The organism is Mycetocola sp. Y791 (assembly GCF_059445325.1).
Genome location: NZ_JCAIUC010000003.1, coordinates 229739 through 344082, shown reverse-complemented (window position 1 = coordinate 344082; position 114344 = coordinate 229739). Strand labels below are relative to the sequence as shown.

111 protein-coding genes and 1 tRNA gene (2 of these 112 running past the window's edge) are annotated in these 114344 nt (G+C 64.4%); 50 read left to right on the top strand and 62 right to left on the bottom strand.

Going from position 1 to position 114344, the window contains the following annotated elements; all coding sequences use genetic code 11:
- The 6 genes in view from pgl to tkt are tightly spaced (at most 50 nt apart) and all read right to left on the bottom strand, a layout consistent with a single transcriptional unit that may run on beyond the window.
- Positions 1–411, bottom strand: partial view of a 6-phosphogluconolactonase gene (gene pgl, locus AC1C2N_RS10695; protein ID WP_483404111.1) — the 5' portion only. 360 nt of this gene lie to the left of the window's left edge; only the first 411 of its 771 coding nucleotides appear in the window; the start codon lies at positions 409–411; its stop codon lies beyond the left edge, outside the window.
- Complete coding sequence (locus AC1C2N_RS10690) at positions 412–1380, bottom strand: glucose-6-phosphate dehydrogenase assembly protein OpcA (protein ID WP_483404110.1); 969 nt, start codon at positions 1378–1380, stop codon at positions 412–414.
- The gene (gene zwf, locus AC1C2N_RS10685) at positions 1377–2921 is read right to left on the bottom strand and encodes a glucose-6-phosphate dehydrogenase (RefSeq protein ID WP_483404109.1); all 1545 of its coding nucleotides are present in this window, start codon (positions 2919–2921) and stop codon (positions 1377–1379) included. Before zwf ends, AC1C2N_RS10690 begins: the two co-directional genes overlap by 4 nt.
- Before the next feature lie 50 nt (positions 2922–2971).
- Entirely contained in the window at positions 2972–4582 is a 1611-nt protein-coding gene (locus tag AC1C2N_RS10680; RefSeq protein ID WP_495433954.1) for a phosphoglucose isomerase-related protein, read from the bottom strand.
- Positions 4579–5691 carry a transaldolase gene (gene tal, locus AC1C2N_RS10675; protein ID WP_483404107.1) on the bottom strand — a complete coding sequence of 371 codons (1113 nt, stop codon included), beginning with the start codon at positions 5689–5691 and terminating at the stop codon, positions 4579–4581. Before tal ends, AC1C2N_RS10680 begins: the two co-directional genes overlap by 4 nt.
- 24 nt (positions 5692–5715) lie before the next feature.
- Positions 5716–7806 carry a transketolase gene (gene tkt, locus AC1C2N_RS10670; RefSeq protein WP_495433953.1) on the bottom strand — a complete coding sequence of 697 codons (2091 nt, stop codon included), beginning with the start codon at positions 7804–7806 and terminating at the stop codon, positions 5716–5718.
- Between the two features lie 252 nt (positions 7807–8058).
- On the opposite strand from tkt, the gene AC1C2N_RS10665 reads away from it, so the two are divergent.
- Positions 8059–8979 (top strand): heme o synthase, encoded by a 921-nt coding sequence (locus tag AC1C2N_RS10665; protein WP_483404105.1) that lies wholly within the window; start codon positions 8059–8061, stop codon positions 8977–8979.
- Between the two features lie 866 nt (positions 8980–9845).
- Here AC1C2N_RS10665 and AC1C2N_RS10660 read toward each other — a convergent pair.
- Positions 9846–10805: a COX15/CtaA family protein gene (locus AC1C2N_RS10660; RefSeq protein ID WP_495433952.1), complete on the bottom strand. Its 960-nt coding sequence runs from the start codon at positions 10803–10805 to the stop codon at positions 9846–9848.
- Positions 10806–11159: 354 nt separating this feature from the next.
- Between AC1C2N_RS10660 and sufB the strand changes: the two genes are divergently transcribed.
- The 7 genes from sufB to AC1C2N_RS10625 all read left to right on the top strand — a co-directional run bounded on the left by sufB (position 11160) and on the right by AC1C2N_RS10625 (position 18238).
- Positions 11160–12578, top strand: coding sequence for a Fe-S cluster assembly protein SufB (gene sufB / locus AC1C2N_RS10655; protein ID WP_483404102.1), 1419 nt, complete (start codon positions 11160–11162; stop codon positions 12576–12578).
- Complete coding sequence (gene sufD, locus AC1C2N_RS10650; RefSeq protein WP_483404101.1) at positions 12579–13796, top strand: Fe-S cluster assembly protein SufD; 1218 nt, start codon at positions 12579–12581, stop codon at positions 13794–13796. It begins immediately after the preceding gene.
- A 2-nt stretch (positions 13797–13798) separates the two neighbouring features.
- Positions 13799–14125 (top strand): non-heme iron oxygenase ferredoxin subunit, encoded by a 327-nt coding sequence (locus AC1C2N_RS10645; protein WP_483404100.1) that lies wholly within the window; start codon positions 13799–13801, stop codon positions 14123–14125.
- A 2-nt stretch (positions 14126–14127) separates the two neighbouring features.
- A complete protein-coding gene (gene sufC / locus AC1C2N_RS10640) occupies positions 14128–14892 on the top strand; it encodes a Fe-S cluster assembly ATPase SufC (RefSeq protein WP_495433951.1) in 765 nt (254 codons plus the stop codon).
- A 9-nt stretch (positions 14893–14901) separates the two neighbouring features.
- Complete coding sequence (locus AC1C2N_RS10635) at positions 14902–15231, top strand: metal-sulfur cluster assembly factor (protein WP_108390965.1); 330 nt, start codon at positions 14902–14904, stop codon at positions 15229–15231.
- An 85-nt stretch (positions 15232–15316) separates the two neighbouring features.
- Positions 15317–16492, top strand: coding sequence for a MalY/PatB family protein (locus tag AC1C2N_RS10630; RefSeq protein WP_495433950.1), 1176 nt, complete (start codon positions 15317–15319; stop codon positions 16490–16492).
- 147 nt (positions 16493–16639) lie between these two features.
- The gene (locus AC1C2N_RS10625; protein ID WP_483404096.1) at positions 16640–18238 is read left to right on the top strand and encodes an ABC-F family ATP-binding cassette domain-containing protein; all 1599 of its coding nucleotides are present in this window, start codon (positions 16640–16642) and stop codon (positions 18236–18238) included.
- A gap of 47 nt (positions 18239–18285) precedes the next feature.
- On the opposite strand, the gene AC1C2N_RS10620 is transcribed toward AC1C2N_RS10625, so the two are convergent.
- The 3 genes from AC1C2N_RS10620 to AC1C2N_RS10610 are packed head-to-tail and all read right to left on the bottom strand — an operon-like array spanning position 18286 to position 19768.
- Complete coding sequence (locus AC1C2N_RS10620; RefSeq protein ID WP_495433949.1) at positions 18286–19149, bottom strand: SURF1 family cytochrome oxidase biogenesis protein; 864 nt, start codon at positions 19147–19149, stop codon at positions 18286–18288.
- On the bottom strand, positions 19146–19370 hold the full coding sequence (locus AC1C2N_RS10615; protein WP_483404095.1) for a hypothetical protein: 225 nt from the start codon (positions 19368–19370) through the stop codon (positions 19146–19148). The genes AC1C2N_RS10620 and AC1C2N_RS10615 overlap by 4 nt, the downstream gene beginning before the upstream one ends.
- Positions 19367–19768, bottom strand: a complete 402-nt coding sequence (locus AC1C2N_RS10610) for a DUF3099 domain-containing protein (RefSeq protein ID WP_495433948.1) — start codon at positions 19766–19768, stop codon at positions 19367–19369. The genes AC1C2N_RS10615 and AC1C2N_RS10610 overlap by 4 nt, the downstream gene beginning before the upstream one ends.
- A gap of 122 nt (positions 19769–19890) precedes the next feature.
- Between AC1C2N_RS10610 and AC1C2N_RS10605 the strand changes: the two genes are divergently transcribed.
- On the top strand, positions 19891–20613 hold the full coding sequence (locus AC1C2N_RS10605) for a beta-ketoacyl-ACP reductase (protein ID WP_495433947.1): 723 nt from the start codon (positions 19891–19893) through the stop codon (positions 20611–20613).
- Between the two features lie 31 nt (positions 20614–20644).
- Here AC1C2N_RS10605 and AC1C2N_RS10600 read toward each other — a convergent pair whose 3' ends face one another.
- The gene (locus tag AC1C2N_RS10600; protein ID WP_495433946.1) at positions 20645–21343 is read right to left on the bottom strand and encodes a helix-turn-helix transcriptional regulator; all 699 of its coding nucleotides are present in this window, start codon (positions 21341–21343) and stop codon (positions 20645–20647) included.
- A gap of 73 nt (positions 21344–21416) precedes the next feature.
- On the opposite strand from AC1C2N_RS10600, the gene AC1C2N_RS10595 reads away from it, so the two are divergent.
- On the top strand, positions 21417–22205 hold the full coding sequence (locus AC1C2N_RS10595; protein WP_495433945.1) for an alpha/beta fold hydrolase: 789 nt from the start codon (positions 21417–21419) through the stop codon (positions 22203–22205).
- On the opposite strand, the gene serB is transcribed toward AC1C2N_RS10595, so the two are convergent.
- A complete protein-coding gene (gene serB, locus AC1C2N_RS10590; RefSeq protein ID WP_495433944.1) occupies positions 22168–22839 on the bottom strand; it encodes a phosphoserine phosphatase SerB in 672 nt (223 codons plus the stop codon). The genes AC1C2N_RS10595 and serB overlap by 38 nt on opposite strands.
- A complete protein-coding gene (locus AC1C2N_RS10585; protein WP_108390956.1) occupies positions 22836–24080 on the bottom strand; it encodes a glucose-1-phosphate adenylyltransferase in 1245 nt (414 codons plus the stop codon). The genes serB and AC1C2N_RS10585 overlap by 4 nt, the downstream gene beginning before the upstream one ends.
- A gap of 43 nt (positions 24081–24123) precedes the next feature.
- On the opposite strand from AC1C2N_RS10585, the gene glgA reads away from it, so the two are divergent.
- From glgA to AC1C2N_RS10570, 3 genes are all read left to right on the top strand, one after another.
- Positions 24124–25314 carry a glycogen synthase gene (glgA, locus tag AC1C2N_RS10580; protein ID WP_483404090.1) on the top strand — a complete coding sequence of 397 codons (1191 nt, stop codon included), beginning with the start codon at positions 24124–24126 and terminating at the stop codon, positions 25312–25314.
- Between the two features lie 98 nt (positions 25315–25412).
- Positions 25413–26195, top strand: coding sequence for an ABC transporter ATP-binding protein (locus AC1C2N_RS10575; protein ID WP_483404089.1), 783 nt, complete (start codon positions 25413–25415; stop codon positions 26193–26195).
- 125 nt (positions 26196–26320) lie between these two features.
- Positions 26321–26572, top strand: coding sequence for a type B 50S ribosomal protein L31 (locus AC1C2N_RS10570; protein ID WP_108390953.1), 252 nt, complete (start codon positions 26321–26323; stop codon positions 26570–26572).
- Positions 26573–26678: 106 nt separating this feature from the next.
- Here the strand turns inward: AC1C2N_RS10570 and AC1C2N_RS10565 are convergent, their stop codons facing one another.
- Together AC1C2N_RS10565 and treS are read right to left on the bottom strand one after the other, a co-directional pair.
- Positions 26679–27380 carry an exonuclease domain-containing protein gene (locus AC1C2N_RS10565; protein WP_495433943.1) on the bottom strand — a complete coding sequence of 234 codons (702 nt, stop codon included), beginning with the start codon at positions 27378–27380 and terminating at the stop codon, positions 26679–26681.
- A gap of 36 nt (positions 27381–27416) precedes the next feature.
- The gene (gene treS / locus AC1C2N_RS10560; protein WP_495433942.1) at positions 27417–29153 is read right to left on the bottom strand and encodes a maltose alpha-D-glucosyltransferase; all 1737 of its coding nucleotides are present in this window, start codon (positions 29151–29153) and stop codon (positions 27417–27419) included.
- Between the two features lie 104 nt (positions 29154–29257).
- Here treS and AC1C2N_RS10555 point away from each other — a divergent pair, with 104 nt between their 5' ends.
- Genes AC1C2N_RS10555 through AC1C2N_RS10545 form a run of 3 tightly spaced genes read left to right on the top strand, consistent with a single transcriptional unit; the run spans position 29258 to position 31057 of the window.
- A complete protein-coding gene (locus AC1C2N_RS10555; protein WP_495433941.1) occupies positions 29258–30193 on the top strand; it encodes an alpha/beta fold hydrolase in 936 nt (311 codons plus the stop codon).
- Positions 30190–30780, top strand: coding sequence for a hypothetical protein (locus AC1C2N_RS10550; protein ID WP_495433940.1), 591 nt, complete (start codon positions 30190–30192; stop codon positions 30778–30780). The genes AC1C2N_RS10555 and AC1C2N_RS10550 overlap by 4 nt, the downstream gene beginning before the upstream one ends.
- Positions 30781–30838: 58 nt before the next feature.
- Positions 30839–31057, top strand: a complete 219-nt coding sequence (locus tag AC1C2N_RS10545; RefSeq protein ID WP_495433939.1) for a hypothetical protein — start codon at positions 30839–30841, stop codon at positions 31055–31057.
- A 53-nt stretch (positions 31058–31110) separates the two neighbouring features.
- Here the strand turns inward: AC1C2N_RS10545 and AC1C2N_RS10540 are convergent, their stop codons facing one another.
- The gene (locus AC1C2N_RS10540; protein ID WP_495433938.1) at positions 31111–31668 is read right to left on the bottom strand and encodes a DUF2247 family protein; all 558 of its coding nucleotides are present in this window, start codon (positions 31666–31668) and stop codon (positions 31111–31113) included.
- A 171-nt stretch (positions 31669–31839) separates the two neighbouring features.
- Between AC1C2N_RS10540 and AC1C2N_RS10535 the strand changes: the two genes are divergently transcribed.
- The gene (locus AC1C2N_RS10535; protein ID WP_495433937.1) at positions 31840–32856 is read left to right on the top strand and encodes an NAD-dependent epimerase/dehydratase family protein; all 1017 of its coding nucleotides are present in this window, start codon (positions 31840–31842) and stop codon (positions 32854–32856) included.
- A gap of 28 nt (positions 32857–32884) precedes the next feature.
- On the opposite strand, the gene AC1C2N_RS10530 is transcribed toward AC1C2N_RS10535, so the two are convergent.
- The gene (locus AC1C2N_RS10530) at positions 32885–33733 is read right to left on the bottom strand and encodes a Sir2 family NAD-dependent protein deacetylase (protein WP_495433936.1); all 849 of its coding nucleotides are present in this window, start codon (positions 33731–33733) and stop codon (positions 32885–32887) included.
- A 123-nt stretch (positions 33734–33856) separates the two neighbouring features.
- Between AC1C2N_RS10530 and AC1C2N_RS10525 the strand changes: the two genes are divergently transcribed.
- Together AC1C2N_RS10525 and AC1C2N_RS10520 are read left to right on the top strand one after the other, a co-directional pair.
- Positions 33857–34696, top strand: a complete 840-nt coding sequence (locus tag AC1C2N_RS10525; RefSeq protein ID WP_495433935.1) for a TrmH family RNA methyltransferase — start codon at positions 33857–33859, stop codon at positions 34694–34696.
- Positions 34697–34707: 11 nt separating this feature from the next.
- Complete coding sequence (locus AC1C2N_RS10520) at positions 34708–35943, top strand: D-alanyl-D-alanine carboxypeptidase family protein (protein ID WP_495433934.1); 1236 nt, start codon at positions 34708–34710, stop codon at positions 35941–35943.
- 26 nt (positions 35944–35969) lie between these two features.
- On the opposite strand, the gene AC1C2N_RS10515 is transcribed toward AC1C2N_RS10520, so the two are convergent.
- Positions 35970–36806: an SGNH/GDSL hydrolase family protein gene (locus AC1C2N_RS10515; RefSeq protein WP_483404078.1), complete on the bottom strand. Its 837-nt coding sequence runs from the start codon at positions 36804–36806 to the stop codon at positions 35970–35972.
- Between the two features lie 75 nt (positions 36807–36881).
- Between AC1C2N_RS10515 and AC1C2N_RS10510 the strand changes: the two genes are divergently transcribed.
- The gene (locus AC1C2N_RS10510) at positions 36882–38729 is read left to right on the top strand and encodes a DEAD/DEAH box helicase (RefSeq protein WP_495433933.1); all 1848 of its coding nucleotides are present in this window, start codon (positions 36882–36884) and stop codon (positions 38727–38729) included.
- 89 nt (positions 38730–38818) lie between these two features.
- Here the strand turns inward: AC1C2N_RS10510 and AC1C2N_RS10505 are convergent, their stop codons facing one another.
- On the bottom strand, positions 38819–40846 hold the full coding sequence (locus tag AC1C2N_RS10505; RefSeq protein ID WP_483404076.1) for a sensor histidine kinase: 2028 nt from the start codon (positions 40844–40846) through the stop codon (positions 38819–38821).
- Entirely contained in the window at positions 40839–41504 is a 666-nt protein-coding gene (locus tag AC1C2N_RS10500) for a response regulator transcription factor (RefSeq protein WP_483404075.1), read from the bottom strand. Before AC1C2N_RS10500 ends, AC1C2N_RS10505 begins: the two co-directional genes overlap by 8 nt.
- Before the next feature lie 185 nt (positions 41505–41689).
- On the opposite strand from AC1C2N_RS10500, the gene AC1C2N_RS10495 reads away from it, so the two are divergent.
- Complete coding sequence (locus AC1C2N_RS10495) at positions 41690–42436, top strand: DUF4386 family protein (RefSeq protein ID WP_495433932.1); 747 nt, start codon at positions 41690–41692, stop codon at positions 42434–42436.
- A gap of 86 nt (positions 42437–42522) precedes the next feature.
- Here the strand turns inward: AC1C2N_RS10495 and AC1C2N_RS10490 are convergent.
- Positions 42523–42606: transfer RNA gene (locus AC1C2N_RS10490), tRNA-Leu, on the bottom strand.
- A 119-nt stretch (positions 42607–42725) separates the two neighbouring features.
- Here AC1C2N_RS10490 and AC1C2N_RS10485 point away from each other — a divergent pair.
- From AC1C2N_RS10485 to mshC, 3 genes are read left to right on the top strand one after another with little or no spacing between them, the layout of a single operon-like run.
- Complete coding sequence (locus tag AC1C2N_RS10485; RefSeq protein ID WP_483404073.1) at positions 42726–44066, top strand: M20/M25/M40 family metallo-hydrolase; 1341 nt, start codon at positions 42726–42728, stop codon at positions 44064–44066.
- A 17-nt stretch (positions 44067–44083) separates the two neighbouring features.
- Positions 44084–44938, top strand: a complete 855-nt coding sequence (locus AC1C2N_RS10480) for an undecaprenyl-diphosphate phosphatase (protein WP_483404072.1) — start codon at positions 44084–44086, stop codon at positions 44936–44938.
- 22 nt (positions 44939–44960) lie between these two features.
- The gene (mshC, locus tag AC1C2N_RS10475) at positions 44961–46229 is read left to right on the top strand and encodes a cysteine--1-D-myo-inosityl 2-amino-2-deoxy-alpha-D-glucopyranoside ligase (RefSeq protein ID WP_483404071.1); all 1269 of its coding nucleotides are present in this window, start codon (positions 44961–44963) and stop codon (positions 46227–46229) included.
- A 46-nt stretch (positions 46230–46275) separates the two neighbouring features.
- Here mshC and AC1C2N_RS10470 read toward each other — a convergent pair whose 3' ends face one another.
- Entirely contained in the window at positions 46276–47193 is a 918-nt protein-coding gene (locus tag AC1C2N_RS10470) for a proteasome assembly chaperone family protein (protein ID WP_234031325.1), read from the bottom strand.
- A 102-nt stretch (positions 47194–47295) separates the two neighbouring features.
- Between AC1C2N_RS10470 and AC1C2N_RS10465 the strand changes: the two genes are divergently transcribed.
- From AC1C2N_RS10465 to lnt, 9 genes are all read left to right on the top strand, one after another.
- A complete protein-coding gene (locus AC1C2N_RS10465) occupies positions 47296–47979 on the top strand; it encodes an HAD family hydrolase (protein ID WP_483404070.1) in 684 nt (227 codons plus the stop codon).
- Positions 47976–49145, top strand: coding sequence for a tRNA (adenine-N1)-methyltransferase (locus AC1C2N_RS10460; protein WP_483404069.1), 1170 nt, complete (start codon positions 47976–47978; stop codon positions 49143–49145). The genes AC1C2N_RS10465 and AC1C2N_RS10460 overlap by 4 nt, the downstream gene beginning before the upstream one ends.
- A gap of 94 nt (positions 49146–49239) precedes the next feature.
- Positions 49240–50175: an FKBP-type peptidyl-prolyl cis-trans isomerase gene (locus AC1C2N_RS10455; RefSeq protein WP_483404068.1), complete on the top strand. Its 936-nt coding sequence runs from the start codon at positions 49240–49242 to the stop codon at positions 50173–50175.
- Positions 50176–50255: 80 nt separating this feature from the next.
- Positions 50256–51287 (top strand): helix-turn-helix transcriptional regulator, encoded by a 1032-nt coding sequence (locus tag AC1C2N_RS10450; protein WP_483404067.1) that lies wholly within the window; start codon positions 50256–50258, stop codon positions 51285–51287.
- Positions 51280–52287, top strand: coding sequence for a helix-turn-helix transcriptional regulator (locus tag AC1C2N_RS10445; RefSeq protein ID WP_495433931.1), 1008 nt, complete (start codon positions 51280–51282; stop codon positions 52285–52287). Before AC1C2N_RS10450 ends, AC1C2N_RS10445 begins: the two co-directional genes overlap by 8 nt.
- A gap of 51 nt (positions 52288–52338) precedes the next feature.
- Positions 52339–52638, top strand: coding sequence for a twin-arginine translocase TatA/TatE family subunit (gene tatA, locus AC1C2N_RS10440; RefSeq protein ID WP_483404065.1), 300 nt, complete (start codon positions 52339–52341; stop codon positions 52636–52638).
- 71 nt (positions 52639–52709) lie between these two features.
- A complete protein-coding gene (gene tatC, locus AC1C2N_RS10435; RefSeq protein WP_108961850.1) occupies positions 52710–53459 on the top strand; it encodes a twin-arginine translocase subunit TatC in 750 nt (249 codons plus the stop codon).
- A complete protein-coding gene (locus AC1C2N_RS10430; RefSeq protein WP_495433930.1) occupies positions 53456–55882 on the top strand; it encodes a DEAD/DEAH box helicase in 2427 nt (808 codons plus the stop codon). Before tatC ends, AC1C2N_RS10430 begins: the two co-directional genes overlap by 4 nt.
- Before the next feature lie 34 nt (positions 55883–55916).
- Positions 55917–57494 (top strand): apolipoprotein N-acyltransferase, encoded by a 1578-nt coding sequence (gene lnt / locus AC1C2N_RS10425; RefSeq protein WP_483404063.1) that lies wholly within the window; start codon positions 55917–55919, stop codon positions 57492–57494.
- 101 nt (positions 57495–57595) lie between these two features.
- On the opposite strand, the gene AC1C2N_RS10420 is transcribed toward lnt, so the two are convergent.
- From AC1C2N_RS10420 to AC1C2N_RS10405, 4 genes are all read right to left on the bottom strand, one after another.
- Entirely contained in the window at positions 57596–57964 is a 369-nt protein-coding gene (locus AC1C2N_RS10420) for an RNA polymerase-binding protein RbpA (protein ID WP_108390926.1), read from the bottom strand.
- 81 nt (positions 57965–58045) lie between these two features.
- A complete protein-coding gene (locus AC1C2N_RS10415) occupies positions 58046–58843 on the bottom strand; it encodes a glycerophosphodiester phosphodiesterase family protein (protein ID WP_483404062.1) in 798 nt (265 codons plus the stop codon).
- Between the two features lie 4 nt (positions 58844–58847).
- Complete coding sequence (locus AC1C2N_RS10410; RefSeq protein ID WP_483404061.1) at positions 58848–59879, bottom strand: SPFH domain-containing protein; 1032 nt, start codon at positions 59877–59879, stop codon at positions 58848–58850.
- Positions 59876–60346, bottom strand: coding sequence for an NfeD family protein (locus tag AC1C2N_RS10405; RefSeq protein ID WP_483404060.1), 471 nt, complete (start codon positions 60344–60346; stop codon positions 59876–59878). Before AC1C2N_RS10405 ends, AC1C2N_RS10410 begins: the two co-directional genes overlap by 4 nt.
- Positions 60347–60508: 162 nt before the next feature.
- Here AC1C2N_RS10405 and AC1C2N_RS10400 point away from each other — a divergent pair, with 162 nt between their 5' ends.
- Entirely contained in the window at positions 60509–61276 is a 768-nt protein-coding gene (locus tag AC1C2N_RS10400; RefSeq protein ID WP_483404059.1) for an SDR family oxidoreductase, read from the top strand.
- Between the two features lie 82 nt (positions 61277–61358).
- Here AC1C2N_RS10400 and AC1C2N_RS10395 read toward each other — a convergent pair whose 3' ends face one another.
- The 4 genes from AC1C2N_RS10395 to AC1C2N_RS10380 all read right to left on the bottom strand — a co-directional run bounded on the left by AC1C2N_RS10395 (position 61359) and on the right by AC1C2N_RS10380 (position 65948).
- Positions 61359–62507 carry an epoxide hydrolase family protein gene (locus tag AC1C2N_RS10395; protein WP_483404058.1) on the bottom strand — a complete coding sequence of 383 codons (1149 nt, stop codon included), beginning with the start codon at positions 62505–62507 and terminating at the stop codon, positions 61359–61361.
- Between the two features lie 65 nt (positions 62508–62572).
- On the bottom strand, positions 62573–63106 hold the full coding sequence (locus tag AC1C2N_RS10390; protein ID WP_483404057.1) for an HdeD family acid-resistance protein: 534 nt from the start codon (positions 63104–63106) through the stop codon (positions 62573–62575).
- A 290-nt stretch (positions 63107–63396) separates the two neighbouring features.
- Complete coding sequence (locus AC1C2N_RS10385; protein ID WP_495433929.1) at positions 63397–65058, bottom strand: GMC oxidoreductase; 1662 nt, start codon at positions 65056–65058, stop codon at positions 63397–63399.
- Positions 65059–65081: 23 nt separating this feature from the next.
- Entirely contained in the window at positions 65082–65948 is an 867-nt protein-coding gene (locus AC1C2N_RS10380; protein WP_483404055.1) for a glycosyltransferase, read from the bottom strand.
- 401 nt (positions 65949–66349) lie between these two features.
- Here AC1C2N_RS10380 and AC1C2N_RS10375 point away from each other — a divergent pair, with 401 nt between their 5' ends.
- Genes AC1C2N_RS10375 through AC1C2N_RS10365 form a run of 3 tightly spaced genes read left to right on the top strand, consistent with a single transcriptional unit; the run spans position 66350 to position 69301 of the window.
- A complete protein-coding gene (locus AC1C2N_RS10375; RefSeq protein WP_495433928.1) occupies positions 66350–67444 on the top strand; it encodes a FecCD family ABC transporter permease in 1095 nt (364 codons plus the stop codon).
- A gap of 16 nt (positions 67445–67460) precedes the next feature.
- Positions 67461–68462, top strand: a complete 1002-nt coding sequence (locus tag AC1C2N_RS10370; RefSeq protein ID WP_495433927.1) for an ABC transporter substrate-binding protein — start codon at positions 67461–67463, stop codon at positions 68460–68462.
- Positions 68459–69301: an ABC transporter ATP-binding protein gene (locus AC1C2N_RS10365; protein ID WP_495433926.1), complete on the top strand. Its 843-nt coding sequence runs from the start codon at positions 68459–68461 to the stop codon at positions 69299–69301. Before AC1C2N_RS10370 ends, AC1C2N_RS10365 begins: the two co-directional genes overlap by 4 nt.
- 69 nt (positions 69302–69370) lie before the next feature.
- Here AC1C2N_RS10365 and AC1C2N_RS10360 read toward each other — a convergent pair whose 3' ends face one another.
- Positions 69371–70099 carry an SDR family oxidoreductase gene (locus AC1C2N_RS10360; protein ID WP_495433925.1) on the bottom strand — a complete coding sequence of 243 codons (729 nt, stop codon included), beginning with the start codon at positions 70097–70099 and terminating at the stop codon, positions 69371–69373.
- A gap of 56 nt (positions 70100–70155) precedes the next feature.
- Here AC1C2N_RS10360 and AC1C2N_RS10355 point away from each other — a divergent pair, with 56 nt between their 5' ends.
- Positions 70156–70506, top strand: a complete 351-nt coding sequence (locus AC1C2N_RS10355; protein ID WP_495433924.1) for a MerR family transcriptional regulator — start codon at positions 70156–70158, stop codon at positions 70504–70506.
- Between the two features lie 63 nt (positions 70507–70569).
- Entirely contained in the window at positions 70570–71049 is a 480-nt protein-coding gene (locus AC1C2N_RS10350; protein WP_495433923.1) for a Fur family transcriptional regulator, read from the top strand.
- A 117-nt stretch (positions 71050–71166) separates the two neighbouring features.
- Here the strand turns inward: AC1C2N_RS10350 and AC1C2N_RS10345 are convergent, their stop codons facing one another.
- Positions 71167–71805 (bottom strand): response regulator, encoded by a 639-nt coding sequence (locus tag AC1C2N_RS10345; protein WP_483404044.1) that lies wholly within the window; start codon positions 71803–71805, stop codon positions 71167–71169.
- Positions 71806–71816: 11 nt separating this feature from the next.
- Positions 71817–73379 (bottom strand): GAF domain-containing sensor histidine kinase, encoded by a 1563-nt coding sequence (locus AC1C2N_RS10340; RefSeq protein ID WP_495433922.1) that lies wholly within the window; start codon positions 73377–73379, stop codon positions 71817–71819.
- Between the two features lie 699 nt (positions 73380–74078).
- Between AC1C2N_RS10340 and AC1C2N_RS10335 the strand changes: the two genes are divergently transcribed.
- The 4 genes from AC1C2N_RS10335 to AC1C2N_RS10320 all read left to right on the top strand — a co-directional run bounded on the left by AC1C2N_RS10335 (position 74079) and on the right by AC1C2N_RS10320 (position 76404).
- The gene (locus AC1C2N_RS10335) at positions 74079–74528 is read left to right on the top strand and encodes an Hsp20/alpha crystallin family protein (RefSeq protein WP_495433921.1); all 450 of its coding nucleotides are present in this window, start codon (positions 74079–74081) and stop codon (positions 74526–74528) included.
- A 173-nt stretch (positions 74529–74701) separates the two neighbouring features.
- The gene (locus AC1C2N_RS10330; protein WP_483404041.1) at positions 74702–74851 is read left to right on the top strand and encodes a hypothetical protein; all 150 of its coding nucleotides are present in this window, start codon (positions 74702–74704) and stop codon (positions 74849–74851) included.
- A gap of 171 nt (positions 74852–75022) precedes the next feature.
- Entirely contained in the window at positions 75023–75922 is a 900-nt protein-coding gene (locus AC1C2N_RS10325; RefSeq protein ID WP_495433920.1) for a thioester domain-containing protein, read from the top strand.
- Between the two features lie 11 nt (positions 75923–75933).
- Positions 75934–76404 (top strand): DUF5979 domain-containing protein, encoded by a 471-nt coding sequence (locus tag AC1C2N_RS10320; RefSeq protein ID WP_495433919.1) that lies wholly within the window; start codon positions 75934–75936, stop codon positions 76402–76404.
- A 53-nt stretch (positions 76405–76457) separates the two neighbouring features.
- On the opposite strand, the gene AC1C2N_RS10315 is transcribed toward AC1C2N_RS10320, so the two are convergent.
- The 5 genes from AC1C2N_RS10315 to trpD form a co-directional block, all read right to left on the bottom strand.
- Entirely contained in the window at positions 76458–76748 is a 291-nt protein-coding gene (locus AC1C2N_RS10315; RefSeq protein ID WP_483404039.1) for a hypothetical protein, read from the bottom strand.
- A gap of 65 nt (positions 76749–76813) precedes the next feature.
- Positions 76814–77539: a dihydroxyacetone kinase phosphoryl donor subunit DhaM gene (dhaM, locus tag AC1C2N_RS10310; protein WP_483404038.1), complete on the bottom strand. Its 726-nt coding sequence runs from the start codon at positions 77537–77539 to the stop codon at positions 76814–76816.
- A complete protein-coding gene (gene dhaL / locus AC1C2N_RS10305) occupies positions 77536–78189 on the bottom strand; it encodes a dihydroxyacetone kinase subunit DhaL (RefSeq protein ID WP_495433918.1) in 654 nt (217 codons plus the stop codon). Before dhaL ends, dhaM begins: the two co-directional genes overlap by 4 nt.
- A 59-nt stretch (positions 78190–78248) precedes the next feature.
- Positions 78249–79250 carry a dihydroxyacetone kinase subunit DhaK gene (gene dhaK, locus AC1C2N_RS10300; RefSeq protein WP_495433917.1) on the bottom strand — a complete coding sequence of 334 codons (1002 nt, stop codon included), beginning with the start codon at positions 79248–79250 and terminating at the stop codon, positions 78249–78251.
- A gap of 115 nt (positions 79251–79365) precedes the next feature.
- Positions 79366–80433: an anthranilate phosphoribosyltransferase gene (trpD, locus tag AC1C2N_RS10295; protein WP_495433916.1), complete on the bottom strand. Its 1068-nt coding sequence runs from the start codon at positions 80431–80433 to the stop codon at positions 79366–79368.
- Between the two features lie 103 nt (positions 80434–80536).
- Here trpD and ctaE point away from each other — a divergent pair, with 103 nt between their 5' ends.
- From ctaE to AC1C2N_RS10270, 5 genes are all read left to right on the top strand, one after another.
- Complete coding sequence (ctaE, locus tag AC1C2N_RS10290) at positions 80537–81205, top strand: aa3-type cytochrome oxidase subunit III (RefSeq protein ID WP_108390899.1); 669 nt, start codon at positions 80537–80539, stop codon at positions 81203–81205.
- Positions 81206–81225: 20 nt separating this feature from the next.
- Positions 81226–82041 carry a cytochrome bc1 complex diheme cytochrome c subunit gene (gene qcrC, locus AC1C2N_RS10285; protein ID WP_483404034.1) on the top strand — a complete coding sequence of 272 codons (816 nt, stop codon included), beginning with the start codon at positions 81226–81228 and terminating at the stop codon, positions 82039–82041.
- A gap of 42 nt (positions 82042–82083) precedes the next feature.
- The gene (gene qcrA / locus AC1C2N_RS10280; protein ID WP_483404033.1) at positions 82084–83166 is read left to right on the top strand and encodes a cytochrome bc1 complex Rieske iron-sulfur subunit; all 1083 of its coding nucleotides are present in this window, start codon (positions 82084–82086) and stop codon (positions 83164–83166) included.
- On the top strand, positions 83163–84788 hold the full coding sequence (qcrB, locus tag AC1C2N_RS10275) for a cytochrome bc1 complex cytochrome b subunit (protein WP_483404032.1): 1626 nt from the start codon (positions 83163–83165) through the stop codon (positions 84786–84788). The genes qcrA and qcrB overlap by 4 nt, the downstream gene beginning before the upstream one ends.
- A 117-nt stretch (positions 84789–84905) precedes the next feature.
- Positions 84906–85799 (top strand): class I SAM-dependent methyltransferase, encoded by an 894-nt coding sequence (locus tag AC1C2N_RS10270; RefSeq protein ID WP_495433915.1) that lies wholly within the window; start codon positions 84906–84908, stop codon positions 85797–85799.
- 75 nt (positions 85800–85874) lie between these two features.
- Here the strand turns inward: AC1C2N_RS10270 and AC1C2N_RS10265 are convergent, their stop codons facing one another.
- From AC1C2N_RS10265 to AC1C2N_RS10245, 5 genes are all read right to left on the bottom strand, one after another.
- The gene (locus AC1C2N_RS10265) at positions 85875–86297 is read right to left on the bottom strand and encodes a cytochrome c oxidase subunit 4 (RefSeq protein WP_483404030.1); all 423 of its coding nucleotides are present in this window, start codon (positions 86295–86297) and stop codon (positions 85875–85877) included.
- Entirely contained in the window at positions 86297–88027 is a 1731-nt protein-coding gene (gene ctaD / locus AC1C2N_RS10260; protein WP_108390893.1) for an aa3-type cytochrome oxidase subunit I, read from the bottom strand. The genes AC1C2N_RS10265 and ctaD overlap by 1 nt, the downstream gene beginning before the upstream one ends.
- Before the next feature lie 2 nt (positions 88028–88029).
- The gene (gene ctaC, locus AC1C2N_RS10255) at positions 88030–88932 is read right to left on the bottom strand and encodes an aa3-type cytochrome oxidase subunit II (protein WP_108390892.1); all 903 of its coding nucleotides are present in this window, start codon (positions 88930–88932) and stop codon (positions 88030–88032) included.
- A gap of 173 nt (positions 88933–89105) precedes the next feature.
- A complete protein-coding gene (locus tag AC1C2N_RS10250; RefSeq protein WP_483404029.1) occupies positions 89106–89474 on the bottom strand; it encodes a HesB/IscA family protein in 369 nt (122 codons plus the stop codon).
- A gap of 121 nt (positions 89475–89595) precedes the next feature.
- Entirely contained in the window at positions 89596–91026 is a 1431-nt protein-coding gene (locus AC1C2N_RS10245; protein WP_495433914.1) for a M20/M25/M40 family metallo-hydrolase, read from the bottom strand.
- Positions 91027–91065: 39 nt separating this feature from the next.
- On the opposite strand from AC1C2N_RS10245, the gene AC1C2N_RS10240 reads away from it, so the two are divergent.
- On the top strand, positions 91066–91659 hold the full coding sequence (locus tag AC1C2N_RS10240) for a DUF3043 domain-containing protein (protein WP_495433913.1): 594 nt from the start codon (positions 91066–91068) through the stop codon (positions 91657–91659).
- A 43-nt stretch (positions 91660–91702) separates the two neighbouring features.
- Here AC1C2N_RS10240 and AC1C2N_RS10235 read toward each other — a convergent pair whose 3' ends face one another.
- Genes AC1C2N_RS10235 through hisD form a run of 3 tightly spaced genes read right to left on the bottom strand, consistent with a single transcriptional unit; the run spans position 91703 to position 94591 of the window.
- A complete protein-coding gene (locus AC1C2N_RS10235; RefSeq protein WP_495434221.1) occupies positions 91703–92731 on the bottom strand; it encodes a quinone-dependent dihydroorotate dehydrogenase in 1029 nt (342 codons plus the stop codon).
- An 11-nt stretch (positions 92732–92742) separates the two neighbouring features.
- Positions 92743–93231, bottom strand: coding sequence for a transcriptional regulator NrdR (gene nrdR, locus AC1C2N_RS10230; protein WP_108390889.1), 489 nt, complete (start codon positions 93229–93231; stop codon positions 92743–92745).
- 43 nt (positions 93232–93274) lie between these two features.
- The gene (hisD, locus tag AC1C2N_RS10225) at positions 93275–94591 is read right to left on the bottom strand and encodes a histidinol dehydrogenase (RefSeq protein WP_495433912.1); all 1317 of its coding nucleotides are present in this window, start codon (positions 94589–94591) and stop codon (positions 93275–93277) included.
- Positions 94592–94661: 70 nt separating this feature from the next.
- Between hisD and AC1C2N_RS10220 the strand changes: the two genes are divergently transcribed.
- Positions 94662–95156: a flavin reductase family protein gene (locus AC1C2N_RS10220; RefSeq protein ID WP_483404026.1), complete on the top strand. Its 495-nt coding sequence runs from the start codon at positions 94662–94664 to the stop codon at positions 95154–95156.
- Here the strand turns inward: AC1C2N_RS10220 and AC1C2N_RS10215 are convergent.
- The 16 genes from AC1C2N_RS10215 to AC1C2N_RS10140 all read right to left on the bottom strand — a co-directional run.
- Positions 95153–97387 carry a hypothetical protein gene (locus tag AC1C2N_RS10215; RefSeq protein WP_495433911.1) on the bottom strand — a complete coding sequence of 745 codons (2235 nt, stop codon included), beginning with the start codon at positions 97385–97387 and terminating at the stop codon, positions 95153–95155. The genes AC1C2N_RS10220 and AC1C2N_RS10215 overlap by 4 nt on opposite strands.
- A gap of 79 nt (positions 97388–97466) precedes the next feature.
- On the bottom strand, positions 97467–100985 hold the full coding sequence (gene dnaE, locus AC1C2N_RS10210; protein WP_495433910.1) for a DNA polymerase III subunit alpha: 3519 nt from the start codon (positions 100983–100985) through the stop codon (positions 97467–97469).
- A gap of 36 nt (positions 100986–101021) precedes the next feature.
- Positions 101022–101942 carry an RluA family pseudouridine synthase gene (locus AC1C2N_RS10205; protein ID WP_495433909.1) on the bottom strand — a complete coding sequence of 307 codons (921 nt, stop codon included), beginning with the start codon at positions 101940–101942 and terminating at the stop codon, positions 101022–101024.
- Positions 101942–102568, bottom strand: coding sequence for a signal peptidase II (gene lspA / locus AC1C2N_RS10200; RefSeq protein WP_495433908.1), 627 nt, complete (start codon positions 102566–102568; stop codon positions 101942–101944). Before lspA ends, AC1C2N_RS10205 begins: the two co-directional genes overlap by 1 nt.
- Before the next feature lie 4 nt (positions 102569–102572).
- The gene (locus AC1C2N_RS10195; RefSeq protein WP_483404021.1) at positions 102573–103178 is read right to left on the bottom strand and encodes a DivIVA domain-containing protein; all 606 of its coding nucleotides are present in this window, start codon (positions 103176–103178) and stop codon (positions 102573–102575) included.
- Positions 103179–103438: 260 nt separating this feature from the next.
- On the bottom strand, positions 103439–103741 hold the full coding sequence (locus tag AC1C2N_RS10190) for a YggT family protein (protein ID WP_483404020.1): 303 nt from the start codon (positions 103739–103741) through the stop codon (positions 103439–103441).
- Positions 103742–103748: 7 nt separating this feature from the next.
- Positions 103749–104255, bottom strand: coding sequence for a cell division protein SepF (locus tag AC1C2N_RS10185; RefSeq protein ID WP_495433907.1), 507 nt, complete (start codon positions 104253–104255; stop codon positions 103749–103751).
- Between the two features lie 37 nt (positions 104256–104292).
- A complete protein-coding gene (locus AC1C2N_RS10180; RefSeq protein WP_483404018.1) occupies positions 104293–105003 on the bottom strand; it encodes a YggS family pyridoxal phosphate-dependent enzyme in 711 nt (236 codons plus the stop codon).
- Between the two features lie 3 nt (positions 105004–105006).
- A complete protein-coding gene (ftsZ, locus tag AC1C2N_RS10175) occupies positions 105007–106206 on the bottom strand; it encodes a cell division protein FtsZ (RefSeq protein WP_483404017.1) in 1200 nt (399 codons plus the stop codon).
- A 156-nt stretch (positions 106207–106362) separates the two neighbouring features.
- Entirely contained in the window at positions 106363–107388 is a 1026-nt protein-coding gene (locus AC1C2N_RS10170) for a cell division protein FtsQ/DivIB (protein ID WP_495433906.1), read from the bottom strand.
- Positions 107389–107392: 4 nt separating this feature from the next.
- Positions 107393–108790 carry a UDP-N-acetylmuramate--L-alanine ligase gene (gene murC, locus AC1C2N_RS10165; protein ID WP_495433905.1) on the bottom strand — a complete coding sequence of 466 codons (1398 nt, stop codon included), beginning with the start codon at positions 108788–108790 and terminating at the stop codon, positions 107393–107395.
- A gap of 66 nt (positions 108791–108856) precedes the next feature.
- A complete protein-coding gene (locus AC1C2N_RS10160; RefSeq protein WP_483404014.1) occupies positions 108857–109933 on the bottom strand; it encodes a UDP-N-acetylglucosamine--N-acetylmuramyl-(pentapeptide) pyrophosphoryl-undecaprenol N-acetylglucosamine transferase in 1077 nt (358 codons plus the stop codon).
- A complete protein-coding gene (ftsW, locus tag AC1C2N_RS10155; protein ID WP_495433904.1) occupies positions 109930–111144 on the bottom strand; it encodes a putative lipid II flippase FtsW in 1215 nt (404 codons plus the stop codon). Before ftsW ends, AC1C2N_RS10160 begins: the two co-directional genes overlap by 4 nt.
- Positions 111113–112630 (bottom strand): UDP-N-acetylmuramoyl-L-alanine--D-glutamate ligase, encoded by a 1518-nt coding sequence (murD, locus tag AC1C2N_RS10150; RefSeq protein WP_495433903.1) that lies wholly within the window; start codon positions 112628–112630, stop codon positions 111113–111115. Before murD ends, ftsW begins: the two co-directional genes overlap by 32 nt.
- Before the next feature lie 2 nt (positions 112631–112632).
- Complete coding sequence (gene mraY, locus AC1C2N_RS10145) at positions 112633–113727, bottom strand: phospho-N-acetylmuramoyl-pentapeptide-transferase (RefSeq protein WP_483404011.1); 1095 nt, start codon at positions 113725–113727, stop codon at positions 112633–112635.
- Positions 113721–114344, bottom strand: partial view of a UDP-N-acetylmuramoyl-tripeptide--D-alanyl-D-alanine ligase gene (locus AC1C2N_RS10140; RefSeq protein WP_495433902.1) — the end only. Its footprint extends 792 nt past the window's final position; only the last 624 of its 1416 coding nucleotides appear in the window; the start codon falls outside the window, past its right edge — the gene reads right to left on this strand; its stop codon occupies positions 113721–113723. The genes mraY and AC1C2N_RS10140 overlap by 7 nt, the downstream gene beginning before the upstream one ends.

Here is a 114344-nt window from a genome sequence, read left to right as displayed (position 1 = left end):
GGCGTCACCGTTCGAGTACTCGGCAAGAGTTCCGGCGTATGCCACTGCCGCCTCGTCGAGGGTCATTCCCGAATCGGACGCCGGGTAGCTGTGCACATTTTCGGCGGGGATGTCGATGTGATCGAGCAGGGCGCGCCTGGCCTTGCCGTCGTTTCGTTCGGCGTCATCGGCCGGGACCCACCGCTCGTCGCCCCACCAGAAGTGGACGCGCGACCAGTCGACGCTGTCCCGCGCTGGCGATGAGTTGATGCTCTCGAGAACCTTCATCGCGACGCGTCCACCCTCGAGGACGATGTTCACGAACTCGAGCTCATCGAGGAGGTCAACGGTCTTGGTGAGGAATCGTGCCGCTATCGATGCGGCGAGTGCATCGCTGTCTGCTGAGACAAGCACTCGTCGTTCATTCGTCATTCAGTTCGTACCTTCCGATGCCAGGGCTTCACTCTCAAGCTGAGAGAGACCCTTGGTGATCACTTCACCGTACAACGAATCCGGATCCAGTCTGCGCAGTTCCTCTGCGAGGCAGTCCCGCATGCTGCGCCGGGGCAGCGTGAGATCATGAACCGGCTGGTTCGGCTGGGTGAGTTTCGCGACGTTGTCGAGCGGCCGCTCCAGCACGATGTCACCGCTCGCCCTTGTCATCCGCACACCGTGGATACCGGTGTCGCCGGACCCTCGCGGGGTGAGCTCCTGGAGGACGGGAACCTGCAACTGCATCCCGAGCCAGGCCGCGAGCAGGACTGTGGACGGCGAGTCGGCGGCGCCGGACACCGTCACGGCCGTGACGGGTTCGTACGGCGGCTGGTCGAGCACCGCAGCGAGCTGGGCGCGCCAGAGGGTCAGGCGGGTCCAGGCGAAGTCCGTGTCGCCCGGTGTGTGCGTCCTGGCCAGTTCGACCAGAGCCGCGTGCGGATCTTCGTGCTCGGAGGCATCCGTGATCCTGCGCTGTGCGATCCGCCCGATCGCAGTGTGCGCGACGTCGGCGGGGGCTTCGATGGGCCACCAGGCGACGACAGGGGTGTCGGGGAGGAGCAGCCCGTTGATGAGGCTGTCTTCGTTGCCCGCAGCGTCGCCATAGGCGCGGAGGATGATCACTTCGCTCGCGCCGGCGTCACCGCCGACACGGATTTCGGCGTCGATGCGCGCTGGCTTCGCGCCGCCCTCGTTGTCTGCCGGGATCCGGGAGAGCACGAGCACCCGCATCGGGTGCTCCCGCGACGCGTCGTTTGCGGCCTCGATGGCCTCTTCTTCCTCGCCAAGCTGCGAGACGATCACGAGGGTGAGCACACGTCCGAGCGAGACGACGCCGCCGTCCTCACGCAACTGGACGAGCTTCTTTGACACCTTGCTGGTTGTGGTGTCGGGCAGATCGACGATCATGGGCGTCTCCAAACTCGGCCGTCTCTGGCAAGTAACTCATCGGCGGAAGCCGGGCCCCACGACCCCGGCTGGTATTGCTCGAGCGGACCGCCCTGGCTTGCCCAGTACTCCTCGATCGGGTCGAGGATCTTCCAGGAGAGTTCGACTTCCTGGTGCCGGGGGAACAGGGGAGGGTCGCCCAGGAGGACGTCGAGGATAAGACGTTCGTAGGCCTCAGGGCTCGCTTCGGTGAAGGCGTGGCCGTAGCCGAAGTCCATCGTCACGTCCCGGACCTGCGTGCCCGCCCCAGGAACCTTCGACCCGAACCGGATGGTCACTCCTTCGTCGGGCTGGACCCGGATGACCAGGGCGTTCTGGCCGAGTTCAGAGGTCTGGCTCTCGGCAAACAGGAACTGCGGTGCCCGCTTGAATACGACAGCGATCTCCGTCACTCGACGGCCGAGTCGCTTGCCGGTGCGAAGGTAGAACGGAACGCCGTCCCACCGCCTCGTATTGATATCGAGGCGCATGGCCGCGTAGGTCTCCGTCGTCGACTCGGGGTTCATCCCTTCCTCTTCGAGGAAACCGCTGACCACCTCACCGCCCTGCCAGCCGCCGGCGTACTGCCCGCGGGCGGTCGCCTTGCTGAGGTCGTCAGGCAAGCTCACCGCGGCGAGCACCTTTTCTTTCTCAGCACGGAGGTCAGCAGCATCGAACGACAGCGGCTCCTCCATCGCGGTGAGCGCGAGGAGCTGCAGGATGTGATTCTGGATGACGTCGCGGGCAGCGCCGATTCCGTCGTAGTAACCCGCGCGGCCGCCAACGCCGATGTCCTCGGCCATGCTGATCTGCACATGGTCGACGTAATTCGAGTTCCAGATCGGTTCGAACATCTGGTTCGCGAACCGAAGGGCAAGAATGTTCTGGACCGTTTCCTTACCGAGGTAGTGGTCAATCCTGAACACCGAGTCGGGTGGGAACACCGACTCCACGACAGCGTTGAGCTCACGAGCGGTCTCGAGGTTCGAGCCGAAGGGCTTCTCGATGACCACACGGCGCCACTCGCCGGCTTTCGCCTCCGCCATCCCCGAACGCCTCAACTGCTCGGTCACCTCGGGGAACGCCTTCGGTGGAATCGAGAGATAGAACGCGTGGTTGCCCATGGTCCCTCGCTCGACGTCGAGGAGCGCGATGGTCTCCTTGAGCTTCTCGAACGCGGCGTCGTCCCCGAACTCGCCAGGAACGAACCGGATGCCCTGGGCCAGCTGCTGCCAGACTTCCTCCCGGTACTCCGTGCGTGCGTGGGCCTTCACGGCCTCGTGCACCACCTGCATGAAGTCCTGGTCTGCCCAGTCTCGCCTCGCGAAGCCGACGAGAGCGAACCCGGGAGGGAGAAGACCGCGATTCGCCAGGTCATAGACGGCCGGCATCAACTTCTTGCGTGACAGGTCGCCCGTCACACCAAAAATGATCAGCCCGCTGGGTCCTGCGATGCGGTTCAGGCGTCGATCCGAGTCCAACCGCAGAGGGTTGAACGTCGGGGTGATATCCACGGGGGACATACAGCTCCTAGATGCGGCCGTACTGGCCGGTAAATCCGGTTCGGGGGAACCTAGTTGACAGCTTCGAACAGCGAGACGATGTTCGATTCCGGGTCGGTGAAGTTGAGCACGAGCACAGGGCGTCCGTGATCGGCCAGAACCGTCGCGTCACCCTGGGCCTGGGCCTGAATGAGCTGGCCGAAGGTGAATGGACGGTCGGGGATGGCGAGGTCGACAGGCGCATTCTCCGTGATCTGGAGGAACACACCGACAGCCGGGCCGCCCTTGTGGAACTGGCCCGTCGAGTGCAGGAACCGAGGTCCCCAGCCGAAGGTGACCGGTCGGCCCGCGCGCGCCGCGAGCAGCTGACGCACGCCGGCAAGCTGGGGGAGTGCGAGCCTGTCGACGTAGGCCTGGACCGCGAGGTAGCCATTGGCGCCGAGTGTCGCAAGCAGCGCATCGAGTGCGCCGCGCACGGTCGAGACACCGGCGAGCAGGTTTGCGTCACCGCGCACCTCGATGCCGTTCTCCACGAACAGCGGGGGTGCCTGCTCGGGACGGGCATCGAGAAGACCCCGTGTGGCGATCTTCGCCGACTCGACGTCGGGCTGGTCGAACGGATTGATCCCAAGGATTCGGCCGGCGACCGCTGTGGCGAACTCCCACACGAGAATCTGAGCGCCGAGCGTGCCGCTCACGAGGATTTCACCCTCGTGACGGTCCTTGGCAAACAGGTGCGGGGCATCCGCGTCATCAACGAGTCGAACGACCTGAACATCGGCCGGGGTATCTGTGACCTCGGGCGCGAGAGTGTCGACCACAACAGGAAGGATGCCGGTGCCCTGCTTTCCCGTCGACTCAGCGATGAGCTGTTCAGCCCAGTCTGGGAGGCCGACGATGTGGGTTCCGTCGGAGACGATGGCGAGCTTGTCTTTCAACGGCGAGGTCCCCGCCATTGCAGCCGCGAGGATGAGCCCGGGATTGCGCGCGTCGTCCACTGCGAGTTCAACGGCGATGGCGTCGGCTTCGTCGAGCAGCTCTCCGACGTTGACACCGGCGAGTCCTGACGGAACAAGTCCGAACGCGGTGAGCGCGGAATACCGGCCGCCGACGTTGGGGTCGGCGTTGAACACCCGGTAACCGGCTTCGCGCGCCGACGCGTCGAGCGGGGAGCCCGGGTCGGTCACGACGATGATGCGGCCACGGGGGTCGATGCCAGCCTCGGTGAACGCTGCCTCGTAGGCGCGGCGCTGGCTGTCGGTTTCGACCGTCGATCCTGACTTGGACGACACTACGATAGCGGTGCTGGCGAGGCGGTCGTTCAGTGCCGCGAGCACCTGCCCCGGCGCCGTCGAGTCGAGCACGGTCAGGTCGCCACCGAGTGTCTGCGTGATCACTTCTGGCGCGAGCGAGGAACCGCCCATGCCCGCGAGCACAATGTGGTCGACGCCCTGAGCGTTAAGTTCATCGCGCAGCGCCTCGATCTCGGCAACCAGCGGTCGTGACACGCTGGTCGCCTCGGTCCAGCCGAGCCGTTTCGACGACTCTTCCTCTGCGTCTGGTCCCCACAGCGCAGGGTCCTGGGCGGTGATGCTTGACGCGACCAGATCGGAGACCAGCGTCGGGACGACAGCGGCGACGGCGTCAGCCGCCGCGCCGCTCACCGCGATCTTGAAGCTCATTTTGCGGCCTCGAGCGCTGCAGTGACCGTGTCGAGGAGTTCGTTCCAGGACACGATGAACTTCTCAACGCCCTCCTTCTCTAGGAGGAGCGTCACGTCGTCGTAGGAGATGCCCTGAGCCGCGATGGCGTCGAGCACCTCGTTTGCAGCGGCGTAGGAACCCGTGATGCTGTCGCCCTCGATGACACCGTGGTCGAACGTGGCCTCGAGCGTCTTCTCCGGCATCGTGTTGACTACCTGGGGCGCGACGAGCTGCGTGACGTACAGGGTGTCCGGCAGGCTCGGGTCCTTCACACCGGTCGACGCCCAGAGCGGACGCTGCATGTTCGCACCGGCATCCAGGAGCATCTCCGCGCGTTCGGTCGCGAACGACTGAACGAAGACTTCGTACGCGAGCTGTGCGTTTGCGACTCCGGCCTTGCTCTTGAGCGCGAGGGCCTCATCGGTTCCGATGGCGCTGAGGCGCTTGTCGATTTCGGTGTCGACGCGCGACACGAAGAAGGATGCCACCGAGTGGATCGTCGACAGGTCGATTCCCGCTGCCTTGGCCTTCTCGAGGCCGGTGAGGTAGGCGTTGATGACAGCACGGTAGCGGTCGAGGCTGAAGATCAGTGTCACGTTGACGCTGATCCCGGCCGCGATCGTCTCGGTGATCGCCTCGAGTCCCTCGACGGTCGCGGGGATCTTGATCATCGCGTTCGGCCTGTCCACCTTGGCCCAGAGTGCTTTCGCCTCCTCGATGGTGCCCTGTGCATCGTGGGCGAGGCCGGGCTCGACCTCGATCGACACCCGGCCGTCGAAGCCCTGCGTCGCGTCGTAGACGGGCCGGAAGATGTCAGCGGCGCGCGCGACATCGTCGGTGGTGATCTCGAAGACAGCCGCCGTCACGTCCTTGCCCTGTGCGGCGAGTTCCTTGACCTGCGCTGCATACACCTCACCGTTGCTGAGCGCACCGGCGAAGATTGTCGGGTTCGTGGTTACTCCGACGACGTTCTTGGTGTCGATGAGTTCCTGCAGGTTGCCGGTTTCGATGCGTCCACGGGAGAGGTCGTCGAGCCAGATGCTTACGCCGGCCTCGGAAAGCTGAGCTGTTGGTGTTGAGTTCGTCATGTTGTTCTCCTTCTGAGCCGGCGGTTACTTGCCGAGTGTCTCTTTAGCGGCAACAACGACGGCATCCGTGGTTATGCCGAACTTGTTGAAAAGTGTCTTGTAGTCGGCCGATGCACCGAAGTGCTCGATCGAGACCGAACGACCCCTGTCGCCGACGATGCCGGCCCAGGTGAGGGCGAGCCCGGCTTCGACGGAGACACGAGCGGTGACAGCCTTCGGGAGAACCGACTCGCGATACGCCTCGTCCTGCTCTTCGAACCACTCGAGGCACGGCACGGAGACAACGCGGGCGTTGACTCCGTCAGCCTTGAGCGCCTCGCGGGCGTCGACGGCGAGCTGAACTTCCGAGCCCGTCGCGATCAGGATGACATCCGGTGTTCCGTTGGGTGCTTCGGCGAGAACGTATGCGCCCTTGGCGACATTCGCGGCCGATGCGAAGGTGTCTCCGCTTGCCTCGCCATCGCCACGCTCGAACACCGGGATGTTCTGGCGTGTGAGGGCGATGCCGGCCGGACCGCCACGGCGCTTGAGGATTTCGAGCCATGCGTAGCTGACCTCGTTGGCGTCACCGGGGCGAACGACCGCCAGGTTCGGAATCGCGCGGAGTGTTGCGAGCTGCTCGATCGGCTGGTGCGTCGGCCCGTCTTCGCCGAGCGCGACGGAGTCGTGGGTCCACACGAAGATCGACGGCACATTCATGAGCGCGGCAAGCCGAACCGCCGGGCGCATGTAGTCGCTGAAGATCAGGAAGGTTCCGCCGTAGGCACGAGTCGGACCGTGAAGAACGATGCCGTTGAGGATCGCAGCCATCGCGTGTTCGCGGATTCCGAAGTGCAGGACCCGCCCGTACTTATTGCCGGTCCACTCGTGGGTGGAGTGCTCGCTCGGAACGAACGATTCCGCACTCTCGATCGTGGTGTTGTTGGACTCAGCAAGGTCGGCGGAGCCACCCCAGAGTTCGGGGACAACAGGACCAAGCGCGTTGAGAACCTTGCCGGATGCCGCGCGGGTGGAGACATCCTTTCCTGGCTCGAAGACCGGAAGCGCCGATTCGACACCCTCGGGGAGATCGCCGGTGAGAAGCCGGTCGAGCAGAGCGCTCTTGTCCGGGTTGGCGGCCTTCCACGCGTCAAAGCCCGCCTGCCACTCGGCGCGCTGCTCCGCTCCGCGGTCGATCGCCTTACGGGTGTGCTCGATGACCTCGTCTGCGACGACGAAGCTCTCAGCAGGGTCGAAGCCGAGTACTTCCTTGACAGCCGCGAGCTCGTCGGCGCCGAGTGCCGATCCGTGGATCTTTCCCGTGTTCTGCTTCTTCGGGCTTGGCCAGCCGATGATCGTCTTGAGGATGATGAGCGACGGCTTGTCGGTCTCGGCCTTTGCGGCCTCGATCGCGTCGTTGAGAGCCTGAATGTCCTCGACGTACTCGCCGGTCTTCTTCCAGTCAACGGTCTGCACGTGCCAGTGGTACGCCTCGTATCGCGCGGCAACGTCCTCGGTGAAGGCGATGTTCGTGTCGTCCTCTATGGAGATCTGGTTGCTGTCGTAGATCGCGATGAGGTTGCCGAGCTCCTGGTGGCCGGCGAGGGATGAGGCCTCGCTCGTGACACCTTCCTGCAGGTCGCCATCACCGGCGATGACATAAACGAAGTGGTCGAACGGGCTCTTGCCCGCTTCGGTGTCCGGGTCGAACAATCCACGCTCATAGCGGGCGGCGTATGCAAAGCCGACGGCTGATGCGAGGCCCTGTCCGAGTGGCCCTGTCGTGATCTCGACACCGTCTGTGTGTCCGTACTCGGGGTGGCCCGGCGTGAGTGAACCCCACGTGCGCAGCGCCTTGAGGTCCTCGAGTTCGAGGCCGTATCCGCCCAGGTACAGCTGGACGTACTGGGTCAGTGAGCTGTGACCGACCGAGAGCACAAAACGGTCGCGGCCGAGCCAGTGCTGGTCCTTGGGATCGCGGCGCATGACTTTCTGGAACAGGAGGTATGCGGCCGGCGCGAGGCTCATCGCCGTTCCCGGATGCCCGTTTCCAACCTTCTCCACCGCATCTGCTGCGAGCAGTCTGGCGGTGTCAACCGCCTTATCGTCAATGGAGTTCCACTGCAAAGCTGCCACTATATTGGACCCTTCTCGTTTCGAATCAGGGGCCATCTCTGACCCACCGATGAAGCGTGTTCCCACGCCTTTTGGCTTCATTGGCGCCGATGGACAGATTTCACCCGAGGTGTAACGATCGGGGTTTTCTGAGCCAGCGAACGGTTTGGCGAGCACCTTCATTATAGGTAGTGCGCCCGGCCACCGGCCGGTTCCTTACGCCCGGTGAGCAATGACCTAGAATTGGGTGGTAATCCACCGGTTAGAGGAGCAATGAACATTGCAGTAGAAGACCGCGTCGCGCAGCACAGCGTGACGCGCGCTGACAAGGTGCGGGGCTACATCTCCCTCACCAAGCCGCGGGTGATGGAGCTCCTGCTCGTCACGACGGTGCCTGTGATGATCCTCGCTGAGGGCGGCATCCCGAACCTGTGGCTCGTTCTCGCAACGGTGATCGGCGGTGCCATGAGTGCCGGAGCCGCCGGAGCTTTCAACTGCTACATCGACCGTGACATCGACAAGGTGATGAAGCGGACCAAGAACAGGCCACTCGTCACCGGCGTCCTCTCGCCACGCGAGGCACTCGTCTTCTCCTGGTCGCTCGCCATCCTGTCCACCGTCTGGCTCTACTTCACAACGAATCCGCTGACGGCCGCACTCTCGGTCGGCGCCATCTTCTTCTACGTTGTGATCTACACACTGTGGCTCAAGCGCTGGACAAGCCAGAACATCATCTGGGGCGGGATCGCCGGATGCTTCCCGGTGCTGATCGGGTGGGCCGCCGTTGCCAACTCCCTCAGCTGGGCACCGTTCATCCTCTTCGCCGTCGTCTTCCTCTGGACGCCGCCACACTACTGGCCGCTCTCGATGAAGTACCGCGATGACTACAAGTCCGCGGGAGTGCCGATGCTCGCCGTCGTCCGCGGCCGCGCACAGGTCGGCCTCCAGGTGATTCTCTACGCCTGGGCAACCGTCGCGTGCTCGCTCCTTCTCGTCCCCGTCGCATCGATGGGCGTGCTCTACACAGTCGTCGCCGCAGTCTCAGGCGGCTGGTTCATCTTCGAGACGCACCGCCTCTACAACCTGGCCATCCGGCACGAGCACGTGTCACCGATGCGCGTGTTCCACGGTTCGATCAGCTACCTGACGCTGTTGTTCCTCGCGGTCGGCATCGATCCGCTGCTTCCGTTCTAGGCAGTCGCTGCTGCCTGCGGGTCGGGCGCGCCACTCATTTCGAGTGACAGTTGCCGCTCCATGCGGGGTCTGCTATCGAGTGACAGTTCCTGCTGGTGTTCGGCCGCGGCACACGCGACAAGTGTCACCTTCAGGGCGGGCAACGGATGCCACCGGGGAAGCGCAGGTCCGACGTCTGAGCCGCGGCCGCACCGGTCGGACCCGGGTGGGTCGACACGCGGGCCGCGGCGCAGGGAAAGTCCACATCGAGTCGCGCCCATTTCAAGTGACAGTTTCTGCGGGCGCGGGACCGCAGCACCCACAACAAGTGTCACTTGAGTTCACTGCGCGAGGCGCTGGCTCATCCCAGTGACAGTTGCCGCGGGTGTCAGGGCGCGGCACCCACAACAAGTGTCACCTTCAGGGCAGGCGACGGATGCCACCGGGGGAGCGCAGGTTTGGTGTCTGAGCCGCGGCCGCACCGGTCAGACCCGGGTGGGTCGAGACGCGGGGCGCGGCCCAGGGGAAGCTCACATCGAGTCGCGCCCAGTTCGAGTGACAGTTGATGCGGGTGTGCGACGGCGGTACACACCACAAGTGTCACCTGAGTCCGCGGCGCGGGGCGCCGACTCATTCGAGTGACAGTTCCTGCGGGTGTTCGGCCGCGGTACACACCACAAGTGTCACTTGAGTTTACTGTGCGAGGCGTCGGCTCATTCGAGTGACAGTTGATGCGGGTGTTCGGCCGCGGCACCCACCACAAGTGTCACCTTCAGGGCATGGGCACGACCCGTGCCGAGAACGCGAGCGCGTGCTGAGACCGTGATCCGGGCCGAAACGAATGCAGGCCACGACGCAGGTGGGGCCCGCAGTCGCTCCCACCCGGGCTAGGACGCGCGCACGGCCTCCACCGGTTCCGCGTCCACGCGCACCGGGGCGGACGACTTGAGGCTGAGGACGGTCACCGTCATCGCCGCCGCGAGCACGCAGGCGAGCACCATGTGGATGCCGACGAGAATCTCGGGCAGCCCCATCCGTGCCTGAGCCAACCCCACAGCTATCTGGACGAGCTCGACGGCGAGCAGCAGCGTAAGGTTGCGGCGCACCTTCTCCAGCCCGAGCGAGACCGCCGCAACGAGGAGCACGATCGTCAGCCCGAACGTCACGTAGGCGGGCCACGCGTGCAGGTGCTGGAGCAACTCCGAGTCGAGCCCGTTGCGGGCAGCACCCGAATCACCCGCGTGCGGGCCTGAGCCCGTTGTGATGATGCCGATGATCACCGTGACAGCGACGAAGAACGTCGTGACGTGCGTGATGATCGCGAACCAGCGGGGGACCGCGAGAGTCCGCTCCCCGTTTCCGTTGTACACCCGGTAGACGAGGACCGTAGCGAGTACCACGAGGACGACGCTCAGGACGAAGTGCAGCCCGACGACGTAGGGGTTGAGGCCACTGAGGACCGTGATGCCGCCGACGACGGCCTGGAACAGGACGCTGCACGCGGGAATGACGGTGAGGATGAAGAGGTCGCGGCGCTGGCGGCGGTACTTGAGAACGAAGAAGAGTGCGGTGAGCGCAATCAGCTGGAGCACGAAGAACAGGGTCCGGTTGCCGAACTCGATGACGCCGTGAATCCCCATCTCCGGAGTGCTGACGAACGACTCAGCGGTGCACCGCGGCCAGGTCGGGCAGCCGAGGCCTGAACCGGTCAGCCGCACGGCGCCGCCCGTGCCGACCAGGGCCGTCTGCGCCGCGAGGTTGAGCCAGGCGATCACGCGCACGCGGCGGTCGACCCCCGTCGGGAGCCAGTCCCAGAATCGACGTGCTGCCTGTGAGATCGGGTTCACTGTCAAAGTTCCTCTTGCTTGCTGTTTCTCTGGGACGGACCGGCTCGAAAGGCTCTCGCGTCACCAGTCCCAATAGTTGGCTGGGTATTTGTGTTGTTGCTGTGACTGCCAGCACGTTTACTGCAATTTACCCCGCCTCCCTGTAGAATTATGGGGTTCAGGTAATACGTCTCGGCAATTAGCCGATCGTGACGTGAGGCAGCGCAGCTTGGTCCTTGAACAATTGTAGGTATGCATTTCAGCAACCCGCACACTCTCGACAACACGGCGACCGAATATCGCCGCAGGTGCGGCGTGCGTGGGAATGAGTGATGCAGAGAGACTGTTACGCAAGCTGTAAGGAAAGAGGTTGACATGTCAGATGTACTGATAGACCGCCCAGAGCTCGAAAGCCTCGGGCAATACGAATTCGGTTGGTCTGACTCCGACGCTGCGGGCGCTTCAGCTCGCCGTGGAATCTCTCCGGAAGTTGTTGCGGACATCTCCGCCCTCAAGGCTGAGCCCGCATGGATGCTCGAACGCCGCCAGAAGGCACTCGCACTTTTCGAGCGCAAGCCGATGCCGATGTGGGGTGCTGACCTCTCAGAGATCGACTTCGACAACATCAAATACTTTGTCCGTTCGACGGAGAAGCAGGCGCAGACCTGGGACGACCTTCCCGACGACATCAAGAACACCTACGAGAAGCTCGGGATCCCTGAAGCCGAGCGCCAGAGGCTGGTCTCCGGTGTCGCCGCTCAGTACGAGTCCGAGGTTGTCTACCACCAGATCAACGAGGACCTCGAGCGCCAGGGTGTCATCTTCATGGACACGGACACCGCGCTCAAGGAGCACCCCGAGTTCTTCGAGGAGTACTTCGGCACCGTCATCCCCTCGGGAGACAACAAGTTCGCGGCCCTCAACACAGCTGTGTGGTCGGGTGGCTCGTTCGTCTACGTGCCGCCGGGCGTGCACGTCGAGATCCCGCTCCAGGCGTACTTCCGGATCAACACCGAGAACATGGGCCAGTTCGAGCGGACGCTCATCATCGCCGACGAGGGCAGCTACGTTCACTACATCGAGGGCTGCACGGCCCCGATCTACAAGTCGGACTCGCTGCACTCCGCTGTCGTCGAGATCATCGTGAAGAAGAACGCACGCGTTCGTTACACGACGATCCAGAACTGGTCGAACAACGTGTACAACCTCGTGACGAAGCGCGCGACAGCCGCAGAGGGCGCGACCATGGAGTGGATCGATGGAAACATCGGCTCCAAGGTCACCATGAAGTACCCGTCGATCTACCTGATGGGGGAGCACGCCAAGGGCGAGACCCTCTCCGTCGCATTCGCCGGCCCCGGCCAGCACCAGGATGCCGGCGCAAAGATGATCCACATGGCCCCGTACACGCAGTCATCGATCGTGTCAAAGTCGATCGCTCGTGGCGGAGGACGTGCCGGATACCGCGGTGAGGTTCGTGTTGACGCCAACGCGCACCACTCGGCTAACACGGTGCGCTGCGACGCGCTGCTCGTCGACACGATCTCACGAAGCGACACCTACCCGGCCATCGACATCCGTGTTGACGATGTCCAGCTCGGCCACGAGGCGACAGTCTCGAAGGTCAGCGAAGAACAGCTCTTCTACCTGATGAGCCGTGGCATGCCGGAAGACGAGGCCATGGCGATGATCGTCCGCGGCTTCATCGAGCCGATCGCCCGCGAACTCCCGATGGAATACGCTCTCGAACTCAACAAGCTCATTGAAATGGGCATGGAAGGATCAGTCGGCTAAATGACGATCTCTGCGCCAGAAACAATGTCGACAAATCTCGAGAACACCGGGGCACTCGGTTACAAGAAGCACACCGACGGCGGATGGGGAGTTGTCCCGATCCAGACCCGGTCTGAGCGGTTCACCTCCACGCTCGTCACCGACTTCCCCGCCGTCACCGGTCGTGAGGCCGCGTGGAAGCTCACTCCGGTTGACCGCATCGCCGACCTCATCGATGGCCCGCTCGACGGAAGCGCCTATGACCTCACGACCACCGCCGTCCCCGGGATCGCTGTGGACTGGGTGGAGCGCACCGACACCCGCATCGGAACGGCAGGAACGCCGGAGGACCGGGCATCAGCCAACGCGTGGACCCAGGTCGAGAAGGTTCTCGCGATCACCGTGACCGGTGAGGAAGCCAAGACCCTCCGCCTGTCCCGCGACAACCTCGGTTCCGCGCCGCGTGCCGGGCACATCGTCATCGAGGCGAAGCCGCTCAGCCGCGGGCTGATCATCCTGCAGAACACCGGAGACGCCCGACTGACCGAGAACGTCGAGATCATCGTCGGCGATGCCGCGAACCTCACCGTTGTGACCGTCCAGCAGTGGAACGACGACGCAGTGCACCTGGCATCGCACTTCACCACGGTCGGGCGTGACGCGAAGATCAAGCACGTCGTTGTCACCCTCGGTGGCAGCATCGTCAGGATCAACCCGTCGACCCACCTGGTCTCAACGGGTGCCGACGTTGACGCACTCGGGCTGTATTTCGCCGACGCCGGCCAGCACTTCGAGCAGCAGGTGTACGTTGACCACGACGCGCCGCAGACCCGCAGCCGTGTCAACTACAAGGGCGCGCTTCAGGGCACAGGGGCACGCACGGTCTGGATCGGCGATGTGCTGATCCGTCAGAGCGCCGCCGGCACCGACAGCTACGAGCAGAACCGCAACCTCGTCCTCACCGACGGCACGCGCGCTGACTCCATCCCGAACCTCGAGATCGAGACCGGCGACATCGCCGGTGCCGGGCACGCAAGCGCCACCGGCCGTTTCGATGACGAGCAGCTCTTCTACCTGCAGGCCCGCGGCATCCGCGAAGAAGAGGCGAGGCGACTCGTCGTTCGCGGCTTCCTCACCGACATCGTTCAGCAGATCGGCGACGCCGACCTGCAGGACCAGCTTCAGGATGCCATCGAGCAGGAGCTCACCCGCACCCGGTTGTCGACAGAGGGCAGCTGAACGTGGCGCGAACCCAGGTATGTGCCCTTGCCGATCTGACGTTGAATGAGGCGAAGCGGGTCGTCGTTGACGGCACCCCGATCGCGCTCGTTCTCGATTCGGCCGGTGACGTCCACGCCATCGGAGACACGTGCACACACGGGGACATCTCGCTGAGCGAAGGATTCGTCGAGGGTGAAACCCTCGAGTGCTGGGCGCACGGCTCCCAGTTCTCCCTGCTCACGGGCAAGCCACTGACGCTGCCCGCGTACGAGCCAGTCCCGGTTTTCTCCGTCGAGCTTGCCGACGGCAACATTTTTATTGACCCGACCGTAACGAAAGAGATTTAGCAATGGCTGTACTTGAAATCCGCGACCTGCACGTCAGCGTCGAGACCGACCAGGGCACCAAGCCGATCCTGCGTGGCGTCGACCTCACCATCAACAAGGGTGAGACCCACGCCATCATGGGGCCAAACGGCTCGGGCAAGTCGACACTCGCGTACACGATCGCCGGTCACCCGAAGTACACGGTCGATTCAGGCTCGATCACGCTCGACGGCCATGACGTCCTCGCCATGAGCGTTGACGAGCGCGCACGCGCTGGCCTCTTCCTGGCGATGCAGTACCCGGTCGAGATCCCCGGCGTCACCGTCACGAACTTCCTGCGCACCGCGAAGACCGCGATCGACGGAGAAGCCCCGCCCATCCGTTCCTGGATCAAGGACGTCAGGAGCTCCATGAAGGACCTCCGCATGGACGCGACCTTCGCCGAGCGCAACGTCAACGAGGGCTTCTCAGGCGGAGAGAAGAAGCGCCACGAGATCCTCCAGCTCGAACTGCTCAAGCCGACATTCGCGGTTCTCGACGAGACCGACTCAGGTCTCGACGTCGACGCACTCAAGATCGTGTCAGAGGGTGTCAACCGTGCGAAGGAGAACACCAACCTCGGTGTGCTGCTCATCACCCACTACACCCGCATCCTCCGTTACATCCGCCCCGACTTCGTGCACGTCTTCGTAAACGGACGCATCGCAGAGCAGGGTGGGCCCGAGCTTGCAGACCGCCTCGAGAACGAAGGTTACGACCGCTTCCTCATTGACGGGGCCTCGGTTTAGAGTCAGGTCATGGTAACAACGCTCAGTCCACAGAAATTCGACCAGGTCGAAGAGGCGCTCAAAGACGTCATGGACCCGGAACTCGGGATCAATGTCGTCGACCTCGGGCTCATCTACGACCTCGGCTGGGACGATGAGAACGATGCGCTCGTCATCCACATGACGCTCACGAGTGCCGGTTGCCCGCTGACCGACGTGCTCGAGGAGCAGACTGCCCAGGCGCTTGACGGCGTCGTCGAGGCGTTCCGGATCAACTGGGTCTGGATGCCGCCGTGGGGGCCCGACAAGATAACCGATGACGGTCGCGACATGATGCGTGCGCTCGGATTCAGCATCTGACCCTTCGCACCGCACTCACTGATGCCCTCTTCTTCGGAAGGGGGCATTTGTGCGTGGGGGAGCGGGACTGTCGTAGTGTCGGGGCATGGAACGAGTTCAGGCAGACCCACTGGACGTCCTGCGGACCCGGACGAGCGAGAAGTGGACGGAGTATCCCAGCGACGTTCTCCCGATGTTCGTTGCGGAGATGGACTACCCGCTCGCCGCCCCGATCAAACGCGCGTTGCACAGCGCCATCGATCGCGGAGACACGGGCTATGTGTCGTCATCCAATCCCGTCTTCGACCCGTTCCGGCATTTTGCACGGCGCCGCTGGTCGTGGGACATCGAGGATGCTGCGCTGCTGTCGACAGCGGACGTCTCGATGGGTATCGTCGAGGTGCTCCGCGCTGTCTGCCAGCCCGGCGACCGGGTGCTGGTCAACGACCCGGTCTACGCACCGTTCTACGACCTCGTCACTGAAGCGGGAGCATCCGTCGTACGCGTGCCGCTCTCCGCGATCGAGAAGTCACACAGCGCTGCCCACGGATCAGCGCACCGACTCGATCTCGACGCCATCGAGGCTGCGTTCGCAGACGGAGTTCGCGCCTTCTTACTCTGCAACCCGCACAACCCGCTCGGGCTCGTGCACGAGCGAGCGGACCTGGAGGCGGTTGCCCGGCTCGCGGCCCGATACTCGGTGACCGTGGTCAGCGACGAGATCCACGCACCCCTGACCCAGCCGACCGCCACATTCACGCCGTACCTCAGCGTGTCGCCCGAGGCGCGCGCAACCGGGTTTGCCGTCCATTCCGCCAGCAAGGCGTGGAATCTCGCGGGACTCAAGTGCGCCATCGTCGTCGCGCACGCCACCGCGACCGCCGCCGTGCTCCAGGCGCTTCCGATCGAGGTCTCCTGGCGAACCGGCCAGTTCGGCGTGCTCGCGAGCGTTGCCGCGTATACCGACGGGGAGCCGTGGCTTGACGGTGTACTCGAATCCCTCTCGGCAAACTTCGACCTGCTCGACACGCTGCTCGGCGAGCACCTTCCCGAGGTCACCTGGAGCAGACCGCGAGCCAGTTACCTCGCCTGGCTCGACTTCCGCAGCCTCGGCTGGGGTGACGACCCCGCGGAGAGGATTCTGACCCAGGCCAGGGTGGCGCTCAGCTCCGGCGTCGACTTCGGCGACGCCGGTCGGGGTCACGCCCGAATGAATCTCGCCTGCTCGCCTGAGGTACTGACGGATGCCATTGTCAGGATCGCGAGGATCGCGCGCCCCTGAGGAGCTGGGCTCCGCCGAGAGCGAAGCGGCCGTTAGTTCTTCGCTGCTGGGGCTCTGGTGAGTTACACAGGCTCGACACCGTAGACTTGAGGGCTGACCCCCACTTTTCGCGCTTCTTTGGCGCGCCAGCTTGAAACGGACTTTGCTTTGCTCACTGTGCACGACCTCGAAATACGCGTCGGGGCACGAGTCCTCATGGAGGACGTCAACTTTCGAGTAGCGGCCGGAGACAAGATCGGCCTCGTTGGCCGAAACGGTGCTGGGAAGACCACACTGACCAAGGTGCTCGCCGGCGAACTGCTCCCCTCAAAGGGAAAAGTCGAACGATCGGGCGAACTCGGCTACCTCCCACAGGACCCGCGGAGCGGCGACCCCGACGAACTGGCTCGTACCCGGATCCTCAACGCCCGAGGCCTCGGAAGCATCGTCCTCGAAATGCAGGAAGCAACAGTCGGCATGGCGTCGACCGATGCCGCGGTGAGCGCTGCAGCCATGAAGAAATACGGCAACCTCGAGGAACGGTTCCAGATGCTCGGCGGTTATTCCGCTGAGGCTGAAGCGGCGTCGATCGCGAGCAACCTCAACCTTCCCGATCGGATCCTCGACCAGCCGCTACGCACACTGTCGGGTGGACAGCGCCGACGCATCGAGCTGGCACGCATCCTGTTCTCCGACGCGAAGACGATGATCCTCGACGAGCCGACCAACCACCTCGACGCCGACTCGGTCGTCTGGCTCCGCGAGTTCCTTAAGACCTATTCCGGCGGCTTCATCGTCATCACTCACGATGTCGAGCTCGTCGGCGAGACCGTCAACAAGGTGTTCTACCTCGACGGCAACCGTCAGGTTATCGACGTCTACAACATGAACTGGAAGAACTACCAGCGCCAGCGTGCGTCCGACGAGGAGCGCCGCAAGAAGGAGCGCGTCAACGTCGAGAAGAAGGCATCGACGTTGCAGCTTCAGGCTGCCCGGTTCGGGGCGAAGGCGTCCAAGGCTGCTGCCGCCCACCAGATGGTCGCGCGCGCTGAGAAGATGCTGTCGGGACTCGAGGAAGTCCGGTCGGTCGAGCGCGTCGCGAAGCTGCGCTTCCCCGACCCCGCCCCGTGTGGCCGGACTCCGCTCATGGCGAAGAACCTGTCGCGGAGCTACGGGTCGCTCGAAATCTTCACGGCCGTCGACCTCGCCATCGACCGCGGCTCCAAGGTCGTCGTGCTCGGTCTCAACGGTGCCGGAAAGACGACGCTCCTGCGTATCCTCGCTGGCGTCGACAAGCCGGACACCGGACAGGTGGAGCCTGGCCACGGACTGCGGATCGGTTACTTCGCCCAGGAGCACGAGACGCTCGATGTGAAGCGGAGCGTTCTCGAGAACATGGTGTCGAGCTCTCCGAACATCACCGAGACCGAGGCCCGCAAGGTCCTCGGTTCGTTCCTGTTCACCGGTGATGACTCGCACAAGCCGGCCGGGGTGCTCTCCGGTGGCGAGAAGACTCGACTGGCACTTGCCATGATCGTCGTTTCGGGTGCCAACGTGCTGCTCCTCGACGAACCGACCAACAACCTGGACCCGGCGAGCCGCGCCGAGATTCTCGACGCACTCGCGCACTTCACCGGTGCCGTCGTTCTGGTCAGCCACGATGAGGGAGCCGTCCAGGCCCTCAACCCCGAGCGCGTGCTCATCCTGCCCGATGGTGTCGAAGACCACTGGAACAAGGACTACCTCGAGCTCATCGAGCTCGCGTAGAGCAAGAAACTCATCGAGCGGCGGGCAGAATGCCCGCCGCTCGTGGTTTAACCGACCTTTTCCGGCTTCGGCAGGGCGTGCTCAAGCAGTTCGTCCTCGACATCCGCGTCGGAACGCTTCGCACGACGCTTGCGTTCCCGATCCTCGGCGCGCTTCTTTTCTTCGGGGTCGTCCGCGTTGAGGTGACGGTACTCCTGCCGAACGGCATACGCGAGGAAGGCAAACCCCAGTAACCCGAAGATGACCCACTGGAACGCATACGACAGGTGGATTCCCTCATCGAGTACGGGCTTGATCGCCGGCAGCGGTGCGGTATCGGCGGGTGCCGGCGTCTCCTGGTCGAGGAGACCGTACGCGCCGGTGTAGAGCGGAACCCCGAGGCGGTCTTCGAGGTCAGGCAGATGCACAGTGGCAATCTGCCCGTCAGCAGCGCTGCGCCCGGGCAGAGTGGGCTCGCCAGCCTTGAGCCGCGCCACCACTGTCACTTCGCCCGACGGGGGAGCGGGAAGAACATCCGGCAGGTCCTGCGCGTTGCCGGTGGGGAGCCAGCCGCGGTCGACGATGAATACGGAGCCGTCGGCGAGCCGCAGGGGAACCAGCTGCTCGAAGCCGGGCTGCCCGTTCCGCGGACGGTTACGGACGAGGATCTGTTCGTCCTCGAGGTAGGTACCGGTGACAACCACGGGGATCCACTTGTCACGCTCGTCGAAGGACTCCCTCGTCGGGAGTGCATCGGTGATCGCAACGGGAGGGCTGCTGTAGTTGCCCTCAACGAGGGCGATCTCGTGCTTCTTCTCGTCGACGCGAGACAACTGCCAGTTCGCGAGCAGGACGCAGACGAGAGCAAACACCATCGCAACGGCGAGGTAGCCGAACCATCGGCGGCTCATCACGAATCGCCAGTTTTTCACAGTGCGTCCTCCGGACTCAGTTCGATCACGTTCACCGGAAAGTCCCGCGATGCAAGAAAGTTTTCGAGGTAGTCACGGTGCTCATCGCACGCCAGCCACACCTTGACCCGGTCGGCCGCGTGAATTTTGGGGTTGCGCCACTCAATCCGCCATCCCGCGGTCGCGGAGCATCCGGCGCGCGAACAGGTGAGTCGTTCGGGCTCCGAAAAGAGACCGATCATGCGCTCCACTTATCTTCGTCAGGGCGGGTGTTTTCCTCTGGCTGTGCGTTTGGCTCTGGCTCCGCGTCGCCGGGCCGGGCGCTGTGGTTAGCACTGGCGCTTTCGGAGGGAGCGGGATACTCACCGGGGCCGGGAGCCGGGCGGCCAACCGGAACAATAGCGCCGGGGCGGATGACTTCAGCGCCGGTGGTGGCGGTTCCAACGTTGGCCAGTACGACAGCGACATAGGGCAGGATGATCGCGCCAGCGACACAGACAGCGAGCCACCAGCCCTGGACAAACAGCATCAGGACAAGACAAACCACACGGATGCTCATGGCAATCGTGTATTTGATCATTCGTGCCCGCTGCTCCTCCTCAGGAGCCGTCGGGAGCGACGTGATTGAGGGCTGTTTCATCAGCCCAAGCCTACGCTTCTTTGACACCCCATAAGCTGGGTGAGGGCGAAGACACAGCCCCCGGCGGTGGCGATAGCGCTCTATCCCACGCACGGCACCCACGGCATCCGGAAGGTCCATTCTTGGTACAGACATCTCCCACCCCACGCACGGTTCTCATCACGGGCGGCAACCGCGGAATCGGATTCGCGATCGCCGAGGAGTTCCTCGCCCAGGGACACAGGGTCGCTGTGACCGCTCGCTCGGGCGCTGGCCCCGCCGGCAGCCTCACCGTGCGCGCCGACGTCACCGATGCAGCATCCATCGACCAGGCGTTCAGCGAGATCGAGCGCGAACTCGGCCCGGTGGAAGTCGTCGTCGCCAACGCCGGAATCACCAAAGACACTCTGCTCATGCGCATGACCGAGGATGACTTCGACAGCGTTGTGAACACGAACCTCGGTGGGGCATTCCGCGTGGTCAAGCGAGCGTCGAAAGGAATGCTCAAGGCGCGGTTCGGCCGGGTCATCCTGATCTCGAGCGTCGTCGGCCTCTATGGCGGGCCGGGGCAGGTCAACTACTCGGCGTCCAAGGCGGGGCTGGTCGGCATGGCGCGCTCAATCACCCGCGAACTCGGTGCGCGCGGCATCACGGCGAACGTCGTTGCACCAGGTTTCATCGAAACGGATATGACGGCTGAGCTTCCCGAAGCGACACAGGCTGAGTACAAGAAGAGCATTCCTGCCGGCCGCTTTGCGACACCGTCAGAGGTCGCGAAGGCCGTCGCGTGGCTGGCCAGCGACGACGCCGGATACATTTCCGGCGCGGTCATTCCCGTCGACGGCGGCCTCGGCATGGGGCACTAGTCGTACTGACCGGAGAGGGTGAGTGAGCGACTCACTCACCCTGACCGTGCACCGGCCTCGCGTTCGCCGGGGGTTCGCCGACCTCGTGGACGGTATGACCGCTGCACGCCGTCCCGGTTACGCTGGCCCGCTCGATGCGCGACACGGTGAACCATCGCATTGCGGTGCGCAGTCGGCACCACCCAACCAGGTACCACTGGCCGTTCGTGGAGGCGAACAGCACGGGTTCGACGTCCCGCGTGGTCGTGGTCCCATCTCTCGACGTGTAGCGAATGCGAATTACTCGCTGCTCGGCCATCCCCTCCTCCAGCGCAGACCTGATTATGCGTGAGGAGGTGGGAATCGCGTTGACCCAGACGCGGCCGGCCAGCTCGTCGGCTCGTGCCCGGGTTCTGGGATCGAGGACGTCCATGATCTTCTGGATCCCCGCTGCTGCCAAATCGCCGTAGGGGGCGTCGGGTGCAGCGGACACCGCCGCGAGGAGCGCAACGGCCTGCGCCGGGGACAGGCTGACGGGCGGCAGGGACGCGCCTGCAGCCAGTCCGTAGCCACCGCCGGGTCCCGGGCGCGACCATACGGCCGCGCCGCTCTGCTCGAGCGCAGCGAGGTCTCTCTTGACCGTGCGCACTGAAACACCGAACTCTCTCGACAGTCGCTCCGCGGAGCACCCCCGTGATCCATGACGGCGCAGCATCTCCGACAGGGCATGGAGTCGTTCCGCTCGCTTCACCGTTCTGCCCTCATCAAATTCATGACACAAATAGTGACATACAGCTGCCCGGAGCACCCGCGAGAGTGGTGCCATGACAACAAGTGCGAGCCGCCCGACCATCATTCTCATCGCCGGCCACTGGCTGGGCGCCTGGGCGTGGGATGACGTCCTTCAACACCTGAAAACCGACCACTCTCGTGCACTCGCGATGACGCTGCCCGGCCTCGATGGCGACGATCCCGAGCGTCGTGCGAAGACTCTCGACGATCAAGCCGCCGCGGTCCTGGAGCTCTTCGCCAGGCTCGGTGTCTCCGAGGATCTGCCCGCAACTCTCGTCGCCCACAGTGGCGCGAACTTCCCGGTCAGCCTTGTCCTTGACCGCCACCCTGAGCTTGTCCAACGGGTGGTGTGGATCGACTCCGGCCCTGTGGCGACGGGAAGCGTCTTCGCGCCGGACCTGCCGGAGGGGGTGGAGGAGCTTCCGCTGCCGCCGCTCGAGGTGCTCGCGCAGCAGGCGAGCCTCGAAGGCCTGAGCGCCGAGGTCCTCGAGCGTTTTCGGGCTCGGGCCGTCCCTGAGCCCGGCCCCGTGCTCCGCCAGCCCGTCGAGCTCACGAACGATGCCCGCCGCACCGTCCGGACCACCCTGGTGTGCTGCTCGATCCCGAGCGCGCAGGTGCTGGAGCTGGCCCGCGCAGGCCATGCCATGTTCGCCGAAGTCGCGAACATCGAGCACCTCGACGTCATCGACCTCCCGACGGGGCATTGGCCTATGTGGAGCCGTCCCCGCGACCTCGCCACGGCCATTCAGTCAGCAGCCACACGAACCGACCAGACCCCTGGCGTCAGCCCCGAAGGCCGAGGAGCGGGAGCACGTCGCTGAGGTCGACGTCAGCCGCCGTGACATTCGCCCTCTCGCGAACAGCGGGCTTCGCGTTGAATGCAACGCTGAGCCCCGCCGTGTGCATCATCAGCAGGTCGTTCGCTCCGTCGCCGACAGCGACGGTGCGAGAGAGCGGGATGCCGTCAGCCGCCGCCCACTCGGCCAGGGCCTCAGCTTTCGCCTGCGCGTCGATGATCGGGCCGCGAACAACACCGGTCAGGCGTCCGTTTACGACCTCGAGACGATTCGCCCGCAAGTGGTCCAGCCCGAGCCGAGCGCCGAGAGGGTCGAGCAGTTCGTGGAACCCGCCTGACACCACGCCGACGCGTGATCCACCCTTGTGAAGGCCGTCGATCAGCGCCGTTGCTCCGCGAGTGACGGTGATCCGGTCGCGGACGACGCCAAACACGGAATCGCTGAGACCCGCGAGCGTCGCCACCCGCTCACGAAGGCTCGCGGCGAAGTCGAGCTCGCCGCGCATCGCCCGCTCGGTCACCCGTGCAACGTGGTCGAGTGAGCCGGCCTCCTGCGCAAGCAGTTCGATGGCCTCGTTCTCGATGAGGGTCGAGTCAGCGTCGAGCACGACGAGGAAACGCGCCGGAGCGATCACGCCCGGCATACCGGTGAGACTCATGGAGTGACGCGCACGCCCTTGCCCACAACGGTGAGTCCTGAGTCCGTGACTGTGAAACCGCGGGCGCGATCACGATCATGATCGACCCCGATCGAGGCACCGGATTCGACGACGACATCCTTATCGAGGATCGCGCGCCTCACGACAGCATCCGGGCGAACCTCGACGCGGTCGAAGAGCACGGAGTCGATCACCCGAGCACCTGAGTCGATCTTCGACCAGGCCCCGAGCACGCTTCGCTCGATATGCGCACCCGAGATGAGGGAGCCGAGCGAGACGATGGAGTCGATGGTCGTCCCCAGGTTGCCCTTGCCGTCGCGCACGAACTTCGCCGGGGGAGAGTTCAGCTGCTGGCTGAAGATCGGCCACTTGCTGTTGTACAGGTTGAAGATCGGGAGCGTCGAGATGAGATCCTGGTGCGCCTCGAAGAACGAGTCGATGGTCCCGACATCCCGCCAGTAGTACCTGTCGCGATCGGTGGAACCCGGAACATCGTTGCGCTTGAGGTCGTAGACGCCCGCGTCACCCGCCGCGACGAAGGCCGGGATGATGTCGCCGCCCATGTCGTGATTCGACGCGGTCAGCTCGCCGTCCTTCGTCACCGCTTCGATGAGGGCCTCTGTCGTGAACACGTAGTTACCCATCGATGCGAGCACTTCGTGCGGCGCATCGGCGAGTCCTTCGGCGTTGATCGGCTTCTCGAGGAACTCGGAGATCTTCGTCGGGTCGTCCTGGTCGAGCTGGATCACGCCGAACTGGTCGCTCAGTTCGATCGGCTGGCGGATCGCGGCGACGGTTGCACCGCGGCCAGAGTCGATGTGTGCCTGGATCATGTCGCGGAAGTCCATCCGGTAGACGTGGTCGGCGCCGACAACGACAACGATGTCCGGCTTTTCGTCGCGGATGAGGTTGAGGCTTTGCAGGATCGCGTCGGCCGAGCCGGAGAACCAGCGTTTGCCGAGGCGCTGCTGCGCCGGGACGGATGCCACGTACGAGTTCAGCAGCCCGGACAGGCGCCAGGTCTGCGAGACGTGCCTGTCGAGGCTGTGCGACTTGTACTGCGTGAGTACGACGATTTGCGTGAGTCCTGAGTTGATCAGGTTCGACAGCGCAAAGTCGATGAGCCTGTACTGACCGGCGAACGGGACTGCGGGCTTCGCCCTGTCGGCGGTGAGGGGCATCAGTCGTTTGCCCTCACCCCCGGCGAGGACGATGCCAAATATCTTCTTCGATGCGACCATGCACCAAGACTATTGCAGCCCAAGCTGTACTAGCGTTCGTGGTATGCGTGTTGATCTTCTGACCCGGGAATATCCCCCGGAGGTATATGGCGGTGCCGGAGTGCACGCCGCTGAACTTGTGACCGCCATGCGGTCTGACATCGACGTCACTGTGCGGTGTTTTGGGGCTCCGCGTGACGAGCCCAACACCTTCGCCTACGGCGTCCCGGTCGAACTCGCGCAGGCGAATCCCGCACTGACGACGCTCGGCACCGACCTGGCGATCGCGCAGGATGTCGGGGGAGCGGATCTCGTTCACTCCCACACCTGGTACGCGAACGGCGCCGGTCACCTCGCCAAGCTGCTGCACGGCATCCCGCACATCGTGACCGCCCACAGCCTCGAACCGCTGCGGCCGTGGAAGGCCGAGCAACTCGGCGGCGGGTACCGCGTGTCGAGCTGGATCGAGAAAACAGCATTTGAGAACGCGGATGCCGTCGTTGCGGTCAGCGACGGAATGCGCCGGGACATCCTGAAGAGCTATCCGCGGCTGGATGAGTCACGCGTGCACACCATCTACAACGGAATCGACCTGACCGAGTGGAAACCCGTTTCCGATCCTGAACTCGTGCGCTCGCTCGGGATCGACCCCGATCGCCCAAGTGTGGTGTTCGTCGGCAGGATTACCCGCCAGAAGGGGTTGCCGTACCTGTTGCGCGCCGCGGCGCTCCTGCCGGATGACGTGCAGCTTGTGCTCTGCGCCGGCGCGCCAGACACGCCAGAAATTCTTGCCGAGGTCGAGGCTGGTGTCCGCGAACTGCAGAAGCAGCGTTCGGGCGTGGTCTGGATCGACAGGCTCCTGCCCCGCTACGAGCTGTGCGCGATTCTCAGCCAGGCCACGACCTTCGTGTGTCCGTCGGTGTACGAACCGCTCGGAATCGTCAACCTCGAGGCGATGGCGTGTGGAGCAGCCGTCGTCGGGACGGCAACCGGGGGTATTCCCGAGGTCGTCGACGACGGCGTGACCGGGAGACTCGTCCCGATCGACCAGGTTCAGGACGGGACGGGAACTCCGGTCGATCCTGAGCGCTTCGTTGCCGATCTCGCGGCAACGCTCACCGAGGTTGTTTCGGACCGGGACCGGGCCAACCGAATGGGCGAGGCGGGTCGGGTCCGCGCTGAAGCCGAATTCGGCTGGGCGCGCATCGGTCGGCAAACCATCGACCTCTATCGCTCGGTGCTCGCCGGCGCCTGAGCCCCGTGATCGGGGTGAGCGAGAAGAAGAGAGGCGTTGGCCGACGCACGGTCAGGAATGGGCGTGGCGGAGCTGGTTGGACGGATAGGCTTGGACCCATGTCGAGCGTTTTGCAGTTGAGTGATGTATCGGTCGTGCGCAATGGCCGCGCGATCGTGGATTCCGTGTCGTGGTCGGTTGAACCGGACCAGCGATGGGTCGTTCTCGGCCCCAATGGTGCGGGGAAGACGACGGTGCTGCAGCTCGCATCGACGCTCATCTACCCGACCAGGGGTTCCGTCGAGATTCTCGACTCCACCCTGGGCAAGACCGACGTCTTCGAGCTCCGCCCGCGCATCGGAATCGCGTCGACGGCCATGGCTCGACGGGTACCGGCAGACGAGACCGTCCTCAACGTCGTCATGACCGCCGCGTATTCAGTCACCGGCAGGTGGAATGAAGAGTACGAGGACATCGACATCAAGCGCGCGAAGCGTGTGCTGACGGAGTGGCGCCTGGATCACCTCGCCGAGAGGAGCTTCGGCACCCTCAGCGACGGCGAGCAGAAGCGCGTGCAGATCGCCAGGGCCGTCATGACCGATCCCGAACTTCTGCTGCTCGATGAGCCGGCGGCGAGCCTCGACCTCGGTTCGCGTGAGGAACTGGTCGCGTTGCTCGGCGGTTACGCCCAGTCGGAAGACTCGCCCGCCATCATCATGGTTACTCACCACGTTGAGGAGATCCCGGTCGGCTTCACTCACGCGCTGCTCCTCAAAGACGGCGCGGTTGTGGCCTCAGGGCCCCTGAGGGAAGCCCTGACCAGCGAGAGCCTCACCACGACCTTCGGCCTGCCCATTGAACTGACCGAAAACAACGGTCGTTTCTCGGCTCGTGCCGAGTAGCTCCGACTTTCTGATAAAGTAGGTAGCTGGCCCGAGGGGCCACAAGCTTTCTTGCCATACCTGAGCCTCAGGCACTGGTGCAGGGCGAGACTGAAACAATCCACACGACTCACAAGGAAGTCCTCATGAAGACTGACATCCACCCCAACTACCAGGCTGTAGTTTTCCGCGACCTCGCTTCGGGCGCAACGTTCCTCACCCGTTCGACGGTGACGAGCTCGAAGACCATGGAGTGGGAAGACGGAACCACCTACCCGGTGATCGACGTTGAGATCTCGTCGGAGTCGCACCCGTTCTACACGGGCAAGCAGCGCATCATGGACTCCGCTGGACGTGTCGAGAAGTTCAACCAGCGCTTCAAGGGCTTCGGCGCGTAGCCACCAGCCTTACAAGAAAGACCCGCAACGAAAGTTGCGGGTCTTTTTTTGCTGCCTGCGCCTGGTGCTGCGGGCGATTCGTGCCGGCGCAGCGCAGCGTTTCGCTTCAGCGCACCGGCCACCCGGCGGACGCAACGTAGGTGGCGTCGCGGGTGCGGCGGATGTAGTCCTGGAAGCTGTCCGACTGCTCTTTGCACCAGCCGGCCTGCAGTTCGTGCAGCTCAAACGCGTCGATATCGAGTGCGCGGGAGTGTGCGCGGGCGATGGCCTGCGCGACGCGGCCTGCGGCGATCGCATCGGCGCCGGCGTCGTGGGCGTCGGTGAGTTCGACGCCGTAGAAGGCAGCCGCTGCCTCGAGCGTGCGCTTGCCCTTGCGGTATTTGTCGAGCGCCTTGTCGATGACAAGCGGGTCGATCACCGGAAGGGGGTCGACGATCGGCGGGATGCCGTGACGCAGCGCCTCGTTGAACAGCAGGGACAGGTCGTATGGGGCGTTGTAGATGACGACGGGGGTTCCTTCGTCGAAGAGCTCGCGGAGCGTTTCTACGATTTCGCGAACAACGATCGGCGCGGAACGCCCGTAGGACTGCGCGAACTCCGTGGTGATGCCGTGCACGGCGGTCGCCTCACCCGGGATCTCGACCCCGGGGTCAGCGATCCAGTCGCGGCGCCGAAGCACTGAGCCATCTTTGTCGAGAACGCCGACGTTCGCGGAGACGATGCGACTGGTCGTCACGTCAATGCCTGTGGTCTCCAAATCGAAGACGGCGAGAGAGTCTGACCAGTGTTTGACCGCTGTTGTTTCCACATTTTTTACTCTAGGTGAGACGACCGACAGCCCGGTTCAGCCGTGCCGGTGTTGCGCAAACGGCGAATCACCCGGGCGTGCGATGTGCAGCCAGTAGAAGCTCTGCGTGGCTATCGTCAGGGTCACCCGGCCTGTGTCATCGAACGGGGGGAACTCGGCGCCACCGAACAGATCGAACAGCCGGCAGCCTGCAAGGTCGGGTGCGACGAGTGTTGTGGCGACGGGGTGGTGCGAGAAGCTGAAGACGCACAGAATGTCTTCCTGCTCGTCGCCGCTGCTCCTGCCGGTTCCCCGGTAGCTGCGGACGAAGCCCAGCACCGATTCGTGGTCCGCCTGAAGTACCTCGATGCTGCCCATGCCGAGCGCGGGATGACCCCTCCTGACGTGAATGACGTTCCGCACCCAGTGCAGCAGAGACCGGGACTGGGCGAGCTGGGACTCGACGTTGACCAGCGTGTAATTGAAGACGAGCGACTGGACGACCGGCAGGAAGAGTTTGCCGGGATCGGCAGAGGAGAACCCGGCGTTGCGGTCAGGCGTCCACTGCATCGGTGTGCGGGACGAGTCCCGGTCGGCGAGCCAGATATTGTCGCCCATTCCGATCTCGTCGCCGTAGTAAATGAACGGACTCCCCGGCAGCGAAAAGAGCAGGGCGTGTGCCAGTTCAAGTTCCGCGCGCGAGTTGTCGAGCAGGGGAGCGAGGCGGCGGCGGATTCCGACGTTTGCGCGCATCCGTGGGTCATAGGCGTACCAGCCGTACATCGCCTGCCGGTATTCCTCACTGACCATTTCGAGGGTGAGCTCGTCGTGGTTGCGAAGGAAGACACCCCAGCCGGCCCACTCGGGAATGTCCTGTGTCTCCGCGAGAACCCGCCCGAGTTCCTCGGCCTGCTGCGACCGCAGCGAGTAGAAAATACGGGGCATGACCGGAAAGTCGAACGCCATGTGGCACTCGGGCTCCTCATCGGTACCGAAGTACTCGGAGACCTCCCTGGGCCACTGATTCGCCTCGGCGATGAGTACGCGGCCCGGGTACTCGAGGTCCACCATCGCCCTGAGCAGCTTCGCAAAGCCGTGGGTTTTCGGCTCGCCTTCACCGTTGCCATCGTCTGACTCGTACAGGTACGGGATGGCATCCAGGCGGATGCCATCCACACCCATATCGAGCCAGTAACGTATCGCCTCGAAGATCGCCTCGTGCACCGCAGGGTTCTCGAAGTTGAGGTCTGGCTGGTGCGAGAAGAACCTGTGGAAGAAGAACTGCCGGCGCACAGGGTCGAACGCCCAGTTGGAGTCCTCGGTGTCGGTGAAGATGATCCTGATGTCTGGCCACTTCTGGTCGGAATCGCTCCACACGTAGAAGTCACCGTACGGTCCATCGGGGTCGCTGCGGGACTCCTGGAACCAGCGGTGCTGGTCAGAGGTGTGGTTGAGCGGCATGTCGATAATGATGCGCATGTTGCGCTCGTGGGCCTTCGAGACCAGATCGCGGAACTCCTCGAGGCTGCCGAACTCGGGCAGGATGGCCTGGTAGTCAGAGACGTCATAGCCTCCGTCCCTCAGCGGCGAGGAGTAGAACGGCGGAAGCCACAGAGCATCGACGCCCAGCCACTGCAGGTAGTCCAGCCGCGTTGCCAGACCCTGCAGGTCACCGGCGCCGTCCCCGTTGCTGTCGACGTACGAGCGGACCATGACCTCGTAAAAGATCGCCCTGCGGTACCAGAGCGGATCGCGCGCGAGCCCCGGCAACTGTATGGGAGCGGTGAAGGTCACGGGTATCCAATCACGTCACTGTGCGAGCCAATGAATCCTTGGCTTGAGTCTAGGGTCGCCGCCTTCGGCTTGGCAGGAGCCACAGTGCCTAAACTGGGAACGCCATGACAACGACCTCGCCATACTCCAGCCTTCTCGATCGCATTCCGGTGACGAAGCAGCAGATCTCGATCGGCGGGAGCAGTGCCGCCTACTGGGAGTACGGCACGCCGTCTGACCGCCCGACAATCGTGATGGTGCACGGGTTCCGCGGTGATCACCACGGGCTCGAACCCGTCGTTGCCCATCTGCCCGGCTTCCACATCATCAGTCCCGACCTTCCGGGCTTTGGCGAATCCGAACCGCTGCGGCTCAGTCGCCACGACCTCGACGGCTATGCCGGCTGGCTGAAGCGATTCGTGGACGCACTCGACCTGGACTCGAAGCCGATCATCCTCGGGCACTCGTTCGGCTCGATCGTCGTCTCCGCGGCACTGGCGCGCACCGGGCTGGCCACCGACCGGCTCATTCTGGTCAATCCGATCGCGGCTCCAGCGCTGTCGGGGCCACGCGGCATCCTGACCCGGCTCGCCGTCCTCTACTACCAGCTCGGCGCCGTTCTGCCCGAGCCCATCGGCTTCGGTTTACTCCGCAACCGGATCATCGTCCGCGTGATGAGCCAGACAATGGCCAAGACGAAGAGCCGGACGCTGCGTAAATGGATTCACAGCGAACACGACAGGTACTTCAGTGCCTTCAGCGATCGTGACGTGGTTCTTGAAGCGTTTCGGGCATCCGTCTCAAACGATGTCAGCGAGTTCGCGAAGTCGATCGATGCGCGCACCCTCCTGATCGCCGCGGACCGGGACGACATCACACCGGTGAGCGCGCAGCACACGTTGACCGCCCTGTTTCCGGATGCAGCGCTCGAGATCATCCCCGACGTTGGACATCTCATCCACTACGAAGTGCCCGAACGGGCAGCGACACTCATCGAGGAGTTCCTCACACCAGATCCGCGGTCGACATCGCTCGTGGACCCGGACGAGGCGCCACTGTGAAACTTGTCGTTGACTGCCGGTGGGTGACGGGCGATCCCGATGACCACCTGAGTCTCATGAGCCTCGGGCTGATCCGTGCCCTGGCTGAGCGACGGCGGTTCGTGATGCTCGTCGGGCCGAAGACGCGGCTGGCGCTGCTGCCGGACCTCCCCTGGGAACTGTTCCCGCATCCGCTGAGCCCTCGCGAGTTCCTGACCGGTCGGCGGCTCAACTCGATCGATACCGATGTGCTCTTTTCGCCCGCTCCGACCTGGGGCGGCTGGGGCCGTCGATACGGCCTCGCGATCGCCGGGGGAGTGCCGCACGCCGCGCCCGACGCGCCACTCTCCGAACGGTTGCGTCTGCTCGTGTGGCGGTTCCCGTTGTCCAGGGGAGTGATGACCCGCAGGGCGGATATCGTCGTGGGCGTGTCGCGGGCGCAGCAACGCAGTCTCATCACGGGCAGCGCTCCCGGCCAGCCCGTTGTCACCCTTCACGCGACGGACACGGCGAGCGACGATGTTTCCGCCTGGCGGCCCTCAGCCGAACAGCTTGAGCAGGTGCTGATCGAGCTCGACAACTCGCGGCGGAGCGCTCGAGCCAGGTAGGAGCGTCTGCGGGGCTCCATCACTGGCGCGGGGCGCTTACACGCCATACGCTGGCTCCATGACTGCTTCCCCGGACACCCCGACCCTTCCGCGCTGGCTGTGGGTCGTAGCCGTGGTGTGGACGCTCCTGCTCATCGGCCTCGGTCTCTGGATCGCCCTCACCACCGGCTACTGGATCGCCCTTGTGCTCGCTGTCGCGCTTGCCGCGCCGATCGACCTCATGCTCGTTCGGCACTCACGCCGCGCCACAGCGACGCACGCAGACATCCGTCGCTAGCGAGTACGCCGTTCGGCCGACGCTGATGGTCGTAGAGGGAGCCCGGTGGGGCACTACGGACCCCACTGCAACTGACAGCGCGAGAGAAATGCATCGAGTCGCCGCTTCATCTGAGGGAGTCCGGTTGGCTCGCCTTTCTCAGCCTCGGTATACCGGAGGAAGTGTTTGTAGTTTTCCGGGTAGCCCAATGTACGAAGATGTGTCTCGACGGCATCCCACGGGTCATCGAAGCTGGCCCACACAACGTTGATTCGAGCGAGCCCCACATAAGCCCACACATCCAGGGGCTGGCCGAGGGGCGTGCTGGCAGCCACAGCCGCATCCAACAGGGAAGGAACCCGCTCGAGATCGTCTGACAGCAGCAGCGCAATCGTTTCTTCGACGGAACCCTCCTCAAGATCGCCGGCTCGGTATCGCACAACTTCGAGGCTCACGACGTCGGAAGCCGTGAGGAAATCGGCCTCAACCCCGAACCGAACAACGGCCGGCTCGATAAACCTGCTCGCGACGAAACGACGGAGGTCCTGTGCGCCCGGTAGAACAGCTGTCTCGTCCTTCGGGAGAACGGGTGACCGTTTGGAACGCCGTCTGGAACGCTTCGTGAAGAACATGTCATTTTCCTCGGGTCGGAGTGTTGCCTTGAAGTTGCCGGCATTCGGCGTACTTTCCGTCGATGTTATTGGGTGACCTGACCGTTGAACCCTCCGCCCAGCTTCGGGCCGACGTTACGCCTCGAGTGAACCGTCTTGTCTGACGCACGTGAGTCACAGTTCTATGAACGTATGAAGCTACTCGTTCTCGGCGGCACAGAATTCGTGGGTCGCGCCCTCGTCGATGCAGGACTCAACCGGGGCTGGGATGTGACCACGTTCAACCGCGGCACGCATCCGCCACGAGCGGGCGTAACGGCAGTGACCGGTGACCGCACAAGCCCACGAGGCATCCAGGACCTCACCGACCATGACGGCGACTGGGACGTCGTTGCGGATACCTGGTCGTGGGCCCCGTCGACGGTTCGAGACACAACGCGGGCGCTCGCCGCCCGTGCGCGGCGATACGTCTACATTTCGAGCTGCTCGGTCTACGGCTTTCCCACCCAGCCGGGCTCGACCGAGGACTCGCCGGTCGTCGACAGTTCGGCCGACGATGACACGTTCGACGATTACGCCAGGGCCAAGGCTGGGGCAGAGCGTGCTGTGACGGATGCCTTCGGCGAACGTGCAATCCTGGCCCGCGCCGGGCTGATCCTCGGCCCGCATGAGAACATCGGCCGACTGCCGTGGTGGCTGCTGCGCGCGGCCCGCGGCGGACGCATCCTTGCCCCAGGGACCCCGGACGCCGGCATCCAGTACATCGACGCCCGGGACCTCGCCAACTGGGCACTGACCGCAGCCGAGGACGGGGTTTCCGGACCCGTCAATGTCATCAGCAAGCCTTCCCAGACGACCATGGGGGAGGTCCTCGAACTCTGCCTGCGTGCGACCGGCTCGACCGGCTTGCTGGAGTGGGTGACCCCCGAGAGAATCCTCGAGGCGGGAATCGAGCCGTGGACACAGCTTCCGCTGTGGCTGCCACCCGGCGAAGCGCACGACACCATGTACCGCATCGACGTGAGCCGCGCCTATGAAACGGGCCTCAGCATCCGCCCGATTTCCGAGACTGTCGCGGACACCTGGGCCTGGCTGCAGAGCATCGGGGGAGTGCCGCCACAGCGTACGGACCGCCCATCGCCGGGGATCGATCCCCGGCGGGAAGCCGAGGTCCTCGCCGCGCTCAACCGCCCGGCTGACGTCAGGTGACACCGGACCTGGGCAGCAGTCACCGAACCTAGGTGACCAGTCGCTCCGCGAGCGCGGTCAGGGTTTCGCTCGCCCCGGCATCCAGCTTCACGTCGGCACGCCCATCGCCCTTGGTCTCACCACGGTTGATGATGATGATCGGCAACTTGCTCCGGCGCGCGTGTTCCAGGAGACGGATGCCGGAGTTGACGACGAGTGACGACCCCGCGATGACGAGCGCGTCGGCTGCGGAAACGATATCCCGTGCCTCCGTGAACTTGTCTGACGGGACAAACTCACCGAAGAAGACGACGTCGGGTTTCAGTGCGCCACCGCACACCGAGCAGACCGGAACCACGAAATTGTCGACGTCAGCGATCTCTGCGTCGCCGTCCGGGTTCAACGTCACGGCATCCGGTCTGGACAACCACGGGTTTTCCGCTTCGATCCGCGCGGCGATGCTCGCGCGCGCAAAAGTCTGGCCACAGACGAGGCAACTGACCCGGTCCATCGAGCCGTGGAGATCAACCACGCGGCGGGAACCGGCCCGCACGTGCAGACCGTCGACGTTCTGGGTGACGATGCCGGTGACGAGTCCTGCCTCCTCGAGTGCGGCGAGGACCTTGTGCCCGGCATTGGGCCTCGCGGCGTCGAACATGGCCCAGCCCAGGTGGCTGCCGGCCCAGTACCGCTTGCGTGACGAGTCGTTGAGCAGGAACTGCGAGACAGTCATGGGCGTGCGCTTGGGTGCGCCCTCTCCCCGGTAGTCGGGTATTCCGGAGTCGGTGCTCATTCCGGCACCGGTGAGGACGGCAAACCGCCGCCCCTCGAGGAGCGCGTATGCTGCATCAAGCCGATCAGTGTCTATCGCTGGTGTTTCGCTTGCGAGCGTTGTCATGTGAACCTCCGAACCTCGCAGATGTCACGATGGTAAACAACTCACGTGTCGGGATTGTTTCGCGACGCACATCCACCGGCCTGTCTCTCTCAAACCCTACGCCACCCACCCGAAGGACCACCCGTGCGAATCGTCCCCATCGACAGCCTCGACATCGAGGGTCTCGGCGACTACGCCCGCCTCACCGACGTCGCACTCCGCCGTGTGAGCGAACCCGCGGGCGGCCTCTACATCGCCGAGTCGCACAAGGTCATCGCCCGCGCGCTCAACGCGGGTCACACACCTCGTTCGCTGCTTCTTCAGGAGCAGTGGATCCCGGATGTCACTCCGCTGCTTGCCGATTTTCCCGATGTCCCGGTCTACGTCGGCGACGCGGCAACCCTCGAGTCGCTGACGGGTTACCACATGCACCGGGGGGCGCTCGCCGCGATGCACCGGCCCCCTCTGCAACCGATGGAAGACGTCATCCGGGACGCTACCCGGATCGTCATCCTGGAGGACATCGTCGATCACACCAACGTCGGTGCGATCTTCCGGGCCGTTGCCGGCCTCGGCGCCGACGCCGTTCTCATCACGCCGCGGTGCGCCGACCCGCTCTACCGCCGCAGTGTGAGGGTCAGCATGGGAACCGTCCTCCAGGTGCCGTGGACCCGAATGCCTGAATGGCCGGAAGCGCGGCGGATCCTGGACGAGGCCGGCTTCCACGTCGCCGCCCTCGCCCTCGACGATCGCGCGATCACCCTCGATGACTTCGCCGCTCACCTCCCGGACAAGATCGCCCTCACGATGGGCGCGGAGGGGGACGGCCTCAGCGCCCAGGCACTGGAGGCAGCCGACTCGACGGTGATCATCCCGATGATGCACGGTGTCGACTCGCTCAACGTCGCCTCGGCGAGTGCGGTGGCGCTCTGGGCGATTCGCGACCGCCGAGCCTCGGCGGACGATCCAACAGCGCGCAGATAGACTTCATATCCGTGTACCAGTCCCGTCAGCCGCTCTCAGACCGACGGGTGTACCTGCGACGCAGGCTCACCGTCTTCGGTGTCCTCGTTCTCATCCTCGGGATCATCGGCTATCTCGTGTTCGCCGTGCTCCGTCCGCTCCCTGCGACGGCCGCGAACCTCGAACCAGCGGAGACCATTACCCAGACCGTCACCCAGGTGGCGTGGCCGGCGTACGGCAACGGCGCGATCGGCGCCGTTGGCTTTGACGGCATCCTCTCCAGTCACGGCTCACAGGAATCGACGCCGATGGCCAGCATCACGAAGTCGGTGACGGCCCTCGTCGTGCTCGAAGCGATGCCCCTGGGCGAAGGCGAATCGGGACCGCAACTTACCCTCACCGAAGACGACCAGCGCATTTACACCGAAGTGATCGCCGAGGGGGGTTCGGCCGCACCCGTTGCCGTTGGGTCCGTCTTCACCGAGCGCCAGTTGCTCGAAGCGTTGATGTTGCCGTCGGCCAACAACTACAGCATCACCCTGGCCAACTGGGCATATGGATCGGTGGATGCCTTCCTCGTGGCGGCCACAGCCTGGCTTGGCACACACGGCTTCGCCGGCACGCATCTCGCGGACTCCAGCGGCATCAGCCCGGACAGCAGATCGACACCGGCCGATCTCGTCAAAATCGGCGAAATGGTCCTCGCTCACCCCGTTCTTTCCGAGATCGTGTCGCAGCAGTCGGCAGACCTGCCGATCATCGGGCCGGTGAGCAACACGAACAAGATCCTCGGCCAGGGGGGAATCATCGGACTGAAGACCGGGACGACCCGCGTCGCGGGCGCCTGTCTGCTGTTCGCGGCCGAACTCACCGTTGGCCGAGAGACGGTCACGGTGGTCGGGGTGATTCTCGGCGCGCCCAATCATAAAGAGCTCTTCTCGTCGGTGCTCGGTCTCCTCACTACCGTCGAGGCTGGCTTCAGGGAGCTTCCCCTCGTCACCGAGGGAGAGTCATTCGGGAGCTACACCACACCGTGGGGCTCGACATCCGACATCGTCGCCACCGAATCGGCATCCGTTCTGGTGTGGCAGGACGCGTCCGTCGCTGTTGAGGTCTCTGCGTCACCCCTGATTTCGGGCCCATCAGGACTCGACGTCGGTGAAGCGACCTTCACCGTCGCGGATTCGGTCATCGACGTCCCGCTCGCGCTGTCCGATGACCTCACCGAGGCTGACACCGGCTGGCGAATCACCCATCCGTCCGACTGACGCACGACCCACCGAACGCGTCGCGTTCAGTCCCCGGCTGGAAGGTCGCCGTCACGGAAGAATTTCTCCGCCTGCGGCCGCTTTGCGGTGATGAAGTCCCCGGAGGACTGGTGACGCAGGCGCCGGAGGACCCACGGAACGAAGAACTGTCGCGCCCAGACGAAATCCTCCGTGCGTGCCTCCCGCCAGGTCGCCGGCCGTACCGGCTCAGGCTTGAGCGGCTCCAGGCCGTTGGGAACCGCGAGGGAATCAAGCACCATCCTGGCCACGGTGTGGTGGCCGAGTGCATTGAGGTGCAGCCGGTCGTTCGACCACATCCGCGCGTTCTGGATCTCGGTCAGCGCCCACTGGTCGGCGACGATGCAGTCGTACTTCGCCGCGACGCTCCTGAGGTTCTCGTTGTAGATCGCCACCTTGCCACGGATGGTGCGCAACACCGGTGAGAAACCGACGTCGACGCCGGTAAAGAGCACAATGGTGGCGCCGTCCCGCGAGAGCCGGGCAATCGCATCGTCCACTTTCTGCGCTATGACGTCCGGATCGGTGCCCGGACGAAGCACGTCGTTGCCCCCCGCCGAAATGGTGATCAGATCAGGGTGGAGGTCAAGGGCCGGTTCGATCTGATCCGCGGCGATTTGAGCGATCAGTTTTCCGCGTACAGCCAGATTGGCATAGGCGAAATCGTCCACACCCTGCGAGAGCACTTCGGCCACGCGATCCGCCCAGCCCCTGTGGGCTCCCGGCGGCGACGGGTACGGGTCTCCGATGCCCTCGGTGAACGAATCTCCGAGAGCGACAAAACGCGTCCACGGATGCGGCCGCTCCTGAAAAATCGAAACCTCGTCAGAAGATAATGCGTCCATCAACCCGAGTTTACCCGGCGAAGCATCATCGGTCACGGTCCGTGACGTGCCGCTCGTCGGGTAGATTGGTATCCAGTGAGTACAGAGTTCGAGCCGGTCCCCCCAAAGTCCGAAGCACCAGCAATCCGCATCGGAACCAGCGCCGCCGAACACCTCTCACCCACCTTCCCTGAGCGTGCAGCGTGGGGAACGGTCTCCAAGCTTCGCGCCTGGCAGGAAGAGGCGCTCACCGCCTACTTCGTTCACGAACCCCGCGATTTCCTCGCCGCTGCAACGCCCGGCGCCGGGAAGACGACGTTCGCGCTTCGGCTCGCCGCCGAACTGCTCGCCCGCAAAACCGTCGATCGCATCACCGTGGTCGCGCCGACCGAGCACCTCAAGAGGCAGTGGGCGGATGCCGCACACCGCGCCGGCATCCGACTCGACCCGATGTTTTCCAACAGCGACGGTCGTTACGGCAGCCACTATCACGGTGTCGCCGTCACCTACGCCCAGGTCGCGGTCCGCGCCGCGCTGCACAAGGACATCACCGAATCACACCGCACCCTCGTCATCCTTGACGAGGTGCACCACGGTGGTGACGCGCTCAGCTGGGGTGACGCGATCCGTGAGGCCTTCGAACCGGCAACCCGCCGGCTCTCGCTGACCGGGACCCCGTTCCGGTCGGACACCGCCCCGATCCCGTTTGTCAGCTACCTGCCGGACAAAGACGGCATCCGCACGTCACTTACCGACTACAACTACGGCTACGGTCGCGCACTCGCCGACGGCGTCGTTCGCCCGGTCATGTTCATGGTCTACGCCGGACACATGCGCTGGCGGACCAATGCCGGCGACGAGATGGAAGCAAGGCTCGGCGAGGGCAACACCAAGGACATCACCTCGCAGGCCTGGCGTACGGCGCTCGACCCGGCAGGGGAGTGGATCCCGCAGGTGCTGCAGGCTGCCGACCGGCGCCTCAGCGAGGTGCGTCATGGCATCCCGGATGCCGGTGGCCTGGTCATCGCGACCGACCAGACCGCGGCACGCGCGTACGCGAAGATCCTGCACGGCATCACCGGGGAACCGCCGACTGTCGTACTGAGCGATGAGAAGGAAGCATCCGATCGCATCGACGACTTCTCGGCGGGCACGAGCCGCTGGATGGTCGCGGTCCGCATGGTTTCCGAGGGCGTCGACGTGCCACGGCTCGCGGTTGGCGTCTACGCGACGAGCGCATCGACCCCCCTGTTCTTCGCCCAGGCCATCGGACGGTTCGTGCGGGCACGGCGTCGCGGTGAAACGGCATCCGTTTTCCTCCCCGATGTTCCCAACCTGATGAACCTCGCGAGTGCCCTCGAACTCGAGCGCGACCACGCGCTCGATCGGAAAAGCGACGGCAGCGGCGAGGGGGACATGTGGAACCCGGAAGACGCGATGGTCGCAGAGGCCAACCGCGAATCCAAGGGGTCCGATTCGCTCGGCGATGAGTTCCGGTACGAGGCCATGTCTTCGTCGGCGAACTTCGACCGCGTCGTTTACGACGGGGACGAATTCGGCCAATGGGCAGAGCCGGGCACTGAGGAAGAGCTCGACTTCATCGGCCTTCCCGGCCTCCTCGAACCCGAGCAGGTTCACGAGCTCCTGACGCAGCGTCAGGCGCGGCAGGCAAAGCGCCACTCGACCCGCAGCGAGGCACCTCAGGCGACGGCAACAGACAAGTCGACCGATGTCCCGCCGCCGCTCTACCGGACGCTCAAGGAGCAGCGCAGCCTCCTCAACAGCCTCGTTGGGCTGTACGCGAAGTCCACGAATCAGGGCCATGGCCTCGTTCACGCTGAGTTGCGGCGGATGTGCGGCGGACCCGCCGTTCAACAGGCCAGTGTGACGCAACTGCAGTCCCGCATCGAGCTTCTGCGGAAGCGGATGAACGGTAGGCGCTGACCCGACCCGCGGTAACGCTGTGATCCTCGCGAACTTCGCCGCGGTGTCGTGACGCGCGACCAGCACGAGTGTCAAAGCTGGTGATATCGTCAGCCATCCAGCGGAAGGCGGACATCAACACGCCATCCGCTGACCGATGGTCCCACGACGGCGGACCCGCCCAGTTCTTCCGCGCGGTCGACCATGGATTCTACGCCGACTCCGGGCTTCCACTCGGTCACCGGTTCCCCGTCATCGTCCACGACGATTCGAATTTCCGCACCGACGGACACCGCCACTGTGCAGAGCGAACCAACTGAGTGCTTGAGCACGTTTTCCAACGACTCAGCCACAATTCGATAGGCTGCCAGTTCTGTGGCGGGTGAGAACTCCGGGAACGCGGGGTCAACGGTAGCCCGGATGGTGACCGTCTGGCGGGGGTCGTCGTTCAGACTGGAAATGCGTCTGCGGAGTGCGCCGTCGAAACCATATTTGTCCAGTTCGACCGGACGTAATCCGTACACCACCCGACGGACGTCGCTGATGGATGAGCGCACTTCGTGTCGCAACTGGGTCAGCAGCTCGGCTGCACCGTCCGGGTCGCTGTGGACGAGGTTGAACGCCGCATCGGCGTGGAATGCCGCCCCGGTGAGCGCCGGGCCGAGACCATCGTGCAGCTCGCGATGGAGCCGTTTTCTCTCTCGTTCACGGGCTTGGGCTGTGGCAGAACGGGCGGCTTTGAGTTGTTCGGCCAGTTCGATGGCGTGCTGGGCAACCGAGAGCGGAACCCCGATCAGGCTGAGTGCCCGCCGGTCCGCGTCATGGAGAGTTCGCTCGCCCCGGCGAAGGGCGACGACGAGTGTTGATTCGTGGTGCCCGCGGTAGGCGAGGTCGACGGTCGCGGTCGCAGTGACGCCGGCCAGGTCTCCGGCGGACGCGATCGTGGGCCCGTCCGGCTGTTTTCTGAGCGCCAGGTAGGGCAACCGGAGATCCTGCCGAGCCCGTTCGAGCAGCATGGACAGATCGCCGTCCGATCGCTGGAGCTGCTGGGAGAGAGCCAACGCCGTCGTGAGCTGGTCTTCGCGGTTACCGTAGAAGGCGCGCGTGATGAGCCGCTGGAGCATGATGCGGAGCGGATTGAAAACCAGCGCCACCCCGATCGCTGCCGCAATCGGAACCGACTGATCAGCGGAGGCGGGCACGACGAGGTTGAGGCCAGCGACAAGCGCGACGTAGCCGGCAATGGTCGCCCCGATGGCCAGTGTGTAGATAAGCGTCCGGGAGAGGACGATTCGGATGTCAAGGAGCTGATACCGCAGGATGGCGATGGCGATGGCGACGGGAAAAAGGGCGACACCAAGAAGCGCGAGAATCGGCCCATCGCCGGTAATCCATCGCTGTGAGTTGAGCAGTCCGGCAGCGAAAAACGCGAGGATCAGCCACAGCAGTTGTCTCTTCTGGCGTTCGCTACCGGTCACGTACCGTTCGAGAAGCGAGAGACCGACCAGCACGTAGAAGGCACCCGTCAGTACCGTCGATGCCTCGGCCAGCACTGTCGGTGGCTGGTACCCCACCGACAGGATGGACGCCGTCCGTTCGTCGCCGAGGAGACTTGCGTCAGACAGGACCCCTGCGACGACGTTGTATGCGGCAGAGACAGCGATGCCAATTGCGAGCGGCAGCCATCGTCTGGAGGGGAGGTGCCCGGTGGGAAAAAGCAGCAGCGCGAGCAGGAACAGTCCAGGCAGCCCGATGAGCCACCCGACGTGGAACGCTGTCGTCAACGACCGTGTCACGACTACCGGCCACCCGTCGCTGACCCCCCACAGGATGAGCGTTGCCCCCGCTGCGGCGGCCAGGTGGCCGGTTCCGCAGACGAGCAGCAACCACCCCACCGCGTTGGACGGCCGAAACCACGCGAGAACTGACCCCGAAGACACCAGGCTCGCCCCGATCACCAGATTCGTCAGGGTGTAGCTGTCAACGAAGAGACGGAACGGCGTACCGAAGGCGAGAGCGATACCGATCGCGAGCACAGTCAGCACGGCGCCGATGCCGCTCACGATGATGACCACCCCGTGAGTTCGGCTCCGGCGGCGCATGGGGCGTTCCTGGACGGGAACCTCGGACTCAGTCACGGCGCCCCAGGCCTGCTTCCCTCGCCAGGACGATAGCCCGGCTTCTCGTCGCAGTTCCGAGCTTGAGGAAGATGGACGAGATGTGGTTGCTCACGGTCTTGGGTGACAGGTGGAGTTCGTCCGAGATCGAGGCGTTGTCGATGCCCGTCGCAATGAGGTGGAGAATCTCGCGCTCGCGCGCAGTGAGGCGCGGCAGGACGGGGGCAGGCGCGGGGTGTGCAAGACGGTCGAGCACCCGACCGGCAACCGGGCCGCTGAAAATCGCTTCTCCCGCGGCGACGGCGCGAATTGCACGGTCTATTTCCCCCTGCTCCGCACCTTTGACGAGATAGCCACGCGCGCCCGCACGCAGTGCGTCACCGACCAGGTCATCGTCGTCGTACATCGTCAGGATCAGCACGTTGATGTGTGGTGAACGATGGAGGATCTGTTCCGTTGCCTCGATGCCGCTCATGTCGGGCATGCGAAGGTCCATGACGACAACGTCCGGGGCGCGCAGCGCCGATTCCCGTACGGCCTCTCGGCCAGACCCGACCTGACCGACAACGGTGATCCCCGGAAGGGTACTGAGCAGCGATACCAACCCGTGTCGGACCACGGGGTGGTCATCGGCAATCAGGACGGAAATGCTGTCGCCGCGCTGACTCGGGCGCTCCATTGCTTGATTATGCTCGCTCCCTGGCCAGGGATGATAGGTGCCTGCCCCCAAATCACCCGGGCAAAATCACCCGTGCCATCAGGGCGAAGCGGGGCCGGGGTCCCATCCGTCAGTCGTGTGGTCGCCTCGATCATGGTGTCAGCGGCAATCGGTGCCGCGCCGGAAGATCACCTGGAGGTTTTCACATGGTCACTGACAACTCAGCCCGCGCTGATCGGAGAGTGTCGCCCAGAGCCACGTCAGCGCCGACGACCACTGCGGATGTGGCCGTTCGGGACGTCCGTACGCTTCGGCGTTGCGTAGCGGCGGTCCTTTTGCCCGTCGGCCCTGTGGCGGTGTCGCTGATCCGCTTCACGCTCCCTGGGGCACCCGTCGGTGAGACCGTCGCGGCCAATCAGGGTGTCCAGTCCGCCGTTCTGTGGCTGGACGTGCTTGCCCTGTTCACGTTGCTCCCGGGAGCGTGGGCGGCGCTCCAGCTCGCACGACGGCACAGCCCTATTCTGGCGCTCGTCGCTGGTGCGTTCCTCGTACCCGGCTACCTCGCCCTGAGTGTCCTGACCGGCCTCGACGCCGCGGTACTGGCGGCAACGCAGATCGGTCTGAGCCCGGACGAGGTTACGGCGCTTGGTACGCGACTTCTGGCGATGCCGAGCCAGGACTTCCTTCTCAGCGTATTCATCGTCGGACACATCGTCGGAGTGGTTCTGCTCGGAGTCCTGAGCTACCGGCGCAGGTTGATGCCACGGGCGGTGGCGATCCTCCTTGTGATCTCACAACCGCTTCATTTCGTCGCGGTTATGACCGACGTTCGCTGGCTCGATCTGATCGCCTGGAACCTGACAGCGCTCGGAATGGCTTTCCTGGCCTGGCGGATCCTCCACACACCGAATGACGAGTGGGAGCTGGGGCCACTCCCGGGACGCAACACCTGACAGATCACATATTGACGGGTTAAAAGCGAAAAGCCGGATCCAATGGACCCGGCTTTTCTACTGTCTCAACACAGTTCTTCACAATGTGCGCGAAGGGGGACTTGAACCCCCACGCCCGTAAGGGCACTAGCACCTCAAGCTAGCGCGTCTGCCATTTCCGCCACCCGCGCATTGTTTTGTTTCTGTTTCTGGCCGGTTACCGAAGCACCCTGCCGAGAGAAAACTTTAGCACGGTTTTCGGGACGCAATGAACACACACCGTCTGTGCCGACACCGATAGCGTTGTGGCATGAATTTCGACGCGCAATCACCAGGCACGGCACAGGCTCCCATCGACGCTGAGCTCGACGAGACCGTGCGGCTCGCCAGGGACCTCATTCGCATGGACACCACCAACTACGGCGGGGGTAAGTCCAAGGGGGAGACGATTGCCGCCGAATACGTCGCGGAGTACCTGCGGGGACTCGGTCTCGAGCCGGAACTGATCGACTCAGATCCCGGACGCACCAGCGTCGTCGCGCGGGTCGCTGGACGCGACAGCTCGAAGGGTGCACTCGTCGTTCACGGCCACCTCGACGTCGTCCCCGCCGACCCGCGCAACTGGAGCGTCGATCCCTTCGGTGGTGTGATCCGTGACGGGATGCTGTGGGGCAGGGGAGCGGTCGACATGAAGAACATGGATGCCATGATCCTCACCGCGGTGGCCGACATCCTGCGGGGTGGCGAACGCCCGGCGCGTGACCTCATCCTGGCGTTCTTCGCCGACGAGGAGAACGGCGGAGTCCTTGGCTCTCATCACCTCGTCTCGACCCGGCCTGACCTGTTCGAAGGTGCGACGGAGGCCATCAGCGAAGTGGGCGGATATTCCATCACGCTCGGCGGCAAGCGCGCGTACCTCGTGCAGACCGGAGAAAAAGCTCTGCTGTGGGTGAAGCTCATCGCGAGGGGTCCGGCGGCTCACGGCTCGCGCGTCGTCCGGGAGAACGCCATCACACGCCTGGCCGAAGCCGTCGCGGCCGTCGGCAGGCAGGAATGGCCGATCAGGCTCACCGATACGACGACGGCACTCCTCGACGAAGTCGCCCGCATCCTCGGCGTCGACCCGCAGGCACTCGGCCCGGACGAACTTGCCCTCGCGACCGGAACGGCATCCGGCTTCATCCAGGCGTCACTCCGCACCACCACAAATCCCACAGTGCTGACGGCCGGATACAAGCACAACGTCGTTCCGGACACCGCAGAGGCGCTCGTCGACATCCGTTCGTTGCCCGGTGAGGAAGACGCTGTTCTCGCCGCGGTGCAGGAACTCGTCGGACCCGACATCGAAATCGAGGTGATGCACCGGGACGTCGGCCTCGAGAACGAGTTTGCCGGCCCGCTGATCGACGCCATGATCGAAACGCTCAGGATCCACGATCCCGGCGCCGAGGTGCTGCCATACCTCCTGCCGGCGGGTACCGACAACAAGGCTCTGTCAATGCTCGGCATCACCGGATACGGCTTCGCTCCGCTCCTCCTGCCACCCGAGCTCGATTTCCCCGCCATGTTCCACGGTGTTGACGAGCGTGTCCCGCTCGACGCATTAGTCTTTGGCAGGCGGGTTTTGACCGACCTGCTTCGCACTTACTGACGAAAAGCAAGGATTCCGTGGACATTCTCAACGCGATAATTCTGGGTCTTGTACAGGGACTCACCGAATTTCTCCCGGTGTCGTCGAGCGCTCACCTGCGCATCGTCGGCGAGTTCCTCGGAACAGGCGGCGACCCAGGGGCGCGCTTCACCGCAATCACCCAGATCGGCACAGAACTCGCTGTCGTCATCCTGTTCTGGAAAGACATCGTGCGCATCATCGGTGCGTGGTGCCGTGCGCTCGTGGGAAAGATTCCGCGCAACGACCCTGACGCCCGCATGGGCTGGCTCATCATCATCGGCTCGGTGCCGATCGTCGTTCTCGGTCTGCTGTTCCAGGATCAGATTGAGACCACACTGCGGTCCCTGTGGTTCACGGCATCCATGCTCATCGGCTTCGGCATCCTTCTCGGAATCGCCGACTGGATCGGCCGGAAGAACCTCAAACTCGAGAACCTCGGGTACCGCGATGGCATCATCTTCGGACTGGCCCAGGCCCTCGCGCTCATCCCCGGGGTGTCACGTTCGGGTGGAACGATCACCGCGGGGCTCTTCCTCGGCTATGAACGGGCAGCAGCCGCCAGATACGCGTTCCTCCTCGCGATTCCCGCCGTACTCGGCAGCGGCTTCTTCCAGATCTATAAGTCGATAGCCGACCCGTGCGTCGAAGGCGCGACCGATTGCATCCCGGAGATTTACGGCCCTGGGGAGACCCTGATCGCGACGGTCATTGCCTTCATCGTCGCCATCTTCGTCATCAAGTTCTTCATGAGCTACATCTCGAAGCGCAGCTTCATGCCCTTCGTGATCTACCGCATCCTGCTCGGTGTCGTCGTCTTCATCCTGCTCGGCACCGGTGTCCTCACGGCCTAGCCGCGCAGCTTAGGCTGGACAGGTGAAGGCATGGAATAGACCGCTCGTCCCGACCCTCCCCGGCAACTCGCTTCCGCCGTGTCTTTTCGACACAGCAACCGGCGGCATGATTGAGGCACACACCGGGGAGATCGCGCGGTTGTACGTCTGCGGGATCACGCCGTACGACGCGACCCACATGGGACACGCTGCGACCTACCTTGCCTACGACACCCTGCAGCGCGTGTGGCTCGACGGCGGCCTCGAGGTCCACTACGCCCAAAACGTCACCGACATCGACGACCCCCTGCTCGAACGCGCGGCAGCCACGGGAGTCGACTGGCGAGACCTCGCCGAAAGCCAGGTCGAATTGTTCCGGGGCGATATGGAGGCCCTCAGCATCCTCCCGCCCGAGAACTACGTCGCGGTCACCGAGGTGCTCGACGAAATAGCCGAGGCAGTCAGACGGCTTGTGGCCGCAGGAGCGGCATACTCTGTGCCGACCCCGGATTCAACCGTCGGTGACGACATCTACTTCGACAGTGCCGCGGCTGCGAAAATCGGCCCGTGGAAGCTCGGCGACGTCAGCAATTACGACGCAGAAACCATGGTGAAGTACTTCGCAGAGCGCGGGGGAGACCCGGACCGCGCCGGTAAGCGCGATCGCCTCGATCCACTCCTCTGGCGCGCGGCACGCGACTCGGAGCCGAGCTGGCCTTCGAGCGTCGGCCGCGGCCGGCCCGGGTGGCATATCGAGTGCTCGGTGATCGCCCTGATGGAGCTCGGCACCGACTTCACGGTGCAGGGCGGCGGCGGCGACCTCGTCTTTCCGCATCACGAACTCAGTGCCGGCCACGCGTCTGCCCTGAGCGGGCACCCGCTAGCACGGGTCTACAGCCACGCCGGCCTCGTCGCCTTCGAGGGCGAGAAGATGTCGAAGTCGCTCGGGAACCTCGTGCTCATCTCCCGCCTGCTTCAGTCGGGCGTCGACGCGCGCTCGATTCGGCTGGCGATCCTCGCACACCACTACCGCTCGGACTGGGAGTGGACCGACCGTTTGCTCGTCGACGCGGCGGCGCGGCTCAGCCTGTGGCAGAGCGCCTTCAGGCCGACGGACGACATCAGCACGAGTGCTGCGACCCCGGACGCTTTCGATTCGCACGCAGTGCTCTCGGCCCTTCGGTCGGCGCTCCAGCTCGACCTCGACACGCCTGCTGCGCTCCGTGTGATCGACGACGCGGCGACGAGCGGTGTGACCGACCCCGAGCTGATTCGCCGCGCCATTCACGCGCTGCTCGGCGTGGAACTCTGACCGTCGAACGGCACGGCTGAAAGCGAGAAGCGGTGAGGCGGGGGACTCAGCCGCGGGCCGGGGGCTCGTTGCGGCCGTCGCCCTTGCCGTCACCTGAGCGGCGCAAGTAGCGCTCGAACTCCTTGGCGATGGCCTCACCGCTGGCCTCGGGGGATTCCACGGTGTCGCGCGCCTGTTCCAACTGAGCGATGTAGGCGGCCATGTCTTCGTCATCGCCCGCGAGCGCGTTGATGCCGTTCTCCCACTCGCCGGATTCCTCAACCAGGTCGCCGCGCGGGATCACGACATCGACGATCTCCTCGAGCTTGTCGATGAGGGCAAGCACCGCCTTCGGCGATGGCGCGTTGTGCACGTAGTGGGGGACTGATGCCCAAATCGAAAGGGTGGAGATTCCGGCCTGCTCGGCCGCCTCGGCGAGCACGCTGAGGATCCCGACGGGGCCCTCATAGCTGCTGCGTTCGAGTTGAAGCTCACCCCGCATCTCGTCATTCTCGCTCGACGCGAAAATGGAGATCGGGCGGGTGTGGGGAACATCGGCGAGCATGGCACCGAGAAAGACGATCGTCGAGATGTCGTGGGTGAGTGCCGCGTCGATGATCTCCGCGGTGAACGCTTTCCAGCTGCGCGACGGCTCGCTGCCAACCAGCAGGAAAATATTGCCGCCGTTGGAACCGCTGACGCTGAGGTCCGCATCGTCAGCGAGCGGTGCAGGGGCGTCAGTGTCCGCGGCCGGGGCGCTCGGGCCATAGAGAGTTGCCGTTGGCCAGGTGATCCGGCGCTTGCCGTCGTCATCGACGGCGATCACCGGCCGGTTGAACTGGTAGTCGTAGTAGAGCTCGGGGTCGATCTCGAAGATCGCCGAGACGTCGAGCTGCTCCTGCAACACACGGACAGCACCCGTGGCTGCTTCACCAGCGTCGTTCCAGCCCTCGAAGGCGACGACGAGCAACCGACCACTCAGCACTAGTTCCCCATTCCACGGGTTTCCCCGACGCAGTATTGGCTGGCTCTCGCCCGCACTGGTTCCAGAATAGGCGCTCTCCGGCAACAGGTAGCATTGAAACTCGTGACTACACAGCTACCCGCCGCTGTCCTCTGGGACATGGACGGCACCATCGTCGACACTGAGCCGTACTGGATCTCCGCCGAAACCGACCTCGTCGAGTCGTTCGGGCACACCTGGACCTACGAAGACGCGATGACCCTCGTCGGTGCAGGCCTGTGGGAATCCGCGAAGGTGTTCCAGGATCACGGGGTTGAGATGACCGCAGACGACATCGTCAACCACCTCACCAGCCGGGTGCAGGAACGGCTCGAGAAAGACGGTGTCCCGTTCCGTCCAGGAGCCCGCGAACTGCTCGAGGAACTCAGATCCCTCGGCGTCAAAACGGCGCTGGTCACCATGTCCATCCGCAGGATGGCCGAACAGGTTGTCTCTCACATCCCATTCGACGCGTTCGACGTACTCGTCACCGGTGACGAGGTCGAAAACCCGAAACCGCACCCGGAGCCCTACCTCACCGCGGCCCGGCTGCTCGGAGTCGACATTGCTGACTGCGTTGCCATCGAGGACTCACGCGCCGGACTGGCATCCGCTGTCGCCGCCGGCAGCATGGCCGTCGCTGTCCCGCACGCTGTTTCGATAGCCCCATCTGACTCTCACACCACCTGGCCGACACTCGCAGGCAGGACAAGCGTCGATCTCGCCGCCCTCGTTGCCGCTCGCGCAACCGAAGGACTTCCCCGATGACCGACACCTCCGCCACCCAGCCAGCCACCACACCGCCCACCGACGAGCGACCGCAGAACTCCGGGCCGTTCCGTGTCGGTGATCGGGTACAGCTCACCGGCCCGAAGGGCAAACGCAACACGATTACCCTGGAACCGGGCAAGGAATTCCACACCCATCGCGGCATCGTCAGCCACGACACCATCATCGGCCTGCCCGACGGTTCGGTCATCACGACCACCGACGGCATCGAGTACCTCGCCCTGCGCCCACTCCTCGTTGACTTCGTCATGTCGATGCCGCGGGGCGCAGCCATCATTTACCCGAAGGATGCCGCGCAGATCGTCGGACTTGCAGACATCTTCCCCGGTGCAACAGTCGTCGAGGCCGGTGTGGGCTCCGGCGCTCTCTCGCTCTGGATCCTCAGGGCCATCGGGCCGACAGGCAGGCTCGAATCGTTCGAGCGACGTGACGAGTTCGCCGATGTTGCGCGCGGCAACGTCGCCACCTTCTTTGGGTATGACCCCGAAAACTGGAGGGTCTCCGTCGGCGACCTCACCGAGACGCTGCCGACCACCATGGAGCCGGACTCGGTCGACCGCGTCGTCCTCGACATGCTCGCACCGTGGGAGTGCATCGACGCGTGCGCAGACGCGATGAAGCCGGGTGGAGTCATCCTCTGCTACGTCGCGACTGTGACCCAGCTTTCGCGAGTCGCAGAGGCCATTCGGGCGACAGGGCGCTTCACCAACCCTGACTCGAGCGAGACCATCGTCCGTGGCTGGCACGTCGAGGGACTCGCCGTGCGACCTGACCACAGGATGATCGGCCACACCGGCTTCCTCATCACCGCGAGAAAGCTCGCAGACGGAACAATCCTTCCCGAGCTCAAGCGCAGGCCGAGCAAGTCCGACTTCAGCGATGACGATGTCGAACAGTGGACGCCGGGCGCTCTCGGTGAGCGGAACGTCAGCGCCAAGATCCTGCGCAAGAGGGTCAGAAGCGTGGCCAATTCCGCCGAGCTCTCCAAGGCCAGGGGCCTTGGACCAGCCGCTGAGGCACCTGTGGGGGACTCAGGAGAATCCGCCGCCAGCGAGGGGTCCGCCGACTCCGTCTCAGCCATCGAACCCGACACTGATGCGACGGACACTGCAAACTCCGAGCCTGGAGAAACGCCGCGTGGCTAAGATGGCCCGGGCGAGAGGTGAGAGTCACGCCACACAGGGGACACCAACCCAATTGGTTCCCGTCGAGAACACCCGAGTACGAAATCGAGGCACCGTGCAGAAGGCACCCGCATTGCTCCTGACCGCAGGCGTCGTCCTGGCCACCCTCACGGGCTGCGCACCCGCAACGGGAAGCGACTGCGACTCACCGGTCTCCTCCGGTGACGCGTCAACGCTCGTCGACGCGACGGGAGCCCTCGGTTCGCTGAAGGAAGTTGATTTCCCCACCCCGCTGAAGACGGACACCACCCAGGTCTCCACACTGATCGAGGGTGACGGAGCACAAATCACCGACGACCAGCTCGTTGAGATGAGCTTCTCCTTCTACAACGGCACAACAGGGGCGCCCATCGAAGAAGGCGCGTACGCCGAGCCCGGGGTTTACCTGCCGTCGCAGCTCCTGCCAGGGATGGCTGACAGCATCGCGTGCTCGACCGTCGGATCGCGCATCGCCGCCGTGATGACCCCCGCCGACGCATTCGGCGACCAGGGCAGCGCCCAACTCGGAGTCGAGTCGAACGACGCCGTCATTATGGTCGCGGACATCACGGACGCATTCCTCGCCAAGGCCGACGGCACACCGACCCCCGTCTTCCAGTCGGGCTTCCCCAGTGTTGTCACGGCAGCGGACGGCACCCCTGGCATCACCGTCCCGAAATCAGAGGCTCCCACCGAGCTCAAGGTTGCGACCCTGAAGACCGGAAGCGGAGACACGGTCTCCGCCGATGACCGCGTCGTCGTTCACTACACCGGCGCGCTCTGGGATGACAACAGTATCTTCGACACGTCATGGGACGACGCGACACCGGCTGTCTTCAGCCTCGACGGCATAGTCCCCGGCCTCGCGACAGCCCTCGAGGGGAAGACGGTCGGTTCGCAGATCATCGCCGTCATCCCGGCTGAGCTCGCGTACGGCGAACAGGGTTCAGCAACGATCCCCGCCGGATCGACGCTCGTTTTCGTCGTCGACATTCTGGGCACCGTCAACTGATCGACCGCCTCGCCGGCGGACCCGCGCCAGTCGGCTCGGGTCCGCCGGATTCCCGCTCCCGGCGCAACTATGATGATGCTGTGCAAGAACCCCGCGCTGCAGCGCCAGTCCCCGTCGAGGAACGACTCTTCAGCCTCGTTCTGGCCCTGCTCGCGACCGAACAGGGCCTGACCAAGTCCGAGATCCTGTCGACCGTCCAGGGATATCGGCAGCGGTACTCCGCGTTCGGCGACAACGCGAGCCTCGACCGCCAGTTCGAACGCGACAAAGACGACATCCGTGAACTCGGCATCCCGCTCGAGACGATCGAAACACCGGGCGATCCCGGCAACAACCAGTCGCTGCGCTACCGGATCCCCAAGGGGGAGTATGACCTGCCCAGCGACATCACGTTCTCGCCCACCGAGATAGCCATGCTGTCGCTCGCCGCGACCGTGTGGCAGCAAGGGTCACTGTCGGCCGAGTCCCAGCGGGCGTTGCTCAAGCTCAACTCCCTCGGCATCGAGTCGGACGAGCCGGTCATCGGATACGCGCCACGGGTGCGGATCCGGGAGAGCTCATTCGATCCGCTGCGCCTCGCGCTCGAGAAACACGCCGTTGTGACGTTCCCCTATCTCAAACCCGGTGAGGCCAGCCCACGGACACGGACCGTTGCGCCGCTCGCGCTGGTCCAGCACCATGGCCGCTGGCACCTGTCCGCCGAGGACATGGAAGTGAACGAGGGCAGAACCTTCCTGCTGAGTCGCATCGTCGGGCCGGTCACGACGACCAGCAAGACGTGGCTTCCCCCGGAAACCGTTGGGCATGCGGAACGGTCGCTCCGTGCTCTCGACGCCCTCTGGGAGGCTCAGGTTGCCGTTGTCACTGTCGAACCGGGAACGGATGCCGCCACGCGGCTCTCCAAACGCGCCGAGCCGGCATCCGACAACGACTCCACCGAACTCCGGTTGCACTACACCGACGTCGACGTGCTTGCGGACGAGCTCGCCAGTTACGGCCCTGAAGTACTCGTGCTGAGCCCGGAACGCCTGCGCACCGCGGTGCTCGCGAGGCACATCACCACCAGAGACCGGCACCTCGACGCCCCAGCGGACGGACTTGACAATGGCTAGTTCGACACCACACGGGCGGGACAAGCTCGCCTTCCTGCTCGCGTTTGTGCCGTACCTCATGGACAAGGGCCAGGTCTCCGTCCAGGAGGCGGCGCGGCACTTCGGTGTGTCCGAGACCCAGATCCGCGACTCGGTCAACCTGATCGCGGTCTCCGGTGTACCGGGTGAGACCAGCTCGTACCAGCACGAGGACCTCTTCGACATCGACTGGGACCTGTTCGACGAGCGCGACGAAATCGCCATCACTCATCTCGTCGCGATCGACGACTCTCCGCGTTTCTCAGCTCGTGAGGCAGCTGCCCTCATTGCCGGGTTGCAGTACCTGTCATCGCTCCCGGAGCAGGCCGACAGGGGAGTCCTGGTCTCGCTCCTGGCGAAGCTGTCCAGGGGCGCGTCCGGCACGCCGAGTGAAGTCGCGGTTGGGTCATCCGAGGTCGATGAGTATCTCAGGATCATTCGGGATGCCGTCAGCGCAGGATCCCGGATCGAGTTCGATTACCTCAACTCGCGCGGCGAACTGGAACGACGAGCGGTCGACCCGCTGCGGATCGAGTCCCTCGACCAGGACTGGTACTTGAGGGGATGGGACCACGGTCGCGACGCCGCCCGTACCTTCCGGCTTGACCGGATGAGTGCGCTCGTGGCGACGAGCGTCCCGATCAGCCGAAGAGCCGATGACGTTCCCCTCGGCGACAGGCTCTTCGAACCGAGCGAAACCGACCTGAGCGTCGTCGTCGAGCTGGACGCAAGCGCGCTTCCGCTGATCTCCGACTACCTCACGGCGGAACCCGCCAAGCCCGGAGGCACAGGGCACACGAGGGTCACCCTTCACCTCGCCCACACCCACGGGCTCAAGAGGCTGGTTGCCGGACTGGCCGGAGTTCTTACGGTGGTCGAGCCGGCGTCGGCGCGTGCCCGGGTTGCGGACTGGGCACAGGCCGCGATCGACAGGTATGCCGACGGCGATGCTTCCAGTCGCCTGCCAGAAAACCCGCGATAGCTTTGAACCACGCTAAACTTCTGCCTAACGGCACCAATCAAAGGATGGATCATGTTAGGTAACCTCACCGGCTGGCACCTGCTCATCATTGTGTTCCTCGTGCTCCTTCTCTTTGGCGCACCGAAGCTCCCTGGCCTCGCCAAGAGCCTCGGACAGTCCATGAAGATCTTCAAGAACGAGATCAAGAGCGACAAGCCCGAAACGACCACCCCGGTCGACCCGACAGTTCCCGTTCCGCCGACGACGACGTCCGCAACGGCCACCCCGGTCTACCCGACAGAAACGGCGCCTCCGGCTTACCCGACTGAGACCGCTACATCCAGCGCGCCAGAGACACACACGAAACCGTAAGGTCAGTGACTCAGGGAACCACCGGGCGAAAAAGCGCACAGCGCTCCAGGGGAAAGAACGCCGAAGGCCGGATGTCGCTCGGCGAGCACCTGGTCGAACTGCGGAAACGCCTCTTCATCATCGCCGCCGGTGTTGTGATCGCAATGATCGGCGGGTTCGTCCTGTCCGAATGGGCGATCAGGATGATGGCCGCCCCGATCACTGAGATTGCCGTTGAACGCGGCCAGGCGCTCCTCAACTTCGACGCCGTCACTGGTGCGTTCGACCTCAGGATGAAGGTCGCTCTCACCCTGGGCATCGTCATTTCGAGCCCGATCTGGCTATACCAGATCTGGGCGTTCCTGGTCCCGGGTCTCACCCGGAAAGAGATCGGCTACGCGCTCGGGTTCCTGCTGAGCGCAGTGCCGTTGTTCCTTGCAGGGTGCGCGGCCGGCTGGCTCATCATGCCCCACATTGTTGAGCTGATGGTCGGCTTCACTCCGGCGGAAGCCTCCAACTTCTTCAACGCCGGGATCTACTTCGACTTCGTGTTGAAGCTGCTGCTCGCCATCGGTATCGCTTTCGTCGTGCCCGTCTTCCTCGTCCTGCTCAACTTTGTCGGTGTCCTCAGCGCGGCGACCATCATCAAGTCCTGGCGGATTGCGGTGCTCGTGATCGCCGTGTTCTGTGCGATCTCCACACCAGCGGCCGACGTGATCTCGATGTTCCTGCTCGCCATACCCATGATCATCCTGTACTTCGCCGCGTATGGAGTCGCATACGTGCACGACCGCCGCGCCGCGAAGCGGCAGGCCGCCCTCGACGCAGAATTGGCCCTGTGACCACCGCAGACCTCAGCCCAGCGGAGCGCTACGCGGCCTCCCGACGGAAAACCCCTCTTCTCGATGCCTTCCGCGAGAAGCAGCACTTCGACCTTGACCCATTCCAGATCGAGGCCTGCGCGAGTATCGAGGCGGGCAACAGCGTTCTCGTTGCAGCGCCAACCGGAGCCGGCAAAACGATCATCGCCGAGTTCGCCATCTACGCTGCCATGCAGAGCCCGCGGCGGAAAGTGTTCTACACGGCGCCGATGAAGGCGCTGAGCAACCAGAAGTTCGGCGAACTGGTCGCCGAGTACGGTGCCGATTCGGTCGGCCTCCTCACCGGAGACACCAATATCAACGCGCACGCGCGGGTCGTCGTCATGACGACCGAGGTGCTCAGGAACATGCTTTACGCGAATTCCGACCTCCTCACTGACCTTGCTTACGTCGTCATGGACGAGGTGCACTACCTCGCCGACAGGTTCCGCGGGGCAGTGTGGGAAGAGGTCATCATCCACCTTCCCGAAGAGGTCCGGATGGTTTCCCTGAGCGCAACGGTGTCCAACGCCGAGGAATTCGGCGACTGGCTCCAGGCTGTCCGCGGCCACACCGAGGTCATCGTGTCAGAGGAACGACCGGTCCCACTGGACCAGCACGTCCTCATGCGCGGCAAACTCATCGACCTGTTTGCGGCGCCGTCGCTCGCTGACACGTCCCGGGTCAACCCCGAACTCGTCCGAATGGCGCAGTTCGGCGGACGCAACCCCAACACCAGGCAGCACAACGACGTCTCCAGGTACAACGCCAAGGGCGGCCGCCGTCCTCCCCAGCGCATCGACCGGGGCGACGTCATCCGCCTTCTTGACGAGCACCACCTGTTGCCCGCCATCTTCTTCATCTTCAGCCGGGTCGGGTGCGACCAGGCCGTCGCCCAGGTACTGCGCTCGGGCATCCGGCTCACGGAAGTCCACGAGCGAGACGAGATCCGGGCAATCGTCGAGGAGCGCTGCTCCCAACTGCCCGATGAAGACCTCGCGGTTCTCGGTTACTGGGAGTGGCTCGAAGGACTCGAGCGTGGCGTCGCTGCCCACCACGCCGGCATGCTGCCCGCCTTCAAGGAGGTCGTCGAGGAGCTCTTCAGGAAGAAGCTCGTCAAGGCGGTCTTTGCCACGGAGACGCTCGCGCTCGGGATCAATATGCCCGCACGGACGGTTGTGCTCGAGAAGCTCGAGAAGTTCAACGGCGAAGCGCGAGTGCCGATCACTCCGGGGGAGTACACCCAGCTCACCGGTCGGGCCGGTCGCCGCGGCATCGACGTCGAGGGACACGCCGTCGTCACCTGGCAGGACGGTCTTCACCCGCAGTCCGTTGCATCCCTCGCATCCCGCCGGAGCTATCCGCTCAACTCCAGCTTCAAACCGACCTACAACATGGCGGTGAACCTGATCGACCAGTTCGGCCGGGAGCGCACCAGGGAGATCCTCGAGTCGTCGTTCGCACAGTTCCAGGCCGACCGGGCGGTCGTCGGAATCGCACGGAAGGTGCGTGAGCAGGAGGCATCACTCGCCAAGTACGCCGAGTCGATGACCTGTCACCTCGGTGATTTCCGCGAGTATGCCTCGATGAGGCGTGAACTCACTGATCTTGAGCGCGGGTCGGCACAGGCGGAGCACGGGTCGCGCGCGACGCGTGAAAAGCGCCAGCGCAGGGTCAACGGGTTGCGAAAGCGGCTCTCCGCTCACCCGTGCCACAACTGTCCCGACCGGGAGCAGCACGCCAGGTGGGCAGAACGGTATTTCAAGCTGAAGAAGCAGACCGACCAGCTCACCCGGCAGATCGCGACGCGCACCGGCGCCGTTGCGAAGATCTTCGACCGGGTCACCGATGTGCTGGTCGAGTACGAATACCTCGTTCCAGGAGATGGCGGTCAGCTCGAACTGAGTGCAGCCGGTCGGACCCTCAAACGGATCTACGGCGAACGGGACCTGCTGGTCGCCGAGGCCCTGCACCGCAATCTCTGGAACGACCTCGACCCGGCGAGCCTCGCCGCAATGGCGAGTTGCATCGTGTTCGAACCGCGCCGCGATGAGGGGCAGGTGCCCGAACGATTCCTCCCGCGTGGTGCGTTCCGCGTCGCGCTCGACAAGACCCAGGACCTCTGGGCCCGCCTCGACGACACCGAACAGGACCACAGACTGCCAGGAAGCGAACCGCTGGCCACCGGTCTCGCCATCGCCATGCATAAGTGGGCCCGCGGTTCGACGCTCAATTCGGTGCTTCTCGACGCCGATATGGCAGCGGGTGACTTCGTCCGCTGGACCAAGCAGACGATCGACCTGCTTGACCAGTTGTCGATGGTTGCCGACGGGGGCGTGGGCCGCAATGCCCGTAAGGCACTGGATGCCATCCGCCGCGGCATCGTCGCATACAGCTCAGTGTGAGGTTTCGGGGGCGGCGACAACCTAGGCTGGGAGAGTGACCCGCCCGACCCGACCGCTCCTGCCCCTCACCGCCGCCATCCTGTTGGCCGCGGCATCCGGCCCGGTCCTCGACGCCGGTTTTCCCGACAAGGGAATCTGGCCGCTCGCGTTTGTCGGGGCTGCAATCTTTCTCGTCTGCCTGATCGGCCGGAGCGTCGGCGGAGCGCTTCTCGTTGGATTCATCGGCAGCGTCTCGTTCTACCTCGTGCACGTGTCGTGGGTCTCCCTGTACCTCGGACCGGTGCCCTGGATCGCGCTCTCCGTTCTCGAGTCCATCTTCTTCGCCGTCGGCGCGGTCCTCATCACACTCGCGTTCCGCTGGATCCCTCGGGTCTGGAACAACAGGTTCGGCAGGCTCGTCCTTCTCCCTGTCGTCGTGGCCGGCCTGTGGACCGCCCGCGAGGCGCTCGTCAGCACCTGGCCGTACGGCGGTTTCGCATGGGGCAGGATGGCGTTGAGCCAATCCGAGAGCCCCTTCGCACCGCTCGTCGCCTGGGTCGGGCTGAGCGGTCTGAGCTTTCTCATGGTCTGGCTGATCGTTCTCACGATCCAGGTCATCCGCGAGCCTGATGCCCTCACCACGTTCACACGAATAGCCGTCCCCGCTGCCGCCATCGCCGCAGTACTCGCCGTACCGGCTGTACCGTTCGTGCAGAGCGGGGAGGCGACGATTGCCGCCGTCCAGGGCAACGCGAAAGCGGGATACTTCGATGACCGCGAGCCGGGAGATATCCTCGCTGCGCAGGCATCCGCGACACTCGATGTCGTCGGCACCGAGGTGGACATGGTTGTCTGGCCGGAGAACGGGTCAGACCTCAACCCCCTCACTGACCCGCAGGCCGCCGGCGTCCTGGACTACCTGGCGTCACAGGTCGGAGCGCCGATCCTGACCGGAACGGTCACCGAGCGTGGCGACGAATACTTCAACACCTCCCTGCTGTGGGTCGCCGGCACCGGCGCTCTTGACTACTACGACAAGCGTCACCCGGTACCCTTCGGCGAGTACGTGCCTGACCGTGAGTTCTGGGAGCCGTTTGCGCCGGACCTGATCGGCCTCGTTGCCCGGGAGTACACACCGGGCACCCGAGATAACATCTTCAACGTGAACGGTGTGATCGCCGGTATCTCGATTTGCTTCGACATCGTCGATGACGCCCTGACCCGTGAAGCAGTGGACCGGGGAGCCCAGGTCATCATCGCGCAAACCAATAATGCGGACTTCGGGCGGACCGATGAGAACCAGCAGCAACTGGCGATCGCGCGGCTCCGTGCCATCGAGTCATCACGAAGCGTCGTCAATATCTCCACGGTAGGGACGAGCCAGATGATCGGCCCCGACGGGAAAACCCTGACCGAGATCCCTGCCTATGAGCCCGGCGCCATGGTCGAGACGGTTCCGACGTCGAACGCGAAGACCCCCGCCATGCTCTACGGTGCACAAATCGAGGCTGCCATCTCGCTGTTCGGTCTCGGTGCACTCATCGTCGCCGGGCTCTGCCGGCCACGCCGGCGTGGGTCGTCAGTCACCCCGACCGGAATACCGAGGCGCACCGCCGACCGACAGCCGGTGTGAGGCACCGGCCAGCGTGATCCGGCGCCGAATTGCCCTGAGCCGCGCGGGGGCAGCAAAAAGGGCGCCCGCACAGCGAGCGCCCCATTCATCCGGTGTGGAGCTTAGGCTCCGACCTTCTTGTTCAGTCCGCGACGTTCCCTGAGGAAGGCGAGCCGGTCTTCGAGAAGCTCCTCGAGCTCCTCACGTGACCGGCGTTCGAGCAGCATGTCCCAGTGGGTTCGTGCCTGCTTCTGATCTGATTTATCGATAGTGATCGGCTCTGAACCAACCATGAGTACGGCCTCGTGCCCGCAGTGACGGCACTCCCAGGTCTCCGGGGGTTCCGCGTCGGCAGCGAACATCAGTGCGCTCTCGTGGTTACATTCAGGGCACAGATACACGGATCGAGTCCGTTCCGAAAATACGACGCCCTCTTCGCTCTGTAAGCTCTGGGCGCCGAGGCGCATTCCGCGCAAACTGCGATCTGCCATTGTGTGGTCCCCTCTCGTTTGCTCCTCCAGTTATAGACCCCCAAACTGGGCAGAAGCTTCCCGCTGAGCGGATATTCGCAGCTAACCTCCAGATTGCCTAGAGGCGCTTTGCCACTCCCTGACCACGGTGAGCGCGATGTCGGCGCGGTCGGTGATGATTCCGTCGACACCGAGGTCCAGTAAGCGTCGCATGTCTGCCGGTGCGTTGACCGTCCAGACGTGTACCTCGACACCGGCGCGGTGCAGCGTGCGGAGCGTCCGTGGGGTGACGAGTTGAACGTTTTTGTAGCGCTCAGGGATCTGCACGATGGCCACACCGGTCAGTGATCGCCTGACGAACGCGGGAATGCCCATCTTGGCACCGACAAGTGCCCGCGCGAACAGCCGGGATGACGCCGAACTGGTGACACCATCCAGAATTTCGAGAGCCCGCAGCCGCCTGGACTCGTCAAATGACGTCACGAGTACTCGATCCATCGCCCCGGCAGCGCGGATCGCCCGCGCCGCTGGCCGGGCGGCTCGTTCGTCTTTCACGTCGATGTTGAAGCGGATGTGCGGAAAGGCCGCAAGCGCCTCTGCCAGGGTGGGTGCCCGGTGGCCGTCACCCAGATCGAGCAGGCAGAGCTGGTCAAAGGTCACGTCTCGCACCACGTGCGAGACGACGCCAACCCGAATCTCCGGGTCGTGGACCAGGACGGCGATGCCGTCTGCTGTGGCGTGAACGTCGGTCTCGATGTAATCGGTGCCAGCGTCGACCGCGGCCTGGAACGCGGCGAGCGTGTTCTCCGGTACGCCGATGGCGAGGCCACGGTGCGCGAACACCCGTGGTCCCTGAGGGGTCAGATACCGCGAGCCCGTGGCAATTCCGGCAGTTGGCACAGCGCTATTCTGCCCCAGGCGGTGCCGCCGGGGGAGCGGAGGGTGACGCGGGTGGGAACACCGGGGGAACGCTCGTCGGGAAGACGCTCGACGGCACGTCAGGGGTTGGAGGCGGCGGACTCTGCGGCTGGTCATCCGCAGCGCCGGGGACGAACGCTTTTCCGAGCCCCTTGACCGCTTCGGTCAGTTCGGACGGGATGATCCACAACTTGTTCGCCGTGCCCTCCGCGAGCTTCGGGAGGGTCTGGAGGTACTGGTACGCGAGCAACTTCGGGTCGGCGTCGCCGCGGTGGATGGCATCGAAGACGGTCGTAATGGCCTCGGCCTCACCCTGCGCGCGCAGCACAGCGGCGCGCGCGTCACCTTCAGCGCTGAGGATCGCAGCCTGGCGCGCTCCCTCCGCCGTGAGGATCGCCGACTGTTTGGTTCCCTCGGCGGTGAGGATGAGTGCCCGCCGGTCACGCTCGGCACGCATCTGCTTCTCCATCGAGTCCTGGATGGACACGGGCGGATCGATGGCCTTGAGCTCGACCCGGCCGACGCGGATTCCCCACTTGCCCGTCGCCTCGTCCAGAACGACGCGCAACTGCCCGTTGATGTTGTCGCGGCTGGTCAGCGCCTCTTCGAGGTTGAGCCCACCGACGACGTTTCGGAGGGTGGTGGTGGTGAGCTGCTCGACCGCGCCGAGGTAGTTGGCGATCTCATAGGTCGCTGCGCGGGCATCCGTTACCTGAAAGTAGACGACGGTGTCGATGGAGACGACGAGGTTGTCTTCGGTGATGACCGGCTGCGGCGGGAACGACACCACTTGCTCACGCATGTCGATGAGCGGGCGGACCCTGTCGATGAACGGCACGAGGAGGTTCAGCCCCGGTTGCAGTGTCTTGTGGTAGCGGCCGAGACGTTCGACCACGCCGGCCGATGCCTGCGGAATGATCCGGATCGCACGGAACAGCACGACGAGGATGAAGATGAGAATGACAACGCCGACAACCCAGGCGATAACCGTGCCGACGACGTCTGACGCGTTGTTCATGATGCGTTCCTCCCTGTGGGGACCACCACGGCGGTTGCGCCGCGAATGGCCTGGACCTGTACCTGCGTTCCCGGTTCCAGCGTGAGTGCCTCCGACTCGGAAGGCACGTTCGCCGTCCAGAGCTCGCCGTTGGCCAGCTTGACCTGGCCACTGTGCCCGTTGACGGGCTGAACCACGCGCCCCGTCGTACCCACGAGTGCGTCAACGTTGCTCTTCGCGGGATCCGCCCCCTTCCGGAGAGCACGGAGCAGGGAAGGACGAACGAGCAGGAGCAGAAGGACGGATGCCGCAGCGGCGATGAGGAACTGGGCCCACCACGGCACGCCGAGAAAACCTGACGCGAGACCGATGGCCGACCCGATGCCGAGCATCAGGAAGGTGAATTCGAGGCTGAGCATCTCGATGGTCACAAAGAGAAGCATGAGGACCAGCCAGACAATCCAGATGTTCTCGACGATCCAGTCCATGCGTACCTCCCGGTGGCGAAGCGGCTCGTGGTGGGCGCCCCTCCGCGTCTCACACCGAATCTATCAGTCGGCCACCGCGGCGCACCGAAACTTCTTGATAGTGTCGGGTGCCGGGATCAGCTGCCGTCCGGCCGTATCGCGCTGTGTGTTAAGGAGTCAACTGTGTCCAACCCTCTCGCCCCGGGCTCGCTCGCCGGAAAGAACATCCTCGTCACCGGCTCGTCCCGTGGCATCGGTGCAGACACCGTCCGTTACTTCGCTGAAGCCGGCGCGCGCGTGGTCATCAACTACCGCAACAAAGAAGCGAGGGCGGTAAAGCTCGCCGATTTGATCCGCGCAGCGGGCGGAACCGCGATCACCGTCGGCGCCGACCTGACCGATCCCGCCAGCGTCACGGCGATGATGGAAACCGTCAGGACGGAACTCGGCTCCCTTGACGTTCTCGTGCTGAATGCCTCCGGAGGTATGGAGAGCGGGATGGCCGAGGACTACGCCATGCAGCTCAACCGCGACGCCCAGCTCAACGTCCTCGAGGCTGCGCTGCCTCTCCTTTCCGAGGGATCTCGCGTGGTCTTCGTCACGAGCCACCAGGCGCATTTCATTCGGACAACACCGACGATGCCCGAGTACATCCCGGTCGCACTGTCGAAGCGCGCGGGGGAGGACGCTCTCCGCGAGAAGCTCCCGGAACTCACGGCACGCGGCATTGAGTTTGTTGTCGTGTCCGGCGACATGATCGAGGGCACGATCACAGCGACGCTTCTGGAGCGGGCGAACCCCGGCGCGATCAGTTCGCGCAAGGACTCAGCCGGCAAGCTCTACAACGTGGGGGAGTTCGCCGCCGAAGTCGTCCTCGCCGCCGTCCAGCCGATCCCGGGGGACAACACCAGGTACGTCGGAGACACCAGCGACTTCAACACCGCCGGGTAGCCTGCCCGCACCCGGCGCTCGATAACCCACCGCAGCGCGGCGACAGTGACGAGCTGTCAGCCGGATTGTCAGCCGGGCGCAGTCAGCGGAGGCCGCTGAAGAATATCCGAACGTCGCCGACCAGGAGATCCGGGGCCTCCATTGCGGCGAAGTGCCCGCCACGATCGAACTCCGACCAGTGCACGACGTTGTTGTCCCGTTCCGCGATTCGTCGGATCCCGTAGTCACCGGGGAAGACCGCCACGCCGGACGGCACCTCCGAACGCGGCGCGCGCTGGCCCCAACCCGATTGTCCTTCTTTGTATAGCCGCGCCGATGACGCCGCTGTACCGGTGTGCCAGTACACGCTGACGTTCGCGAGCAGCTGATCACGATCGACCGCCTCTTCAGGGAGTTCGAAGGCGGGATCCGTCCATTCCTTGAATTTCTCGACGATCCAGGCCAGCTGGCCGACGGGGGAGTCGGTCAGGCCAAAACTGACGGTCTGCGGCCGGGTTGACTGCAGGATCGCATAGCCAGCACCGTCCTCGAGTTGGTGCTGCAGCGCCGCAAGCCGTGCCTGATCTGCGTCGCGCAAACCACTCAGCTCTGCGGGGTCGCCCGTCGGGAAGCCCAGGCTCCCGTTGACGTGGACTCCGACAACGCGCTCCGGTACGAGATGCCCCAGGAGCGGTGAGATCACCGATCCGCTGTCTCCGCCCTGGGCACCGTAGCGGTCGTAACCGAGGCGAGCCATCAGTTCCGCCCAGGCGCGTGCCACGCGCGCGATGTTCCAGCCCGTCTCGGTCGTTGGACCCGAAAATCCGAAGCCGGGGATCGATGGGGCGACGACGTGGAAAGCATCCGCCGGATCGCCGCCGTGCGCTCGGGGATCGGAGAGCGGCCCAAGAACGTGAAGAAATTCCACAATAGAACCCGGCCACCCGTGGGTGAGGATGAGCGGAAGCGCGTCCGACTCGGGGGAGCGGACGTGCAGGAAGTGGACGTTCTGCCCGTCGATGGTCGTTGTGAACTGCGGGAAGCCGTTGAGCGTCGCCTCCCATGCACCCCAGTCGAATGAGGTCCGCCAGTACCCAGCGAGTTCGCGCAGGTAGCTGACGGGCACGCCGTACGACCAGCCAACGCCGGGCAGTTCGTCCGGCCAGCGCGTGAGTTCGAGGCGTTGGTTCAAGGCGTCTAGCTGGGCCTGGGCAACCTCGACACGAAACGGGCGAATCGTCCTGTCATCCATCGCATCACCATAGTGACCGCGCGCGGCCAGTTTCGACCCCAATCTCATGTGATTATGTCAAGTAGCTACACTCGGGACACCCGACCGAGAGTGATGCCCTGGGCGACCTGCATGACACCGACGATCACGAGCAGGGCGGCAGACACCCGCAGCCAGAACACGGTCGCGGCGACAGGGGCGAACAACAGCACGAGACCGCCGAGAATACTCACGACACCGACGAGCACGGCGAGCCAGGCTGCGCCGCCCCTGGGCACATCCATCAGGACACCGATTCCCTCGACGATCCAGGTCAAGCCGATGACCGCAGCCACAACGGCGACACCGAACAGCGGATTGGCGAAGACGAACACACCACCGACCAGGAGAAGAATGCCAAGCACCGCAAGGAACACCCGGTACGAGGCAGGCTGGCCACTCGCTGCGATCGCCCTGACGATCCGCGCAATGCCGCTGACGACGAAGTAGAGCCCGAAAAGCCACGCAACGATCGACAGCGTCGCTCGAGGCCAGGCGAAGATCGCGATGCCAGTGACGATGGCGACAACGCCGAGGACGATGACGATCGTCCGGGCAGTTCTCAGCTGCGGCAATCCCATGCCGACTGACTCGGTGTGAAAAAAATAGGACACAGCCATCTCCGTTCTCCAGAACGCCTCACGAGCCGTCCTGACGCCGCAGCGACGGCCGCCGCCGATCTGCTGTGACGATTGTCACCCTGGTCCCGACCCTCCGCCAGTGGCACTGGAACTATTCTGCATTTCGCCGTTCCGATAATGCACATTATGTCAACAAGGAGAAATTACCGTGAATCAGCGCGGTCTCCAGCCCCTACCCGGCCCGAGCGCAATACACGCGCGCAATGCTCGCGCGGTGCCATGACTCTGGCCTAGTGCGCCGTCGGAAAGCTCGGCAGCTCGTCGGCGCCACCGCCGGGCCCGTCGTTCTTTTTTTCGGCGATGTGATGAACCAGTCGGACGGCGAGGCAGGTCGCCAGGAATGTTGGGTTCGCCTCCCCCGCCGTACGGAAAACGCTGCTCGAGGCAATGTAGAGATTCTCGGTTCCATGAACCAGGCAATCGGCATCGACAACCCCGTCGGCCGGATCAACACTCATCCGGGTCGTCCCGATGCTGTGGAAGCCATCGATCGCCTGCTCCCAGACGGATGCCAGCACCCGGTCATCCGTCGGTGCCAGGTACTCGATGCGGCCGATACCCGCCGCCCGCAACCGCTCGTCGAGAAGTTGATGACTGCGCATCACCGAGTCGATGTCCTGGTCGGTATAACGGTAGTCGATCGAGAGCCGAGAGCCCGTGCCATCCGGGACGAGCGTCAGACGGCTCTCCCCATTCGGCACCTGCTCACCGTGGTAGTGAATGGCGTACCGGCCGGTGTCGTTCCCGAGGATGAATCCGGGCTTCCGGACCGGCGAGAGATACCGCCGCCTGAGCACATCGACGACATCCGCTGCGGCCCGCCACGGACGCCGAAGCACGTTCGCTATGTGGGCAGCGATCCGGTGCGGCCGAGGCCCGATGTGCCGGAGCCGAATCCCCTCGGCAAGGAGGGCGCGCCCGATGGGCGGAATCATCAGCCCGAGGTAAACGAGCGAGAGCGTTGCGTTGCGGTGCTCAGCCGCGTAGAACGGCGGGTTGTCGATGTAGAAGCTTGTATTGAGGAGCTTATGGCCCCGCTGGGCCTCCTCCGACAGGGTGAAGCGCCTCCTGCGGTACGTGCCGTCGCCGTCCCTCCGGAAGTCCATCTCCCTTGCCCGGTCCGGATCGACGAAGACGATATCCGCGACGCTCCCGGTCACGTGGCCCATGTAGTAACGTCCGAGCGGCCCATCGACACCGCCGAACATCGCGGGGCGCGCGCGCTGGACCCTCAGGAGCAGCCGGGTGGTCTCCAATCCCCCCAGGGCGAGCACAAACCGCGCCGCCTCGACGTGCGTTCGCTTGCCCTTGTGCTGCACGACGAGCGAGCGGACGCTTCCGCCAGGAGTGACATCCATATCGATAACCGGAGAGTCGAGCATCAGGGTGATGCCGGGATGCTCGATAACACGACGCCCGAGACGGCCAGCGAGCCTGGGCTGCCGCGACCACCGTTCGACCTGGGACACCTCAACCGCGCCGAGGTCCGGCCAGCCGGTGACCTCCGAACGGAACCCTGCCGAACCACAGTCGAGATAATCGGCAGCGGCAGCCGCCCATGGCGTGACGTCGTCGATACTGACCGGCCACCCGGAGGCAGGAACAAACCCGCGGTGCTCGAAATCAAGAGGATCGAACCCCACGCAGCGGCCGCCCCACAACCATGACGTTCCCCCGATGCCGCGGCGGGTCGCTTGCTGGATCGGCACATGCCTCCGCGGATCGACGATGAGGTCGGGTCCGTCGACGCTTCGGGGATTTTTGCGTCGTCCTGATGTGGCCGTACCGGCGTCGACGAGGAGCACCGAAAGGCCGGCATTCGCCGCCTCGAGCGCGAAAGCGAGACCGACGGGCCCCGCTCCAACGACACAGCAGTCAACGTTGCCGCTCACCGCGGGGACCGTGTACCCCGTGCTCACCTGGCTGCTCCCCTGTCGAGCGCCGCGTCCGGCCGGGTGGACGAATCTCGCTCCCAGAACCGGACCCGGGACCGGAGTGCCGCGCGCGACCGATGGCGGGCGATGGCCGTCAGCCCGACATACCACGCGGCATCCGCTGCGCTGCGCGGCCCGCGAATGGAGGCGAAAAGCGAAAGGGAACGGCGTGACGTCGCCGATGGCACACCGAGCTCCACCTGTCCCCTGCGCTGGCGTGTGAGCACGGCCAGCAGGCCGTCGAGGTTACGCGGAGTCCTCACACGCATGGGCAGCGTGCCGACAACGCGCTTCTCACCCTCTGCGAACTGAGCATCGATCCAGGAATCATCAGCCGTCACGTCGGGAAAGGCGGCGAACCGGCTGTGGCCTGCTCTGCTCAGCGCGTATCCCCCGGCGCCCCACAATCGGTTCTCGGGAACCCGGATCCGGCTTCTGGCCCGATAGTAGGCCTTGACGGGTGACGAGGCACCCGAGGTGTCGTAAACAAAGGGAGGGCGAGCGGCGACGCTTCCCGGCGCCTGAAGTTCCTCGAAGACGGCGATGACGGCATCCGGTGCCACCTCGATGTCTGCGTCAAGGTAAAGCCTCGGCCACCGGGTGGCGTGCGCATCGCCCGCGTTCAAGGCGGCGGTCTTCGATGCCTCCGGGATCTCGACGACGGTGACCCCCGGAACGGCACGAGCGATGGATGCCGTTTCGTCAGTGCATCCGTTGCACACGACGATGACTTCGACGTCGGCTCGCTCACACAGGGCGGCCAGCCCGCGAAGCGTCCGATCGATGACCGCGGCCTCGTTATGGGCCGGGATAACGATCACCCCCGACCCGGCGCGATCATCGATCATCGTGCGCTCCCCCGCCATCGCAGGGGATGGCCGACAGTTCCGGCGACCTGCGCCCGCGGCCGACCGGGTCAGGAGTTGACATCAGCGCGAGCCGCCCGGCCTCTGAGCGGGCGTACGACGGAGCCACCGGGGCGTCCGTGCTCGGGTAGCGTCATCGCTGCTCCCTGCGTGTCATGGTACATAGTGGCGTCGAACACCGCAGAAGCACTTAACTGAGTGACGCTCGCGTTTCGATGTCCTCACGGTAGCGCCGTTCTCCGATACCAATCGCGCCCCAACTCGGGGGGGGGGGCAGCACCCTCCCGGCCTGATCGGGCAATTGAACGCCTGCCGCGGGGCCGAAGGTCCCTTTCACCGCCCGCATTCACCTGCGACGATGTCGCACGTAGAGAGGCGGGGCCATGACCTCCATCGACGAACTGCCGACAGGCCGGGCGGCAAGCCTCACAGGCTCGATTCGCGCCAACCGTCGCCGCACTGCGCTGTGGACGCTCGCCCTGGCCGTTGGCCTTCTGGTTTCGGCGGTCCTGACCATCGGTATTGGGCCGGTCACCATCGCCCCAGCGACGATCGTGCAGGTCATCGCCCACCACCTTGGTTTCTCCCCGGACACGACGCTGGCACGTGCCGATGAAACGATCATCTGGAACGTCCGAATACCGCGGGTTCTGCTCGGCATCGCCGTCGGTGCCGGGCTCGCGCTTTGTGGCGCCGCCCTGCAGGCAATGGTGCGCAATGTGCTCGCTGACCCTTACATCCTCGGGATTTCCGGCGGAGCGTCGACGGGCGCGGCCGGCGCGATTCTCTTCGGCTTTGGTGCCGGCGCAGGCCAGTATGCCCTCCCGCTCAGCGCATTCCTCGGCGCGCTCGCCGCATCACTCGTCGTGTTCTTCGTGTCGCACACCGGTGGGCGTGTCACGTCGCTGCGACTGTTGCTTTCCGGCGTTGCTGTCGGCTACGCCCTCTCGGCAGCAACCAGTTTCCTCATCTTCGCTTCCGACTCTGCGGAGGGGTCCCGGTCGGTCATGTTCTGGCTCCTCGGCTCGCTGGGTCTCGCGCGGTGGGACATCGTTCTCGTGACCGTCATGGCGGTCGTGCTCGTCGCCCTCGCAGCGTTTCTGATCAACGGGCGCCGACTCGACGCCATCGCGGCCGGCGATGAGACCGCCGTCACTCTCGGCATCTCCCCGGCACGCACTCGCGTTGGCATGCTCGTCATTGTCGCCCTGTGCACGGGAGCCGTGGTCGCGGCCGCCGGCGCGATCGGATTTGTCGGCCTCGTCATCCCCCATCTCGCTCGGCGCCTCGTTGGTTCGGTACACAGCAGGATGCTGCCGGTGACGGCGCTTCTCGGCTCACTGTTCCTGATCTGGGCTGATGCGCTTGCCCGCACAGTCATGCAGCCTCGGGAACTCCCCATCGGCATCCTTACCGCGGTTGTCGGTGCCCCTTTCCTGCTCATTCTCGTACGCCGCATGTACGCCAGTCGCCCGTAACCCCCGAAGGACTCTCATGGCCAGAACCACCCGATTCCTTACCGTAACGATCAGCGCGCTCGCCATCGCCCTGACGGGATGCGCTGCACCGGCGAACGCACCGGCGGGTTCCGCGAGTGGTGCCGACGGCGACACGACCTATCCGCTCACGATCGAGAACTGCGGCGAGGAGGTCACATTCGAAGAAGCCCCTGAACGCATCGTCCTGCTCGAAAGCGCCCCGGCAACGATCCTCGACGCGCTCGGCGTGCTCGACCGGGTCGTCTCCCGCGCTGGGCCTTTTCCCAACGGCTACTACGACGACGCTCTCGCCGGACGCATCGGCACCATCGACACGCTTTCCGACGAGATCGACGCATCGGGTCACCTGATGATCTCTGCAGAAGTCGTCCTCGCCCAGGAGCCCGACCTCGTCCTCGGTCTCCCCGACGGCCTCACGCGTGCCGGTCTGCTGGACGGCGGGTCAAACACCCTCATCCAGCCGGTCTACTGCCCGACGGGCGTCGAGGACACCTCATTCGAGTCCCTTTACGCCCAGGTCCTGACCTATGGCAGGATCTTCGACCGGAACGACGAAGCCGAGCAGCTCGTCGCGGACCTCACCGCCCGGGTCGCCACTGTCGAGGAATCGACAGCGCCCGCGCCCGATCGGACAGCGGCTGTTCTGTATCCGTCGGCTGGCGGCGGTCCGCTCTACGCCTATGGCCGAGCATCGATGTCACAACCCCAGCTGGAAGCAGCGGGTTTCACAAACGTCTTCGATGACACGTCCGAGCGTGTCTTTGAAGTGAGTGTCGAGGAACTCATCGCGCGCGATCCCGACGTGCTGATCCTGCTCTACCAGGGTGATTCGGCCGGGGTAGAGGGCGAAGTCAGGAGCCTGCCGGGCAGTGACGCGCTCACAGCCCTCACCGACGGCGAGGTGCTTGTCCAGCTGTTCAATTTCACCGAACCGCCCTCCCCGCTCTCGGTCACTGGCCTTGAACGCATCGTCGAGAGATTCGGCACCGGATCATGATCTCAGCACACGGGGTGACCCACTCCTATTCCGCAGCCGCGGTACTCGTGAACGCGTCGCTGATGGCGCGCTCCGGTGAGGTCGTCGGTCTCATCGGCCCTAACGGCAGTGGCAAGACCACCCTCCTGCGAACGCTGTATCGCGCACTCACTCCCGACGAGGGCACGATCCAGGTCGACGGCACGTCGATTGCCGGCATCCGTCCGCGGGATCTCGCGCGCGCCATCGCTGTCGTCGTCCAGGAACCGGCGGGCGAGCTGCCCCTCTCTGTCGCCGATACGGTGATGCTCGGCCGCAGCCCACACCTCGGAACGTGGCAACGGCAGTCAGAGCGCGACGTCGAAATCGCTTCGGGCGCACTGGGCCAGGTGGGTGCCGAACACCTCGTCGACCGCGATTTTGGTGACCTCTCCGGTGGCGAGAAGCAGCGCGTCCTGATCGCGCGCGCACTTGCCCAGCAGGCGACCCATCTCCTGATGGACGAACCGACGAACCACCTTGACGTCCATTTCCAGCACGAGATTCTCGCGCTGGTGCGCGCACTCGGCGTCACCACGGTGATTGTGCTGCACGACCTCAATCTCGCCGCGCGGTACTGCGACAGTCTGGTTCTGCTCGACCGAGGGAACGTCGTCTCGGCGGGCACTATGGACGAGGTGCTCCGACCAGAGATACTCGAGCCAATCTACGGCATACAGATGCAACGGATTTCAGCGGAGGACGGGTGTCCTCAGCTTCTCTTCCGATCACTCAGCTCCGCACATCCGTCGACACACCGGCACTGGCCCGAGGCCGCGACGTCGCTCGATCCAGCGCCGAGTGAGTCCCGCCGCCGCTAACGGTATGCAAGAGCTGAACTGGCCGGTCCACCCTGCCCCCTGGCGCACCCGAAAGGCGATGTCCTTCGGTCAGGCGAAGGCCCCGACGCCGTCGTACAGCACCTCGGGTGACGCGCTCAGTTGCTGCTTGACCGCCTTGGTGCCCTGGTCGAGGAACTCGTGGGCGCCTGCTGCCAGCGCGTCGAGGACTTCCGAAATCACCACCCGCGGGTCGTTCTTGGGGATATCCCACTCCTTCATCATGTCGGTGTCAGTGGAGGAAAGATGCACACCGAGTACGTGCGTACCCTGTCCGGCGAGCTCAAGGCGGGTGCTGTTGGTGAGTTGCCACTCGGCGGCTTTCGCCGCGGCGTACGCACCGTTGCCCGGGTACACCCGGAAGGACAGCAGTGACATGACGTTCACGATGGCTCCTCCCCCGTTCGCGCCGAGGATCGGGGCGAAGGCACGACTCATTGCCAATGTTCCCCAAAAGTGGGTGTCCATCTCGGAACGGATCCGGCTGAGGTCACCCGTGAGCAGATCGGTCGCTGTTGCAATACCGGCGTTGTTGATCAGCAGGTTGACGTCCGTGGCTCGAGCGGCAGCCGCCTCGATGGTTGCGGAATCAGTGATGTCGACCAGGAGAGCTGTGACCTGCCCCGGTGCCCCCATTTGTTCCAGCACATCGAGTTCCTCCGGACGCCGAGTCGTCGCATAAACCTTCCTCGCTCCCCCGGCCACGAGTTGGGTGAGGAACTCGCGCCCCAGGCCCCTGTTCGCTCCGGTTACCAGTGCCACTGCGTCAGATATATTCATAGGCTCAGGATAAAACCTGACATCAGTGTCAGATTCAAGTCGGGGAAAGGCTGGGTATGCGTATTGGAGAACTCGCAGCGAGCAGCGGGGTCAGCGTCAGGTCCCTGCGCTACTACGAAGCCCAGGGCCTCCTCCTGTCATCACGGACATCCGGAGGGCACCGCGAATACAGCGACGACGCGGTCGACCGAGTCATCCTGATCCAGGAACTCATTGCAGCCGGCCTGACCAGCAAAGTCATCGTGGAGCTCCTGCCGTGCATCTACTCCGGCACCACAACGCCAGCCATGGTCGAGCGCCTGCACCACCAGCGCGAAGACATCGACCGGCGCGCCCGCGAGCTCCTCGCCACCAGGGATCGACTCGACGACCTCATCACGGACGCCCGCCATCGACTGGCCGTTTGAAAAGAGCGTTCGACGGCGGTTCCGGCCCCTTCACAACCCGTGTGCTCCGTGGCACCATGACATATGGACGCCAGCAGCCCGTCACTCCACCGGGATCTGCATCATGCTTCCGAACAAGCCCTCTCTCTCGCCATCGCCCGATTGCAGGAGTCGGGAGAACGGCTGACGGGCCCGCGCCGCGCGGTACTCGATGTCCTCGCCCGCCACCATGAGCACCTGACCGCCGATGAGGTGGCGATGATTCTCGAGACGCGGGGCATCCACCGTGCCACCGTCTACCGCACGTTCGAGGTCCTCGCACGTCGGGCGATCATCGCGCAGCGGCAGCAACCGGGAGGTGCCGTCGCCTATCATCTGGTCACGACGCCGTCAGGTCACGAGCATCTTCACGGCGTCTGCAGATCCTGCGGGGAAGTCACCGTCCTGCCCGCTGACGCTTTCACGAACAGCTCAAGAGCGATCGCCAATGCGTCCGGCTTCCTGCTGGAACCGGAACAGAGCGCTTTTGTCGGTCTGTGCGCCGCCTGTCAAGCCGTCGTCTAAACAGCGGACAGCGAAGGTCCCTGTTGTCCGGCAGTTCCTGTCGTGGCACTCGAGAGCACGTCGGCGCTCGGGCACAGTAGTCCCGCCCAGGGACGCCCGGCTGTCCCGGTGATACCGTCAACCGACCGGACGATCCTCGGTGGGACCGGCGTGCGCCGCTCCGTAAACCGCGGCCTGGGTGCGCCGCTCCATACCAAGCTTGGCCAGGAGACCGGAGACATAGTTCTTCACGGTTTTCTCGGTGAGTCCGAGCTTGCCGCCGATCTGCTTATTGGTCATCCCGCCGGTGATGAGGCCAAGCACCTGGTGCTCGCGCTCGGTGAGGTGGGGCGCAACAGCACCGGTCTCCCGATTAGCCGTACCAGCCACGAGTGTCTCTGGCGTCGCCTGCGGCGGAAGAAGAACGCGTCCGAGCGCCGCCTGTCGGATCGAGTCGAGCAGGCTGCTTCCGTGGATGCTCTTCAGCACGTATCCGGACGCCCCGGCCATGACGGCGGCGTTCGTTGCCTTGTCTTCGCCGTACGCGGTGAGAATGAGGCACCGCGTGTCGACGTGCTCCGAACGGATGCTCCGGCACAGGTCGATCCCGTTGCCGTCGGGAAGGTTGACATCAAGGATCACTACATCCGGGTGGGTCGCTGCCACCCGTGGCAGTGTGCGGCGGACCGAATCGGATTCACCCACGACTGTCATGTCCCGCGCACCGTTGATCAGGTTGGTCACACCGAGCCGGACGATCTCGTGATCGTCAACCACGAACACCCGGATCATTGGTCGCCCTGCTCACCGAACGAGACGTTCCAGCATGCTCGAGTGCCTCTCGGCACGCGCGGTTCGAGAGTGAATGTGCCACCGTACCGCTCAGCGCGGCGTGCGAGGTTCTCCGTTCCGCTCGCGCGCTCTACCCGAGGGTCGATGCCGATCCCATCGTCGTCGACAGTGATCGACACGCCTGAGTCACCCAGCTTCACATCGATCGCCGTTGTGTGTGCTTGTGCGTGTCTGGCGACGTTCGTGAGTGACTCCCTGATCACCGCGACCACGTCGTCCGCGAGGCGCCGAGGGATCACCATGTTGGGACAACCGGAAAAGGCGACGCGGGGTGGCGAGCCCAGCGCCGGTGTGAGCTGAATGATGACATCCAGGACGCGGTGGCGTAGACGGGTTGCATCGGACGGCGGAGCCGAGACCCGGGTGAAAATGGCACTCCTGATATCGGAAATTGCCGCGTCGATCTCGAGGGTGTATGTGTCGATCGTCGCAGCGTGCGTCGGATCTGCGGCAGCAAGAGCCTGAAGGCCGAGGCCGGCAGCGAAGAGGCGCTGAATGACGTTGTCGTGAAGGTCCCGCGCTATTCGCGCGTGGTCCTCGATGACTTCGAGCCGCTGTTGGTCCAGTCTGGCCCACGCCAATGCGACGGCGAGTCCCGCCTGAATGGCAAACTCGGAGATCGTGTCTTTTTCTCCGCGCGTAAGGCCAGGGCCGCCTGGCTCACGGGCAACGCACAGCGCGCCGATCGCACGTCCCGAGACGACGAGAGGCACGGCCGTTACCGGGCCAAACCCGATGGACCCGCCTGCTGAGCGAATTTCGTGTCCGCTCTCCGAACTAATGACAGTGCCGGAAACCACTGCCTGAGCCGCGAGAGACCCGTGCGCCGGGTACACGGTCCCGACGGCCTTCTCGGACAGCACCCCCTCCGCAGCTTCGACTTTCATTTCGTTCTCACCGGGACCCGGCACCACGACGGACACCAGCGTGGCCGGGAGAAGCATCGCAACCTTCGATGCGACCGCCGCGAGCACGTCTTCGGCACAGGCGGTTAACAGCGTCGAGGCTACCTCGGAGAGAGCCGCTGCCAGCAGTTGTTTACGGTGGGTCTCTTCAAACCGCCGTGCATTGTCAATCGCGACCCCGGCTATTTCAGCAAGCTCCGCCACGAGCTCTTCGTCGAGCTTTGTGAATCCGCCTTCACGACGGTCCGCGAGGTACAGGTTGCCCAGGATTTCACCCCGAACCCGAACAGGCACACCGAGGAAGCTGCGAATGCTCGGGTCGTCTGGCGCGAAGCCCGCTGATCGCGGATCCTCACGGAGATTGTCGACGCGGACGGGACCACGGGTTTCCGTCACAGCCTGAAGCAGATCGTGGGCCCCGGGCTGAATGTGCATGGTCCCGCCTTCGACGCTCGGCGTCCCGGTCTGAATCAGGCGTTCGATGCATCCGTCGGGTTGAAGCATACCGAGCGCACCGTATCGGGCGTTGACCAGGGTGGCCGCGGACTCGGCGATCCGTTTGAGCACGGAGTCCAGTTCGAGATCTCCGGCCACAGCAACGCTTGCATCCAGCAGGCTGCGCAGTCTCCCCTGCGTAGCCCTGTCCCGTTCGGCTTGGCGCCGCAGACCTCTCACCGTTCGCTCAAGCTGGGCCACGGTTCTCTCGAGATCAGAGAATCTGGCATCCGGCAGTTGAAAAACATCATCGATCATCGTGCCCCTCCCCCTGCTCATGGAGCACCTGCATTTTACATGCACGTCCCCCACAAGACACTGCGTAATTCGGACACCGTTAGCGCGACAGTCACACTTCGTTCACTCTCGTGAACGACTGCTGTTGCGTCGGCAGTTCGATTGCGCGCGTTCCCCCGCGAGCCATCTTTTATTTGCTGACCAGAATGCCCTGACCCGGGTCGTCTCCATAGAGTCCAAGGTCCCGAAATTCTGAAGAACCAGAGGCGATAGACCCCTGCCGCTGGCGCCTGCCTCTGGTACCAGTCGACTCCCGTCTGCCCTCCCCCTGCTCCCTCTCCCCCGACATCGTGCACGTCCCGCGGTCCGGCATGACCTACGGCTCTAGCCGGACGTGGTGTGGCAGAGGAGCCTCTTCTGTGCGCACGACCAGCCGGAACCGTGAGCCACCGCGTTCGGCACTTCAGACGCGCAACTGGCGACCCGGGCGGCTTTCTCGCTCGCGAACGTCAACAAATGCACACAACCGGATCGCCCGCGGTGGTCCTGAAAGGCGACATCATGAAAAACAGTCTCGAACGATTTGACCCGTTTGCCGGTCTGGAGGCGCTGACCCGCGACTTCGAGGATGGCATCCTGCGTGCCTACCGCGGAAAACTGCCAACGACAGATGTGTACACGCGCGGCGACGACGCGCTCGTTGTCGAAGCACACCTGCCCAATTTTGACGAAGACAACATCACGGTGAATGTTGACAGGGGCGCCCTTGTAATTCAGGCGGAGCGCCATGAGAAGGACGAGGACAAGAAAAAGAAGTACGTCCTCCGGGAGAGCAGCAGCAGCTTCTACCGCAGGATCGTGCTTCCCGAGCAGGCGGAGGAGCAGGACATCTCGGCCGAGTTCAAGAAGGGGGTCCTCACGGTGAACGTCCCGCTGTCCAAGGGCGCCTCGCCCCGGCAGGTTCCGATCGGTTCCGGAAGCAAAGGTTCCGGAGAGAAAAAAGACGACTGATCGACCCAGCGCAGGAACGAACGGTCCGTAACGACAGCGCTGTCCCGCTCACACGGGGCGGCGCTGTTGCTTTCGTATCAACCGACCAATGACGTTCGACTCTACGGCGCACGGATGGCTGACGAGAGGATCACCCGACGTCCCCGGATTCCGGGGCCCGTCAAAGGAGCAGCATGAACGATTCAGTCATCCACCGTCCGGCTCTCATCGGTCCAGACGATCAGGAACTCCCCGAAACGCAGCCGCTCGATGTGATCGAAGTGGTTCACGCCCAGCGGCCGGCCGAGGCACCCGAAGAACGACGACGACCTTCTTCCGCTTGAGAACCACTCACACAACGACGCGCACATGACTGCGTTGCGCTCAGCCCGTCTCCGTCCGTCGCCCAGGCCCGCGTTCGGCTACTGGCGCTGTGTTCGCTTGCGTTCGCAATGTGCATGGGACTCATGTTCGTCGGTCCCAGCCCGTCCGCCCAGGCGCAGCCGACTGACCCGATGCCCATTGTCGAGGCTGTGTTCGGCCCGAACACAGAGATCTATACGGTCAGCATCGGCGCGGGACTCACGATTGACGGATTTCAGCCGCCGAATACGACTACGCAGGACCCGACGGCGCCATACCCCGCAACGGACCCGGCAGGATATGAACCGCGCAACGATACATTGGCGCGGATGATCAACACCGCAAGCGTCGAGGACCCCAGCCTCGTCGGGGCAATGTATTGCATCGACCTCGGGGTCCCCACCGCGCCCAACCTCGGATACGAGAGCGGGACGTGGGAAGAGACAAACGTTCCCAACCTCGGTTACGTCACCTACATTCTCAACACCTATTACCCCACGACGAGCCTGCCGGAAGGCCTCACCAACAACCAGCGAGCGGCGGCCGTCCAGGCCGCGATCTGGTATTTCACCGACGCATTCGTCGTGAGTTCGACCGCGGCCGTCGTTCGGGCGGCAACAGCAGCAATCGTCGCTGCCGCTCAAACGAACGGCCCTACCGTTGAGCCCCCAGCACCGGACGTCACAGTGACTCCTCCGAGCGCAGCGGCTCCGATCGGTAGCCCCGCTGGGCCATTCGTTGTCCAGGCTCAGGACGACGCCTCGCTCACCGTATCGGTTCCCGCTGGCTCGGAGATGTTCAGCGACGCCGCCGCAACAGTCCCCCTGGCGAATCAAAGCACCGTGCCATCCGGGACATCGATTTGGGTGACGAATTCGGCCGGAGCCGCGAGCGAGACGGTGCTCACCGCCCGGGCGGCCGTCACGGTTCCCGCCGGCCAGGTCTACTTGTACGACGACAATAACCCTCTCTACGAACGCAGGGCGCGAGCCAGTTGCTCATTGACTGTGGTCCAGGCTCTGTATTCACCGCGGACATTCCGGCTGGCATAACGAGCGATGAGGTGTTCGAGTTCGGGAACATTCCCGCAGGGAGTACGTGCTCCATAACCGAACCCATCCTCGGCACCAACACCGTGGCCGTCGTGACGTCTGACGCCCCGGTCGAGGTGCAGGTGCCGGAGACAGGCGCATCAGCGGTCGTCACCAACACCGTCGAGTTTCAGCCGGGAGGGCTCGAGGTGACCAAGGTGATCACGGGAGCGGCGGCGGGCCACCAGGGCGAGATCGTCCTGCTGATCGACTGCGGGGAGGTTCTGAGCGACTCCTTCGTGATCCCAGCGAACCAGCCCGCTGGAGAGTATGTCCGCGCCTACGCTGAACTGCCGGCCGGAACGGAGTGCACAGTGACCGAGAGCACCTCAGGCCAGTCGAGCGCGATCGAGGTCGAACCGGCCGCAGACGTCACGGTGACAATCGCGCCGGGCGCGATCGCGGAGGCGGCGCCGGACGCGGGCAGCCCGCGAGTGACTTGAGCCGCTGACAGGACTGATCCTGTGGCCGGCACGTGAACCAGCCAGTGACAGGATCAGTCCTTGCGTGCGGGCGGCGGAGCCGGATGCCGTTCCATACCCAGTTCATCGAGCGGCGATGTCGTCTCCGGAATACGGCTGTGATCGATCGGCGCAGGGCAGATGAGAATGGGGTTGGACGTGCTGTGGTCGATGACATGCTCCCTCATCGGATGGCCGCAGACCGGACAGGGCGCCGCAGCGCGCTCGGCCTCGATATCGGTCACTGCATCGGACCCATGCCCGTCTTCCGAGCGGGACTCGGGCGCGCGCTCAGGGCTCTGTTCAGCGTTCTCTGGCGTTGTCATGGCAGCCATGCTACGCCCGATGCGCCGGGAAGAACGCTGCCATTCGGCACGTCGCGCGTTGCGGTTCAGGACTCGCCGAAACCGGATTCCACGAGGTCCGCGAGCGCATCGACGGCATCCCGTCCGGCTGGATCCGCAGTGGCGATCTCGGCACTCTTTCCCTTTTGAAGACCGAGCGCCATGATCGCGAGGAGGCTTTTCGCGTCCCTGCCGTTGACGGTGACCGGTGTGTCAAAGGTGCTGGCGAGCTTGACGAAGTCCGCCGCCGGGCGTGCGTGCAGCCCATCACGATTAATGATCGTCACCGAGCGGGAGTAACCCCCGTGAGTCTCACTGTCATGAGCCGGACCGGCAGGAGCGGGACTCTCGACGTCAGCGTCCTGGTTCCGGGCAGGCGAAGAAGCAACAAAGACGTCGACGGCCGATCGGGCGGCAGCCGCGACGCCATCGATGTCCGCCCCGGTCTGGGCGGCGACAGCGGCGGCAACCCCTCCCTCAACGAGAGGAGCGTCGATGATGCGAACGGATGCCCGTTTGGCGTCGTCGAGGAAGTCGAGCGCTGTCTCTGCGGTGAGGATAGCCGAGCCGAGATCGCAGAGGATCGCCACTCCGCCACCCGAGTCCGCCCGTGAGATGGCCGCGGTGATTCTGTCGAAGCTCGTTCCGATTCCGTCGTCGTCGGTGCCGCCGGCCGGAACGAGGGACACGTCCGGCGCCATCTGACCCGCGAGTTGCACGAGGCCGTTGGCGATCAGTGTGCTGTGTGAGACGAAAACGAGCCCGACGGTCACGACGTAGTCTCCGTCGACGCTGCAGCTGTTGTTGCGGCGGCCCGGAGGAGGAGGGCGGTCGACTGCGCGCCAGGATCGCGGTGGCCGATGGCACGCTCGCCCAGGTAGCTTGCCCGGCCCTTGCGGGCGACGAGCGGCTCCGTCGCTTCTGCACCGCTTTCTGCAGCATCCGCGGCGGCGGCGAGAACGCCAGCTTCGTCCTGTCCCTCGGCCGCCGCGGCCGCTGCGGCGTCAACGGCCGGCGTCCAGGCATCGATCATGGTCTTGTCACCGACATCCGCTTTGCCACGGAGGACAATGCCATCACGCGCAGCCCGCAGCAGCGAGACGACGGCAGCGGAATCAAGCTCGGGGACGGACCCGACAGCGCCGGCCGCCTTGAGGTACGCGGTCCCGAACAGCGGCCCTGATGCTCCTCCCACCGTGGAGATGAGCGTCGTCGCCACGAGCTTCAGCACGTCTCCCGGAGTGGCTTCGGCGGGGAGGTCGTCGAGTTTTGAGAGGACAGCGGCGAACCCCCTGTCCATGTTCTCGCCGTGGTCACCGTCGCCGATGTCGCGATCCAGCGTGATCAACTCGGCGCGGTGCTCGGCAATAACTGCCGCGCTTGCTCGAATCCAGTTGATCGCCCACGGGGTTCCCAGAGCCATGTCGTTCCTTTCAGTCGGTTGCCGGCCGGCGCAGCTGCGGCGACCCGGATGATGCGGGGTCAGCGACCCCAGCGGAGCGCCGCGGTCTGGACAGGGGCGTCCCACAACTCGGTGAGCTCGTCGTCGAGCCTGAGCACGGACAGCGAACAGCCCTGCATCTCCAGCGATGTCGTGTAGTTGCCGACGAGCGATCTCGAAACCTCGATCCCCCTGCCAGCGAGCACCTCAGCCGCGTGCCGGTACACGATGTACAGCTCGACAAGTGGAGTCCCGCCCATTCCGTTCACGAGCAGGAGCACTCTGTCTCCAGTGGCGAAACCGCCGTCGTCGATAATCGGCCCGAGCAGACGGTCCACGATACCGTCAGCCGGTTCGAGTTTGATCCTCTCCCTGCCCGGCTCGCCGTGAATGCCGATCCCGATCTCGATCTCGTCTTCCGCCAGTTCGAAGCTCGGTTCTCCGGCGTGCGGCACGACGCACGGCGTCAATGCGACGCCCATTGACCTCACGTTCGCGTTGACCCGCTCGGCCACCGCAGCGACGTCGTCGAGCGCATCGCCGCGCTGGGCAGCTGCTCCCGCGATCTTCTCGATCAGGACGGTCCCTGCCACACCGCGACGACCGGCGGTATAGAGCGAGTCCTGTACGGCGACGTCATCGTTGACGATCACGCTCCGCACCTCGACGCCGTCTGCCGCGGCCAGATCAGCGGCAGTTTCGAAATTGAGGACGTCGCCCGTGTAGTTCTTCACGATGTGAAGCACTCCGGAGCCGCCGTCCACCGCGTGCGTGGCAGCAACAATGGGGTCGGGGGTCGGCGAAGTGAAAACCGGGCCAGGGACGGCGGCGTCGAGCATTCCAAAGCCGACGAACCCGGCGTGGAGCGGCTCGTGACCACTTCCGCCGCCGGAAACGAGGCCGACTTTTCCGGTCACAGGCGCGTCCGCGCGGACGACGAACATGGGGTCTTCCGACGCGCGCACGATATCCGAGTGGGCGGCAGCGAAACCGGCGACCGCTTCGGTAACGACATTCTTCGGGTCGTTGATGAGCTTCTTCATTGAAATCTCTCCAGGTGACAAATAGGACGCAAAAGAGCTACTTCGATCGCCGGACGGTGGGGCCGACCGGCCTGAAGCTCAACCTAGCCCCGAAGAGCCAGCGAGGTAAGGGGCATCAGGCCCCGGTAGCGCCGGCCGAGGTGGCCGCAACCCACTCGTCGAGCTTTGCCGCAGCGCGCCCCGAGTCGAGCGCATCCCGCGCCACCTCCATCTGTTCCGCAAACCTGTCGAGAATGGAAACCTGCATCTGCGTGGGGTCCTCGGCGAGACGGTAAGCAACGAGGCCGGCAGCGGCGTTGAGCAGCACGATATCGCGAACGGCGCCTTTCTCACCGGAGAGCACGCGGCGGACAACACCGGCGTTGTGCTCAGGGTCGCCACCGACCAGTTCCGACATCTTGACGAGAGGGATGCCGAGATCACGCGGGTCGAGATCGTGTTCCGTCACGAGGCCACGACTGACTTCCCAGATGTGCGAGTGCCCGGTGGTCGTGAGCTCATCGAGCCCATCGTCACCGCGGAAGACGAGCGCCGTCGCTCCCCTGGTCTGGAACACGCCAACAAACAGGGGCACCCGATCCAGCTGGGCGACGCCGACAGCGGATGCTTCCGGGCGGGCGGGATTGCACAGCGGTCCGAGGATATTGAACACCGTCGGGATGCCCAGGGCTGCCCTGACCGGCGCCGCGTGACGGAAACCCGGGTGGAACGCAGAGGCGAACGCGAAGGTGATCCCCGTGTCCTGCAGTGAGGATGCCACCTGGTCGGCCGTGCGGGTGAGGTCGATCCCGAGGGCCGAGAGCACGTCACTGGCGCCGGACACGCTGCTGACGGCGCGGTTGCCGTGCTTGATCACTGGCACTCCCGCTGAGGCCACAACGACACAGGCCATCGTCGAGATGTTCACTGTGCCGAAGCGGTCACCGCCGGTCCCAACGATGTCGAGCGCCATGGAGTTGACTGGAAGCGGAACGGCCTGTTCGAGGATGGCATCCCGGAACCCGACGATCTCGTTGACCGACTCCCCCTTGGCGCGGAGCGCAACCAGGAACCCGGCGATCTGCGCGGGGCTCGCTGTCCCCCTGATCACGCCATCCATTGCCCACGTCGCCTCCGCGACACTCAGGTCGTCGCCGTTAAGCAATGTCGAGAGGAGGTGCGGCCAGGTGACGGAATCAGACATGACTCCCAGCCTACCGAGCACCCCGACCGACGCGAATTCATGGCACTTTCCCGGCGAAAAGTAAGGTTCCCCTAACTAACGACTTCCCGCACAGAGGCTCCGAATGCGAAACAGCCGCCCGGATATCGGCCATAATGGAACGGTGACGAGCACCTCATTGAACTACGCGGCGAAAGCCCAAAAGATCAACAGGCCGAACCCTGTAGCCGTTGGCACCATTGTGTGGCTCGGCAGCGAAGTAATGTTCTTCGCCGGCCTGTTTGCCATTTATTTCACCCTTCGTTCTGTTTCGCCAGAGCTGTGGGAGAGCGAGACAGCGCTCCTGAATATTCCGTTCTCGACGACGAACACGATCATCCTCGTGGCGTCGAGTTTCACCTGCCAGTTCGGGGTGTTCGCCGCTGAACGGATGCGGCCGCGATCGGTCGGACCGAAGCCGTCCCAGTGGGGAATGGTCGAGTGGTTCTTCCTCACCTACGCACTCGGCGCAATCTTCGTCGCCGGCCAGATCTTCGAGTACGCCACGCTCGTCAGTGAGGGCGTCTCGCTCTCGTCGAACGCGTATGGCTCGGCGTTCTACCTCACAACCGGATTCCACGGTCTGCACGTCACAGGCGGACTCATCGCGTTCCTGCTCGTCATCGGTCGCGCATTCGCCGTCAAGACGTTCGGCCACAAGGAAGCCACTAGCGCCATCGTGGTCTCGTACTACTGGCACTTCGTCGACGTGGTCTGGATCGGCCTCTTCTTCGTCATTTACGTACTGCAATAGAACCGGAAGACCTCACGCGAATGTTTAGGACTCACACCAGCTCCCCCCGCAAGGGCCGGAACACAGGGCGCCGCTCTCCACTGGCGACCACAGCGCTCATCGCCGCAGGCCTCCTGTTCACCGGGGGCGCGTACGCCGCGTTCTCGACGACGACGGCAAGCGCTGAACCGTCGCACGCTGCAACCGCAGCGACGGTGGAAGAGGGAAAGAAACTCTTCGACGCCAACTGCGCAAGCTGCCACGGCCTTGCCCTCGAGGGCACCGATGCCGCTCCGAGCCTCATCGGCGTCGGCGCCGCATCGGTCGACTTCCAGGTCGGAACCGGTCGGATGCCCCTGCAGCAGCAGGGACCGCAGGCCCCTCAGAAGCCACCACAGTTCACCGAAGAGCAGACTCTCGCCCTCGCGAAGTATGTTGCGACGACGGGCCCCGGCCCCGGCATCCCTGACGAGGACCTACTGCACGCCGATGGCGACGCCGCCAACGGAGCCGAGCTCTTCCGGATCAACTGCGCAATGTGCCACAACGTTGCTGGCGCGGGTGGAGCACTGACCCAGGGCAAGTACGCCCCTCCCCTGACCGGTGTTGACCCCGTTTACATTTACGAAGCCATGGTGACCGGCCCGCAGAACATGCCGGTATTCAATGACGCGAACCTCACCCCGGAGGACAAGCGCGACATCATCACTGCGCTCAAATTCACCGAGGAAAATTCCACCGTCGGCGGAAACGCCCTGGGAAGCCTCGGCCCTGTTGCTGAAGGACTCTTCATCTGGATCTTCGGTCTCGGGACAATCGTCGCGTTGACCGTATGGATCACGGCGCGTTCAAACTAAGCAACACAGCAATGACTTTGCGCAGAACTACGAAGGAGCACAATGGCACAGGACGGTAACAGCGGCACGGAACTCGCCGCTGCCGACTCGTCAGACCACGGCCACGGCACTGAAACTGCCGTCGGTACGGCGGTTGTGGCCACGGACGCGATCGCCAACCCGGGGTTTCCCCCGCACCGGCCGCGAGTAACGGATCTTGACCCCAAGAAGGAAAAGCAGGCGGAACGAACCGTCTACACCCTCTTCTACCTGTCGGTAGCGGGAAGCATCTGGGCGATTGCCGCCTACATGATGTTCCCCATCGAACCCGAAAACCTCGAATCGGTTCGTCTCAACAACCTCTTCATCGGTCTCGGACTCGCGCTGGCATTGCTCGCGCTCGGTATCGGAGCGGTTCACTGGGGCAAGGCGCTCATGGCCGACCACGAGGGTATCGACGTCCGTCACCCCGTGCGCGGTTCAGACGAGACACGGGCACGTGCCGTTGAGATCTTCCAGGAAGCGAATGAAGAATCCGGTTTCGGCCGGCGCTCGCTCATCCGGAACAGCCTCATCGGAGCGCTCGTCGCGTTCCCGCTCCCGGCCGTCGTCCTGTTCCGCGGGCTTGCTCCCGAGGGTCAGAACCCCGTCACGCTCCTCGAGCACACCATGTGGAAAGAGGGCGACCGCCTCGCCAGCGACCCGTCGGGTCTGCCGATCAAGGCTGCCGACGTCACAGTCGGCTCTGTCTTCCACGTGATTCCCGAATCGCTCGCCAGCGTCGGGCACAGCGAGGGATACCTCGAGGAGAAGGCGAAAGCCATTGTTCTCCTGATGCGTCTGAAGCCGGAAGACCTCCACGAGGCTGAAGACAAGAAAGACTGGTCGTACGACGGCATCGTCGCGTACTCCAAGGTCTGCACCCACGTTGGATGCCCCGTCGCACTGTACGAGCAGCAGACGCACAACCTGCTCTGCCCCTGCCACCAGTCGCAGTTCGACGTCACCAACCACTGCGCCGTGATCTTCGGTCCGGCCGCCCGTCCCCTTCCGCAGCTTCCGATCGCTGTTGACGACGAGGGCTACCTCATCGCACAGAGCGACTTCCACGAACCTGTTGGCCCAAGTTTCTGGGAGCGTCATTGAACACCGTCACGGCCCCGGCCGACACTGAAAAGGCACCAGCCAGGAAGTCAGGCGGTTTCACCGCCGCAGCTTCCAACTATCTCGACGAACGCACGAGCATCTCGACAGCCGTCAAGGAGCTCGGTCGCAAGATCTTCCCTGACCACTGGTCGTTCCTGCTCGGTGAAGTAGCGCTTTACAGCTTTGTCATCATCCTGCTGTCCGGCACATTCCTCACCTTCTTCTTCCAGGCATCGATGGCCGAGGTCCACTACGAGGGCTCGTACGTCCCGTTGAAGGGTGTCGAGATGAGCGCCGCAATGGCGTCGACTCTCGACCTCTCCTTCGACATCCGCGGTGGCCTCCTGATGCGTCAGGTACACCACTGGGCCGCTCTGCTGTTCGTGGCGTCCATCGGCCTGCACATGCTGCGCATCTTCTTCACCGGTGCGTTCCGCAAGCCGCGTGAGCTCAACTGGGTCATCGGCTTCGTTCTCTTCATCCTCGCGATGGCCGAAGGATTCACCGGGTACTCGCTGCCGGACGACCTGCTGTCCGGTAACGGTCTCCGGATCATCGACGGCATGGTCAAGGGCATCCCGCTGATCGGAACCTGGACCTCGTACCTGCTGTTCGGTGGAGAGTTCCCCGGCACCGACATCGTCGGCCGCCTGTACTCGCTCCACATCCTGCTGCTTCCCGCGATGGTCCTCGCGTTCATCGCACTGCACCTGTTGTTCGTCGTCGTGCACAAGCACACCCAGTACTCCGGTCCGGGTCGCACCGAGCAGAACGTCGTCGGATTCCCCGTCCTTCCGGTTTACGCCGCCAAGGCCGGTGGGTTCTTCTTCATCGTCTTCGGTGTCGTCATGCTCATCGCGTCGCTCTTCACGATCAACCCGATCTGGAACTACGGCCCGTATGACCCGTCACCCGTCTCCGCTGGTACCCAGCCGGACTGGTACATCGGCTTCGCCGACGGTGGGTTGCGACTCGCTCCGTCGAACATGGACCTGGTGCTGTTCGATCACACCTTCTCGTTCGGAATCCTGCTGCCGCTCGCGGTCATCGGTATCTTCATCGTCGCCGTCATGCTCTACCCGTTCCTCGAAGCGTGGATCACCGGCGACAAGCGCGAGCACCACATCCTCGACCGTCCCCGCAACGCCGCTACCCGCACCGCCATCGGCGCAGCGGGTGTGACGTTCTACGCGGTCCTCTGGGCTGCGGCAAGCTCGGACATCATCGCGACGCACTTCCACGTCACGATGGAGGGCGTCATCCGCACACTCCAGGTGTTGCTCTTCCTGGGTCCGGTTATCGCTTACTTCGTCGCCAAACGGATCTGCCTCGGCCTTCAGAAGAAGGACCGCGAGATCGCGCTGCACGGCTTCGAGTCCGGTCGCATCGTTCGCCTGCCCGGTGGCGAGTACATCGAGGTTCACGAGCCGGTGTCCGATTACGAGCGCTGGAAGCTCGTGAGCTACGACGACTACCAGCCGCTCATGATCCGCCCGAACGCTCGCGGTAAGATCACCGTCGCCCAGAAGGTCCGCGCCGGGTTCTCCCGCTGGTTCTTCGAAGATCGCATCGCACCAGTGTCGAGGACCGAAATCGAGTCATCGCACGGGGACCAGCACTAAATCACTACTCACGAACGGGCAACGTTGACCCTCCGACATCTGGCGGAGGGGCTTCGTTGCCCGTTCTGCTTTTCCCAGCGCGCAGAAGAGTGCCGCCTGTCCCCCGTCGATCACCTCGTGATCGGGTGTGACGACGGTCATCGGTTCGACGTCAACAAACGCGGCTACGTCTCGTTGCTGCCGCCATCCACCCGGGTCACCGGCGACAGCCAATCGATGCTCGACGCCCGCGCCCGGTTCTTTGAGACCGGTGCGTTCGATCCCATCGCGGATACCGTCGCCTCCGCCACCTCCCGGGCGTGGGCGTCGCGCTCCATCGACCCCACCGCCCCGGCCGCGACGGGCACCGGTGCCCCCTGGCTGCCCCGTCTCGCCGAGCTGGGCTGTGGCACGGGCTTCTACCTCTCCGCAGCTGCAGCCGACCTTGTGGCTGCCGGAACGAACAACGTCCTGCCCGTCGCTGCTGACCTCTCGCCCTTCGCCGTCCGGATGGCCGTCCGCGCCGTTCCGTCGGCGGGTGGGGTCGTGCTCGACGTGTGGCAGCCGCTCCCGTTTCTCAGCGATTCGCTCGCCGGTATCCTCAGCGTGTTCGCGCCCCGCAACCTCCCTGAGTTCGCGCGCGTCCTCGACGCCGACGGCTTCCTGGTTGCGGTCGTGCCCACCACACGTCACCTGCAGGAGGTTCGGGCAGAGGGCCGCGCCATCGGCATCCCCGACGGCAAGCCAGAGGCCCTGACGGATGCCGCGTCACCCTGGTTCAGCGAGGAAAGCCGGACGCAGGTCGAGTTCGAGATGAAGCTCACGGCTGACGATCTGGACGCTCTCATCGGGATGGGTCCATCGGCGCACCACACGACGTCGCCGTCCAGCGAAACCGAGCATCCCGGGGTCTCGCCCCGAGCTTCAGAGGTGACCGGCGGGATCCCGGTCCCAATGCGCCGCGTGACGGCATCCGTGACCGTTCTCACGTATCGCCGGCTACCGGCAGACGCGCCGTCGGTCACGGAGTAACCTGTTCCGGATACGCAAAAAGGGCCACACACATTTCTGTGTGTGGCCCTTCTGCGTAGTGCAGAACGCTCTTATCTACCTGGCGTGGAAGCCGCGGTAGAACTCGTAGGTCCAGCCGACGATCGCGATGAGCAGAAGCGGAGCCGCGATGAACGAGATCCAGAATCCGATCGAGAGACCGAGCATCATCAGCGCGCCACCGGCGGCCATGATGATCGGCCACCAGCTCCAGGGAGCGAAGTGTCCGAGTTCGGGGTCACCGTCATCGATGTTCGCGGTCAGGGTGTCTTCCGGCAGCTCTCCGCCCTGGTGACGGTGCACCCGGCTGAGGTAGAAACCGACGAACGTGGCCAGGATGGCCGACAGCGCAAGCGCCGTGGTTCCCGCCCATTCGATGGTGCCGTAGCCCGGGTCGGTCAGGCTCCAGTACACGTAGACCGCCGTGATAAACGCGAAGAATACCGCGAGGATCCAGAAGAGGTTGACGTTGGCCTTCATTACTTCACTTCACCTTCTGAACGGTCATAGGTCGGAGCATCTGGTGCGTCCTTGGCAGGACCGACACCGACCGGGATACCCGCTTCGGGGTGGTTCAGGTCGAAGGCGGGCCGCTCGGAGCGGATCCGCGGGATCGACGTGAAGTTGTGACGGGGCGGCGGGCAGGAGGTCGCCCACTCGAGCGATCCACCGTATCCCCACGGGTCGTTCACGGTGACCTTCGGCGCCTTGCGGGCCGTGATGTACACGTTGAGGAAGAACGGCAGCATCGAGAGTGCCAGGATCATGGCACCAACGGTCGACAGCTGGTTCATCCAGGTGAAACCGTCTTCCGGTGAGTAGGTCGCGTAGCGTCGCGGCATACCCATCACGCCGAGCCAGTGCTGGATCAGGAACGTGGTGTGGAACCCGATGAAGAGCAACCAGAAGTGCCAGTAACCGAGCTTCTCGTTGAGCATCTTTCCGGTCCACTTGGGCCACCAGAAGTAGAACCCACTGAACATCGCGAACACCACTGTGCCGAAGACGACGTAGTGGAAGTGGGCGACAACGAAGTAGGTGTCAGACACGTGGAAGTCCAGCGGAGGCGACGCGAGGATCACGCCGGTGAGTCCACCGAAGGTGAAGGTCACGAGGAAGCCGATAGCCCAGAGCATGGGCGTCTCGAATGTCACTGAACCTCGCCACATGGTGCCGATCCAGTTGAAGATCTTCACACCTGTGGGAACCGCGATGAGCATCGTCATGAGCGAGAAGAACGGCAACAGGACGGAGCCGGTGACGTACATGTGGTGAGCCCACACCGTGACCGAGAGCGCCGCGATCGAGATCGTCGCGTAGACGAGAGTCTTGTACCCGAAGATCGGCTTGCGGCTGAAGACCGGGAAGACCTCGCTGACGATGCCGAAGAACGGCAGCGCGATGATGTACACCTCTGGGTGGCCGAAGAACCAGAAGAGGTGCTGCCAGAGGATCACTCCCCCGTTTTCCGGGTCGTACACGTGGGCGTCGAAGACGCGGTCAGCACCCAGGCCGAACAGCGCAGCGGCGAGAACAGGGAACGCCATCAGCACCAGGAGTGAGGTGACGAGCGTGTTCCAGGTGAAGATCGGCATCCGGAACATCGTCATGCCTGGTGCACGCATCGTGATGATCGTCGTGATGAAGTTCACACCACCGAGAATCGTTCCGAAACCCGAGAGCGCGAGGCCGAGAACCCAGAGGTTACCGCCGACGCCGGGAGAGAACGTCGTGCTCGAGAGCGGTGCATACGCGAACCAGCCGAAGGATGCCGCACCCTGCGGGGTGAGGAAGCCACCGATAGCGAGGAGGCTGCCGAAGAGGAACAGCCAGAACGCGAAGGCGTTCAGTCGCGGGAACGCAACATCCGGTGCACCGATCTGCAGGGGCATCAACACGTTGGCGAACCCGGCGAAGAGCGGTGTCGCGAACATGAGGAGCATGATCGTTCCGTGCATCGTGAACAGCTGGTTGTACTGTTCCTTCGTCTCGAGCAGGTTGAGGCCCGGTTCGAAGAGCTGTGCGCGGATGATCAGTGCCATCACGCCGCCGATGCAGAAGAACACGAAGGACGCGATCAGGTACATGTACCCGATCGTCTTGTGGTCAGTGGATGTGATCCAGTTGACCAGGACGTTTCCCTTTTTCTCGACGCGGGTGCTGTTGACAACCCGTGCCTGTCCGGCGGGAAGCTCAATAGTAGTAGCCATGATTATTCGCCCTCTCCTTCTCGGACGGGCGCGTCTACGCCTGGCAGATTGCTGTTTCTGTCGTACTCGGAGCCGTAGTCGCCGACGTTGCCTTCTTCAGCGAGGCCGCGAACGTACTCATCGTAGGTTTCCTGGTCAACGACCTCGACGTTGAAGAGCATGAGCGAGTGGTATTCACCACAGAGCTCGGCGCACTTGCCCGCGTAGGTTCCCTCACGCTGCGGCGTGATCGACATGTAGTTGGTTGCACCGGGGAACATGTCCTTCTTGTAAAGGAAGTCGATGACCCAGAACGAGTGGATGACGTCGCGCGATTCGAGCGCGATCTTGACGTCAGCGCCAACGGGGAGGTACAGGGTCGGCAGCTGCTCCTGGTCGATGGTGCCTGCTGGGGCACCTTCTTCTTCCTGGGCCTGGATGCCAACGGACCACACATCTTCGCCGTCAACGGCATCCGTGTAAATGAAGTCCCACGCCCACTGCTTTGCGAAGACCTGGATTTCAACGTCCGGGTTTTCGAACTGAGTCTCGATGATCTCCTGGTCACGCGCGGTGAACGCGAAGAAACCGAGGACGAGGATCAGCGGCACGATCGTGTAGAAGATCTCGATCGGCATGTTGTAGCGCATCTGCACCGGCAGGCCGGTCTGGCCCTTGCGCCGGCGGTAAACGATGATTGCCCAGAGCGTGAGTCCCCAGGTGAGAAGGCCAACGCCGAGAAGGACTATCCATGAGGTCACCCACAGACCGGCAACACGCTCTGTGTTGTTTGTTACGGGCGGTTCACCCTCCAGAAATCCTGGAAGATAACCGTGAAGTTCGGCCTGGGTACAGCCGGCCAGAACCACGGCAAGCGTGATGGCAACCGGTATAGCAGCCCATCGGAGTCGACGATTCGAGCGCACCTGGGACCTTTCGATGACAGTGTTATTTCAGCTTTCAGTCTAGCCCGATTGACGCCACCGCTCTCGACCAATTGGGCCGTGGTACCGCGAATTCCGCCGGTCGACCCGGGTTAAAAGAAGCAGGGGACCCGCCACACGTGGCGTGTCCCCTGCACGATTTGCTGAATATTCGCCTAGTGGAAGCTGTCTCCACACGCGCAGCTTCCGCCGGCGTTCGGGTTATCGATGGTGAATCCCTGCTTCTGGATGGTGTCCTCGAAGTCGATCGACGCGCCGTCGAGATACGGAACGCTCATCTTGTCGACGATAACTTCGACGCCACCGAAATCGACTGTCGCGTCGCCCTCGAGCATGCGCTCGTCGAAGTAGAGCTGGTAAATGAGTCCGGAACAGCCGCCGGGCTGGACGGCGACCCTCAACCGAAGGTCGTCCCTGCCCTCCTGCTCGAGGAGGCTCCTCACCTTGGCTGCAGCGGTATCGCTGAGGCCTACACCGTGGGTAGCGGGCTGCGGCATGGTGGATGTCAGCGTTGTGTCGCTCATGACTCTCCTCGGTAGTGGACTGACCTGTAGTTACACATCTGGCCCCAGTGTAATCCCCGCAACCGCGCAATCGCTGTGACGGGGACCATCCGGGTTATCCGTCCGGTTTCGCTCGGGCGGCTCAGCGCCCAGCCGCCTGTGGACCCGCGTTCAGGCGGGCAAGCAGGAGGGCCTCCGCGAGCACAGACCGGGAGAAGACGCCGAGGTGGAGAGACTCGTTGGGGCTGTGTGCCCGCGAGTGCGGATCCTCGACTCCGGTGACCAGGATCTCGGCCGCGGGGAACACACGCACGAGGTCCGCGATGAACGGAATCGACCCTCCGACCCCGAGCTCGACCGCCTCCGTGCCCCACGCGTCCTTCATCGCCCGCTTCGCTTCGCCGAAGATGGCCCCGGAGCCGTCGACGAGGAACGGGTCGCCGAGGTCGACGTCGTCGATCTCGACCTCAGCGCCGAACGGGGTGTGTGCCGCGATGTGGGCGCGAATTGCCTGCTCTGCGTCTGTCGCATTCTGGCCTGGAGCGATTCTCGCGCTCACCTTGACCGAGACGACGGGCGAGAGGGTGTTCGACGCGTTGGCGACGCTCGGCGCGTCGATCCCCGTGACGGTCACCGAAGGCTGGTTCCAGATCCGCGAGAGGATGGTACCGGTTCCAAGGGGCGATACGCCGGGCAAGAGGCCGGTCTCTTCGCGCAATTGGGCCTCGGAGTATTCGGGGGTCTCGCCTGAGTAGCTCTCGAGGCCGTCGACGGCGACGGATCCGGACTCGTCCCAGAAGGCGGCGAGGAGCTTGATGGTCGCGAGCATCGCGTCGGGCACCGCTCCCCCGAACATGCCGGAGTGGCTGGCGTGCCCGAGAGTGCGCACCGTCAGGCGGAAGGTGACGTTGCCGCGGAGGCCCACCGTGATCGCGGGGGTCACCTCATCCCAGTTGTTGGAGTCGGCGACGACGATGGCGTCGGCGGTGAGGGCCCCACGGTTGTCGGTGAGGAAATTGGCGAACGAGCGCGAACCGAACTCCTCCTCCCCCTCGATGAACAGCGCGAGACCGAGGTCGAAGTCCGAGCCGAGCACCTCCTTGAGCGCGCGAAGCGACGCGATGTGGGCCATCACTCCCGCCTTGTCGTCGGCGGCACCGCGGCCATAGATCCTGTCACCCTTGACCGTCGGCTCGAACGGCTTAGAGTCCCAGTCGTCATCCTTGCCGGGAGGCTGGACGTCGTGGTGCGCATAGAGCAGGACGGTTGGAGCACCGTTTCGTGCCTTCCGGGTGGCGAGAACCGCTGGCTGCCCAAGTTCTGACGTGTCATCGATCGGCGCCTGCTTGACCTCGACAACGTCGAAAAGTCCCGTCGCCTCGGCCAGTGCTGCGACCGCCTCCGCGCTCGCTCGCACGTGGGCAGGGTCGAATGCGGCCCAGGAAACACTCGGAATGCGCACAAGATCGGAGAGGTCTGCGATCGCAGCCGGCATCCCTCCGGAGACGGCGGTGTGAATATCTGCATCGATTGCTGTGAGCGTGGTAGACGTGTGTTCGGAGTCTGAGGTCATGCAGGTAATCTTAAGAGGTATCCAGCGCTAGGACCCACAGTGACCAAACACACACCACGCTCGACAGCCGAGCCAATCATCGAAACTCCCGACCAGACCGCGGAACGTATTGCCGCTGCTGGCAAGGGCAGGCCGACGCCGACGCGCAAGGAGCGGGAGGCCCTCAATAAGCGCCCCCTCGTGCCAGGCGACCGCAAGGAAGCGAAGCTGGCAGCCCGCGCCAAACTCGCGGAGTCCCGCGAGAAGGCGAGGATCGGCCTGGCTGCAGGAGATGAGCGTTATCTCCCGCAGAGAGACCGGGGGGTACAGAAGCGCTGGGTTCGAGACTACGTCGACGCCCGCTTCAACATCGGTGAGTTCCTCATCCCCGTGATGTTCGTCGTGATCATCCTGACGCTCATCCCCTCCCCGGTCGTTCAGGTGTACGGGATGCTGGCGCTCTGGGCGTTCTTCCTCATCGCCCTCATCGACTGCTTCTGGATGGGCACCGTCATCCGCAAAAAGCTCCGCGCCAAGTTCGGTACGGACAACGTCGAACGGGGCGTGCGCTGGTATGCCGGGATGCGCGCGCTGCAGCTGCGCGTCCTTCGGCTTCCGAAGCCGCAGGTCAAACGCGGGGACTACCCAGCCTGACCCACTGAAAACCGCCTCACCGTCTCGGTGGGGCGGTTTTTCGTTAGGCCCGGAGTGCGGAAAGACCCCGGTTGACCTGGCGCGCCCATAACGGCCCGAGGTACAGGAACGCCGTGTAGCCCTGGACGAGGGTTGCGCCGGCATCGATGCGCTCCTGGACGTCGCGCGCGGTGAAGACCCCTCCCACCGAGATTACGCACATCGAGTCAGGCACGACGCGCCTGATCAGGCGGAGCACCTCGAGTGAACGTTTCGCGAGTGGGGCGCCGGAGAGTCCGCCAGCCCCGGCGGCCTCGACCACGGCACTGTCCGTCGTGAGGCCCTCCCGAGAGATCGTAGTGTTCGTCGCAATGATGCCGTCGAGGCCGGTCGAGACCACGAGTTCCGCGATCCGGGTCACCTCCTCGTCGCTGAGGTCAGGGGCGATCTTGACGAGAAGGGGGGTGGCACCGGCGGCGGTCTTGACAGCGGCAAGCAGCGGCGCGAGCCTGTCGAGCTCCTGAAGTCCGCGAAGACCCGGCGTGTTCGGAGAGCTGACGTTGACAACGAGGTAATCCGCGACCGGAGCCAGAAGTCTGGTGCTCGTCAGGTAATCGGCGACGGCGTTGTCGACGGACACCACGCGGCTCTTTCCGATGTTCACCCCGAGCACCGGGCGGTTCCTGGCCAGACGCACGTGTGCGAGTCGCGCTGCGGCTTCAGCTGCGCCGCCGTTGTTGAACCCCATCCGGTTGATCACCGCACGATCCGGCACGAGCCGGAACAGGCGCGGTTTCGGGTTCCCCGGTTGCGAGTGTGCCGTGAGCGTGCCGACTTCGACGTGCCCGAACCCGAGCGCCCCGAGTCCAAGGACGGCCTCGCCGTCTTTGTCGAACCCCGCAGCAACGCCGAACGGTGTGGGAAACGTCAGTCCGAGCGTCGACACGCTGAGATCGGCGCTCGGCGCCGTCGCGCGCCCGAGCGCAGCAGCCACCCTCCGGTTGCCAAGCAACCGGATCGCGTCGAATGCCAGGTGGTGGGCGACCTCGGGGTCGAGTTTCGAGAGGACAGTACGGAAGAAGAACTGATACATCGTCGGCGCTGTCACCGCTCGACGGCGTCGCGAGCGTCGTCGGCAGTGTCGGATGCGTGCTCAACCCGGAGCAACGCGATCGCGGCATCGAAATCCTCGAGCGAATCGAACCCCTGGTAGACGCTGGCGAAGCGGAGGTAGGCGACCTCGTCGAGTTCCCGGAGCGGCGTGAGAATGGCGAGGCCGATTTCGTTGGCATCGATCTGGCTTGTGCCGGTCTGCCGGATCGACTCCTCCACCTTTTGCGCCAGAACGGCGAGGTCGGAATCGGTCACCGGCCGGCCCTGGCACGCCTTGCGCACTCCCGAAACGACCTTGTCGCGCGAGAAGGGCTCAACGACCCCGCTGCGCTTGATGACGTTGAGGCTCGCTGTTTCGGTTGTGCTGAAGCGACGGCCGCATTCCGGGCACTGCCGTCTCCGCCGGATGGAAAGCCCGTCATCACTGGTGCGGGAGTCGATGACGCGGGAATCGGGATGGCGGCAGAAAGGACAGAACATGATGGCTACTCCGGCTGGACGGGTGCTTCGACGCGAGTCGACGCTATGACAATCGAACGGTGACTGCTTCGCCGTGCGCGGGAAGCTCCTCAGCTCCGCTGAGCGCGACCACATTCTCAGCCACGTCCCCGAGCGCCGCCTGGCCGTACTCGACCACCTGCTGGGGGCGAAGGAAGGTGTATGCGCCGAGTCCGGACGAGAAACGGGCCTGCCCCCCGGTCGGCAGGACGTGGTTGGACCCGGCGAGATAGTCGCCGAGGCTGACGGGAGAGAACGGTCCAAGGAAGATCGCCCCCGCCGTGGAGATGAGTGAGAGCACCGCCTCGTTGTCTGCGGTCTGGATTTCGAGGTGCTCTGGCCCGTACGCGTTACTGAACCGTGCTGCGGCGTGCATATCGTCGACGAGGACAATCGCCGACTGCTGGCCGCCGAGCGCCTCGATCACCCGGGCTGAGTTCGCTGTGGCCGCGGCGAGCTCATCCAGTTCGCGCGCAACCAGCTCGGCGAACTCGGCCGAGTCAGTGACGAGGACCGACGCGGCGGCCTCGTCATGCTCTGCCTGGCTGATCAGGTCTGCGGCGACGAATCGAGGGTTGGCGGCAGCATCCGCGATCACCAGGATCTCGGTTGTCCCCGCTTCGGAGTCGATACCGACCACTCCGCGCACAAGGCGCTTTGCCGCGGCGACGTAAATGTTCCCAGGGCCGGTGACGACGTCGACGGGCAGCAGTCCGAGTGACTCGACGCCGTAGGCAAGCGCACCGATAGCGCTCGCGCCGCCCATTGAGTACACCTCGTCAATGCCGAGAAGACCGGCGGCGGCGAGGATTGTCGGGTGCACACGTCCGCCGAATTCCTTCTGCGCTGGTGAAGCAAGTGCGATGGAGGGGACGCCGGCCACCTGGGCGGGAACCACGTTCATGACAACGCTCGAGGCCAACGGCGCTTTACCGCCCGGTACGTACAGACCAACGCGCTCGACCGGCTGCCAGCGCTGGTGAACCTGCGCGCCCTGCCCAAAACTCGTTGTGGCGGAGACAGGGAGCTGGGCGGCGCTTGCGGCTCGCACGCGTTCGATCGATCGATCGAGTGCTGCGCGAACGGCGGGGTCGAGTCCAGCCACGGCCGCGGCGATCTCCGAGGGATCAACGGCGATCGACGCGTCGCGAACACCGTCGAATGTTTCCGCGTGCCGCTTGAGGGCGCTTTCACCCTCGAGGCGAACCTCACTGATCAACCGCTCGGCGGCTTCGCTCGCGACGGCAATATTGACGATCGGACGCGGGATCCGCTGCAGCAGTTCGGCGCGGGTAGGCTGAATACCGCGCAGGTCGATGGTCTGAATTTTCGTCTTGATCATGGCAGTCCCAGTCTATCGCCCGCTCCCCGGGGCCCGGCCACTCGGCCCAGTGAAAGGAATTCCACACAGGATGAACCCCATGCAGCAGGACCTCGAAGCGTTCAAAGCGGCGTTCCGTCGGCACGCGGCCGGCGTCGCAGCGATCACGGCAAGGGACGCCAATGGGAAACCTGTGGGTTTCACCGCCACCTCGCTCGCATCGCTCAGTGCCGTGCCCCCGCTTGCGACGTTCAACCTGGCACGCAGTGCGAGCAGCTGGCCGGCGATCGCCGACACCGACAGGGTCGTCATCCACATGCTCGGTGCACGCAACCGGTCACTCGCCCAAATCATGGCCGGAGACAATGCGTCGAGGTTCGTCGGTGAGCACTGGCACGAGGGCGAGCACGGGCTGCCCATTCTGGACAACGTCACCACGTGGATGATCGGCCGGGTTATCGAGCGGTTCACCGTTCACAACAGCGCCATCGTCGTGGTGCAGATCGAGAGCGGTGAGGTCGGCGCGGACGACGCTCCCCTGCTCTACCACGAACGCCAGTATTTGCGCCCCGGCGAACTCGCCTAGCCGCGCATAATCCCGGTAATCTCCCGCAGAACGCCGACCCTGCCGTCATCGTGACGGATCACGAGTTCGGTGCCGCGGTCGATGATCGCGAGTGCCCAGGCGTCCGGGCCGATCTCGAAGACCGGTGCGCCACTCTCCTCATCGACAACAACGAGCGGAACCGGTGAGAACACCCAGAACGGCTGCGTCGAAATGACCGTCGGCGGCGCCCCCCCGGAGTCCTGCTCCCCCTGCTGGGCTGATGCCGAGTGAACCACATCAGGGACGCGCTCGTCGCGCGCGTCGGGAACGGTCGCCGGCACAGTCTCCGGCAGGAGCTCTGGCCCGGTCTCGGAAACCGTCTCCGGCGCGAGCTCGTCCTCGATCTCGATCTCGATCTCGGGTGCAAGCTCTGGCGCGAGCTCGGGTGCGAGCTCGGGCTGCAGCTCAGGGGCGAGTTCAGCGCCGGCTTCCGACGCCCTCTCGGGCTCGGTCTCGAGTGGGGGGTCCAGAACCTCGGTGCGGGACGCGGGCTCCGGGGCTGACGGGTGTTGTGGTGTGGCGGACGGTGCCACCTCGTGGCTTTCCTGTCCGGACGCGTCGGCGAGGGATTCCTGTTCCGCCACGTGACGGATCGCCGACACGGGTGCGGGCTCTTCGCCCGTCTGAATTTCGTCGATCTCATCGCCGAGGAGAGAGTCGTCCGTCGGCCCGCCCGCGAGGCCGGTGGGGGGCTGCGTGGCGAGAGGGACACTCGAATCCGAACCGTCGGCGCGGGACCCGGGGACACTCGCCCGCGCCTCCTGGAACTCGGCGTATTGAGAGTCGGTGTCTGACACGGAATCCGGTGACCATCCGCTTCGGCGGTACGCGGCAAAGTCTTCTGGACGTGTATCAGCGGGGGTCAGCTGCACAGACCCCGAGTGCTCGAGGCCGTAGTGATGCACCTCGGGCTGGTGCTCTGCGGTGTGGCGCACGGGGCGGGGCCGAACCGGAACGACGGCGGCCTCCCTCGCGGCAGGGTGCGCCGGGATCTCCGCACGGCGGCTGAAATCCTCCGCGAAGACGGGCACAAACATGGCGCAGGCCGTGGGGACAATGCTCGCCAGCGAGAAGATCAAGCCGAGAATGAGACCAGCTCCCGGCGTGAGTCCGTCGAAGTTGTCGCCGCCAGGATTCCCGCCGAAGGCACCGGGTCGGAACCACGCGGTAAATCCGAGCAACAGGAACAGCGACCCGAGATAGAAACCGGCGGTCGTAACCGCGGCTACCGAGGCGAACTGGTCGACGGAGAGCGAGCCGACACTGAGCCGCCGTTGCGGTTGCAGCCGACGGATGACGATGAGCGCTCCAGCGGAGGCGAGGAGCAACGCTCCCGGGATGGCGAGCCACGGAGCAGGGGCCCACAGGCTCGAGTATCCGAACAGGTCCGCGTACACGCCTCCGATAAAGGGAAGGAATGAGGCGACGACAACGAGTGCGGCGAGAATCAGAAAGACGATCTCGCGCAGGCTGAACGGGCCGACCCCATATGGGGCGCCGTTCTCGTCGGTACGCGGGCGGCTGGGCTTTTTCGGTCGAGGTGCGGTTCCGGCACCCGGCAGCGATCCTGACCGAGGTCCTGGCCCGGCGCCGCCCGGAAGTCCGGCCGGAATCTGGCCGGGCGCCTGGCCCTCGTCCGACTGGGTCGGGTACGGCTGGCCCGTGTACTGCTCAGCGGGATACTGCTCGGTGGCGTACTGCTCAGCGGAATACTGCTGGTCGGGATAGCCGACGTACTGCTCAGCGGGATACTGCTCCACCGGGTACTGCTGAGCGGGAGACTGCTCCACCGGGTACTGCCCAGCGGGGTACTGCTGAGCGGGGTACTGCCCGGAAGGATACTGCTCAGGCTGGTAGCCACCGGCGGCATACTGCGGTTGCGTCGCCTGGCCAGCCTGATACTGCGGCTGCTCATACTGCGGCTGCTCGTACTGCTCAGCCTGATACTGCGCCTCATGTCCCTGCGTGTCCAGACGCTCGCCCTGGAACTCCTCACCCTGGAACCGCTGATCAGCGAACGAGGGTGGCGTGGCATCCGAGCCAGTGTCACCGACAGGCTCAGCCGGTTGCGGTGCCGCAGCCGGGTCGCCGAGCGAACCGTCTGCCGGTTCAGCGGGCCAGGCGGCTGCGGGCTGTGCGACAGGTTCTCCGGCGGCGGTGACAGGCTCGTCTCGCGCAGGGTCAACGGGCCGGTTGTCAGGGTTATTCATAGCGTTTTTCCTTCGATCCCGCGCTGAGCACGGTGGTCACGGCGAAGCACCACTGTGCCCCGAACGGGTTCAGCCGATCCTAGCCGAGGCAATTCGGGCCGAGCAACGACTTCAGCTCTCCGAAGAGGTCCGGCGTCACTTTCACGGGGTACGGGATTTCAAAGAGTCGGGCGATGTCGCCACGGACCAGCTTCAGCCGCACTTCCGCGTCACCCGAGTGCCGGGTCAGGATGCCGCCGAGCTGGGTGACCAGTTCGGTCGTCGCCCGCGAATCGGGCATCGTCAGCGTGAGCGGCCCGGAAGAGCCACCCTGGCCGATCTCCGGCGAGAAAATGCTGTATGCGTGCAGGTTCATGCCGTCATCGCGCATGCTGACGCGTCCCCTGACCACGACGACCGAGTCGTTCACGAGGGTCGGGGCGAACTCCTGATACGCCTTCCCCATGAACATCACGGTGATTTCGCCACCGAAGTCCTCCACCTGGATCATGCCGTACTGGTTCCCGGAGGTCTTCGCCACCCGGTGCTGCACGCTCGTGGTGAGGCCTGCGATCGTGACGGTGTCGCCATCCTCCGTGTGATCGGACGTCAGCAGGTCGGTGATCGTGGTGGTCGCGTGCTTGGCCAGTTCGAGCTCAAGACCGGCGAGTGGGTGATCTGATACGTACAGACCGAGCATGTCGCGCTCAAACGCGAGCTTGTCTTTCTTCGACCACTCCGGGCGGTCGGGCATCGCCTCAGCGGTTGCATCCAGTTCGAAGATCCCGCCGAAGAGGTCGACCTGCCCGTTGGCCTCGTTGCGCTTGAGGCTCACCGCGCTCTCGACAGCATCCTCGTGGATTTCGATGAGCCCGCGCCTCGTGGCGCCGAGAGAGTCGAACGCGCCGGCCTTGATCAGCGACTCCATGGTGCGCTTGTTGGCGACCTGGAGTGGAACCTTGCGCAGGAAGTCGTGGAAGGAGGTGAACTCGCCCTCACGCTCCCGGGTCGCCCGGATCGCCTCGACGACGTTGAAACCGACGTTTCGCACGGCGCCAAGGCCGAAGCGGATGTCTTCACCAACGGCGGCGAAGAAGCCGATCGACTGGTTGACGTCTGGCGGGAGCACCTGGATACCCATTCGCCTGCACTCGTTGAGGTAGATGGCGAGTTTGTCGCGGGCATCGCCGACGCTCGTGAGCAAGGCAGCCATGTACTCGGCCGGGTAGTGCGCCTTGAGGTAGGCCGTCCAATAAGACACAACGCCGTATGCGGCCGAGTGCGCCTTGTTGAAGGCGTAGTCGGAGAACGGAAGGAGGATGTCCCACACCGCTTTAATCGCGGCATCCGAGTATCCCCGCTCGTGCATGCCGCCCGAGAATCCCTCGAACTGCTTGTCGAGTTCGGATTTCTTCTTCTTGCCCATGGCGCGCCGAAGAATATCCGCCTGTCCAAGTGAGAAGCCCGCGAGCTTCTGCGCGACGCTCATCACCTGCTCCTGGTAGATGATGAGGCCGTATGTTCCACCGAGGATCTCCTGGAGCGGCTCCTCGAGTTCGGGGTGGATGGGCGTAATCGCCTGCAGGCCGTTTTTACGCAGTGCGTAATTGGTGTGCGAGTCCGCGCCCATCGGGCCCGGTCGGTAGAGCGCGATGACTGCCGAGATGTCTTCGAAGTTGTCGGGCTTCATCGACCGGAGGAGGCTCCGCATCGGACCACCGTCGAGCTGGAAAACGCCGAGGGTGTCGCCGCGGGCGAGCAACTCGTATGCGCCTGGGTCGTCGAGCGTGAGTTCCTCGAGTTCGATCCGGTGGCCGCGGTTCGACTCGATGTTGTCGAGCGCGTCACTCACGATGGTGAGGTTGCGCAGCCCGAGGAAGTCCATCTTGATCAGCCCGAGGGACTCGCAGGCCGGGTAGTCGAACTGCGTGACGATCTGGCCGTCCTGCTCGCGCTTCATGATCGGGATGATGTCGATGAGCGGGTCGCTCGACATGATCACGCCCGCCGCGTGGACGCCCCACTGGCGCTTGAGGTTCTCGATCCCGAGCGCGGTGTCGAAGACGGTCCTCGCCTCGGCATCCGTCTCGACGATCGTGCGGAGGTCGACCGTTTCCTTGTAACGCGGATGGGTCTTGTCGAAGATGCCGGTGAGCGGTACGTCCTTGCCCATGACGGGCGGCGGCATCGCCTTGGTGAGCTTGTCACCCATGCCGAAGGGGAAGCCGAGGACGCGCGAGGAGTCCTTGAGCGCCTGCTTGGCCTTGATGGTTCCGTAGGTGACGATCTGCGCCACTCGCTCGTCGCCGTACTTCTCGGTGACGTAGTGGATGACCTCGCCGCGGCGACGATCGTCGAAGTCGACGTCGAAGTCGGGCATCGAGACGCGGTCAGGGTTGAGGAACCGCTCGAAGATGAGGCCATGCACGAGCGGGTCGAGGTCGGTGATCTTCATCGCGTACGCGACCATCGACCCTGCCCCCGAACCTCGACCAGGTCCGACGCGGATGCCATTCTCCTTCGACCACTTGATGAAGTCGGAGACGACCAGGAAGTAACCGGGGAAACCCATCTGCACGATGACGCCGGCTTCGTAGTTGGCGCGCGCGCGAACGTCGTCTGGGATGCCGTTCGGGTAGCGAACGTGGAGGCCGCGCTCGACCTCCTTGAGGAACCAGGTCTCCTCGGTCTCGCCGGCAGGCACAGGGAACCGGGGCATGTAGCTCGCGCTGGTGTTGAACTCGACGTTGCAGCGCTCGGCGATGGCGAGCGTGTTGTCGCAGGCCTCGGGGTGGTCCCTGAAGAGCTGGCGCATCTGCTCCGCCGACTTGAGATAGAACTCGTCTGCGTCGAACTTGAACCTGTTGGGGTCGTCGAGGGTGGATCCGGACTGAACGCAGAGCAGCGCCGCGTGTGCCTTGGCGTCGTGCGCGTGGGTGTAGTGCAGGTCGTTGGTGGCGAGAAGCGGCAGGTCGAGCTCCTTGGCGAGCTTGAACAGGTCACTCATCGTGCGTCGCTCGACGTCGATTCCGTGGTCCATCACCTCACAGAAGAAGTTGTCTTTGCCGAAGATGTCCTGGAACTCGGCGGCGGCTTTCTTCGCCTCGTCGTACTGGCCGAGACGGAGCCGGGTCTGGATCTCGCCACCGGCGCAGCCGGTCGTGCCGATGACGCCCTTTGCGTAGGTGGAGAGCAGTTCGCGGTCCATGCGCGGCTTGAAGTAGTAACCCTCGATCGACGCGAGCGACGACATCCGGAACAGGTTGTGCATGCCCTCTGTGGTCTCGCTGAGGAGGGTCATGTGGGTGTACGCGCCGCTACCGGAGACGTCGTCGCGACCCTGGGTGCTCGAACCCCAGCGAACGCGGGTCTTGTCACTGCGGTGGGTACCGGGCGTGACGTACGCCTCTGTGCCGATGATGGGTTTGATTCCGGCCGCCGTTGCGGTACGCCAGAAGTCGAAGGAACCGAACATGTTGCCGTGGTCGGTGACGGCGACGGCCGGCATCTTCTCGGCGATGGCGGCGTCGATCAGTGGTTTGACGCGCGCGGCGCCGTCGAGCATCGAGTACTCGCTGTGGACATGCAGGTGAACGAACGAGTCGTCTGATGAGGTCAAGACTTCTCCGTGAAGCTGGTGGGCTGGACTACAAGCCTAATCCTCGCGGAGGACATCGAGTGCGTGCTGGAGGTCCGCCGGGTAGTCGGAAGTAAAGGTGACCCACTCCCCCGTGCCCGGGTGCGTGAACGACAGCTGGCGGGCGTGCAGCCACTGTCGGGTGAGCCCGAGTCGAGCGGAAATCGTGGGATCTGCGCCGTAGAGAGGATCCCCGACGCACGGATGCCGCTGGGCGGCCATGTGTACCCGGATCTGGTGGGTGCGGCCGGATTCGAGGTGGATCTCGAGCAGCGAAGCGCTCGGAAAAGCTTCAAGAGTTTCGTAGTGCGTCACCGACGGCTTGCCCTCTGCGGTGACCGCGAACTTCCAGTCGTGCCTGGGGTGGCGTCCGATCGGCGCGTCGATGGTGCCGGCGAGCGGGTCAGGGTGCCCCTGTACGACCGCGTGGTAGATCTTCTCGACCTCCCGGTCGTGGAACGCACGCTTGAGCGCCGTGTACGCCCGCTCGCTCTTGGCAACGACCATGAGTCCTGTTGTGCCGACATCCAGTCGGTGGACGATACCTGCGCGCTCCGTGGCGCCGGACGTCGCCACTGAGTACCCGGCGCCGGCAAGGGCGCCAAGAACGGTTGGCCCGGTCCAGCCCACCGAGGGGTGGGCGGCGACGCCGGTCGGCTTGTCGACCACGATGATGTCGTCATCGTCGTAGACGACCCTCAGGTCGGACACGATCTGAGGAACGACGACGGGCTCCTGCCGGGGCGCCCATGACACCTCGAGCCAGCCCCCGGCGCGGAGGCGATCCGACTTGTCGACGGTCCGCCCGTCGATCATCACGCCACCCGCCTCGGCGACTTCGGCGGCGAAGCTCCGGGAGAAGCCGAGGACCTTGGCGAGACCGGCGTCGACGCGGGAACCGTCAAGCCCGTCAGGGATGGGGAGGCTGCGGGTTTCCATCAGGCAGCTGGGTGGTTCGGGCCGGAAACCGGCGTCTCGACAGCGCGCGCGGTTTCGTGCGGGGAACCGTCCTGCTCACCCGCTGGCGTGGCATCCGCCTCGTCCTTGACGCTGACCGTGCGGGTGCCGTCGAGGTTGATACCGCGGAGGGTCAGGATGATGAAGAGCCCCATGCTCGAGACGATGCAGATGTCGGCGACGTTATAGATCGCTGGCATCATCCACGGCGTCGAGATGAAGTCGATGACGTGGCCGAGGCCGAACGACGGCTCGCGGAAGAACCGGTCGGTGAGGTTGCCGAGAACGCCGCCGAGAAGCAACCCGAAAACAACGGCCCAGCCGAGAGAACGAATCTTCCTCGCGAGAACCAGAATCGCGATTGTGACCGCGGTCGCGAGGATGGAGAAGATCCAGGTGCTGCCGGCGGCGAGCGAGAACGCGGCACCGGGATTCTTCACGAACTGGAAGAACAGCACGTCGCCGACGACACTGACCCGCTCACCGAGCGGCAGGTTCGAAACGACGAGGTATTTGGTGAATTGATCGAGCGCGAGCGCCGTTCCCGCGATGACCGCGAGAACGACGAGCGCTCGAACACTGGGAGAACCAGCTGGTGTCTTGGGCAAAACCTTAGACGTTGGACTTTTCGGCGCTTGACGCGAAACCGGAACCGGTTCCCTGTGCGCTCGGCCCGCCGTCTGCGTCGAGTTCCTTGAGCTGGTTCTCGATGTAACCGCGGAGCTTCTGGCGGTACTCGCGCTCGAACTCGCGGAGTCCGTCGATCTTCTTCTCGAGGGTTGCGCGCTCCTCGTTGAGGATGTTCATCTGGGCACGCTGCTTGGCCTCGGCCTCGGCGACGACGCGAGCGGCTGTCGCGTGTCCTTCGGCGATGAGAGCGTCGCGCTTCTCGGCACCCTCGCGGACGTGCTCGTCGTGCAGGCGACGGGCGAGCTGGAGCAGGCTCGAGGACGACTCAGAGTCGTCCTGTGCCGGTGCGGCCTGAGCAACAGGTGCGGCTACCGGAGCCGGGGCTGCAGCGGCCTCAGCCGGACGTTCGCCCGAGTCGGAACCGGCGGCTTCGAGCTTGGCCTGAAGTTCCTGGTTCTCCTGGAGCAGACGCCGCAATTCGACGACGACCTCATCGAGGAAGTCGTCGACCTCGTCCTGGTCGTATCCCTCGCGGAACTTGGTCTGCTGGAACTGCTTGTTGACAACATCTTCCGGAGTTAGCGCCATGGCTTCCCACCTCTTACTTGTTTTGGCTCGGTTTGGCTCGAATGGACGTGCCTACGCTAGCAAAGTCCCCGGCGGTTCAGCTGGGATCGAAGCGATGAAGGACACGTGCGTTTCAGGATACCGCTATGACCGCTCCCGGCGCAGGACCGGAGCCGGACCGGCGCGTGCTCGCGGCAACGACTCCGGACGGCGCGGTGAGCACGAGCGCGGCGATCACCATCGGTGGCGCATAACCGGGGCCTGTACCCGCAGAAAAACTCTCAGCGAAGTATGACGTTGACCAGGGTCATCGCAATGATCACGCAGAGCATCGTGATGCTCCAGCCGAAATCGAGTGCGAGCGCACCCATCCGGATCGGCGGAAGGATTCGCCGGAAGAACCGAATGGGAGGATCGGTCAGCGAATACACCAGCTCGGCGACGACGAGGACGAACTTCTCGGGCCGCCAGCGGGGCTTGAAAGTGCGCACAAGGTCGAGTGCGAATCGCGCCCACATCACGAAGAAGTAAAGCAGCAGCGCGAAATACAGGATGTTTCGAATCAGAGAAAGAACGGAGTCCACCCGTCAATTATTGCTGAGCGAAGAAGGTGGATTCTGCCGCAGCAGCTCCACCGGCATCCCCGAGCACTGCAACGTGCTGGGGCGAGAGCAGGAACACCTTGCTCGTCACGCGCTCGATCTTTCCGTAGAGACCCTGTGAGAGTCCGCTCGCGAAGTCGATGAGGCGCTTGGCGTCGCCCTCGCTCATCTGCGAGAGGTTGATGATGACGGGAACGCCGTCACGGAACGTCTCGGCGATGACCTGCGCGTCGCGGTACTGCTTGGGGTGCACAGTGAGGATCTCGTTGAGCTCAGTGGGTGCAGCCTGCGTTGTTGCCGTCGGGCGGCGCAGCGGGGTGACCGGCGCTCGATTCGCGACGGGGGTCGGCGTCGATGCCGGTGTGCTCGCGGCACTCGTGCCTGAGCTCTGCGCGGCCGGTCCGGCCTGGGGCGCAGCGGTATCCCGGGCTTCGTACTCAAGATCGTCGTCTGCGAGGCCAAGGTAGACCATGGTCTTCTTCAGGGGGTTGGACATCGCTACCTCCGTTTGTGCGGTTCCTTCTCTATGAACATTAACCGTCTGTTGGCCTGATACCCGTGATTGCCGTTCCAATGCGAAGGTGTGTCGCGCCTTCGAGGAGGGCTTCACGATAGTCGTGTGACATTCCCGCTGAGATATGGGACGCAGCGGGCTGAAGGGCGACGACCCGCTCCGAGTACTCCCGGAGGCGAGCGAAAGCCTCGCGAGGCTCACCGCCGACCGGCGCGACAGCCATCACGCCAAGAAGCTCGAGCCCGGGAGCGTCAAGGACCTGCTCGACGAGTGGCTCAAGACCCGAGGGCGCTACTCCCCCGCGTGCGGCGTCGTCGGTCAGGTTGATCTGGATGAAGCACGGCAACGCCGGAACGCTCTCGTCGGTCGCAAGCGCTGTCACGAGCGCGGGGCGGTCGACGGAATGAACCACGCTCGCATACTGCCTCACCTGCCTGGCTTTCTTTGACTGCAGTTGCCCGACGAAGTGCCAGTTGAGGTCTGTGAGCCGCGCGAGTTCGGCGGCCTTCAGCGAGGCCTCCTGGTGTCTGTTCTCACCGAAGTCGCGCACTCCGAGCCGGTAAAGCTCCTCGACAAGCGTCGCCGGGTGGAACTTGGTGACGACAATTGTGGTGATCTCGGCACCGGTCCGGCCTGCTTCGGCAAGCGCATCGCCGATTCCGCTCTTCACGGACGCCAGACGCTCGGCCAGCGAGAGCTGGCCGAGCGTCTGTTCGTTCTCGGAGGTCATTTCCTACTTGAGGAAGTCGGGAATGTCGAGCTCGTCCTCGTCCGCAAAAGCCGGGTCAGCGGCCGCTGGCGGGGTGGACAGCGACTCCTCGGTGACGCGCCAGGTCTGGGGCGCCTCGGTGAGCACAGCTCCGCTGGCAGCCTTCTCGGCGCCGGCGCTCGACGAGGGGGCCGCGGCGACCGCTGGAGCGCTCGTCATGACGCCACCGGTTGTGATGACGGCGTCACGAACCGACTCGCCCGCACGCGACGGTGGTTCGCCACCGTCAAAACCGGCGGCGATAACCGTTACCCGGACTTCATCACCGAGAGTGTCGTCGATGACGGCACCGAAGATGATGTTCGCCTCGGGGTGCACAGCTTCCTGGACCAGGCGGGCGGCGTCGTTGATCTCGAAGATTCCGAGGTTGGAGCCACCCTGGATCGACAGGAGAACACCGTGTGCGCCCTCGATCGATGCCTCGAGCAAGGGAGACGCGACAGCGAGTTCCGCCGCCTTGATGGCGCGGTCAGCGCCTCGCGACGAACCGATACCCATGAGGGCGGAACCGGCACCCTGCATGACGCTCTTCACGTCGGCGAAGTCGAGGTTGATCAGGCCTGGTGTCGTGATCAGGTCGGTGATGCCCTGAACACCCGCGAGGAGCACCTGGTCGGCGGTCGAGAACGCCTCGAGCATGCTGATGCCGCGGTCGCTGATCTCAAGGAGACGATCGTTCGGCACGACGATGAGCGTGTCGACTTCTTCCTTGAGCTTCGCGACGCCGAGTTCGGCCTGAGCCTGGCGACGACGGCCTTCGAAGCCGAACGGCTTCGTGACGACACCGATCGTCAGTGCACCGATGGACTTGGCGATCCGGGCGACGACGGGAGCGCCTCCGGTACCGGTTCCGCCGCCCTCACCGGCGGTGACGAAGACCATGTCGGCCCCCGCGAGTGCTTCTTCGATTTCTTCAGCGTGGTCCTCGGCGGCGCGACGGCCGACCTCGGGGTCCGCTCCGGCGCCGAGACCGCGGGTGATCTCGCGTCCGACGTCGAGCTTGACGTCTGCGTCGCTCATGAGCAACGCCTGTGCGTCGGTATTGATGGCGATGAACTCGACGCCGCGAAGGCCGAGCTCAATCATTCGGTTGACAGCATTGACGCCGCCGCCGCCGATGCCGACGACCTTGATTACGGCAAGGTAGTTCTGGTTTGTAGTCACGTCCGGCCTCCGGTGAGAACCCTCAACCTCAGGTTAAGGTTTAAAGTTATGCTCAGTATGCATTTCTTGTGATTGACGTTAGGGCCAGATCAGTCCGGCACAGGGACCTGTCCCGCGTGTCGGGGAACCGGCGCGGAAATTGACCGTGGCGCGGGGTCAGCGCACGACGGCGACAGAGGGGGAGCTGACGTCGTAGACGTCATAACCCGGCTGGGATGCCATGAGTCTGGTGAGCGTGTATGCCTTGAGTTTCGACTCGTCCCCACTCCCCCAGACAACCGTCGCCTCGCTGTCGCGGAGGGTGAAAGTCACGTCGTCCTTTGTCGTCGCCGTTACCTCATCGACAGTGGCGAGCAACTCTGCCGGAATGCTGCGAAGAGCTGAGGCGGCAGCCGTGAAACCGTCGGCGTCCGAACCCCCATCGACAGCGATCAGCGGGTAGTTCGGCGGCCGCGTCGCCGAATCAGCGATGACGACTCCGGCGGCGTCGACGACCGAGAACCCGTCGGCTGTCGCCAGGGCGCCGACCGGGGTGCGCTCAACGAGCCGAACCACGAGCGTCGACGGCGGCCGGGCCTGGATCGAATATGACTCGATCAGCGGGTACGTCACCAGGGCGGCCTTGATGGCCGTGTCGTCGACGAGCGGGAACGGCGAGCCGAGCTGGCTCGACAGGTCGTCGACGACGGCGTCGGAATTGACGAGGAACGCTCCCTCGACCTGGATCTCTCGCACGGACAGCAGAGGAGTGTACGCGGCGACCACAGCGGCGAGAGCGAGAACGACGATGCCGCCGATCCCTATGAGCCAGTTGCGGCGCACCCTGCGGGAGCCAGCAGTGAAGCGCTTGACCTCCGCGCGCTCGAGCCGCTTGCGCAGCTTCTGCGCCTCACGGAGAGTATTACCCGAACCGCCAGCGGACCCGATTCCGGCAACGCCCGCCGCCGGGTCTTTCTTTTCCCCGTCGGCAGTGAACAGTGGGATGGGAGTGGCTGTGGCTCCCCTGGCATCCCGCGCACGACCCGTGCCGCTGGACGAGCCGGTGTCATCACGCCCGGCGTCGGCGCGCCCGGCGTTCCCGGCACGACCGGCAGCACCGTCAGCACCGGGACCGCGTTCAGCCCCGGTGGCTCGTGGCGGGTTCGCCGGTCGCTGTGGGGTAAAACCCGCTGGGCGCTTCATGAAGCTAGCCCCGTGACGCGGTCAGTGAACCGAGGAGCTGCGGGACGATGCGGTACACGTCACCACAGCCGAGGGTGATGACGAAGTCACCCGGCCGCGCGATCGACGCGACGTAGTCGGCCGCTTCCTGCCAGTCAGAAATGAACCTGACCTTCTCCGGGTCTTGGAACTTCTCCGACACCAGCGCGCCGGTGACGCCCGGCTCCGGATCTTCCCTCGCGCCGTAGACGTCGAGGACGACGGTCTCGTCGGCGTGCGACTCGAGCGTCTCGGCGAATTCGCCGGCCATGAGCCGGGTTCGGCTGTACAGGTGCGGCTGGTGCACCGCGATGATCCGCCCCTCACCGACAACCGTCCTCGCCGCTGACAGCGCGGCTGCGACCTCTGTGGGGTGGTGGGCGTAGTCGTCATAGACGCTCACGCCATCGACGGCGCCGTGAAGCTCGAAGCGGCGCTCGGTGCCGCCGAATTCGGCGATCGCAGCGAGGGACTCAGAAGCGCCGAACCCCAGGCCGACAAGAACGGCGAATGCGCCGGCGGCGTTGATGGCGTTGTGCTTGCCGGGGACGCGGAGCGTTGCCCCGTTGTCCTGCCCCTCGTAGCTCACGATGAAGGACACAGGACCCTCTGTGCTGATCGAGGAAACGCGGACGTCGGCATCCGGGCTCTCACCGAAGGTGATGATCCGCTTGTCAGTGAGCTTCTTCGTCACACGGACCGCGCCGGGGTCGTCTGACGAGATGACGACGAACTCTGAGGCGTTCTGCGCGAACGTCACAAACGCGTCGTCAAACGCTTCAAACGAGCCGTAGTGGTCGAGGTGATCGGCGTCAACGTTGGTGATGAGGGCCACAGCTGTGTCGTACAGCAGGAAGGAGCCGTCTGATTCGTCAGCCTCGACGACGAAGAGGTCACCGCTGCCCGCTGCGCTCGAAACGCCGAGCGATTCGATGACGCCTCCGTTCACAAAGCTCGGGCTCTCGGAGAGTCCGAGGAGACCGGTAACGATCATGCCGGTGGAGGTGGTCTTGCCGTGTGCCCCCGCCACGGCAACGAGCCGCTTGCCGTTGATGATCCAGGCCAGTGCCTGTGACCTGTGCAGTATGGGAATCCCGCGCTCCCTGGCGAGGAGATATTCGGGGTTGGTCGGCCAGAGCGCGCTCGTCACAACGAGGGTGTCGGCGTCGCCGACATTCGCAGCATCGTGCCCGATCGCGATCTTCGCGCCGAGTTCGCGAAGCGCCTCGATGTTCGCCGAGTCACGCACGTCTGACCCGGTGACGGTGTGTCCTGCTGCGAGGAAGAGTCGGGCGATGCCGCTCATTCCGGATCCGCCGATACCAACGAAATGGACGGTTCCGAGTTCTTCGGGAATCTCGATGGTGAAGTCGGGTTTGATCACTGTGTGCTTCCTGGTGTGGTTATGCTGCCGCATCGGCAGGTCGAGTGTAAGCCTGTGGGCTGGGAGTCAGGAGGTCCCGAGGGCCTCGCGGATGAGGGCAAGCATCCGGGTCGATCCCTCGAGGGTTCCCATCAGCCGCGACTGGACGGCCATGTCCTGGACGCGCATCCGGTCGGTCATGAGCGGAATCAGCGAGGACGACACCCACTCGGGAGTGAACTTCGAATCGAGCACGATGACCGCGCCACCGGCGTTGACGGCGTCGGCCGCGTTGTAGCGCTGCTCGCCGTTTCCGACCGGGTACGGCACATACGCCGCCGGGATGCCAAGGGCGCTCAGTTCGGAAACCGTCGCGGCGCCGGCACGCGAGACTGCGAAGTCGGCAACCGCGAGAGCGAGGTCCATCCGGTCGCAGTACTGCGCCATCCGGTAGTGGCGGGTTCCGGGGTCGGTGAGTTCGGACTTGTCACCGATGATGTGCAGGATCTGGAAACCCGCGGCGATGATGGCGTCGCGGGAATCGTAGATCGTCTGGTTGACCTTGCGTGCACCGAGCGAGCCGCCGGTGACCAGGAGTGTCGGGCGGTCATCGGCGAGGTCGAAGACCTCCCTGCCTTCCTTCCTGGCAGCGTCACGGTCGAGCCGTTCGATCTCGCGGCGAAGCGGCATACCGACGAACCGGGAATTACGCAGCCTCGTGCCGTGGAAAGCGACACCGACAAACTTGGTGTATCTGGCGCCGAGGCGGTTGGCGAGGCCAGGCTTCGCGTTCGCCTCGTGGATGACGAGAGGGACCCCGGCCCGCTTGGCAGCGAGATAGGCCGGAGCTGAGGCGTAGCCGCCGAAGCCGACGACGACATCGATCTCGTGCGTCGAAAGCATGTCGACGACGCTCGATACGGCCTGCGAGAAACGCGCGGGGAATCGGGCAGCTGCCTTGTTCACGCGGCGGGGGAACGGGACCTTCTCGATGGTCAGCAACTCGTAACCGCGTTCAGGGACGAGCCTCGCCTCGAGGCCCTCCTTCGTTCCAAGCACGAGGATCTTCGCGTCGGGTTCACGCTCGGTAATGGCATCCGCAATCGCCAGGAGCGGGTTGACGTGACCGGCCGTTCCTCCGCCTGCGAGTAGGTAATTAGTCATCGTGTGTAGTGCTCCCCTGCCTGGGTGAATCGAGGTTTCGCCGCGTGCTCACGCGCAAATGACAGCACGATGCCGACGGCGCAGAGGGACGTCAGGAGTGCCGTCCCTCCCGCTGAGATGAAAGGAAGAGGGACGCCGAGGACGGGCAGCAGCCTGAGCACGACCCCGATGTTGACGAAGGCCTGACCGATGATCCAGACCAGGATCGCGCCCGTGGTGATCCGGACGAAGGGGTCGGAGCTCGCCCGGATCACTCGTACGAACGACACGGCAAGAAGGACGAACATGCCCAGGACGACGGTCGCGCCGATGAGACCGAGTTCCTCCCCGATGATGGCGAAAATGTAGTCGTTGGATGCTGCGGGCAGCCAGGAGTATTTCTCTCGCGAGTTTCCGAGCCCCAGCCCGAACACTCCCCCGTTTGCCAGCGCCCAGGTGCCGTGAAGCGGCTGCCAGCACAGGTTCTCGTAGTCAGCGCACTCCTCGTCGAGGAAAGTCAGGATGCGCGCCATCCGGTTGGGGCTGATAAGCGCCATGACGGTGAACAGTGCAATGCCCGCGAGCACGGGGACGAGCACATATCGGAGTTTGAGGTTCGCGAAGAACATCGCACCGATGACGATGCCAGCCATGATCACGACGGTTCCGAGGTCCTTACCCCCGAGCACGAGGCCGAGGGCAAGCGCCGACACAGGGACAACAGGGATGAGGGCGTGCTTCCAGTCGGAGAGCAGGTTGATCTTCTTGCCGAGGATGAACCCGAGCCACACCGCCAGCGCGAGCTTGAGTAACTCGGACGGCTGTCCGTTGATCGGGCCGATCGCGATCCAGTTGCGGTTTCCGCCCTCGGAGATGCCGAGGGGCGTGAAAACCAGGAGTTGGAGGATCAGCGCACCGAACAGGGCGAGCCAGGCCCACTTCTTCCAGAACCGCACGGGTATCCGCGAGATAACCAGCATGAGCGGGATGCCGATGAGCGCGTACGTCGCCTGCTTCCAGAAACCGCCGAAGAAGCCCTTGTTGTCGAGGAACGAATCGACAGACGAACTGGAGAGGACCATGACGAGCCCGACACCGACGAGGAAGACAGTGGTGCAGAGGACGAGGAGGTAGGTGCTGGATTCGGGGCGGATCTGCGCGCCCAGTCGAACCCGTGAGCTCCTGGCGCCGGTCTCTTCGCTACGCGGACGGTCGGTTGGTGGGGCGGTCATCAGCCTCACCTTCCCATCGCTGGCGTACAGCATCCGCAAACAGTCGTCCACGTTCCGCGTAATCGGCGAACTGGTCCATCGACGCCGCGGCAGGTGCGAGGAGCACCACATCACCCGCAACGGCGATTTCCGATGCCAGTTCGACGGCACGGGGCATGACATCTTCAGTGTTGTCTGCGTCCACCTCGAGCAGGGGGACGTGGGACGCGTGTCGCTCGAATGCAGCGAGAACCGCACTCCGGTCCTTGCCGATGATCACGGCTCCGCGGAGCCGGTCACTGTGCCGCGCGACGAGGTCGCTGATATCGACGCCCTTGAGCAGTCCACCAAGGATCCAGACGACCGACGGGTATGCGCCGAGAGAGGCGTCAGCCGCGTGCGGGTTGGTCGCCTTCGAGTCATTGACCCAGCTGATTTCGCCCCTGGTCAAAACCGGCTGGATCCGATGAGCGTCCAGGCGGAAGTCGGTGAGGGCCTCGCGAACCTGTGCTGGCGTCACGCCGAACGATCGGGCGAGAGCGCTCGCGGCGAGCACGTTCTGGACGATGTGCGGCGCAGCAAGTCCCGCGGCGGCGAGGTCATCCACGGTGGTGATCTCGAGCGCGGACGAGAACCGCTCCTCAAGGAAGGCCCTGTCAACGACGATGCCGTCGACGATGCCGAAATCACTCGGGCCGGGAACGCCGAGGCCGAAGCCGATGGCGCGCGCGCCCTCGGCTACCTCGGCATCGCGCACGAGCGCTTCGGTGCGGCCATCGGATTTGTTGTAGACGCAGGCAACCCTGGTGCGATCGTAGACGTGGCCCTTTGCCGCCACGTATGCCTCGAACGACCCGTGCCAGTCGATGTGGTCCATGGCGATGTTGAGGCACGCGCTCGAATACGGCGTGACGAAGTCCGGGCCGGCCTGGCCGCCCAGATAGTGCAACTGGTAGCTGGAGAGCTCAACGACGAAGACGTCGAAGCCCTGCGGGTCACGAACGGCGTCGAGCACAGGCACACCGATATTGCCGCACGGGGCCACCCTGAGGCCCGCTTGCGCCAGCATGGCGGCCGCGAGCTGGACCGTCGTGGTCTTGCCGTTTGTGCCGGTCACGAGCAGCCACTCGGCCGGCGTGCCGACCTTGTCCCTGACCCGCCAGGCGAGTTCGATATCGCCCCACACGGGAACGCCGCTGGCGTTGGCCCACTCGAGGAGCGGGTGGTCGGGGTGGAACCCGGGCGAGACGATGACGACCTCTGGACGGTGGTCCTCGAGTTCCGGCGGCACGACCGTGAGGTCGGCCTGAACGAGACGCGCACCGATCACATCGATGAGTCCCGCGCGTTCGTCCGGACCGGCGGGCGCGAGCACCAGCACGTCGGCACCGAGTTCGGCCAGGGTATCCGCCGCGGCGAACCCGGTCACACCGAGGCCGAGTACTGCGACGCGCAGCCCCGTCCAGTCGGCGTGCCAGCTCGTGAGTGTGTTCAGGCGATCAGTCATTGTCAGCGCAGAATCCATTCGAGGTAGAACGTTCCGACGCCGGCGGCGCAGAGCAGGCCGCCGACAATCCAGAACCGGACCACGACAGTCACCTCAGCCCACCCCTTGAGCTCGAAGTGGTGATGGATCGGACTCATCCGGAAGATCCGCTTGCCGTGGGTGATCTTGAAGTACGCCCGCTGGACGATCACTGACCCGGTTTCGATGACGAAGAGACCACCGATGAGGACGAGGAGCAGTTCGGTGCGGGTGAGGATTGCCAGCGCGGCGATCGCCCCTCCGAGCGCGAGTGATCCCGTGTCACCGAGGAAGATCTGTGCCGGCGATGTGTTCCACCAGAGGAAACCGATGAGCGATCCGCAGATGGCAGCGGCGACGATGGCGAGAGCCAGCGGATCCCGAACCTCGTAGCACTTGTACGCCACCTCGTCGGCGAGCGATGCACCGAAGCAGGACTGGTTGTACTGCCAGAAACCGATGATGACGTACGAACCGATGGCGAGGATCGATGCCCCAGTGGCCAGTCCGTCGAGGCCGTCGGTGACGTTCACGCCGTTCGATGTGGCGGTGACGATGAAGCTCGTCCACAGCAGATAGAGCACGACACCGATGACCGGTCCGAGAATCATCAGGTTGATCGGGAGATCGCGAGTGGCGGAGATGGCTGTCGATGCCGGGGTTACTCCCTCGGCGCTCGGGAAGTTGATGGCGAGGACGCCGAAGATGACCGCGACGATGACCTGGCCGAACACCTTGGCCCAGCCGCCGAGACCCAGGCTTCGCTGTTTGCGCGTCTTGGTGAAGTCATCGATGAAGCCGACGACACCGAGTCCGACCATCATGAACAGCACGAGGAGCGACGAGACGCTGATCGCATCACCGGTGATGATCATGGCGGTGAAGAAACCGAACAGGGTCGCAGCGATGATGACGATGCCACCCATCGTCGCTGTACCGCGCTTGGCGTGGTGCGACTTGGGACCGTCATCCCGGATGAACTGACCCCACTGGAGCTTGTGGAAGAGCTTGACGAACGCCGGAGTAAGAAAGAGCGAGAAGGCCATCGAGAGGGCGCCCGCCGTAAGAAGTGCTACCACGAGTACAGTGCTCCCAACCGGTCGCCGAGGAACCGCAGGCCGGCCGAGTTTGACGATTTCACGAGGACAGTATCTCCGGGGATGATCTCTGCAGCGAGGTAATCGTAAGCAGCATCCATATCGCCAAAGTACACGCTCTCACCGTCCCACGAGCCTTCATTGATGGCACTGATGTGCATCCGGCGCGCGTCAGGACCGACGACGACGAGCCGGGAGATGTTGAGCCTGACCAGTTGCAGCCCGATTCTGTCGTGCTCATCGCCGGCGAACTCGCCGAGTTCGCTCATCGCGCCGAGGACGGCGATCGTGCGCTTTCCTGGTTCTGAGATCTGCGCGAGAGTCTTGATCGCCGCGGACATCGAGTCAGGACTGGCGTTGTACGCGTCGTTGATGATCGTGACGTCATCCTTGCCGCCGAGAACCTCCATGCGCCAGCGTTCAGCTCGCGTCAGGGTCTCGAGTGCCGCGGCGCTCCGAACGAGCGGGACTCCGAGCGTCGACGCGACGGCGATAGCCGCGAGGGCATTCGACACGTGGTGCTCACCGAGAACGCGAAGTGTGATCCTGACCGGTGCCTCGCCGGGAACGTGCGCCGTGAAGCTCGTTCCCGTCCGGGT

Coding starts and splice junctions, on each gene's coding strand:
- AC1C2N_RS10540 (WP_495433938.1), bottom strand. CDS start 31,668: ATGTTCTTCACGAAGCGTTCCAGACGGCGTTCCAAACGGTCACCCGTT.
- AC1C2N_RS10410 (WP_483404061.1), bottom strand. CDS start 59,879: ATGAACAACGCGTCAGACGTCGTCGGCACGGTTATCGCCTGGGTTGTC.
- hisD (WP_495433912.1), bottom strand. CDS start 94,591: ATGATCAAGACGAAAATTCAGACCATCGACCTGCGCGGTATTCAGCCT.
- qcrA (WP_483404033.1), top strand. CDS start 82,084: ATGGCACAGGACGGTAACAGCGGCACGGAACTCGCCGCTGCCGACTCG.
- AC1C2N_RS10595 (WP_495433945.1), top strand. CDS start 21,417: ATGACAACAAGTGCGAGCCGCCCGACCATCATTCTCATCGCCGGCCAC.
- AC1C2N_RS10315 (WP_483404039.1), bottom strand. CDS start 76,748: ATGACAACGCCAGAGAACGCTGAACAGAGCCCTGAGCGCGCGCCCGAG.
- qcrC (WP_483404034.1), top strand. CDS start 81,226: ATGTTTAGGACTCACACCAGCTCCCCCCGCAAGGGCCGGAACACAGGG.
- AC1C2N_RS10535 (WP_495433937.1), top strand. CDS start 31,840: ATGAAGCTACTCGTTCTCGGCGGCACAGAATTCGTGGGTCGCGCCCTC.
- tal (WP_483404107.1), bottom strand. CDS start 5,691: ATGACGAACTCAACACCAACAGCTCAGCTTTCCGAGGCCGGCGTAAGC.
- AC1C2N_RS10235 (WP_495434221.1), bottom strand. CDS start 92,731: ATGTATCAGTTCTTCTTCCGTACTGTCCTCTCGAAACTCGACCCCGAG.
- AC1C2N_RS10375 (WP_495433928.1), top strand. CDS start 66,350: ATGACCTCCATCGACGAACTGCCGACAGGCCGGGCGGCAAGCCTCACA.
- AC1C2N_RS10335 (WP_495433921.1), top strand. CDS start 74,079: ATGAAAAACAGTCTCGAACGATTTGACCCGTTTGCCGGTCTGGAGGCG.
- ftsW (WP_495433904.1), bottom strand. CDS start 111,144: ATGACCGCCCCACCAACCGACCGTCCGCGTAGCGAAGAGACCGGCGCC.
- dhaL (WP_495433918.1), bottom strand. CDS start 78,189: ATGGCTCTGGGAACCCCGTGGGCGATCAACTGGATTCGAGCAAGCGCG.
- AC1C2N_RS10445 (WP_495433931.1), top strand. CDS start 51,280: ATGGCTAGTTCGACACCACACGGGCGGGACAAGCTCGCCTTCCTGCTC.
- AC1C2N_RS10250 (WP_483404029.1), bottom strand. CDS start 89,474: ATGAGCGACACAACGCTGACATCCACCATGCCGCAGCCCGCTACCCAC.
- AC1C2N_RS10325 (WP_495433920.1), top strand. CDS start 75,023: ATGCCCATTGTCGAGGCTGTGTTCGGCCCGAACACAGAGATCTATACG.
- AC1C2N_RS10545 (WP_495433939.1), top strand. CDS start 30,839: ATGACTGCTTCCCCGGACACCCCGACCCTTCCGCGCTGGCTGTGGGTC.
- trpD (WP_495433916.1), bottom strand. CDS start 80,433: ATGTCTGATTCCGTCACCTGGCCGCACCTCCTCTCGACATTGCTTAAC.
- AC1C2N_RS10555 (WP_495433941.1), top strand. CDS start 29,258: ATGACAACGACCTCGCCATACTCCAGCCTTCTCGATCGCATTCCGGTG.
- AC1C2N_RS10690 (WP_483404110.1), bottom strand. CDS start 1,380: ATGATCGTCGATCTGCCCGACACCACAACCAGCAAGGTGTCAAAGAAG.
- AC1C2N_RS10185 (WP_495433907.1), bottom strand. CDS start 104,255: ATGTCCAACCCCCTGAAGAAGACCATGGTCTACCTTGGCCTCGCAGAC.
- zwf (WP_483404109.1), bottom strand. CDS start 2,921: ATGTCCCCCGTGGATATCACCCCGACGTTCAACCCTCTGCGGTTGGAC.
- AC1C2N_RS10630 (WP_495433950.1), top strand. CDS start 15,317: ATGGAACGAGTTCAGGCAGACCCACTGGACGTCCTGCGGACCCGGACG.
- AC1C2N_RS10665 (WP_483404105.1), top strand. CDS start 8,059: ATGAACATTGCAGTAGAAGACCGCGTCGCGCAGCACAGCGTGACGCGC.
- AC1C2N_RS10330 (WP_483404041.1), top strand. CDS start 74,702: ATGAACGATTCAGTCATCCACCGTCCGGCTCTCATCGGTCCAGACGAT.
- AC1C2N_RS10370 (WP_495433927.1), top strand. CDS start 67,461: ATGGCCAGAACCACCCGATTCCTTACCGTAACGATCAGCGCGCTCGCC.
- AC1C2N_RS10500 (WP_483404075.1), bottom strand. CDS start 41,504: ATGGAGCGCCCGAGTCAGCGCGGCGACAGCATTTCCGTCCTGATTGCC.
- AC1C2N_RS10215 (WP_495433911.1), bottom strand. CDS start 97,387: ATGAATAACCCTGACAACCGGCCCGTTGACCCTGCGCGAGACGAGCCT.
- AC1C2N_RS10495 (WP_495433932.1), top strand. CDS start 41,690: ATGGTCACTGACAACTCAGCCCGCGCTGATCGGAGAGTGTCGCCCAGA.
- murD (WP_495433903.1), bottom strand. CDS start 112,630: ATGACTGATCGCCTGAACACACTCACGAGCTGGCACGCCGACTGGACG.
- AC1C2N_RS10575 (WP_483404089.1), top strand. CDS start 25,413: ATGTCGAGCGTTTTGCAGTTGAGTGATGTATCGGTCGTGCGCAATGGC.
- AC1C2N_RS10610 (WP_495433948.1), bottom strand. CDS start 19,768: ATGAAACAGCCCTCAATCACGTCGCTCCCGACGGCTCCTGAGGAGGAG.
- AC1C2N_RS10245 (WP_495433914.1), bottom strand. CDS start 91,026: ATGACCTCAGACTCCGAACACACGTCTACCACGCTCACAGCAATCGAT.
- tatA (WP_483404065.1), top strand. CDS start 52,339: ATGTTAGGTAACCTCACCGGCTGGCACCTGCTCATCATTGTGTTCCTC.
- AC1C2N_RS10635 (WP_108390965.1), top strand. CDS start 14,902: ATGGTAACAACGCTCAGTCCACAGAAATTCGACCAGGTCGAAGAGGCG.
- sufC (WP_495433951.1), top strand. CDS start 14,128: ATGGCTGTACTTGAAATCCGCGACCTGCACGTCAGCGTCGAGACCGAC.
- AC1C2N_RS10390 (WP_483404057.1), bottom strand. CDS start 63,106: ATGGGATTGCCGCAGCTGAGAACTGCCCGGACGATCGTCATCGTCCTC.
- sufB (WP_483404102.1), top strand. CDS start 11,160: ATGTCAGATGTACTGATAGACCGCCCAGAGCTCGAAAGCCTCGGGCAA.
- AC1C2N_RS10360 (WP_495433925.1), bottom strand. CDS start 70,099: ATGAATATATCTGACGCAGTGGCACTGGTAACCGGAGCGAACAGGGGC.
- AC1C2N_RS10355 (WP_495433924.1), top strand. CDS start 70,156: ATGCGTATTGGAGAACTCGCAGCGAGCAGCGGGGTCAGCGTCAGGTCC.
- AC1C2N_RS10460 (WP_483404069.1), top strand. CDS start 47,976: ATGACCGACACCTCCGCCACCCAGCCAGCCACCACACCGCCCACCGAC.
- AC1C2N_RS10515 (WP_483404078.1), bottom strand. CDS start 36,806: ATGGACGCATTATCTTCTGACGAGGTTTCGATTTTTCAGGAGCGGCCG.
- AC1C2N_RS10615 (WP_483404095.1), bottom strand. CDS start 19,370: ATGATCGGTCTCTTTTCGGAGCCCGAACGACTCACCTGTTCGCGCGCC.
- AC1C2N_RS10570 (WP_108390953.1), top strand. CDS start 26,321: ATGAAGACTGACATCCACCCCAACTACCAGGCTGTAGTTTTCCGCGAC.
- AC1C2N_RS10420 (WP_108390926.1), bottom strand. CDS start 57,964: ATGGCAGATCGCAGTTTGCGCGGAATGCGCCTCGGCGCCCAGAGCTTA.
- AC1C2N_RS10365 (WP_495433926.1), top strand. CDS start 68,459: ATGATCTCAGCACACGGGGTGACCCACTCCTATTCCGCAGCCGCGGTA.
- AC1C2N_RS10205 (WP_495433909.1), bottom strand. CDS start 101,942: ATGGAAACCCGCAGCCTCCCCATCCCTGACGGGCTTGACGGTTCCCGC.
- AC1C2N_RS10180 (WP_483404018.1), bottom strand. CDS start 105,003: ATGACCTCCGAGAACGAACAGACGCTCGGCCAGCTCTCGCTGGCCGAG.
- AC1C2N_RS10530 (WP_495433936.1), bottom strand. CDS start 33,733: ATGACAACGCTCGCAAGCGAAACACCAGCGATAGACACTGATCGGCTT.
- tatC (WP_108961850.1), top strand. CDS start 52,710: ATGTCGCTCGGCGAGCACCTGGTCGAACTGCGGAAACGCCTCTTCATC.
- dhaK (WP_495433917.1), bottom strand. CDS start 79,250: ATGAAGAAGCTCATCAACGACCCGAAGAATGTCGTTACCGAAGCGGTC.
- AC1C2N_RS10380 (WP_483404055.1), bottom strand. CDS start 65,948: ATGATCGATGATCGCGCCGGGTCGGGGGTGATCGTTATCCCGGCCCAT.
- AC1C2N_RS10220 (WP_483404026.1), top strand. CDS start 94,662: ATGAACCCCATGCAGCAGGACCTCGAAGCGTTCAAAGCGGCGTTCCGT.
- ctaE (WP_108390899.1), top strand. CDS start 80,537: ATGCGAAACAGCCGCCCGGATATCGGCCATAATGGAACGGTGACGAGC.
- AC1C2N_RS10680 (WP_495433954.1), bottom strand. CDS start 4,582: ATGAGCTTCAAGATCGCGGTGAGCGGCGCGGCGGCTGACGCCGTCGCC.
- nrdR (WP_108390889.1), bottom strand. CDS start 93,231: ATGTTCTGTCCTTTCTGCCGCCATCCCGATTCCCGCGTCATCGACTCC.
- AC1C2N_RS10170 (WP_495433906.1), bottom strand. CDS start 107,388: ATGAAGCGCCCAGCGGGTTTTACCCCACAGCGACCGGCGAACCCGCCA.
- glgA (WP_483404090.1), top strand. CDS start 24,124: ATGCGTGTTGATCTTCTGACCCGGGAATATCCCCCGGAGGTATATGGC.
- AC1C2N_RS10395 (WP_483404058.1), bottom strand. CDS start 62,507: ATGGATGACAGGACGATTCGCCCGTTTCGTGTCGAGGTTGCCCAGGCC.
- AC1C2N_RS10350 (WP_495433923.1), top strand. CDS start 70,570: ATGGACGCCAGCAGCCCGTCACTCCACCGGGATCTGCATCATGCTTCC.
- AC1C2N_RS10485 (WP_483404073.1), top strand. CDS start 42,726: ATGAATTTCGACGCGCAATCACCAGGCACGGCACAGGCTCCCATCGAC.
- AC1C2N_RS10265 (WP_483404030.1), bottom strand. CDS start 86,297: ATGAAGGCCAACGTCAACCTCTTCTGGATCCTCGCGGTATTCTTCGCG.
- serB (WP_495433944.1), bottom strand. CDS start 22,839: ATGAGTCTCACCGGTATGCCGGGCGTGATCGCTCCGGCGCGTTTCCTC.
- AC1C2N_RS10195 (WP_483404021.1), bottom strand. CDS start 103,178: ATGGCGCTAACTCCGGAAGATGTTGTCAACAAGCAGTTCCAGCAGACC.
- AC1C2N_RS10405 (WP_483404060.1), bottom strand. CDS start 60,346: ATGGACTGGATCGTCGAGAACATCTGGATTGTCTGGCTGGTCCTCATG.
- ctaD (WP_108390893.1), bottom strand. CDS start 88,027: ATGGCTACTACTATTGAGCTTCCCGCCGGACAGGCACGGGTTGTCAAC.
- sufD (WP_483404101.1), top strand. CDS start 12,579: ATGACGATCTCTGCGCCAGAAACAATGTCGACAAATCTCGAGAACACC.
- AC1C2N_RS10160 (WP_483404014.1), bottom strand. CDS start 109,933: ATGACTAATTACCTACTCGCAGGCGGAGGAACGGCCGGTCACGTCAAC.
- AC1C2N_RS10585 (WP_108390956.1), bottom strand. CDS start 24,080: ATGGTCGCATCGAAGAAGATATTTGGCATCGTCCTCGCCGGGGGTGAG.